Source organism: Pseudomonas sp. DC1.2, from assembly GCF_034351645.1.
In the GTDB taxonomy this organism is placed as follows: Bacteria; Pseudomonadota; Gammaproteobacteria; order Pseudomonadales; family Pseudomonadaceae; genus Aquipseudomonas.
The window spans coordinates 3,104,773-3,220,115 of record NZ_CP133782.1; the positions used below are offsets into that span (position 1 = coordinate 3,104,773).

The window sequence follows — 115,343 nt, forward strand, 5'->3', positions numbered from 1 at the left end:
GGCACCCTGTTCGCGACGAGTGCGAATTTCTTTGACCGCCACCTGGTACAACCGCCACAGGGACGAGTGCTGCAAACGTTGAGCGAGGTCTTGATCGTCGGCGAACATTTCCAGGCGCGTGCCGACCTTGGCGAACTGCTCGCGGAAACCTTCGTTGGCCGCAGAGACCCGGCTGACCATGCGATTTTTTCGAATCATGATGACCCACGACTGGAACATCATCAGCACCAGCACGGCGATGATCACCCAGGCATCCACCGGCACCGCATTGAGCAGGAAGCCCAAGCTGCCAAAGCCAAAGCCCGACTGTTGTTCATCGACGCCGTAAGCTACCAGCTTCGATTCGGCACCTTGTGCATTGGCGTCAGCCAGAAGCAGTGCGGCCGGTCGAGCGACTTTGGACAGCCGCAACTCGTCGATAGCCCCGCTAAACGGCAGGTAAGCGCTGGGAGCCAAGTCTGCACCGATGGCCATGACCGAATTGAACGCCGGCATTGCCACGCCGAGGCTCGCCGTCTCGCGACCATTGACGTACAGCACAACCTGGCTGCCTTCGGCGGTCAGCGCCAGATGCTGCCATTGGCCAGGATTCAGCGCTTGCGTGGACACGGCGCGCTGACCATCGATCTCTACGAACGGCATCCCCTGATTCAAGCCAAGCAACAGGCTGTTCTGGCCTTCACGCCGCGCAAGCAGCAGTTGCTCGCCATTGGCCTGATCCAGACGCAGCCAGGCACTTAAGGTGAACGCACTGCCGGCGTTGTGTTGCAACGAAGGACTGGCCGGCAGGAGCAGCGGCTGACCACTGAACTGCAACGCCCGCCCGATCACGCCGTCGATGCTCGCCCCGGTAGCGCTCTGGGCCGTGTTGCCATAGGCCGATGTGTCTTTGACCGGTGTGCCGTTGGCGCCGTCGAAGTGATAGAGCGCGGTGTAATTCGGGTCGAAGGTCAACTGACCATTGCCGGTGGCCGGCGCTTTCGGGTTGCCGTAATACATCCAGATGTCCTGCCGCTGCCCCCCTTCGACTTTCGGCACATCGACCCAGATCAGCGCCATCCCCATCAACGGGTCAAAGCTTTCGAGTTGGTGGTTGAGCACGGTTTTGTCATCGGCGGCGACAAAGCGCAGGTCTGCGCCGTCGTCCTTGACGCCGTCAAAGGTGAAGTTGCCGGTGTGCAGGCGCACCAGCAGCGCCGTGCGGCCCAACGCTTGGTTGATCGCCGCGCCCTGAGGCGTGGTGTCCACGGAAATCTGCTTGCGGTAATGCCAGTCGTCCTGCCACCAGGCCTGGGCCGTGGCCGGGAGCACGAAGCCCAGGCAGATCAAAAAAGCGATGAGTAGGCGCTGCATGAAAATGCTCCTGTTAGAAAGTGGCCTGAAGGTTGAAATGCAGGCGCGAATCATGTTTTTGAGTGTTCGGCCCGTCGAGCAGTGGATAGCCCCAATCGAGGCTGCTGGACAGCCATTTGCTCAGGCTCGCGCGGGTGCCGAGGCCGACGCTGGCCAGGGCGTAATCGGCGTCCTGATCGGGCAGTTCGTCACGCAGGGACAACTGGGCGCCTTCGGCGAAGGCATAGAGGCGCCACTCCTGAACGTAAGCGCCCAAGTACTTGGCGAGGGACGGCGTGCGCAGCTCTTGGCTGAGCAGGACGCCGTTGTCGCCGGTGCGCTCGGCGGCCAGGTAGCCTCGCACCGACGTCGCGCCGCCGGCTGAGAATTGCTCGTTCGACACCAACGGGCCGGATGCCAACTGGAACGCGGCTTTGCTCGCGCTCTGCCAATCATTAGCAAAGGTGTAGGTGTAATTGGTGTCGCCTTTGAGCACCGCAAAGCTGGGGCTCGCGCGGTAGCGTTTGTAGTCAAATTCTTTGTCTGAGCTGCTATAACCGAACAGGCTGCGGGTGCCCGCCACCAAGCTCAAACCGAGACCCAACTGGCTGTTTTGGCTGTAGCGAAAACCGTTGTAGGCGAAGGTAAACGGCGCGTACTTGAGCGGCACCTTGTCGCTTTCGCCGCCGAGGGTCAGTTGCTCGTCGAAATCCTTGAAGTCGACACCAGCCGACAGCGAGTTGGCCCAGGCGCCGCTCGACGGCAGCGTGTAAATCGCCGATACGCCGTAAGAATGCCCTTTGCCCAGGACGTTGCTGCCGCCGAGGGTGGCGACGTTGCTGTCGGACTGATAACCAGCGAACTGCACGCTCCAGCGCTCACTCAACGGCGCGGTGTAGGAGCCGGACCAGACCTTTGCGTTGCTGGTGTCTTGCGGTGCAGTGAAGAAGGTCAGCGAAAGGCTGTGGCCGAGTTGCCAAAGGTTGTTGTAGCCCACGCTGGTGACCGTGCGCAGCGTCTCGGTGTCGGCGCTGTAGTCGTTGTTCAAACCGACGCTGGCCTGCCAAGGGCTCTGGTCCTCGACCTGCAAGTCCACGTCCATGGTGCCGGGACGCTGACCTTCGCGCACCAGCGGCATCACCTGGCGACCCGGGGTCTTGTTCAGTTGCGCCAGTTCGCCCTGAACCTTACTGAAGTCAGGCACCTCGCCTTCTTTCAGCGCCGGCACGTCCTCACGGATATCCAGCGGTGAATAGTGTTTGGCCCCGACGACACGAACCCGGCCAACCTTGGTTTCGCTGACGTGCAAATAGACGATGCCGTCCTCGACTTTTTGCTCAGGCAACTCGACGAACACCGACTGATAACCATGAGTTTGATAGGCTTTTTGTAAGGCTTCACGGGCACCTTCGATGTCCGTCAGCGCTTTTTGCGGCCCCAGAAACGGATAAACCGCCTCTTCAATGGCCTGGGCATCGAGCACGGTATTGCCGCGCACGAAATACTCGTTCACATCGACCCGTTTGCCTGGCACGGCGTCGTCGGCAACGGCTGGTTGCACACCCGACATCACCAGCAGCCAGCCGCACAACACCCGCCGCGTCTTGAAAAGATGCTCCACACCACCCCCTGAATTTGTAATGACCGTCGCTGTTTGCGTAGCGTCTGCACGTCTCAATTGCTGGCTGTCGATGTCGCGGCATGTTTGCCCAGCCAGGTGTGCAACAGCGCAAAGTTCAAGGAGAACTCAGGCATTTGCAGCAAGGCACCGCAGAACACTTCGCCAATGATTTTCTGAATCAGTTGCACCGCCCGCGGATTATTCAGCAGGGTCGCGATGTCGCGGCTCAGGACGTTGAAGCTCCAGACCTTTTGATTAAGGTCCAGGCCGACGAACCAGCGGAACAGCAGGTTGTAATTGAGTTGCTCGTAGAGTTGCTGCTCGCTGGGCACTGAATAGAGCAGCTGCAACAGCAGGATGTGCATAACCGTTTGCGGGGCAATCAGCATGCCGGGCTCGGCATTTAGGCCGTGCAGGACGTCGCGATACTCGTCAAGCAGGTCATCGATTTGTGGGCGCAACATCACCAGTGAATGCCCCGAAGGAATGTAGCTGGAGACTTCTTTCAAGGCGCCCTGCCAGTCGTCCTGAGACACGATCCAGACCCACGGCGCACCGTAGCGATACACCGAAACCGGCTTCTTACGCGCGGCTTCGACGATTTTCGACAGGCGCTGATCGAGCTCCTGCATACCCACTTTCGAATAGCGTTCCATAGTCCCCATTGCCTCACTCCCGGCATCCCGCCTCGGCTGGAAAAGTGGCCTTGCGGCCCCCTCAAGCGCGTCACATAGGCATAACGGGACTGGCGATGGACTACCGAACTTTTGTCATGAAAGCTTCATGTCGGGGATGGGGATGGCAGCCATTGAACTCGTGTGAAACCGGACTCCCTCCAGGGAACGCGCGCCAACACCTGATAGCTCGATGCAGCTGACGCGCCGAGTTGGCAATCAGGACCGCGATTGCGGGATCATGGGCACTCCGGAACTGGCCGAAGACCCGGACGACCCGAGCACTGAGTGCAACATCCCAGGGTTGATGGTGGGGCCGCAATTGTTAACACCACAATCAGCTCAACACCACCACGCCACCCGGCAGCTCGGTACACGTCGCGCCATACGCATCCCTGATCAGCAACGCCACGCCGGCCAATTGGTCCAGGCTAAACCGCGCCTGCACCTTACGTTTACCCAACTCGCTGTTGAGCAGCAGCAACATGCCGGGGCGATAACGGTTGATCTCGCTGATCACCTGAGAAAGGGTCGCGTCGTTGAACACCAGCACCTGCTGGCGCCAGGCGATCACGGCAGATATATCGACGGTTTGCGGCGCGCTGACTTGCTGGGCGCTATAGGTGAGTTGCTGGCCGGATTCCAGGCGAATCCGCTGGCCTTGCACATCAACTTGCAACGCACCGTCAAGGCACGTCACGCAAACACTCTGGTCGGTGTTGCGCAGGTTGAAACGTGCCTGGCTGGCACTCAACCACCCTGCCCCGGCCTGCACTCTCAACGATGTCGTCTGCCGTGTCAGCAGTTCGACTTCGCCACTCAACAGCTCGATACTTTGCCCGCCATCAGCCAGTTCACGGCGGCTGATGCGGGTCTGGGTGTTGAGTTCCATGCTGACGCCATCGCCCAGGTCGAACCGACGCTGCTCGCCCACTTCAGTGACGTAGTCCGCCCCGATCCCGGAAAAACCTCCCGGCACCGTGTACCGCACCAAAAATAATGCCGCCGACGCCGCAACCGCGCCCCCCAGAAAGGCCCTTCGCGCAAAATGTCGTGGCGCCTGCAAAGCCTTGGCCGCCGGTTCAAGACGGTGCCACAACGCCTTGCTGTGTTCGAAAGCCTGCGCGTGTTCGGCGCTTTGCACGCACCACTGGCGCAAGGCCCGCGCATCGGCGACGGTCGCCTGGCCGGAGGTCAGAAGGATCAACCAATCCTGGGCTTCACGTTGTAGCCGGTCCTGGGGGGTCGCCTCAGGGGGTGACAGACGAAAGATATTCAAGCGCGGGGATACTCACGGATTAGTTCATTCTCTTCTTTCAAGACGGTTTTCCCGCCCCGGGACCGAACCGCTGAATGACTTTTCTTTCCAGGCGCATGGCGCAGTGGCCCAGCGCCGCCTTGATTTCTTTTTCGACCATCCGTGTCGAGATGCCGAAGCGTTGGGAAATTTCCAGGTGCGGAGCTTCCTCCAGGCGCGCGGCGATAAAGATCTTGCGCCGCCGCGCTGGCAGTTCGTAGAGCGCCTTGAGCAGCGTCTGCAGTTCCTTTTGCCCACCCACCACCCGCGCCGGGTCCTGAGCCTCATCGCTGATTTGCAGCAGCTCTTCGACTTCACTGCCGGTCAACAGGCGGGCGTCTGCCTGACGGCGGTCGGCAGCGATATTCAGCGCCATGCGATAGAGGTAGGCGTTGGGCTGGGCGATGTCAGGCGGCTCAACCATGCGGTCAACCCGCAGGTAAGTTTCGTGCAGCACATCGTTGGCCAAATCCTCGGACCCCAGCCGACGGCGCAAGCGCACCTTGAAATCGTCATAGGACGTCAGAAACAGCCTGACCATCGAACTTTGCCCGGTGTCTTTCATCCCCCGGAAACTCCTTCCCACTGCGTGCATTCCATGCTTTTTCCTGATGATTGCGGTACGAGTAGCAGGGTCACCGGCTGGCGTAATGAGCTGGGCGGCAACTGTTCGATCCTGAGGTGTTGCACGCTGTCCACCAGCGCCGCATCGCGCTGTAGATCGCCACTGGAGGTGACCAGGCGACTGTGTTGCACCGCACCATCACGGCCGATCCAGACTTGCAATAACGCCCGATAACCGCCGGGACGGGTCAAGACCGAACGGCATAAGCGGCGCTCGATGGCCGATTGAATCGCCAGCGCATAACTGCTGCTGACTTGACTTGCAGCATTGGCCGCTGCACCTGCAGGTAAAGGAACCTGCGCGACTTGCGCCACCTGCAAAGTAAAAGCATCGGCACGTGCGTAGCGGGCCATCAGCCCGGTGCCCACGAGTAGCGTGTTCAACGCTTGCGTGGCCGTTAACCGGCCCTGAACGCCGATTGATCGTCGGCCGCGAGTCAGTTGGCGATCGACCAGCACAGCCATGCCACTGCTGCGGCTAAAGGCATCAAGGGCGCCGCTCAGTTCCTGCGGTGCAATGTCGAAGTTGACCCAGGATTGAGGTTGCTCACCGTCCGCCCTGGCCCACATCAACCACATCGATAACAGCCCGCACACGACACCGCGCAACACGCCTCGAAGCCTGGTCGCTGAACCCCGACGTTCGTCCTTGGCGTTGCCTGGCTGCACGGCTGACGTACCCCTGAAAATCGTCATCCTGAGGGCTGTTTATGAATCTGGTGTGACGGCCGGTGCAAAAAAACCATCACGGACGGCGCAAAGACCTTGCACTAGACTCAACGCCAAGAGCAGTCCTGTCGGGACGGCCAGGAGGGCTTTGATGAATCATCTGTGGAATATCGCAGCCGCTGCGCTGATGCTCAGTGTCCTGACGGCCGTGCATGCCGAAGAGCCGTTGGGCTGTGTCGAGGTCAGCGTCGCAGGCTACAAGGCCCCCGACTACAACTGCCTGAGCCAGCAGATGGGCAACAACCCGCAAGGCGCAACGGCTGAACAAAAAAATCAGGCGGCGATGAACGTGCCTCTCAGCCAGCAGCCGCCCAATCAGCTCGGACTAGCAACACCGGCCGCCACCAGCACACGCATGGGCAACACCTTCGGCACGTCGGTGAAGCCGCAACGTCCGGCACCGATCAGCGGGAATTCGCCACTGCTCAATGGCAAGTGATCGACCTGACCAGCAAGGTACGCTTGTGAAGGCATTGTTCAGCGGCCGAGCCACCGGCGGTCGCGCTTTATCGCCTTAACAAAACGGCGTTTGATCTTGCTTGAAAAACTGATGATTAAACCTGTAGCCATAAATAATCCCGCACCCATTGATGATTCGGGCCTTTTAATTTCCGTTGGCAATTAACCGATAACGCTTACATCAAACAAAACTATCAACGGCCCCTTGATTGCACCGATCGGGGACTTCAACCAATCAATAGAGGTTTAATCTAAAAACAACGCCGACGACCACCGGCCACGTTTAACGCTGCAACTTTGTTTGTTTCACTGGAGAAACACCATGAAACTTCCGTTTGTCAGTACATTAACCCTCGCGACACTGTTGGCCGGTTGCTCTGTACCCACCGCCCCCCAAGCCGTCTCTTCACCGGATACCCTGTTAAATCCCGCCGCCGGCCATGCCAGCGTCATGAGTGTTACGCACGGCGCTTCGGTGGCGCTGGGTATTGTTTACAGCCCGAGCACACAAACCAACCGCGCCTACCTGGCCGACTATCAGGCCAACGCCGGCACCGGTTTCGGCCAGAGCCTGTTGGTGCGGTCGATCCACGATGCTTACGTGTCCACCTCCCGACCAGACCTGGCGGTGGACTGGGTCAAGGCTTCTTTACAGCATCAGTTCGGCTCGGTAACGGTCTATCCAGACCTGCAAAGCCTGAGGGCGGCGAAGCCTCAGGTTGTGGCTATTATCACCACCCACAGCCAACTCATAACCTCGCGCAGTTCCGATATCACGGCGGACGTCAGTGCCGAATTTTATGATTCGAAGTTTAATTACATCGGGACGGCACAGGGGCATGACGCGCAATCACTGAGCCCTGTATGGGCCGACTTTAAACGCAGCGAAGAGATGGTCGCGGACATTAATAAACAGCAGGATGTGCAAGTTAGGGCGCTGCAAAAGTTTGACCAGTCGCTCAGTAATTTATTGACAAGATCGGCAACTAAAGTGTCTATGATCGACAGCGCTGTGGGTCAGCAATAGTAGTGAGCGAAGTTGCACGCGGTAGTGCCTCACCCGACACGAGACACCCTCAGGCAAAAAAAACCCGCGTCTCTCGACACGGGTTTTTTCATTCAGCGTTGAATCAGGCGCTAACCACTGCCTGACCACTTAACGCCAGGTCCAGCAGTTCACGGTTAGCGACTGCGTACATGGCGTAGTCCGTGCCGCTGGCGGCACGGATGTCCACCAGCATGGCGCGCCAACGCTCGATCATGCCTTGGTTCTGCTCTATCCAAAGTTGCAGGCGTGCTTCCACGTCCTGCTCGCCGTCGCCCATTTGCAGGACCGAGATGGTGATCGCCCGTTGCTGCCAGTCGATGTCATCGCGGAACGCTTCACGGGCCAGCGCTTGCCAGTTGTTTTCAACCGGCAGTGCGCTGATCTGTTGCAAGTACCAAGTGATGTCCAGCGCGCTGCCCACAGCGAAGTAAGCCTTGGCGACATCGGCCGGGTTCTGGCCAGTGACGTCAGACGCTTCAATAATCGGCAGCAAGGTGTACAGGTGAGTAGTGCCTGCAACCATGCGTGCCAGCAACTCAGGTACACCCGCAGCGACGTAGGCCTGATAACGGGTCTGCCAGCCTTCGCGGGTCGGACCCTCCAGCAGTTCGTCAAGCTTGAGGCCCAACGCGGCCAAATGTGGTCCGAAGTGTGCAACGTCACGTGCAGCGTTCTGCTCGTTGCGACGGCTGCGCAAGAACCAGCGCGTAGCGCGGCGGCCCAGGCGCATCAACTCGTCCATCAGTTCCAGTTGTACGTCAGCGGAAACCTGGTAATCCAGGGCTTCAATCTGACGGAACCAGTGCGGGAGGTGGAAGATGTCACGCACGATTACGTAAGCACCGGCCACGTTCGCCGGGCTCATGCCGGTCGACTCTTTGAGCCGTTGAACGAAGGTGATGCCCATGTGGTTCACCAGATCGTTGGCGATCTGGGTGCTGACGATCTCACGCTTCAGACGGTGACGGCGCATGGCTTCGGAGAACTTGCTCACCAGCATCGGCGGGAAAGCGGTTTCCATGTCGCGGGTCAAGTAATCGTCGTCCGGCACTTGCGAGTTGAGCAGCGCTTCTTTGAGGTCGATCTTGCTGTAGGAGATCAGCACCGACAGTTCGGCACGGGTCAGGCCATGGCCAGACGCGACGCGTTCTGCGAGCACTTCTTCGTTCGGCAGGAACTCAATGGCGCGATCCAGCTTGCCACGGCCTTCCAGATCGTTCATCAGGCGCTTGTATTCGGCGATCCGTTCGTAGGCACGACGGGCCGCCAGAGACAGTGCCTGAGTCTGTTTGTAGTTGTTGCCCAAGACCAGGCCGCCGACTTCATCGGTCATGCTGCCAAGCAACTGGTTACGTTGCTTCTCGGTCATGTCTCCGGCCTGAACCACTTCGTTCAGCAGGATCTTGATGTTCACTTCGTGGTCGGAGCAGTCCACGCCGCCGGCGTTGTCGATGAAGTCGGTGTTGGAGCCGCCGCCATTGAGGCCAAATTCGACACGACCCAGTTGGGTCATCCCGAGGTTACCGCCCTCGCCCACCACTTTGCAGCGCAGTTCGTTGCCGTTCACGCGCAGTGCATCGTTAGCCTTGTCGCCGACGTCAGCGTGGCTTTCGGTGCTGGCTTTGACGTAGGTGCCGATGCCGCCGTTCCACAACAGGTCTACCGGTGCCTTGAGCAAGGCATTCAGCAGTTCGGTCGGGGTCAGCTTGTCGGCCTTGATGTCGAAACGTTCTTTCATCTGCGGGGAAATCGCGATGCTTTTCGCGCTGCGAGAGAAGATCCCGCCGCCTTCAGACATGATGCTGGTGTCGTAGTCCGACCACGCTGAACGTGGCAGATCGAACAGGCGCTGACGTTCCGCGAAGCTATTGGCGGCCTGCGGGTTCGGGTCGATGAAGATGTGCAGGTGGTTGAAGGCCGCGACCAGTTGCAGGGTCTCGGACATCAGCAAGCCATTACCGAACACGTCACCGGCCATGTCGCCGACGCCGACAACGGTGATGTTGTCTTTCTGGACGTTGATGCCGCGCTCGCGGAAATGACGTTGTACGCCGACCCACGCGCCCTTGGCGGTAATGCCCATTTTCTTGTGGTCGTAACCGGCCGAGCCGCCTGATGCGAAGGCGTCACCCAGCCAGAAACCGTAGTCGATGGCGATGCCGTTGGCGATGTCGGAGAACGTCGCGGTGCCTTTGTCCGCGGCAACCACCAGGTACGGGTCATCATCGTCATGCCGCACGACATTGACCGGCGGCACCAGGGCGCCGTCTTTCAGGTTGTCAGTGATGTCCAACAGGCCCGAAATGAAGATGCGGTAGCAGGCGATGCCCTCAGCCGCGATCTCGTCCCGACCGCCGCCCAGTGGCAAGCGGCGAGGCAGGAAACCGCCCTTGGCACCCACCGGGACGATCACCGAGTTTTTCACTTGCTGGGCCTTTACCAGGCCCAGCACTTCGGTGCGGTAGTCTTCTTCACGATCAGACCAGCGCAAGCCGCCACGAGCAACGTTACCGAAGCGCAGGTGTACGCCTTCAACGCGAGGCGAGTAGACGAAGATTTCGAACTTCGGCACCGGCTTCGGCAGCTCAGGAATGGCATGCGGGTTGAACTTGAAGCTGAAGTAGGACTTGTTCTGACCATTGACATCGGTCTGGTAAAAGTTGGTCCGCAGAGTAGCCTTGATCAGGTCCAGGTAACGACGCAGAATCCGGTCTTCGTTCAGTACCTGAACGTCGTCCAGCGCGGTCACGATGGCTTGTTCCAGACGTTGCTGCTTGTCTTCCAGGTCGTCGCCGCTGAGCTTGCGCGCCAGGTAGAAGCGAGTCTTGAACAACCGGGTCAACTCGCGAGCGATGTCGGTGTGGTTGTTCAAGGTGCTGGCGATGTAACCCAGGTCGAAGCCCAGACGGATCTGCTTCATGTAACGGGCGTAGGCACGCAGCAGCGCAACATCGCGCCATGGCAAGCCCGCGGTCAGCACCAGACGGTTGAACGCATCGTTCTCGGCGTCACCGCGCACGATGTGGACGAACGCGTCCTGCAAGGTGTCGTTGAGCTGCTGGATATCGAGGTCCAGGCCTTCGGCAGCAGTGAACGCGAAGTCATGAATCCAGAACTCGCGGCCGTTGTTGTGACGCAGGCGATACGGGAACTCGCCCAGCACGCGCAATCCGAGGTTTTCCAGGATCGGCAACACGTCGGACAGCGCCAGCGGCGTGTCGGCGTGATACAGCTTGCAGTGCAGCTCGCGTTGACCCGAAACCTGACCCAGTGGCTGATAGAAACTCATCACCAGTGGGGTTTTTTCGGTAAGGCTCAGCAGGTGTTGCATGTCGACCACAGCCGAGTGCGCGGCGAAGCGCTCGCGGTATCCTGCCGGAAAACCTTTCGGGAAGTCCGCCAGCACGTTGGTGCCGTGAGCTTCGCCGAAGCTTTCGACAACAAGGCTGGCGTAATCGTCCTGCCAGCTGCGGCAGGCCTGCACCACTTCTTTTTCCAGCAGCACCGGGTCGATGTCGAGCCGATTCTTCGGGTCAACCCTCAGGATCAACTGCACACGGGCCAGTACGGACTCGGAGAAGAAGGTCCAGAACTCGCAGTCCGAGGCTTTCAGACGGTCCATCAGCACTTGCTGGATCTTCTGCCGCACTTCGGTGGAGTAAATGTCGCGCGGCACATAGGCCAGGCAGTAGCAAAAACGCCCGTAAGGGTCTTTGCGCAGGAACACGCGAATCTTGTTGCGTTCCTGAATCTGCACGATCGACATCACGGTGCTGAACAACTCATCTACCGGCGTCTGGAACAGATCGTCACGCGGCAGCACTTCGACCACCTGCGCCAGTTCCTTGCCCAGGTGGGCCTTGGACTGGAAGCCAGAACGGCGCTCGATTTCTTCGACCTTACGACGGATGTACGGGATGACCCGCACGCTCTCGCCGTACACCGAGGAGGTGTACAGGCCCATGAAGCGGCATTCTTTGATGACCTTACCGTCAGCGTCGATCTCACGGATCGACACGTAGTCCGGATAGGCAGGACGATGAACCCGGCTTGGGTGTGCCGCCTTGGCGAACGACAGCAACGTCGGTTCGCGCAAGTAGTTAACGGCATACTCTTCAATGCGCAGGTCGTCGTAGGTCAACCCGGTGCGCAGCAGTTTAGTCAGGCCCAGGAAGGAATTCTGGTCGTACTCGAGATGGCCCCCGTCGGCTTCATCACGCACCACGAACTCTTCATAGCCGAGGAAGGTGAAGTGGTTGCCCACCAGCCATTCCAGGAAGCTTTTGATCTCGGCTTTTTCGTCGGCATCGACGTTGAACTGGCTGGTGTCGAGACCCGCGAGCAGTTCCTGGACCTTGGCTTTCATGGGCTCAAAATCGGCGACCGCGACGCGGACTTCACCGAGAACCTGTTCCAGCTCTTTGCTCAACACATTCAGTTCGGCCGCGTTGGCGCAGCGGTCGATTTCCAGGTACATCAGTGATTCTTGAAGAATGCCGTCGCCCTGGGTGCCCTTCGGCAGGATCTCCAGCAACTCGCCCTTGCTACCGCGGCGCGCGCTCAACACAGTCGTTTGCAGGGTGTGGATGCTGTAGCCGCGACGGTTCAGCTCGGTACGCACCGAGTCCACCAAAAAGGGCAGGTCGTGGTGCAGCACTTCGACCGCAGTATGGGTCGACTGCCAGCCGTGGCGTTCGTAATCAGGGTTGTAGACGCGCACTTGCGGCTGCGCGTGATCGAAGCGCTCAAGCAGGCGCCACGCAGAAAGGGTGCAGCCAGCGAGGTCGGACAGCCGACGCTGGGTCAGCTCGTCGAGGGAAATGATGCCGAAAAATTGTTCAGCGAACAGCGCCACTTGTGGCAGTGCCTGTTCACTGATGTGCTGCGCCAGTGCCGCTTGCAGTTGGTGCTGGAAGTCGGCTTTGCTGGCTGCGGTGAAGAACGCCATCTGTGGTACTCCGCTTGGGCTTGTTATTGATGGAAGCGTCGCGTGCAAAACCCCTTTCGGGGCGATCCGTCAGCCTGCTCCTGATTCTCGGGCAGAGGAAACAGGATGACAGGTGGGTGAAGCTGGACGAGACACTCAGGTCACATTCACCTTCCATGAATGGGTATCGGCAAAAACGACTGTACGATGAATTGCACAACGCCTTTATGGGTATCCATTGGTTGCGCAGCTTAACGAGTGCGACAACGTGCCTGCTTGCGGCGCTGCGACATATTCGTTCATCGGCACGTAACTCACCTCCTGCGCATCGAGCAACACTAGCAGTCATCAAGGGAAAAAGCCGTTTAATGCCCGGTTTTACGGCACAGACTCTGACACTCAAACGAGCAGAAATTCCCTTCTACTGGCAGAATCGCCCTTTGTTCGTCTTCACAATGCTCGTCGAGCCAGGAATTCCCCATGCAAATGACCACCGCCCTCTTGATCGTCAACCCATGCGATGACGAAGAAGACAACATGGCCATGCTCTGCTGCCACAGCGATCAGGGCGATATGTTCCTGATGACCCGTTACCCGGACGAGGATGCACTGGACATCACGCTCGACGGCGAGCCATCGACCCTGGACGGGGTCAAAGTCACACTCAGCCCTACCCGTCTGCTGATTGAAATTGCTGCGGGCGATGTGGACGCACTGAATGGTGACGATTCTTTGGAAATCATTCACAGCACCGACGTGAGTGATTTGGCGGAAGTGGAGGAAACGTTGCAGAACATTCTCAAGGGGACCGGGACCTATATCAGCGAGTTGACCTGATTCCTCCCTTCCGGACACTGATCGTTCCCACGCGTGGGAACGATCAGTCGTAAGGCGTGGGAACAAACGTTAATCCGCACTTTGCACAAAATGCCGTTAGTCGCCACACCCTGCGATGCATTAAAGTAACGCCCCCAGCCCTGACGTTATTCGAACGCCTTCGGCCACCCTCTCCAGGAACAGTCATCGATGGAACATCGTGAAGCGCTGCTTGCGCTGCGAACCTTTCTTTCAACGCAGATTCTCGGCCAGGAAAAACTCATCGAGCGTTTGCTCATCGCCTTGCTCGCCGACGGCCACATGCTGGTCGAGGGCGCTCCGGGGCTGGCCAAGACCAAGGCCATTAAAGAACTCGCCGAAGGCATCGAAGCACAGTTCCATCGCATTCAGTTCACGCCCGACCTGCTACCGGCCGACATCACCGGCACGGAAATCTATCGCCCGGAAACTGGCAGCTTCGTATTCCAGCAAGGGCCGATTTTTCACAACCTGGTGCTGGCGGATGAAATCAACCGCGCCCCGGCCAAGGTTCAGTCGGCATTGCTCGAAGCGATGGCCGAGCGTCAGGTCAGCGTCGGGCGCAGCACTTATGAGCTGTCACCGCTGTTCCTGGTGATGGCCACTCAAAACCCAATCGAGCAGGAGGGCACCTACCCGCTGCCCGAAGCCCAGCTCGACCGCTTCCTGATGCACGTAAAAATCGGCTTCCCGGACGCGGCTGTCGAACGGCGAATCCTGCAACAGGCGCGCGGTGAAGCCCTGAACGGTGAAACCAAGCCGGAGCGCCGGGTCAGCCAACAGGCGATCTTTGCTGCACGCAAGGAAATCCTGGGTTTGTACATGGCCGACGCTGTGGAGGAATACCTGGTGCAACTGGTCATGGCCACCCGCACACCGGCCAAGTTTGACCCGGAGATGGCCGAGTGGATCGCTTATGGCGCCAGCCCACGCGGTTCGATTGCTCTGGACCGTTGCGCCAGGGCTCACGCCTGGCTGGCCGGACGCGACTTTGTCAGCCCGGAAGATATCCAGGCGGTGCTGTTCGATGTGTTGCGCCACCGCATCATCCTGTCCTTTGAAGCCGAAGCGGCCGGGATCGACCAGGACCGGGTGGTCCAGCGGATTCTCGACGTCGTAGCCGTCGCTTGACCCCGATGAACGCCCTTCTGCCATCTGAGCCGGGTATCCGCGTCAGCCTCGCCGAGCTGATCGAGATGCGCCATCGCGTGCGCGAAGTGCAACTGTTCTCCACCCCCAGCCAGCGCAGTCCGCTAATAGGCCTGCACCACTCCAAGCTGCGTGGACGCGGCGTGGACTTCGATCAGGTGCGGGTTTATCAGGCTGGCGACGACGTGCGCACCATCGACTGGCGCGTCACCGCAAGGACGCAGGAACCCCACACCAAGCTGTTCCATGAAGAGCGCGAGCGACCGATTTTCATCATGGTCGAACAAAGCCGTCGGTTGTTTTTCGGCTCGGGACTGATGTTCAAATCAGTGCTGGCGGCCCAAGCGGCAAGCCTGATCGGCTGGGCCGCGCTGGGGCATAACGACCGCGTTGGCGGGCTGGTGTTCGGCGACAACGAGCATTACGAAATCAAGCCCCGGCGCAGCAAGCAAAGCCTGCTGCAATTGCTCAACCGACTGGTGCGGGTCAACCAGTCGCTCAATACTGAAAGCGAACCGGACCGCGACGGTTTGAACATTGCCCTGCGCCGGGCCCGTGAAGTGTTACGTCCCGGCAGCTTGGTGATTGTGATCTGCGATGAGCGCGCGCTGACCGACGGAGCCGAGCAACAGCTGAGCCTATTGTCACGCCATTGCGACCTGTTGCTGCTGCCGCTGTCCGACCCGCTGGATCACGCCCTGCCCGCCGCCGGCCTGCTGCGCTTTGCTGAGCGCGGTGCGCAACTGGAACTCGACACCCTCAATTTCGACCTACGCCAGCGCTACCGTGCCCAGGCCGAGGCGCGTATTGCACGATGGGAACTGCTGGCACAGAAACTGCGGATAGTGTTAATGCCCTTGAGCACCCAGAGTGAGATGGTCGAACAGTTGCGCGAGTACCTGAACCCACAAAAACCGGGGAAAGCTCGATGAGCAGCCTCGATCAACTGCAACCGCTGATGTCACCGCCACCGATCGCGTTCTGGCCTCCGGCACCGGGCTGGTGGTTGTTGCTGGTGTTAGTGCCGCTGATCGGTTTCGGACTATGGAAAGCCCGGCGTTTGATCCCGAACAAACGCCCAATCGTGCGCGCGGAACAACCGCTGGACCCGGTGCGCCTAGCCGCCCTGGCCGAACTGGCGCTGATGCCAAAACCCTACGACGGGGCTCCGGCAGGCGCCTGGTTGCAGCAACTCAACGGTTTGCTCAAGCGCCTGTGCCGCAACCATTACCCCTACAGCCAGAGTCACACCCTTAACGGCCGCAAATGGCTGGCCTTCCTCGACAACCGCTGCCCCGCTGCCGGCCTGACGCGCTGGATGGTCTTGGTAGAGGGCGCCTACAAACCCGAATGCAAACTCGATGACAAGGCCATCGCCGGCCTGACTCAAGCCGTCGACACCTGGATTCGCAAACATGTTTGAGTTCGCCTGGCCCTGGATCTTCGCCCTGCTACCGCTGCCTTGGCTGATGCGGGTCATGCTGCCGGTAGCCGACAGTGGCGAGCCGGCACTCAACGTCAGTTTCCTCGGTGACCTCGAACACCTGTCACGGCGTCGAGCCCGAGTCAGTCTGCCGGCCTGGCGCCATCAGGCACCCTTCATATTGCTGTGGCTCATTCTGCTGATCGCAGCGGCACGCCCACAGTGGCTTGGCGAGCCGCTGCCCGTTGCGGCCAGTGGCCGCGACCTGTTGGTGGCGGTAGACGTGTCCGGCTCCATGGAGTTTCCTGACATGCAGTGGCAAGACGACGACGTCAGCCGACTGGCGCTGGTTCAACATCTGCTCGGTGACTTTCTGGAAAGCCGCGAAGGCGACCGGGTCGGGCTGATTCTGTTTGGCAGCCAGGCCTATCTGCAAGCGCCGTTGACCTTTGACCGCCACACCGTGCGCGTATGGCTCGACGAAGCGCGAATTGGCATCGCAGGCAAAAACACCGCCATCGGCGATGCCATTGGCCTGGCCCTCAAGCGCTTGCGTATGCGTCCGGCCCAGAGTCGGGTGCTGATTCTGGTCACTGATGGCGCCAACAATGGCGGCGAAATCGACCCACTCACAGCGGCGCGACTGGCCGCCAAAGAAGGCGTGAAAATCTACCCCATCGGCATCGGCGCCGATCCTGAACAAAGCGGCACGCCGGGTTTCCTCGGCGTCAATCCGAGCCTGGACCTTGACGAACCTGCGCTCAAAGACATCGCTCAAGCCACTGGCGGCCAGTATTTCCGGGCCCGCGACGGTAAGGAGTTGCAAGCGATCAAGGATACCCTCGACAAGCTGGAACCGGTCGCCCAGCAACCCACCCAGGCCCGACCGGCCCAGGCGTTGTATCACTGGCCTCTGGCCTTGGCGCTGCTGTTAAGCATGCTGCTGGTGGTGCGCGAGCGTTGGCCGCACAACCCGTTGCAGCGCGTATTGAGCAAAAAACTGTTTTTGCAGGCTCAACTGCCGGACTGGCGCCAAAGGCTCAAACGCCTGCGCTTGCGGAGGCGCCGATGATTGCGCTGTGGCCGCACTGGTTCCGTCCCTGGTGGTTGTGGCTGTTGCCGTTGCTGGGCTGGCTGCTTTGGCACCTCTGGCACCGGCAGAAACGCGCGGGGCGCTGGCAGATGATTCTGCCGCCGGCCTTCCACGCCGTGTTACTCAGTGGTGGCGGCGGACGCGAAAGCAAACTGCCGTGGATCGCCCTCGGCCTGGCGTGGACGCTGGCCCTTGCGGCGCTGCTCGGGCCAAGCTGGCAGCGGGTGGAACAAAGCAGTCAGAAACCCGCTGACCCGTTGGTGGTGCTGGTGGAGCTGACCCCTGAAATGCTCGCCACCGACACACCGCCCAACCGACTCGAACAGGCGCGGCGCAAGCTGTTTGACCTGCTCAAAGCCCGCAGCGATGCGCAGACGGCAATTGTCGTCTACGCCGGCAGCGCCCACACGCTGGTGCCGCTGTCGGATGACCTGTCGACCAGTCGCAATCTGCTGGAGGCGCTCAAACCATCGCTGATGCCCGAAGCTGGCCATCGCGCCGATCTGGCGGTTGAAAAAGCGCTGACCCTGTTAAGCCAGGGCGCGCTCGGCCAAGGTCGGATTCTGCTGATCGGTTCGTCGCTGACCGAGCAGGAGCGCGAGGGTATTCGTCAGGCGTTGAGTGGTCAGTCGACGCCGTTTCTAATGCTTGGCATCGGCACTCCAGAAGGTGCGCCGGTGGCACAAGACAACGGCAGTTTCCTCAAGGACCCTCAGGGCGCCATTCTGGTGCCACGCCTGGATAACGCAAGCCTGAAGGACTTTGCCGAAGACCTGGGCGGCCATTACCATCAAGCCCGGCTGGACGATGCCGACTTGCGCGCGCTCGGTCTGCTTGACGGGCCACGCAAGCTGCGCACCGATGGCCAGACCCTGCGCCTCGACACGTGGGCCGATCAAGGCTATTGGTTGCTCCTGCCACTATTGCTGCTGACGGCCTGCGCCGGGCGTAGGGGCTGGCTGTTCTGCCTGCCGCTGCTGTTCATGCTGCCGCAACCGAGCTATGCCTTCGACTTTGAGGATTTGTGGCTGCGGCCCGATCAACAGGGCATGCATTTGCTCAAGCAAAATCAGCCGGCGCAGGCGGCCCGACATTTCGAAGACCCGCAATGGCAGGGTATAGCCCTCTACGAGGCTGGCGACTACAGTGGTGCCGCCCAGCTTTTTGCCCAAGGTACAGACGCACGAGCACACTACAATCGTGGCAACGCGCTGGCCAAGAGCGGCGAACTGGAAGCCGCCCTCGACGCCTACGATCAGGCCCTGGAACGTCAGCCTGACCTGCGTCCGGCGTTGACCAACAAAGCACTGGTGGAAAGTCTGCTCAAGCAAAAGAACACCCCGCCGCCGGCTGAGGACAAAACCGAAGGCGACGACACCGGGACGGCTGGCGAAAGCCCGCCCAACACCGGCGCGGCGCCACCCTCAAGCAGCGGCGATCAGCAAACCGAGGCGCCGCCGACTACACCGGACACCGGGCAGCCGACCACCGCACCGCCGCAACCGGGGACCAATGAAGTACCGGGTAGCGAACTGACCGACGAGCAAAACACGCGCCCGCCGTCTCGACCGAGCAGTGACACCCTCGACACCGAACAGCGCCAAGCGCTGGAGCAGTGGCTACGCAAGATCCCGGACAACCCCGGCGAGCTGCTCAGACGCAAATTTTGGTACGAACAGCAACAACATCAGGATCAGGGAAAAATTCGATGAGCCGCTTCACCGCCTTCTTGCTCACCCTGTTGCTCTGCACCACTGGGGCCCACGCTACCGGGCTGATCGCCAGTGTGGATCGCAGTCGCCTGAATTCCGGGGAGACGGTTGAACTGACCCTGGAGTCCAACGATGTGACGCTGTTTGGCAAACCCGACCTGACGCCTTTGGAGCCCCTGTTCGAAGTACGCGGCACCCGCCAAGTCAACCAATTGAATACCCTTAACGGTGACAACAACGCGACGACGCGCTGGATGATTACGCTGCTGCCCAAGCAGAACGGCAGTGTAGAGATTCCGTCGCTGCAACTGGGCGACGCGCGCAGCCAACCCATCACCGTGCAAGTGGTACAGAGCGAAACCCAAAACAGTGCCAACGTACTGGCCCCGGTGTTCATCGAGGCCAGTCTCGACCAAAACAGCGTGTACGTGCAGGCCCAGGCGATCCTGACCTTGCGTATTTATCACTCAGTGTCGCTGTACGACGACAGCAGCCTGACACCGTTGCAAATTCCCGATGCGCGCATCGAGCAAATGGGCGAGTCGCGCACGTATGAAAAGGTCATCAACGGTCTGCGTCACGGTGTGATTGAACTGCGGTACGCCATCTTTCCACAGCACAGCGGCGTATTGACCATACCCACGCAAACGTTCAGCGCCACCCTGGTGGACACTCAACCCTCACCGGACAATACCGCTGCCCAAGGCCCGAAACCCGGCAAACTGTTGCGCGTCAGTTCCGCCCAAATCCCCTTGACGGTCAAGCCCAAACCGGACACTTATCCAGCCGACACGCCCTGGTTGCCAGCCCATAGCCTGAGCGTGGGCGAGAGCTGGAACCCGGAACCGGATCACCTTCAGGTCGGTGATTCCCTGACCCGCAGCCTGACCTTGAAAGTCGAAGGCCTGGCCAGCTCACAACTGCCGCCACTGCCGGCCACCGAGGTCAACGGCCTGCGGCGCTACCCAGACCAACCGGTGCTGAGCAACCACAACAGCGAACGTGGGTTGATCGGCAGCCGTGAAGATCGAGAAGCTCTGGTGCCCACTCGCATGGGCAACGTCGAACTGCCACCCGTGGACGTGGTTTGGTGGAACACCTTCGAAGATCACCTGGAACACAGCACATTGCCGGCGCGCACCCTGTCGGTAGCGAATAATCCGAGCCTGGTGGTCGACACGCCAGCGAGCAGCCCGACAGCGACGACCGGGGCCAACAGCGAAGCCCTGTGGTGGTGGAAACTCAGTACGGTGATGCTGACCTGCACCACGTTACTGGGCTTTGGCTTGTGGTGGCGCGCGCGCTGGCAACCGGCGATTCTGCGAGCCGCACAAACCGGGCCTAGCCCGCGCACGGTGCTTGATGATCTGAAACGCGCCTGCCAGGCCAATGACCCTCAAGCCACCCGCCAGGCCCTTGATGCCTGGGCGCGGCAACAACCGGAAACCCTGGCCGACATGGCCGCCCGCTTCGTGCCCTTGTCCGATGCCCTCGATGGCCTGAACGGCGCGCTCTACAGTGAAACCGGGCAGTACTGGCAAGGCGAAGAACTGTGGCGCGTCATCAAGTCGATCCCCACCGCCGAACACGTCCAGGCCCCGGTGGGCGACAGCGGGTTGCCGCCGCTTTACCCCAAATAGCCCCCCTTCGCCGCCACCGTTCGCAGACAAGCATTCAGTCAGCCTTGGGGCGTGATTCGCTTTAACGGATACGTCCTACATCAATAGTAGATTTGCCTGACTGCGATAAATAGTCGATGCATGCACAGTCCCTTGCCTTTTAAAGACACAGGGAAATGTGGATGTTCAATGCTGCCAGCCCAGTCGTTTTCAAACTCGATATCGAAGGGTTTTCCGACGACCTTCAGGTACTTGAGTTTCGCGCCAAAGAAGCGCTCAACAGCCCCTTCGAGGTCAAACTCAAACTGGTCAGCGAACGCGCTAACCTGGACCTTGAGTCGCTCCTGCATCGCTCAGCCTTTCTGACGTTTGGTCCAGACGGCGCGGGGATTCACGGACACATCCATCAAATCACCCAAGGTGACTCAGGCAAGCGCCTGACCCACTATCAAGTGACCCTGGCGCCCCACCTCGCCTATCTTGCGCACTGCCACAACCCACGTATTTTCCAGAACCTGAGCGTGCCGCAAATCATCGGCAAAGTGCTGAGCGAGCATGGGATGCAAGCGGATATCTGGCGCTTGCAACTCAACGCAGAGTACCGGCCACGGCTCTATTGCGTTCAATACAACGAGTCAGATTTAAATTTTGTGCAGAGGCTGTGCGAGGAAGAAGGTCTGCACTTTCATTTCCAGCACACTGCCGAAGGGCACGTGCTGGTGTTCGGCGACGATCAGACGGTGTTCCTGACACCGGCCAGCCCGACCGCCTATGTACAGGGCAATGGCATGGCCGCCGAGGCCTGCGTGATTGATCACTTTGAGGTCAGTCTGCAAACCCGCACGACCCACGTCAGCCGCCGTGATTACAACTTCGAAAAACCGCGGGTGCAACTCGACAGCGAGAGCAAAAACCCGCTGCTGCCGCACTTGGAGGACTACGCCTTTCCTGGACAGTTCACCGACCGTGAACGCGGTAAGCACCTGGCCAAACGCGCACTCGAGCGCCACCGCGCCGATTACAAGCAAGCACAGGGGCAAAGTGATCAGCACAGCCTGCGCAGCGGATACTTTGTGGACATCAGCCAACACCCTCGCGGGGACTGGAATGGTTTATGGTTGCTGACTGAATTAGAACACTCAGGAAAACAGCCACAGGTTCTGGAAGAGGCACTTTCAGACAACAATTCTGAGGACGGCTTCAGTCAGGGTTACCGCAACCAGTTTGTCGCAACCCCATGGGACGTGATATTCCGCCCCGCCCTTAAGCACCCCAAACCGCGGATGACCGGTACCCAGCACGCAGTGGTTACCGGCCCCCCCGGCGAAGAGATCTATTGCGACGAGTACGGTCGGGTGAAGGTCCAACTGCCGTGGGATCGCGACGGCCAGCACAACGAACGCTCAAGCTGCTGGCTGCGAGTCGCCAGCAGTTGGGCCCATGATCGCTACGGCACGGTACTGATTCCGCGCGTGGGCATGGAAGTGTTGGTCGGTTTCAGCGAAGGCGATCCAGACAAACCCTTCGTGCTGGGGTGCATGCCCAACGCCGCAACACCGGTTCCGTTGGAGCTGCCGGCAGAGCATACCCGCAGCATTTTCCGGAGTCAGAGCAGCCCCGGCGGTGGCGGTTACAACGAATTGCGCATCGAGGACAGAGCAGGCGCTGAAGAAATAGCCCTGCGCGCTCAGCGTGATTTTGTCCAACTGGTGCTCAACGACGAACGTATTCAGGTCGATAACATGCGCACCGTTGTAGTCGGTGGGATCGCCAGCCACGACCTGCGCGGCGAAGAACACCACCTCACCCATGGCAACCGCCTGACCGAACTCAAGCAGAACGATCACCTGGTGGTCGAGGGCGACCAGCATATTCGCGTGATCAATCAGCGGCTCAGCGCCGCGCAGCAGATTCACCTCAGCAGTGGGCAGCAAATCGTCATCGATGCAGGCGCGCAACTGACGATCAAGGCCGGCGGCCATTGGCTGACAATGGGGCCAGACGGGGTTTTCAGCAGCGTACCGATCGTACAGGGGGGTGTCCCGGCCATGAGTCTGCCCGCGGAGCCACTGATACCGGGCGCCGTACCCTTGGTGCGCGTGATCTTCGACGCGGCACAACAACGCCACGCGCTGATGTCGACCCGCCGCTCACGCTGCCTGATTTGCGAGGCGGCCAAGGCATGAACCTCTCGACCTCGCTGCCTGAAAACCTGCCATGGGCCGAGCATCAGGCGTTTCTACTGCTGGACGGCGCGGCCTGCAGTGACTTGCCCGCACGCCTGAAGAAGCTGGACCCGACGGCGAGCAGTACCGTCCTCTACGACTGCCCGCCCTTTACTACGCTGCGCGATATTTCACCGCTGCTGGTGGCTGTTCAGCAGCCTGATGAGCCGATTATTCAGTTTTACCTGGACCACGCACACGAGGAATGGGGCGTGCTGTTGTTCAGCCTGGAGTCAGGAAACGCCGTTGCACAACACCTGCGCAAACTGCTGATCGTTGAGTTGCCAGAAGGTCTGCCGGTCCTCCTGAGAGTGGCCGATGCCTCGGTGGCGCGCACCCTGTTCGCCAGCGCCGACCAGCGTTTGTTTGGGCCTCTTTCCTGTGTGGTGACAGCCGATAGCGTCGCCGCCGACTGGCAGCGTCACGCACCTCGGCTGGCCGTGTGCCCCGACCTGCCAACGCCCTATCGCCTGAGTGCTGAACAGAATTCAGCGCTGGAGCACAACGACCGACGCCGCGTACTGCTCGAACTCGACGCTCATCTGCTCAGGTTCTTCCCCGAACGCTGGGGCGGCGAAACCGTGGCCCAGCGCTGGCCGATGCTTGAACAGCTGGAAGCCGAGGCCGGCGCGCTGGGTATGAGCTGCGCATCCGAGCTGTTTCATTACGCCAACGTCATGGCATCGCTGGACGGCTCGCCACTCGATCAGCACCCGCACATCAACCGATTGCTGCACGCGCCATCGCTGCAATCGCCCGGTGAGCGCGTTGCGCTGGCCGCTGACCTCGCCCACCAGTGGGCTATCCAACGGAGCCACTCATGACGTCACCCGCCAACCTCGCCGCCGCCACAGCCTCCAAGACGCCCTTCGGCTCGCTCGGTGCCTGCCCATTGCGCCAAACCCACGTGCAACTTCTGCCTTTACGCTACGCACTGGTAGAAGAAACCGTCGATCCGAGTGCTGATCTGAAATTGCCCTACGCCCTTCAAACCCGGCCGCTGGGCGTTCGTATGCTGCGCGATGGTTGGCTGTACGTGATCGACAGCGTCACCGGCCACCTGAACGAGTATCGGGTACTCAACGGACTGGTCAGCGCCTTGCTGCACAAGGGCGCCAAGGTCGATGGCGATCAGCGCACGGCCATCGAGGAGCGCCCGGCGCTGATTTTTTCAAGGCGAAGCACCTTGCACGTCAGTTTCGCCGAGGTGCAGTGGACCGCCGCCAAATGCGCGCAAGTGATCGACAGCCGCGAGGAGCGCGAGCACTTTATGCAGGCCGTCGATCTTGGCCCGGTGAACTGCGAAACCGGTGGCGAGCATTTGCTGACGGTCGCGCAAGGCAAGCAGTGGCTGGCAGAAATTGCGACGGTCCCGGCGCAGCAGGCTCAAGCCGAAAAAGAGCGCGCCGAGCTGCAAGCCAACTCGCCACCGGACGCCGTTCTATTGCCGACGGTACACGTCAACAATGCCCCCGAGCACGAACGCGAACCGTACCTGTGGGAGCAGCCGCGACGCTTTCGCGAGGCGCACATCGGCGAGTTTCTCGGACGGGTGCGCCCGGCGTATCAGGACGACACGCTGTTCCTGGTGGTCCAGGATGACCTCGGTGTGTTGCGCGACCTGGCCGACTATCAAAACACCGTGGTCGGTTGGGTCGACGCCTGGAGCAATGCCGGGCACAACGAGCGTAATTATTTGCTGGCGTGCTACATCGAATCCCTGAGCCAGCTCAGCCCGGCGGATGTTGAAAAACTGGGCGAAGTCAGCGACGACCCGACGGTCAATGCCCTGCTTGTCGATCTGCAACAGTTACCTGAGCCCACTCAGGAACGCACACGCAACGCCTTGCTGGATTACCTGAACAAGGGCGGCAAGGTCGAGTCAGCCGAGGGGCCAGCCCCACCGGAACTGGTGCAGTTGCGTAAGCAAGCCCAAGTCGACGTCCGGGAGATGCTCAAGTATCAGGGGAGTACGCCAGACTTCATCGCACAAAGGCTCGCCGTTGAGAGCGCGGACCGCGGTTACTACACCCGCCAGCACTTTTCGATGGCGCCCGCCGACTTCGTTGAGCGGCACCTCAAAACCCTGATCAAACTCGGCAAGGAGCAAAACAAACGCATTAAGGACGTGATCGAAGGCTCCACGTTCACGGGCAAACGCGGGGTCAACGATTTCATCGACCGCCCGGCCATGGACGACGAGCTGTTTCAGCACCGCGCTGACGTCAGCCGCTGGAATCGCCTGCTTGAGCGCATCACCGACGACCGCACAACGCTGGTGTGTGCCGGTCGCTACCACCGCTCGGCCTGGTACTACGACGCGCATGAACCGCAGCAATTGGCCGAGGTTTTCGCGGCCGAATACGCCTGTCTCAACGACATTTGCCGCAGCGACCATGCCAGTGAAAAGATGCTGGGCTATCTGGAAAAACACCCGGAGTTGGCCCGGCCTGCGTTTTACACCTTGCCGCTGCGCGTGCGGTCTGAGCTGCTGGTGCAATACAGCCTGCTCTCCAATGCGGGGACCGGCCTGTACAGCAAGCTGCCAGACTGGTTGCAAACCCTGCAAAAAATCGAACAACCGCACCTGCCGGCCCTCGACGATATGCCCGAACACACCCGCGCCATGGCCGACGCGGTGCAACACAGCTACAGCCCGGCGCTCAACCTGGGCCTGAGCCGCGCACTGGAAGGTTTCGACCTGGCGGGTGGCAAAATCCCCGACCTCGACGAACTGTTCCGCCATCTGCCCAAAGCGTTGCCGGCGCGGATACTCGATGCGGCGAAAACCACCGGCGTGACGTTCACCCTGGCCACACCGGGCGAACACACAGCGCTGCAATCAGACATCAAGGACGTGCTCAGCGAGCGCGCCTACCTCAAAACCCTGACCCGTGAACGCAACCAGCTCACCCATAACAAAAACCTGCCGGGGCACAAAACCCAGCGCGCGGTTGAGTTGCAGACTGAAATCGTTCGGGTACGGGCACAGTTGACTCAACTCGAAGGCCGCTTGGCCGGTGCGCTGAGCCCAATTGCTGAACTGCCGGATCAGTCGGTACGCACCTACGGCGCCACACCGGCTCGGGCCGGGGTGACGGTGGTGTTTCCACCCGCGCAGCAGCAAGAGGTGAGGAGTTTGCTGACGAACATTCGGCAGGGGATACACAGCGTGCCGAAGGCAGACCTGATCAAGAGCGAAGGGGTTGGGTTGTTGGTGTTTTTGGCGCAGGTGGTGAATTTAGTGGTGGTTTATCGGGAGATGATCAGGCAGACCGGTAATGAACGTGCTTGGAAGTCATTCGCCGACGCAGCGGCGGCTACAGGTGCCGCAGGATTTACCGCAGCACAGAGCTTGGCCGATACCGCACTGAAGGCACGCGGAGATACGCTTGTGCGGGCCGCTCAACATCACGCCCTGGAGAGTGTGCATGTGCAGATGGGGAAGATGCATATCGGATTGGGCTTCTTTACCTACGGTCTTGGTCTTGTATCTTCATTGTCCAGCCTCAATACCCAGCACCAGAATTGGCAGCAAGCGACGCGCAGCGGCAACCGCGCAGCCCAAAACAGCGCGGCTCTTGCCACAGTGGGCGCCAGCGGCATGGTGGCGGTTAACACCTATGGCCTCAGTCATACCGTGCATGCCAGTTTTAAAGTGGTGACTGCCGGCAGTGCGGCAGCACGAACAGCCGCCTGGGCCGCCGCCGGCACACGCCTCTCCACTGTATTTTTCCGGGTCAATCTGGCCGGGGCCTTGTTCACCGTACTGGAACTGGGCGGCAGTTGGCTGTTCAACCGCTACAACATCAGCGCCCACGACAAATGGCTCAAAACCACGCCGTGGAGCCTGGACACCGACGAGCGCGGCAACTACACCCTGGATCAGTACCAACGTTACCTCGGCGAGTTACTTCACGCGCCTACGGCCCACCTTGGTGTGATCAAGCATGACTCCTTGCTGAAGAACCTGTTTTTGCGCGCCAAACCCAGCGATATTCATCTGGCGTTACCGGGAGTGAAACTAAGCGACTTCCAGCCCCCATTGAGTGGTAACCCCTCGCACCGTCTGGGCATCGGTGCCCATCGGCTTTACCGCCCACTCGACAGCCGCGGTAGCGCCCATGAGCGCAAGGATGTGATCAGTGCTGAAGTGACCGACAGCCTGAAAATCGTGCAGGCAGACCCGCTGATTTTATGCCTGCACTCTGCGCTGAACCACAATGCGCCAATGGCCCCCGCGGTCGAGACACTGGAACTGGCGGTGTGCGTGCAAGTATTGAATGCCCAAGGACAGTGGATCTCCCGCACCCACATCATTCACCTTAATCCTCGGGGCGAAGGCCGCTTTCCTTCGCTGCCGCGCAACACCGTCACCGAGCATCCTCCGGTGTTGCTGGTTGAAACCCATTTGCTGGAGTCGGTCGACCATGCGCAACAACCTGGATAAATCCGTGCCGGCACCGCACCTTGAGCAATCGCACAAAGCCGGGGATATAGAACCCTTTCCCAGCGGGAAGATCACCTACCTCGCCCCGTTGCCGCTGCCTACGCCGATGCCGCCCAGTGGTCCTCATATCGGGGAATTGAATGAGGTGTATATGGACTTCGGGCTAGGGTCGCCGGAGGTGTTCTCATGGCAAGTCATATTAGGTGGGCCATTAACCCTCGCATTTATAGTTGCTTTTCTATTTCCACTAACAGGTGGTTTTCTTGGGCTCGTACTCGGATACGACTGGGTAGACATTCGGGATTCCATAGAGGGAATCTTCCTGGCGTCCTATGAAATGGCTTTAACGACAGGCGCCATCACCCTCTTCATCGGCCTCTGCGTCTGGCTGCACAACCACAACCGACGCGCCGAGATCATCCCCACCCGCTTCAACCGTCAACGCCGTGAAGTCTGCTTCATGCCCGAAGACGCCACCGAGCCACTCTTCGTGCCTTGGGAATCCCTCAGCGCCTGGGTCATTGAAGCCCAAGGCGTCACCCAGCACGGCATCCAGCGCCAATACGGCATGGGCATCGGTTTCCAGCACGGCGAAATCCTCACCAGCGTCGAATTCCGCTGCGCCGGCCTGCCCCTCGCGATCAGCTACTGGGAAGCGATTCGCGGCTACATGGAATACCAAGTCAACGACCTCAAATCCATCCAGGACCCGCTAGACCTGCAAGGCCCCGACGACCCACCCCACGAAGGCCTGCACACCTTTCACAACGCCCGCGCCCGCATGCACCAGCAAATCCGCGACGGTTCACGTAACCGGATTTCGGGATTTTTCTGGTACCTGTACCACGTGATGACCCTGTGGACGATCCCCAACCACCTCACCGAATGGGAAATCCGCCGCATCAAAGCCATGGGCCAACAGACGTTGCCCGAAGTCATGCAGCAATGGTCGGAGCCGTTGCCCAAGGCGCAATGGGCCAAGCCAAGTGAAGACTTGCTCAGGATGAGCGAACAAGTTCGCCGACTGCATAAACGTCAGCCAGGACGGGCCATTACCGCGATTTTTGCTGAGGTTCAGCGCTTGAACCCCGGCAACAAACAACGCGCATGAAACCAAGCGACTTCCAGCCCCCATTAAGTGGTAACCCCTCGCACCGTCTGGGCATCGGTGCCCATCGGCTTTACCGCCCACTCGACAGCCGCGGTAGCGCCCATGAGCGCAAGGATGTGATCAGTGCTGAAGTGACCGACAGCCTGAAAATCGTGCAGGCAGACCCACTGATTTTATGCCTGCACTCTGCGCTGAACCACAATGCGCCAATGGCCCCCGCGGTCGAGACACTGGAACTGGCGGTGTGCGTGCAAGTATTGAATGCCCAAGGACAGTGGATCTCCCGCACCCACATCATTCACCTTAATCCTCGAGGTGAAGGCCGCTTTCCTTCGCTACCGCGCAACACCGTCACCGAGCATCCTCCGGTGTTGCTGGTTGAAACCCATTTGCTGGAGTCGGTCGACCATGCGCAACAACCTGGATAAATCCGTGCCGGCGCCGCACCTTGAGCAATCGCACAAAGCCGGGGATATAGAACCCTTTCCCAGCGGGAAGATCACCTACCTCGCCCCGTTGCCGCTGCCTACGCCGATGCCGCCCAGTGGTCCTCATATCGGGGAATTGAATGAGGTGTTCATGGACTTCGGGCTAGGGTCACCGGAGGTGTTCTCATGGCAAGTCATTTTAGGTTTGCCATTCAGCGGCGCATTTATGATTGCTTTTTTGATACCTCTGTTCAGCGGCTTCATGTTTTTCGTGCTCGGCCAAAGCTGGGACGATATACATGACATCACAACTCGTATGTTCATAGAGGAGGCGTATGAACTCGCCCTGGTAACCGGCCTCATCACCCTCTTCATCGGCCTCTGCGTCTGGCTGCACAACCACAACCGACTCGCCGAGATCATCCCCACCCGCTTCAACCGTCAACGCCGTGAAGTCTGCTTCATGCCCGAAGACGCCACCGAGCCACTCTTCGTGCCTTGGGAATCCCTCAGCGCCTGGGTCATTGAAGCCCAAGGCGTCACCCAGCACGGCATCCAGCGCCAATACGGCATGGGCATCGGTTTCCAGCACGGCGAAATCCTCACCAGCGTCGAATTCCGCTGCGCCGGCCTGCCCCTCGCGATCAGCTACTGGGAAGCGATTCGCGGCTACATGGAATACCAAGTCAACGACCTCAAATCCATCCAGGACCCGCTAGACCTGCAAGGCCCCGACGACCCACCCCACGAAGGCCTGCACACCTTTCACAACGCCCGCGCCCGCATGCACCAGCAAATCCGCGACGGTTCACGTAACCGGATTTCGGGATTTTTCTGGTACCTGTACCACGTAATGACCCTGTGGACGATCCCCAACCACCTCACCGAATGGGAAATCCGTCGCATCAAAGCCATGGGCCAACAGACGTTGCCCGAAGTCATGCAGCAATGGTCGGAGCCGTTGCCCAAGAATCAGTGGGCCAAGCCAAGTGAGGACTTGCTCAGGATGAGCGAACAAGTTCGCCGACTGCATAAACGTCAGCCAGGACGGGCCATTACCGCGATTTTTGCTGAGGTGCAGCGCTTGAACCCGGCTGTAAACTGAGCGGCTGAGATGGTTGTGTGGCGAGGGAGCTTGCTACCGTTCGGCTGCGCAGCAGTCGCAGAACGGGCAAGTCGTTTTATCACGCCGATCGAAAGGGGCCGCTTCGCGCCGCGGCGGGAGTAAGCCCCCTCGCCACAGGCAAGCCTCCAGGCCAGAGGTTTGTGGTTTGATCAGATCCCTCACGCCATCCAGTGTATTTGCCAGTAAACTCCCTGCTCTTTAGCCGCCATCATTTCTCACGCGGCCATCACCTATTTCCAACGGAGTACGCCTTGCGTCTGTTCCACACCTCCGACTGGCACCTTGGGCAGAATCTGCATGGCCAGGACCGCGACTTCGAGCACGGTTGTTTTCTTGAATGGCTGTTGCGTCAGCTAAAACTGGACCAGCCCGACGTGCTGCTGATTGCCGGCGATATCTTTGACACCGTCAACCCACCGGTCAAAGCCCAGGAACGCCTCTACGATTTCATCGTCAGTGCTCATGAGCAACAGCCCTTGCTGACCATCGTGATGATCGCGGGCAACCACGACTCTGGCTCACGGATCGAATTGCCGGCACCGTTGATGCGCCGGTTGCGCACCCATGCGCTGGGTCGGGTGCTGTGGCTCGATGATGGTCAACTGGACGCCGAGCGCCTGCTATTGCCGTTGCCCGATGCGAGTGGCGAAATAGCCGCCTGGTGCCTGGCGCTGCCGTTCCTGCGGCCTGCGGAAGTGACGGGCGCGCATTTGGGCGACAACTACTTGCGCGGTATCGGCCAGGTCCATGAATGGCTGATCGAAGCGGCTAACGCCAAGCGCACACCGGGTCAGGCGTTGATTGCTATCAGCCACGCGCACATGGCCGGTGGCTCGGTGTCGGAAGATTCGGAACGTAGCCTGATCATTGGCAACGCCGAGGCCCTGCCCGCCAGCCTGTTCGGGCCAAGCATCAGCTACGTAGCACTTGGTCACTTGCACAAGCCACAAAAGGTCAACGGCGAAGAACGCATTCGCTACAGCGGCTCGCCGATTCCCTTGTCGTTCTCAGAAATCGGTTATCAGCATCAGGTTCTGCACATCACCCTTGAGGGCGAAACCCTGATCAGCGTCGAGCCAAAACTGATTCCTCGCGCCGTCAACCTGCAACGCATCGGCCCCGCACCGCTGGCAGAGATTCTGCTGCAATTGGCGGACCTGCCGAACATCGACCTGTTGGCCGACACCCAGCGCCAGCCCTGGCTGGAAGTTCGGGTGCGCCTCGACGAGCCACAACCTGACCTGCGTCATCAAGTGGAGAGCGCCCTGCAGGGCAAAGCCGTGCGCCTGGTACGGATTGCTGCGGAGTACGCGGGCAACGGCGGGCGCGATGGCGCCGACGACGGCGCTGCTTTGATCGAACTGGACCAGCTCACGCCCCAGGAACTGTTCAGCCGTGCCTGGCAGGACAACTACGGCAACGAGGTCGATGAGCAAACCCTCAAGGACTTTGCCGAGCTGTTGCAAGACGTGCAAATGGAGAGCGAAAAACCATGAAGATCCTCGCAATCCGCCTGAAAAACCTCGCCTCATTGGCCGGGCCTTTTGAAATCGATTTCACTGCCGAGCCGCTGGCCAGCGCCGGACTGTTCGCCATCACCGGGCCGACCGGCGCTGGCAAAAGCACCTTGCTCGATGCGTTGTGCCTGGCGTTGTTCGGTGCCGTGCCACGCCTGAATAACACCGGGCGTGACGCCAAAGTGCCCGACGCCGACGGCGAAATCAGCACTGGCGACCCGCGCACCCTGCTGCGTCGCGGCACCGGCGACGGCTATGCCGAAGTGGATTTTGTCGGTATCGACGGCCGCCGTTACCGCGCCCGCTGGGAAGCCAACCGCGCCAGGGAGAAGGCCGGTGGCAAGTTGCAGGCCAGCCGTCAGAGCCTGCGCGATATCGATCAGGACCAACTGCTCGCCAGCCAGAAAGGCGAATACAAGACTCAGCTCGAAACCGCGCTGGGACTGAACTTCGAACAATTTACGCGCGCCGTTTTATTAGCTCAAAGCGAGTTCAGCGCTTTCCTCAAGGCTGACGACAACGACCGCAGCGAACTGTTGGAAAAGCTCACCGACACCGCGCTGTACACCCGCCTCGGTCGCAGGGCGTTCGACAAGACCAAAGAAGCTCGCGAAGCCCACAAGGCGCTGCAAGACCAGGCCACAGGCGTCACGCCGCTTGCCCCTGAGTCCCGAGCCGAACTCGACGAGCGCTTCAATCAGGCTCAGCAGCAACTCAAGGCCCAGCAAGCACAGCTCAAGCAATTAGAACAGCAGAGCACCTGGCTCAAGGACCTGCGCCAGTTACAGGACGAACATCAGAGTGCCACCGAGCAACTGAACAGCGCCCGGCAGCATTGGGACAGTCTGGCCGGCGAGCGCCTCAAACTAACGCGCCTGGAGCAACTGGCGCCCCAGCGCCATCAGTTCGCGCGCAAAAGCGAACTCACGGCGCAACTGAAACCCTTGGCATTGCAGATACAACAGCACACGCAACAGCAACACGTGCTGACTGAACGCCAGGCTCAACTCGAACAAAGCCTGGGCGCGGCACAGAGTACGCGGGTCGAGGCTCAACGCCAACACAGCGCCAGCGCGCCGTTGTTGCGCCAGGCGTTTGAACAACAAAGCACCCTCACCCGCCTGGTCAAGGACGCCGGCCTCAGTGCCGATCAGCAGCAACAAGCACAACAGGCCTGCACTCAAGGTCAGAGCACCATTGACGCGTTGCTTGAACAGCAGCAACAGGTGAGCGCACGTCTGGAGCGCATCGCCACAGAGCTTGAACACAGCACGCCTCTGGCGCCGCTGAGCGAAGCCTGGAACGCTTATCGCGATCGCCTGCAACAACTGATGCTGATCGGCAATCGCCTGAACAAAGGGCAGGCAGAACTCGCGGCCCTCGAACACAACGCCTTGCAGGCCGCCGACGCGTTGGCGACACCAAAGCAGCACCTGGAAGTGTTGTACAAAGAAGCTGGCGCCGAACCCGAAGCCGTGGCCGAGCAAATCCGCATTCTGGGCAGCCTGTTGCAGGACAACCGCAAACAGCTGCGTGCTTTTGAAGAGCTGACCCGACTGTGGGCCAGTCAGCAAGCACTGGACACCCGCGGCGCAGAGCTTGTGCAACGCCAGCTCGCGGCCCAGCAAGCGCGGGATAGCCTGACCCAGGACGGCGTGCAAACCAAAGCCGAGCTGACGGTCGCCGAACAAACCCTGAGCATTACCCGCGAGTTGCTGGAACGCCAACGCTTGGCACGCAGCGAAAGTGTCGAAGAACTGCGCGCGCAGTTGCAGGACGACCAGCCGTGCCCCGTCTGTGGCAGCCAGGAGCATCCTTATCATCAGCCCGAAGCACTTTTGCAAAGCCTCGGTCGGCATGATGAAAGCGAACAGGCAAACGCTCAGAAGGCCGTCGATCTGCTGCAAGAAAAACTCAACGAGCTGCGGACTAAAGTCGGCGGCTTGATTGCACAGCAAAAAGAGTTGCTGCAACAGCAAGAGCAACTGGCGATCCAGCAACAAGGCCTGACGCCAGCCCTCGAAGGCCATGCGCTGTCCGCTCAATTGTTGGCTCAGGACGTGAGTCAACGCGATGCCTGGCTAACGCAACACAGCAGTCAGTTGAACCAACGCATCACGGCGGACGAACTCCGGCAAACCGAGCTGCTCAACTTGCAACAGGATGCCGCGCGACTTTCCCAGCAACTGCGCAGTGCCGAAGCGGCGAGCCAGCAAGCGACCCAGCACCTGAGCACCCAGCAACAGGCATTAAACAGCGACCGTGAACGTCTGGACGAAGAACTGGCCGCGTTCAGCAGCCTGCTCCCGGCCGACACTCTTGAAGCGCTGCGCAACGAACCCGCGGCAACGTTCATGCAACTGGACCAACAGATTGCCCAGCGTCTGGAGCAACTCGAACAGCAGCGCGAAGAACTCGGCGAGCAGCAACAGCGCCAGCTGACACTGGAAAAAGAACAGGACCGCCAGCAGACGCGTCTCCAGCAACAACAGACAGCACAACAACACTTCACCGCACTGACAGAGCAACAGCAGGCGTGCCAGCTGATACTGGCGCAATTACTGGGCGACCATAGCAGCGCCGAACAGTGGCAGCTGCACGTGGATCAAGCCGTCGAACAGGCTCACCAAGCCGAAGCCAGCGCCCATCAAGAACTGCAAAACGTGAGCACCGCGCGGGTGCAACTGACCACCGAATTGAAGGCGCAACAAGAACGCTTGCTCGCGCTTGAAAGCGAAGACCATGTGCTGAGTGGCAAGATTGCCGACTGGCGCGCTCAGCATCCAGAACTTGACGATGCGGGCCTGGAAGCGCTTTTGAGCCTGGATGAGCAACAACTCAGTGAGCTGCGTCAACATTTGCAGCACAGCGAAAAAGCCATCGAACAGTTCAAGGTGTTGGTACACGAACGGGACCAGCGCTTGCTCAACCATCAGGCCCAGCACAATGGCAACCTCGACGCCGAGCAACTGGCAACGGCACTGGCTGAACTGCACACCCTATTTGCTACCAGCGAACACCTTTGCGCCGAACTGCGAGCCCGGCAGGTAGAGGATCAGCGGCGGCAGGAGGCCAATTCGGCGCTGGCGCAGCACATCGCCGACGCCTATGCCGAGTACCAGCGCTGGGCGCGTTTGAGCGCTTTGATCGGCTCGTCCACTGGCGATACTTTCCGCAAAATCGCCCAAGCCTACAACCTCGACCTGCTGGTGCATCACGCCAACGTCCAACTGCGGCAACTGGTGCGGCGCTACCGTTTGAAGCGCGGCGGCAGCATGCTCGGGCTGTTGGTGATGGACACTGAAATGGGCGACGAACTGCGCTCGGTGCATTCGTTGTCCGGTGGTGAAACATTCCTCGTCTCGCTGGCCTTGGCCCTGGGTCTGGCCTCAATGGCATCAAGCACGCTGAAAATCGAGTCGCTGTTCATCGATGAAGGCTTTGGCAGCCTCGATCCGGAATCCCTGCAACTGGCGATGGATGCCCTCGACGGCTTGCAGGCTCAAGGACGCAAGGTCGCGGTGATTTCCCACGTGCAGGAAATGCATGAACGCATTCCGGTGCAGATTCAGGTTCGCCGCCAGGGTAACGGCCTGAGCACGCTGGAGGTGAAATGACCACCCTGTACTCCTTCCGCCGCTGCCCCTACGCCATGCGCGCACGCATGGCCATCAGGTATTCAGGGGTGGCGGTGCAGGTAGTTGAAGTCAGCCTCAAAGCCAAACCCGCCGACATGCTCGCGCTGTCGAGCAAAGGAACGGTGCCCGTACTGTGCGTTGACGGTCGAGTGATCGATCAGAGCCTGGAAATCATGCGCTGGGCGCTAGCGCAGAACGATCCGCAGGATTGGTTGCTCAAGAATGATCCTGCCGGGCAGCAACGCAGTGCTGAGCTGATAGAAGAAAACGACCACGTGTTCAAGGCGCAGTTGAATCGTTACAAATACGCCGAGCGTTATCCCGAGCAGCCGATGGAGCAGTACCGCGCCGAGGGCGAAGTGTTCCTGCGCACGCTCGATCAACTGCTGCAAGGACGCGACTATTTGCTGGCCGAGCATCGGAGCCTGGCAGATGTGGCGCTCATGCCGTTCGTGCGGCAGTTTGCGCATGTGGATCGTGACTGGTTCGCGCAGACACCTTACGCGCGACTACAGGCGTGGTTACAGCGGTTTCTGGCGGACGCGTTGTTTGTCGGGGTTATGCAGAAGTAAAACGACAAAGCCCCTGTGGCGCTGGCGCATCGGCTAAACACCGATGCCGCCGAGACTTTTTGCCCGGTCCTCATCACCCCCACTGTCTTGCCTATCAGGGCATTTCAAGGTTCTAGAACGCGTTATGCAGGAGCGACATCACTTTTTTGGCTTTTCGACGCATCGGCAGTCGATGGGCTCAAGTGACTTCGCTCCTGCATAAAAGGTGCAGTGCTTGAATTTCAGGCTTGGGTTTTGTGATCCAGGGCGGCGTAGAAGTTGGCGCTCTGTTGCAAGTACTTCTGGGTGTAGCTCTGGGTGTGGGATTTTTTGCTGTTGATTTCAACGTTGGCGCTGGCAGACAATACAACGGTGGCGGAGATAGCGGAGGCAGCGATGATGGAGAAGAGATTGAAGTTCATGGTGGTATTCCTCGAAGTCAGTAGGCTTGCTTGCCCGGTTGGGCCGTGAAGCAAACTTACGCCTCGAGGGTCGACACCTTGAAATGCTTTGTAACAGTAGCCGATATCACCCTCATTAATAGAAGGAGGCAGGCCCCATCAACCGGGGCCTGCGGCCTATTGACGCACTAGAAACTTGAGATCGCTGGGAGCGTCCATCGGCAGCGTCTGTACCGTTTTACCCAACAGTCCCGTCGTGGCATCGCGCGCGAGGACCACTATCTGATTGCTCTTCTGGTTGGCAATCAACAAGAAATGACCCGTTGGGTCCAAGCTGAACTCCCGTGGGTGGTCGCCCTCGACGGAGCGCCGCTGAAGCTCCTTGAGCTGTCCGGTCGCCGGATCGATGGCAAACACCAGCAACTGATTGGCGGTGCCACGGTTACTGACGTAAAGGAACTTGCCATCGGCCGAGGCGTGAAGCGCCGCAGCAGCCTTGTCGGACGTGGGCTGCCCCGCCGCCAGGTCAACCATCTGAGTCTGCTTGAGCGTGCCGTCTTGATAGTCGAATACCGCGACTTGAGCGCTCATTTCCATGCTCAACCAGGCGTGCTTGCCATCGGCGCTGAACAGCAAATGACGCGGGCCGCTGCCCGGCGGCAGCGACACCGACGCAGGCGTGGCCGGCGTCAACGGCAGTTGTGCGTTGGCCTTGGGATTGAAGCGGTAGACAAAAATCTTGTCCGCCCCCAAGTCATTGGAGAACACGTACTGACCGTCCGGCGAGGAAACCGTTGAATGCACGTGCGCCGACATCTGCCGCTCGGGGTTGACCCGGCTCGACGAATGGCTACTCAACTGCACAACGGGGTTGAGTTTGCCGTCGGCAGTCACCGGCAACACGGCGAGGGCGCCGCCCGGATCTTCAACCACTGAGTAGTTACTGACAAACAGGTGACTGCCATCGCCGCTGACGCTTGAATGGGTCGGCTCGTTGCCCAGGCTCTGAACCTGGCTGATCAGGCTCAGGGCATGGGTCTTGGGATCGATCGCATAACTGCTGACCTTACCGACCGGGTCGGCCTGCCCAGGACCGTTTTCGTTGACCACGAACAGGTGACGCTGGTCCTTGGACACGGTCAGCCACGACGGGTTGGCGCTTTTCACCACTTGCAGCGGCTTGGCGTCGATCTGCCCGGTGGTGCTGTTGAAGTTCAGACGATAAATCCCTTGGCTCTGGCCGGCAGTGTAAGAGCCAACCAGCAGTTGATAATCATCGGCCGGCGCCGCCTGAACGCCCATGGCACCGACGCTGCCGGCCATTAACAGTGGCCAGAAATTACGCATGTTCATGCTCTTCTTCCTCGTCGTCAGCGCCGCCGAAGGCGCTCATGCACACCAGCCGGTGCTCGCCGGAATCGCTGGTGATCAACCAGCTTTGCAGGGTTGAATCAAACGTAGCCGCCTCAATCTGGGCCTTGCTGAATTCCCAATGCTTCAGTGCGCGGCCATCCATGCATTCGATGTTCAGACTGTCGTCTTCTTCACCAAGGTAGAAATCGGAGGCGTGCAAGCCGTCGATTTCAAGCATGTCGCAGTTTTCAAGGGCATTGAGCAAGGTCTGGGTCAGGGCAGTCATGGCAATCAATCATTCAAGGGGAAAGGCGCCATGATAGCTCAATGTGTAAGCGAAGCTGCTTGCGAAGACGGCCGCACAGTCAACATCAACGTGACGGTCAGAGCGCTTTCGCGAGCAGCTCGCGCCCACAGAGGCTTGCGTTTAATCGTTACAACGCCTCGCGCGATGGCTTGCCATCCACCAACCGCTGAATTCGCAGCGGATTGCCGTTTTTCAGGGGCTCCGGCAGCAAGCTGTCGGGGTAGTTCTGGAAACACACCGGGCGCAGAAAACGGTCGATGGCCAAGGTTCCGACGGAGGTGCCTCGTGCATCGGAAGTCGCCGGGTACGGCCCGCCATGGACCATCGAATCGCAGACCTCGACACCGGTCGGATAACCGTTGAGGAGAATGCGCCCGACCTTCTGTTCCAGCAGCGCGGTCAACTCGCCAAATTGCTCAAAGTCCAGCGGCTCGCCAATGATCGTCGCCGTCAACTGGCCATGCAGGCCGTGCAACGCGGCGCTGAGTTGCGCCTGATCGATGACTTCGACAAACACCGTGGTCGGCCCGAACACTTCTTCCTGCAACACCTCATCGCCATTAATCAGCAGGCTGACATCCGCCTTGAACAGCTGCGGCTGGGCTTGCACACCCTGTTGCGACTGACCGGCCAGATGCTCGATACCCGGATGCGCCAACAGCTTTCGTAAGCCGTTGCCATAACTGCTCAACGTCCCGGCGTTCAGCATGGTCTGCGCCGGCATGTCCCCGATCAGCCCCGCCACTTGCTGCACGAACGCGCTGAACTGCGGCGAACGAAGACCTATCACCAAGCCTGGATTGGTGCAGAACTGACCGCAGCCTTGAACCACCGAGGCAGCCAGGTCACGGGCGATGGTTTCGGCCCGCGCCTCCAGCGCCTGAGGCAGAACAATCACCGGGTTGATGCTCGACATCTCGGCAAACACCGGAATCGGTTGCGCGCGTGCGGCAGCCATGTCGCATAACGCGCGACCGCCCTTGAGCGAACCGGTAAAACCCACCGCCTGGATCGCCGGGTGCTTGACCAGTGCCTCACCCACGCCTGCGCCATAGATCATGTTGAACACGCCGGCCGGCATTGCGGTTTTTTCGGCGGCACGGATCAACGCGTCAGCCACCAGTTCGGCGGTGGCCATATGGCCGCTATGAGCCTTGAACACCACTGGGCAACCGGCGGCCAGTGCGGACGCGGTGTCACCACCGGCAGTGGAGAACGCCAGCGGAAAGTTGCTCGCCCCAAACACGGCCACCGGGCCGAGGCCGATGCGGTATTGACGCAGGTCAGGACGCGGCAATGGCGTGCGCTCAGGCAGCGCCTGATCAATCCGCGCACCATAGAAATCACCGCGCCGCAGGACCTTGGCGAACAAACGCATCTGGCCGCTGGTACGGCCCTTCTCGCCCTGAATACGCGCGACGGGCAATGCGGTCTCACGACAGACCACTGCGACGAAGTCATCGCCGAGAGCATCCAGTTCATCGGCAATAGCGTCCAAAAACTGCGCCCGTCGTTCCGCGCTCAGGCTGCGATACACCGGGAATGCAGTGGCAGCGGCGTTGGCGGCGGCGTCGACTTCTTGCACGCTGGCCTGGAAAAAATCATAGGGCAAGGCCTCGCCAGTGCTGGCGTCGACGCTTTGCAGTTTGACCGTGCCAGCCGCGCTGCGTTGGCCGCCGATATAGTTGTGACCAAGAATCCGAGTCATGCTGATCTCCTCAAAGTGTACCGACGGTGCCGGGTTCGAACGCGGCTGCCACCGGCAGAATGCCGTTGATCAAGGGCGCGCCGAATTCAGCCTGACTGATTTCGAATACATCGCCCGGTTGAGTACGGATGCCATCGGCGAAAGACAGGGTTGCCGTGCCGAAGAAGTGAATATGTACGTCTCCGGGCCGCAAAAACTGGCTGTATTTGAAATGGTGGTATTCAAGATTTTCGAGACTGTGGCACATGTTAGCCTCGCCGCTAAGAAATTCGTTTTGCCATAGCACTTCACCACCGCGCAGGATACGGCTGGTGCCTGCCAAGTGTTGAGGCAGTTCGCCGACCCGAAGTTCCGGGCCAAAACTGCAACTGCGCAGTTTCGAGTGAGCCAGGTAAAGGTAGTTTTTACGTTCCATCACGTGGTCGGAGAACTCGTTGCCCACGGCGAATCCCAGGCGATACGGCTTGCCATCCTGACCGATGACATAGAGACCACTGAGTTCAGGCTCTTCACCCGCGTCTTCGGCAAACGGTGGCAACGGGAATGCCTGCCCCGGTCGCACGACGATGCTGCCGTCACCCTTATAGAACCATTCTGGCTGCACACCGACCTGACCGGTCGCCGGTTTACCACCCTCCACACCCCATTTGAAAATGCGCATGGTGTCCGTCATCGCAGCGTCGTCACCGACCTGCTGGTGCATTTTGTCCCGGGCCGACGCGCTACCCAGGTGGGTCAGGCCCGTTCCGCTGACCAGCATATGGGCCGGGTCCGGATGATCCAGCGGCGGCAGGATGCGCAGGCTGGTCAGCAAGGCTGAGTAGTCGTGGCTGATGCCGAGCCCGAGTCTTTGCACCTGCTGCTCAAGATTGATACCGGCCTCAATCGCCGCAAGCGCTACATCGCGCAGCGTTTTCGCACTCTGGACCTCACGCACCAGGCCTTCCTCAACCACGCCTACCCGACGCTCACCGTTGATCAATTCGAACTGAACTAAACGCATGATTTTCTCCTGTGTAGACCGTTTGAAATGCCGCAGAACCTTGTGCAGCGGGATAAGCCCTCAAGTGCGAGTCGCACCACGGGCGCTGGCGGCGAATGAGTCGACCGGCAGCACATGTTTACGCTCCAGCAACTGATAAATAACGCCCGTCAGCACCAGGCCAAACAGCATCACGCCCGATAAAAAATACAGCCCCGATGCCAGGGTGCCGGTGTATTCCTTGAGCGCACCGATCACGAACGGACCGATGTAACCCCCAAGGTTGCCCACCGAGTTGATCAAGGCAATACCGGCCGCAGCACTCGCCCCGGCAAAGAACCGGCCCGGCAACGTCCAGAACACCGCCGTGCAGGAGAACAGCGCAAACGCCACCAGACACAGCGCCACCAGTTGCCACACCGGCATTGTCAGCCAGGCACTGAGGAACAGACCGACGGCGCCCAGCACGTATAGCAGGGCCAGATGACCGTAGCGATCATTCAAGCGGTCGGAGCTACGCGGGACAATTAGTAGCCCGATAATCCCGAAGACATACGGCACCGAAGACACGAAACCGGTGACCAAATCAGTCCCACCAAACTGCTTGATCAACGTCGGCAACCACAAACCCAGGCCATAAATGCTCAGTGTCACCGGCAGATAAAACAGCGCCAGCAGCAACACTCGCTTGTCCTTCAGTGCATGCAGCGGGTTGCCGTGGCGAGTCTGGCCGTAGTCGGCCAGGTCTTTTTTCAGCTCCCCGGCCAGCCAGTCCTTCTCGGCCTGGTCCATCCACTTCACCTGCTGTGGGCCGTCGGGCAAGTAACGCAGTACAGGCCAGGTCAGCAGGATCGCCGGTGTACCGATGACGATGAACAGCCACTGCCAGCCGTGCAAACCGAGGGTGCCATCCATGCCAAGCAAGCCGCCGGACACCGGGCCGGTGATCATCATCGCGATGGGTTGGGAGAGGATGAACAGCCCGAGAATCTTGCCGCGATGGCGTACCGGGAACCATTGGGTGATGTAGTAAAGCACCCCGGGGAAGAACCCGGCTTCGGCAGCGCCGAGCAGAAAACGCATGACGTAGAAGCTGTGCGGTCCCTGGACGAAGGCCATGCCAATGGTGATTACGCCCCAGGTGATCATGATCCGGGCAAACCAGCGGCGGGCGCCGAAGCGTTCAAGCATCAGATTGCTGGGGATTTCCAGCAGAAAGTAGCCGATGAAAAACAGCCCGGCACCGAGCCCGTAAGCGGCGTCGCCAATACCAATGTCCGTGCCCATGTGCAGCTTGGCGAAGCCGACGGCGGAACGATCTACATAGGCGATGAGGTACAGGAGGATCAGGAAGGGAATCAGTTTCAGCGTGATGCGACGAATAAGCCGCAGTTCCTCGCTCATGGGGTCGGTCTCCGATTGTTGTTGTTATAGAACCTCGGGGGACGCCTCTCGCAGAAAACCGCCAGGGCCAGTCCCTCCATCGAAACTGACTATATAGTAATACTAATTAAGCAACAACGCTTCCAAATCGCGGTTTTTACGCCTATGTTAACCGTCATATTGCACAATATAGTCATACAATAAGAGAATCGATTATGTCTGATAAGAAGCCCACCCTGCGCTCCGCCCAATGGTTTGGCACCGCCGACAAAAACGGCTTTATGTACCGCAGTTGGATGAAGAATCAAGGCATCGCTGACCACCAGTTCCATGGCAAGCCGATCATCGGCATCTGCAACACCTGGTCGGAACTGACCCCCTGTAACGCGCATTTCCGGCAAATTGCCGAGCACGTCAAACGCGGTGTGATCGAGGCTGGGGGCTTCCCCGTGGAATTCCCGGTGTTCTCTAACGGCGAATCGAACCTGCGCCCCACTGCCATGCTCACCCGCAACCTGGCGAGCATGGACGTCGAGGAAGCGATTCGCGGCAACCCGATTGACGGCGTGGTGTTGCTGACCGGCTGCGACAAAACCACCCCGGCGCTGCTGATGGGCGCCGCCAGTTGCGACGTGCCGGCGATCGTCGTCACGGGCGGGCCGATGCTCAATGGCAAACATAAAGGCCAGGACATTGGCTCCGGCACGGTGGTCTGGCAGCTCAGCGAGCAGGTCAAAGCCGGCACCATTACCCTTGACGATTTCCTCGCGGCCGAGGGCGGCATGTCCCGCTCAGCCGGCACCTGCAACACCATGGGCACCGCCTCGACCATGGCGTGCATGGCCGAGGCACTCGGCACCTCCCTGCCCCACAACGCAGCGATTCCCGCCGTGGATGCACGGCGTTATGTGTTGGCGCACATGTCCGGCATGCGGGCGGTAGAAATGGTGCGTGAAGACTTGAGGCTGTCGAAGATCCTGACCAAGGAAGCGTTCGAAAACGCCATTCGCGTCAATGCTGCTATCGGTGGTTCGACCAACGCCGTCATTCACTTGAAAGCTATCGCCGGGCGTATCGGCGTCGAACTGGACCTGGATGACTGGACCCGCATGGGTCGCGGCATGCCGACCATTGTTGACCTGCAACCGTCCGGGCGCTTCCTGATGGAGGAGTTTTACTACGCTGGCGGCTTGCCCGCCGTGCTGCGGCGCCTGGGTGAGGCCAATCTGATTCCGCATCCGGACGCCATGACCGTCAATGGCAAGACCCTCGGCGAGAACACCAAAGACTCGCCGATCTATGGCCAGGACGAAGTGATCCGCACGCTCGACAACCCGATCCGCGCCGACGGCGGCATCTGCGTGCTGCGCGGCAACCTGGCGCCACTTGGTGCGGTGCTCAAACCGTCCGCCGCCAGCGCCGAATTGATGCAGCATCGCGGGCGCGCCGTAGTCTTCGAGAACTTCGACATGTACAAGGCGCGAATCAATGACCCGGAGCTGGACGTCGATGCCCACTCGATCCTAGTGATGAAAAATTGCGGGCCAAAGGGTTATCCGGGTATGGCCGAGGTTGGCAACATGGGTTTGCCGTCCAAGCTCCTGGCTCAAGGCGTCACCGACATGGTGCGCATTTCCGACGCGCGCATGAGCGGCACGGCTTACGGCACGGTGGTGCTGCACGTCGCTCCGGAAGCAGCAGCCGGTGGGCCTTTGGCGGTGGTGAAGGAAGGCGACTGGATTGAGCTTGACTGCGCCAATGGCCGTCTGCACCTCGACATTCCGGATGCCGAACTGGCCGCCCGCATGGCCGACCTGCAACTGCCGCCGCAATTGATCGTGGGCGGTTATCGCCAGCTGTACATCGACCATGTGTTGCAGGCAGATCAGGGCTGTGACTTTGACTTCCTGGTGGGGTGCCGCGGTTCTGAAGTACCGCGCCATTCACATTGACCTTCTATCGGTGACTCCCTCGCGTGGGAACGATCATTCAGGACCGTGCCTACGCCTGCTATCATGCGCAGCCCCCCATCGCACAGGATCGCGCCGCGCACCATGGATTACCGCAAACCCTCCGACCGCAAAAGCATGCACTCGCGCATCGTCCAGGAACTGGGCATGCAGATCGTTTCCGGACGCTTCAAACCGGACGACAAACTGCCCGCCGAAGCCCTGCTGTGTGAGGAATACGCGGTCAGTCGGCCGGTCCTGCGCGAAGCCACTCGGGTATTGGTTGCCAAAGGCTTGGTGTATTCGCGTCCACGGGTCGGCACCGTAGTCAAACCGCGACGTGAGTGGCACATGCTCGACCCTGACGTGCTGCACTGGTTGATGCAAAGCAGCCCGCAAAATGAATTTTTCGGTCTGCTGACCAGCGTGCGCAGCATCATCGAACCCGCGGCGGCGGCACTTGCTGCGCAATTCGCCACGGACGACGACATTGCCGCCATCGGCGAAGCCTATCTGCGCATGGAAGCGGCGCTCACGCCCGAAGCGCTGTTGCAACCCGACCTCGACTTCCACAGCCGCATTGCCGACGCTACCCATAACGACCTGTTGGCCAACCTGTGCAACATGCTGTCGGTGGCAATTGCCGAAGCGTTGAAACACTCCAACCAGCGACCGAACCTGCACGAGCTGGCGCTGCCTCGGCACAAGGCGATTTTGACCGCTATCGAGAACCGCGATGCGTTGGGTGCGCGGCACGCCACACTGGTGCAACTCGACGATGCGCGCAGTGCGCTTAACGTAGTGCTGGGCAGCGATCCTACTCACCAGCACTGATCACACAATGGATTCGGGCAAAGGCTTCAGGCACAAAATTAAGCCGCAACCTGAGTTGCGGCTTTCGTGTGTCAGCGAGGGATCAGTGAGCAAACAATGAGTTGCCCTTCTTGCCCGCCATTTTTTCCGGCTTGATCAGGAACCGTGCCAGCGCCGGCAGCAGCCACAATGCGCCGAACATGTTCCACAGCAGCATAAAGGTCAGCATCAGGCCCATGTCGGCCTGGAATTTGATGGCCGAGAAAATCCAGGTGCATACGCCAATCGCCAGGCACAGGCCGGTGAACAGCACAGCCTTACCGGTGGATTTCAATGTCTGGTAGTACGCCTCTTGCAACGGCAGGCCGGCGCGTAAGAAGCTTTCCAGACGACTGTAGATGTAAATCCCATAATCCACGCCAATCCCCACCCCCAGCGCCACCACCGGCAAGGTCGCCACTTTCACACCGATGCCCATGAACGCCATCAAGGCGTTGCCAAGGACCGATGTCAGCACCAGCGGCAGTACGATGCACAAGGTCGCGGCCCAGGAACGGAACGTGATCATGCACATGGTCGCGACGCAGATGTAAACCAGGATCAGGATCGTCAGCTCCGACTCTTTGATCACCTCGTTGGTGGCCGCTTCGATCCCGGCGTTACCGGCGGCAAGAATAAATTCCAGGCCGTCCTTGTTGTTCTCCTTGGCGAAGTCCTGCACCGCATGCACCGCGCGGTCCAGCGTCGCCGCCTTATGATCGTTAAGGAACACCAGCACCGGCGCCAATGAGCAACTGTTGTTGTAGAGGCCGTCAGCCCGCGAGATAGAGTTGTTCAGCACGTCCGGGTTACGCGACAGGGTTTCCCATTTCAGGTTGCCCTCGTTCATACCTTTGATCATCTGCTTGGACACGGTCACCAACGAAATCGCCGACTGCACACCCTCGGTGTTCTGCATTTTCCACATCAATTCATCAATCGGGGCCATGGCGGCATAACGCGAACAGCCTTCGGCCTTGGTTTTGACCATCACCACCAACACGTCGGAGCTGGTGGAGTAGTTGCTGATGATGAAGTTGTTGTCCTTGTTGTAGCGCGAATCGGGACGCAGTTCCGGCGCGCCTTGATCAAGGTCGCCGATTTTCAGGTTCTGGCTGTACCAAAGACCACCGCCGAAGGCCAACAAGGCCAGGACAATCGACACCGGCGCAACTTTCGGGCTGGCAAAGTTGGACAGTAGACGCCAGAACGGATGCTCGCGGACCGCATCTTTTTTGCTGCGTTCGACGGCGCGTTTGCTGATACCTACGTAGGAAATAGCCACTGGTAACAGGATCAGGTTGGTGAATACGATCACCGCCACGCCGATGGACGCGCCAATGGCCAGTTCGCGAATCACACCGATGTCGATGATCAGCAACGTGATGAAGCCCACCGCATCCGCGAGGATCGCGATCATGCCCGGCAGGAATAGTTGTCGAAACGTTCTTCGGGCCGCCGTCAGGGCGTTATCGGCATCACTGGATTGCAAAGCGATACCGTTGATCTTCTGCACCCCATGGGAAATACCGATGGCGAAGATCAGAAACGGCACCAGCATTGAGTAGGGATCGAGACCGAAGCCGAAGGCATGCATCAGCCCCAGTTGCCAGACCACCGCCACCAACGTTGTGCTCAACACCGCCACGGTACTGCGCATGCAGTTGGTGAACCAATACAGCAGGATCAGGGTAATGACGAAAGCAATGCCGAAGAACATCACGACCATGACCAGACCATCGATCAGATCGCCGACTTTCTTGGCAAAACCGACGATATGAATCTGCACATTGGGGTTCTGTTTTTCGAACTTATTGCGAATCTTGTCTTCGAGTTCGTGAGAAAACTTGCGGTAATCCAGGGGCAGTAACTTGCCCTGATCCTGCGGGTCCGGGTAGGACTCCAGCAGCGGAATATCAATGATGCTCGACTTGAAGTCGTTCGCCACCAGACGCCCAACCTGGCCCGACTTGAGCACGTTGTTGCGCAACTGGTCGAGGCTTTCAGGGGAGCCGTTGTAGCTTTGCGGGATCACTTCGCCGCCGGCAAAACCCTCCTCCGTTACCTCGGTCCAGCGCACGCTCGGACTCCACAACGACTTGAGGCCGGACCGGTCGACGCCGGAAATGTAGAACACCTCGTCGTTGATCTGACGCAGGGTTTCCATGTACTCCTTGGAGAAAATGTCGCCGTCAGTGGCTTCCACCGAGATCCGCACCGTGTTGCCCAGGTTGGCAAGGTCGTTGCGGTGCTCCATCATTTTTTCAATGAACGGATGCTTGAGCGGGATCATTTTTTCGAAACTGGTGGACGGCCGGATCAGCGTCGCCTGCCAGAACAGGAAAATACTGACCACCAGACAGATGAGGATCACTGCCGGGCGGTTGTTGAAAATCAGGCGTTCGAGAAACGTCGCCTTGTCTTGGTGATGACTGCTCATGGATGTCCTCGCCTTCTTGTTATGTGGCCGGCTTACTTGCCAAGCTCGGCGCCGATTGGCGAAGTGGCGCGAACGCCGCCCTGTCCTGCAAGTATCAGATTACCGTTGCCCGCCGCGGTGACCGACGACACAGAAATACGATCCGGCCGATTGAACACGCTGAATGTTTCGCCGTTGTCGCTGCTGCGGATCACACTGCCGCCGTTGCCGACTATCACGATAGAGCCGTCATCGAGCAGCGTGGCCCCGGACAGGCCAAACTCTAGCGCCCCTCTCGCGGCTTTGAGCTCGACCGGCTCCCACGTCGTACCAAAGTCCGTGGAACGGTAAAGATTGCCGCGCAGCCCAAAAGCCAGCAGCGTATTCGACTGACCGGTGCCGATCACACCAAACAGTGAGCCTTCATAGGGGCCTTCGAGCTTCTCCCAGGTCTGGCCCCAATCGGCTGAGCGGAACATGCTGCCCTGCTCACCCACGACGAACAGCCCCGCGTCCTTGACCGCCGCGATGGCGTTGAGGTGGTACTGCTCTGCGTTATCGAGGCGGTCGCTGACGTCGTCCCAGTGTTTGCCGCCGTCGGTGGTTTCCAGCAACGCACCGTAAGCCCCCACGGCAAAACCGCTGCTGAGGTCTTTGAACCAGACGTCGAGCAACGGCGATTCGCGTTTCAAATCTTCGAACTGTTTGTTCCAGGTGACGCCGCCATCCTCACTGGCGAGGATCTGCGCATCATGGCCGACCGCCCAGCCGTGTTTTTCATCAACGAAAAAAACCGCCGTCAGCAATTGCCGGCTCGGCACTTTGGCTTGAGTCCAGGTGGTGCCCTGGTCATCGGAATACAGGATATGCCCACGATCCCCGACCGCCACCAGGCGCTTGCCGGCGTGCACGACATCGAGCATCAGGTTTTTGCTGGCCATGGCCGATTCAACGGAATACACCGGACCGGTGGCCGGCGCGTCAGCCGCCAGCGCCGGTGCAGAAAGCACGGCACACCCCAACAGCGAGAGCGCTGTAGCCAGCAACGCGAATTTGCGTAATGCCGGCGGGCGGCAAATGCCCACACCCATGACAGGCTCACTCATAGACCTTCCCCCATTATTATTGTTAGGTCGTTCAACCTTTCAGGGCGCCGTAAGGAGTGCTCGCTGTAATTGACGCGTCAAGAGCATAGTCCTGAAACCCGCAATCCAGAGCCCCTTCGGAAGCTGGCTTATCCTATCGGGCTTTGGAAAGGTCTGACAATCGACGTCACGTTATCTTTTGTTAACTGGAGGGATAACGGACGTAGGTGAATGTGGGGGTATTCGGTGGGGTGATGAACGAAGGATCACCCAGGTCGTGACCCAATGGTGATCGGTATGGCGCCTTTGCGAGCCTGCTCGCGATGCCAGCGCCGCGGAGTGACTGGCACTCCGCGGAATAAGCATCAAGCCAAGCTTTTGCTGACGACTTCAAACACATCACTGGACAACTGCCCAGACGCCCGAATGCGCTCCAACTCAGCTTTCATCAACGCCTGACGGGCGTCATCGTACTTGCGCCAGCGCGTCAGCGGCGCCAGTTGACGTGAAGCGATCTGCGGGTTGAAGCCGTTCAACTCGATCACCAGATCCGCAAGGAAGCGGTAGCCGGAACCGTCAGCGGCATGGAAATTGATCAGGTTCTGCCCGGCAAAAGCGCCGACCAACGCCCGCACCTTGTTCGGGTTCTTGATGTTGAACGCCGGGTGCTCCATCAACTGACGAACCCGCGCCAGACCGCCCGGCAATGTGCTGCCGGCTTGCACGCTGAACCACTGGTCCATGACCAGTGGATTGTCTTTGAAGTGCTCGGCAAAACTCGCCAAGGCCTCAGCCTTCTCGGCTTCGAACGGCGAATTTACCAACACCGCCAATGCTGTCAGGCGTTCGGTCATGTTGTCGCCGGCTTCAAATTGCTCCAGCGTCGCCGCCAACACCTGCGGCTGCCCACTGAGCATCAGGTAAGACAGCGCGATGTTCTGCAAGGCGCGACGGGCAAAATGCTCCGCTTCGGCGACATAAGGCGTCTTCTTCGAAACCTCGCGATGGGTCTGGTAACGCAACCACAATGCCTCGAATAACCCTTCTGCCAACTGCTTGCGGGCAAATTCGCGAGCGTTGTGTATCGCCTCGACGTCAGCCACTTCGCTGATTTCGGTCAGGTACGCCTCGCCCGGCAACGAAAGCATTTCTGCGACCATCGCCTGATCCAGCGTCGCATCGGATAGCACCGTGCGCAACGCCGAAATGAGCCGCTGATCCAGCACCAGCGCTTCACCCTTCTGCTGCTGGACGATTAACTCTTGCAGCACCTGCACCGACAATTGCTGACCCGCATCCCAGCGGTTGAAACCGTCGCTGTCGTGCTGCATCAGGAACATCAGTTGGTCGCGGTTGTACGGAAAGCTCAACTTCACCGGCGCCGAGAACCCGCGCAGCAGCGAAGGCAATGGCTGTTCAGCGATGTCGATGAAGGTGAAGGTCTGCTCGGCTTCAGTCACCGAGATGACCCGCGAAGTGCCTTGTGCCGAAGCCTCGCCGGACAGGCGCAAGGCAATAGCCTCACCTTTGGAGTCCAGCAAACCCAGCTCCACCGGAATCACGAATGGCAGCTTTTCGACTTTGTCTGGAGTTTGTGGGCAGCTTTGACGGAACGTCAGACTGTAGGTTTTCGCGGCCGCGTCATAGGACTCACTCACCGCCAATCGCGGTGTACCGGCCTGGCTGTACCAGCGCTTGAACTGGGTCAGGTCAACACCATTGGCGTCTTCCATGGCTTTGATGAAGTCATCGCAGGTCACGGCCTGACCGTCGTGGCGGTCGAAATACAGGTCACTGCCTTTACGGAAGCCTTCGGCGCCGAGCAAGGTGTGGATCATGCCGACCACTTCCGAACCCTTTTCGTACACGGTCAGGGTGTAGAAGTTGGAAATCTCGATAAAGCTGTCCGGGCGCACCGCGTGGGCCATCGGGCCGGCGTCTTCGGCGAACTGGTGGGTCCGCAGGTACGCCACGTCCTGAATACGTTTGACCGTGGCCGAGTTCATGTCGGCCGAAAAGCCGGAATCGCGGAACACGGTGAAGCCTTCCTTCAGCGACAACTGGAACCAGTCGCGGCAGGTCACGCGGTTGCCCGACCAATTGTGGAAGTATTCGTGGGCCACGATCGCCTCAACCCGCTGGTGCGCGGCGTCGGTGGCGGTTTCGGCCCGGGCCAGCACAGCGCTGGAGTTGAAGATGTTGAGGCCTTTGTTCTCCATAGCGCCCATGTTGAAGTCGTTGACCGCGACAATCATGAAAATGTCCAGATCGTACTCGCGACCGTAGACCTCTTCGTCCCAGCGCATCGATTTTTTCAGGCTGTTCATCGCGTGCTGGCACTTGTCGATGTTTTCCGGCTCGACGTAGATGCGCAGCGCCACAGTGCGCTCAGTCAGGGTGGTGAAGGTGTCTTCAACGCACCACAGGTCACCGGCCACCAGCGCAAACAGGTACGCCGGTTTCATGAACGGGTCTTCCCAAGTCGCCCAGTGCCGGCCGTCTTCGCCAGGGCCACTGGCAATCGGGTTGCCGTTGGACAACAGCACGGGGTAGCTGTGTTGCTCAGCAACCACAGTAGTGGTGAACTTGCTCATCACGTCCGGGCGGTCGAGGTAATAGGTGATTTTGCGGAAGCCTTCGGCCTCGCACTGGGTGCAGAACATCCCGCTGGATTTGTACAAGCCTTCCAGCGCAGTGTTGGTTTGCGGGTGGATCCTGACGCTGGTGTCGACCGTGAAACTGGCGCTGGTCGGGTGCAGGGTCAGATCATTCTCTGTTAATTGGTAATCGGCAGCGCTCAGCTCGCGGTCTCCCACGGTGACCGACAGCAGCTCAATTTGCTGTCCATCCAGCACCAGCGGCGGCAGGCCCGTGCCACGCGCAGGATTACGGCGCATTACCAATTGCGCATGGACCAGGCTATGGTCCTCGAACAACTCGAAGGTCAGGTGCGTCTCATCGATCAGGTACTCGGGCGCCTGATAGTCCTTCAGGTAAATCATCTTCGGTTGTTCGGTGCGCATACTGGAGTCCTTACTGATGCACGGCGAGCTGATAGGCCGTGTATTTACGAATATTGATTACGCCAGTATCGAAGATCAGGTATTGGCCCTTGATCCCCAACAGCGTGCCTTCGGCAATCGGGTTCTTGTCCAGGTTGAAGCTGACGATTTTGGCTGGGTATTGCTCGATCGGATAGCGGATTTCAAGCGGTTCGACATCGGTAATGGTCTGGATTGCCTGTAGGCCAAATCGTTCCCGCAACCCTTGTAAACCTTCAGCGCAGGTGTCGAACAGTTGATCACGCACCTCGACCAGATTCACCGGCAACGCATCGCCCTTGAGCAGCGCACGCCAGTTGGTCTTATCCGCTACCTGACTGCGCAGCAAGTCTTCGACAAAGCCGGACTGCTGACGGGTCGACACACGAATGATCGGCAAGGCCTGACGCGCACCTTGATCGATCCAGCGTGTCGGCAATTGGGTGGCGCGAGTAATCCCGACTTTCACCCCCGACGAGTTGGACAAGTAGACGATGTGATCGGTCATGCAAAACGTCTGGCCCCACTCCGGTTCACGGCAGGTACCGGCGTCGAAGTGGCACCGCTCCGGGCTCATGATGCAGAGGTCGCACTGGGCCAGTTTGGTCATGCACGGGTAGCAGTAACCCTGGCTGAAACTGGTTTTGGTCTTGCGTCCGCAATGGGTGCAATGGATCGCCCCCAGGTATTCCAGGCGCACCGTGGTACCGATCATTGGATTGACCGGCACCTCGACGTCGTCCAGACGAAACGCGTATTGCACGTTGGGCCCGTCCAGGCGTGCCGACATTTTGCTGATTGCACCGCGGCCAATCTCAATCAATGGATGGCATCCGACTTGAACAAGATGTTCGGCACGCTGATCGACTTGGAGCTGCATTCCTGCGGCCCCATGTAGCCAGTGCGCTCTTCCTCCGGCAGGTTCTGGATTTCCCAGGCAATCATCGCTTGTAGGGACAATTCACGCTGCTCGGCGGTAAGTTTGCCGCCGTCGGACCATTTACCGATTTCTACCGCCAATTTCAGGCTTTGGTAGATATCCGGGGTGATGTTTTTGATCATTTCGTTAAAAGAGGACATCAGGGTCTCCGCGCTCTTTATTCACATAGCAGTTTTAGGCGGCCAGTTTACGGCGGTTGTACACACCGCCCAACAAACCGGTGAAGCATCCGATGAGCAACCCGCCCACATGGGCCGCGTTAGCAATTTCACCAAAACCGATCATCGAGACCAGCCCGGACAGGCACAACAAGAGCCATACCAGCATCATCACCAGCACGCCGCGAGGCAGACGATAGGCCGGATTAGGCGCAAGAAGCTGAAAGATCCAGCAATGCCCCAACAAACCGTAGAGCACCCCGGACAAGCCGCCGAACAACGTCGGGCCGCTGAAGTAATACTGGGCATAATTTGAAACAAGGCTGAACAACAAGGTCAGGCCGATCAGATTGACCGCCCCCTGTCGCGCCTCGATACGCCGTCCCAGCTCCCAGTACCACATGCCATTCATGGCCAGGTGCAGAATGCCAAAGTGGATCAGCATCGGCGTGACCAACCGCCACCACTGCCCTGCCGCCAGGCTGTCGGCCAGCGGCGTGAAACGGATGTACTCGCCCACCACCTGAAAATCGAGAAAGGTCAGCCAGCGCAACGTGTCGAGTTTATCGCCCAACAACGTCACGGCACCGACGATCAGGCTCAGCAGCAGGACAAATGCAGTCGCCTTGCTGTCGCGCAACTGTTCGACAAAGCCCGGACGCCGCGAGGTTGGCGTCACCGGGATGTCCAGTTGCTGATCCGGATCACCGGCCGGGAAACGCTCGTAAAGCGAGCGCACGTCATCGCTGATGCTGGCCGCAACCCACAACACTTGCTCGCCGGCCTCTTCGCTGACGCGGTGAGGCACTTGCATGCGCTGCAACAGTTTGACGAACCCGCTCAAGTCCACCGTCAACGGCAGCCGCAATACCGCAACGGTACTCATTGCAGCACCTGCGGCCGTTCAACATCGACCCAGACAAATTTATGCGGGTCTAGGTGTGTTTCCTGGTCCAGTCGATAGGCGACCAGTTTTCCGTACAGCACCGCGCTGTAATCCAGGCAAGCGAGATTCGGACGGATCGGTGCCGGTTTGCCGCTGCGCCAGTAATGGCCGACAAACAGTAAAGGCTCATCAATGCCGTAGCGCAGCAAGGTGTTCTTTTCGGTGGACGACAACGGCGTGCGCGCCACCGGTTCAGGCAAAGCATCGGGCTGAAACACAATGTCTCCGTAGGTTTGTGGGTCGTCTTCCCAGAATTTGGTGCGAAAGAACGAACGCGTAAGGCCGTCGCCGCTGGTCATGGTCTGGCCATCGGGCAAGCGCATGTCCGTGCCCCGCAGCAGTCGGTCAAACACGGTGCAGGCAAAGCTGCCCGGCACGGCCGAAGCCTGGAGGAAATGCTCATCGATACAGCCATTGGGGAATAACCCACGCACGGGCTCGATCAGCCCGCCATCCCAACACGCGTGTACCACCCGGAAACGCCCGGCATCGACAAACAGTGGCAGGTCATAGAACCATTGCAAAAAATCATGCCAGTCGGCCGGATGGTCTTCGAACTGGGTCAGGGTTTCGTGGAGCAGACGCGCATGGCGCGGGGTATGCTCACGCACGAACTGCTGGCCGCTGCCGGGCGGCGCCGGAGTGCTCCAGCCCAGGGCGTTGAATTCATGGTTGCCCATGATGCACAACGCCTGACCCGCCTCAACCATGTCATGGACGATGTGCAGCGCTTCGCGAATCCGCGGGCCGCGGTCGATGATGTCACCGACGAAAACCGCCATGCGCGACGAATGCCGCCAGACGCCAGCGTGTTTTTGATAACCGAGCCGGTCGAGCAGGTGCTCAAGGGTCAGAGCGCAACCGTGTACGTCACCGATCAGGTCGTAGCTACGCGCGGGATCAAGCATCAGTCGCCTCCACCACCCAAGCGGCTGCCCCAGCCGAGCTTGGTGCGACACACTTCGTAGTAGTTGTGGTCCAGCGGGTGGATCAAGCGCAGTTTCTGCGCTTTTTTGCTCACCGTGATGGTGTCACCGGGCGCGCAGGTGAAATGGTTCTGCCCGTCGCAGGAAACTTGCGGGTAAATCTGCATGTCCTTGGAAACCACGATTTTCAGCTCACTGTTACCATCGACCACGATGGGCCTGCTCGACAACATATGGGGGTACATCGGCACGATGACAATAGCGTCGAGCTTGGGATGCATGATCGGGCCGCCCGCTGATAACGCGTAAGCAGTGGAGCCGGTGGGCGTGGCGACAATCAGGCCATCGGCCTTTTGGCTACAGACGAACTGACCGTCGATGTACAGCTCGAACTCGATCATCCGCGTCGACTTGCCGGGGTGCAGCACCACGTCGTTGAGGGCGTCACCCTGGCCGATCGCCTCACCATGACGACGTACTTCAGCTTGCAGCAGGAAGCGGTTCTCCACCAGATAATGGCCGTCGAGAACCTTGGCCACTTCGACTTCCAGCTCATCCGGGCGAATATCCGTCAGAAAGCCCAGGCTCCCACGGTTGATGCCCAGTACCGGAATATTGTGTCGGGCCAGCGCACGGGCAGCGCCCAGCAGACTGCCATCACCGCCGACCACAATCACCATGTCACAGACTTCGCCGAGCATCTTGCGTGACGAGGTTTGCAGGCCATGACCCGGCAACACTTCAGCGATGGTGTCTTCGAGGATCACGTGCAGATGACGATCAAGCAGAAACCGTTTCAATCGGCGGACGGTATCCAGCACCTGCGAACTGCCCAGGCGACCGATGATGCCGATATTGCGAAATTGCTCCATGGGGCTCCGGGTCTGCGACGGCGAAAAGCACGATTATGGGCGAAAGCGCAGGATAGACAAAATCCTTTCAGCCCAAGGGGTGTCCTCATGTTTAGGGCTATGCTCGCAAGATGATCCTATTTCCCGATTTGCTCCCGCTGCCCCACCAGTTGCGCCACCCCGAAGTGCGCGACCTGGCGTGGGTCATCCTCGCGCCGCCGATGCTCAGCGTAACGCCGTGGCCACAGCGTCATCCACTGGCCGGCAGCGACTGGGTACAAGCGCCAGAGCGACTGGAGCAGTGGCTGCGGCAACTGGACCGCGACAGCTATGACTTGCTGCACTGGCTCGCGCAGGCCAGAACCCGGCGCCTCGGTTTGTATTACGAACGCCTTTGGCAGTACGCGGTGCGGCATGCGCCGGGTATAGAGCTGATTGCCGCCAACCTGCCAATACGCCGCGAGGGCCACACCCTGGGCGAACTCGATATGCTGCTGCGCGACCGCGACGGCGTGCATCATCTGGAACTGGCGATCAAGCTTTACCTCGGGCCGCAAAATGGCGACGGGCGTGACACCGCGCAGTGGCTCGGTCCGGGCTGCCATGACCGGCTGGACCGCAAACTGGCGCACCTGACTCAGCATCAACTTCCGATTTCCGCTCGACCGGAAAGCCGAGAAGTGCTGGCGGCGCTGGATATTCAACAGTTCAATGCGCACTTGTGGCTGGGCGGGTATTTGCTCTATCCATGGCCCGGGCAGGCCGCGCCACCGCACGGCGCCCACCCGCAGCATTTGCGTGGTAGCTGGTTGCACCAAAAAGACTGGGCCGACTTTGTTACGCAGCGTCCCTTCGGGCGCTGGCAGCCCCTGCCCCGTCATGCCTGGCTGGCGCCGGCACACTATGGCGCGGAGCAGACCTGGAATACCGACCAGTTGAATGCCTGGCTCAGTGATCTGGCGCCGATGGCGCCGGCACAGCTACTGGTGCGGTTGACCGAGAATGCCGAGGGTGACTGGGAGGAAGCAGAGCGTCTGTTTCTGGTGGCGGATCTTTGGCCCAATGTGCCGGGCAGTGGATGAGGCATCTGGTGATGCCTCGAAGGGCCCTATCGCGCGCAAGCGCTTCGCCGTCCATGGCGTAGCGAGCCATCGTGCGATAGAGCTGACGCGGTCTAAAGAGACAAACGCACAGCCAGCGCGGCCAACGTCACCAACAAGACCGGCACCGTCAGCACAATCCCCACCTTGAAGTAATACCCCCACCCGATCCGGATATTCTTGCGCTCCAGCACATGCAGCCACAGCAACGTCGCCAGGCTGCCAATCGGGGTGATTTTTGGCCCCAGGTCGCTGCCGATCACGTTGGCGTAGATCATTGCCTCCTTTATCACCCCCGTGGCTTGGCTCGCATCAATCGACAACAGACCGATCAGCACCGTCGGTAAGTTATTCATGATCGAGGACAACAGCGCCGTCAGCACGCCAGTGCCCAGCGTAGCGCCCCAGACGCCGTAACCGGCGAAAGCATCCAGCCAGCCCGCGAGATACCCCGTGAGACCTGCATTACGCAGGCCGTAGACCACCAGGTACATACCTAAAGAGAAAATCACGATCTGCCACGGTGCTTCTTTCATCACCTTACGCGTGGATATTTTGTGGCCGCCGGCGGCGATCGCCAGCAGCAATGCCGCACACACCGCAGAAATGGCACTGATGGGAATGCCTAACGGCTCCAGCGCGAAACACCCCACCAACAAAATCACCAACACCGCCCAACCGGCATAAAACGTCGCTTTGTCATGGATCGCCGTGGCGGGATCTTCCAGTTGCGCAGGGTCGTATACCAGAGGAATGTCACGGCGAAAAAACCACATCAACATCGCTAATGTTGCAGCGACACTCACCAGGTTGACCGGAATCATCACCGCCGCGTAGCGGTTAAAGCCGATGTGGAAGAAATCGGCAGAAACAATGTTCACCAGGTTCGACACCACCAGCGGCAGGCTCGCGGTATCGGCAATGAAACCGGCGCCCATCACAAACGCCAGGGTCGCAGCCTTTGAAAAGCGCAGGGCCAGGAGCATGGAAATCACGATCGGCGTAAGGATCAGCGCCGCACCGTCGTTGGCGAACAACGCCGACACCAGCGCCCCGAGCAACACCATGAAGGCGAACAGCTTGCGCCCACGGCCCTTGCCCCATCGAGCCACGTGCAGGGCCGCCCAAGCAAAGAACCCCGCCTCGTCCAGTAGCAGGCTAATGATAATTAGCGCAACGAACGTGCCTGTAGCGTTCCAGATGATCTGCCACACCAACGCAATATCGCTCAGGTGTACAACCCCAGACAGTAGCGCCAAGACCGCGCCCAACACTGCACTCCAGCCGACACCCAAGCCCTTCGGCTGCCAAATCACCAGCGTAATGGTCAGCAAAAATATCAACGACGCTACCAGCATGCGAATCCGCCTTCCAGGATCAATAAGCAATCAACAGCAGCGAACCGGCCGGTCGGCCATCGCCTTTAAACGCGCGACATCAGCCGCGAGCCATTCAACGTTGGCTGCCAACGCGCCCTGTAACAGAGTGATGACCCAAGGAAATAATTCAGGGTGCAGTCGATAAAAAACCCATTGCCCCTGACGACGGTCAGCCAGCACGCCATGACTGCGCAAAAGCGCCAAGTGGCGGGAAATTTTCGGTTGCGTCAGGTCCAGTCCGGCAGTCAGTTCACACACGCACAGTTCCCCCTCGCGGGCAATCAGCAGCGCGAGGCGGCTGCGAGTGTCATCAGCCAGGGCTTTGAAGATATCGACGGGACTGCGGGTGTCGGACATGGCAAGCACGCCTCGGGAGGAACGAGGCGAGAATATATGGAATACCAGATATTCAGTAAAGCAAAGATTCCGTGGTTATCGCAGGGGGCGTTGCGCCCGGCCGTGACGCAGGCTTACAGCCAACCCCCCGGCCGCTCAAGCGCGGCGAGTGCTCCTTTGAACCGGAGCACTGCGAACGATCACTCAGACTTTTTTGTACTGCTCGACCCACTGCCCGTAAGCATTGATAAAACTCTGCAAAAACGGTTTTACCGAGTCAGACAGTTTGCCGGCCTCGTCGAATGCCGTTCCAGCGCCGCCCAGATAGGCTTCCGGTTGCTGCATGCAGGGCACATTAAGGAACACCAGAGACTGGCGCAGATGATGATTGGCGCCAAAACCGCCAATGGCACCGGGTGAAACACTGATTACCGCCCCCGGTTTTCCGCCCCATACACTCTTGCCATAAGGACGTGAGCCGACATCAATGGCATTCTTCAATGGTGCCGGCACCGAGCGGTTGTATTCCGGGGTAACGAACAACACCGCGTCGGATGAACTCACTTGTTGTCGGAAAGTGCTGTAGGCTGCCGGCGGTGATGCACCATCGATGTCTTCGTTATAGAGCGGCAAATCGCCGATATCGACAATATTGAGCTTCAGATTGGCAGGTGCCAGATCAGCCAGGGCCAGCGCGACCTTGCGATTGATCGACTCTTTTCTCAAGCTGCCGACCAGAACGGCGATCGTGTAGACGTTGCTCATGGAAGATTCTCGACTGTTCGATGGAAAGAGCCTGTAGTTATAGATGACGATGCAATCAGTGGGCGAGTGAAAATCATCGCCCCTGACTATTTTTTTCCCGTAGGAAAACTTAACTCGCTCAAACACGGTCTACAGAACCGCAAATTGAGTGATTTATCTCCAGAGGTTTTAAGCAGATGGCAGCAGTACTTGTTGGTCAATTCCATGCAAGAGACGCGGAAGGCCGCGTTTATTCCGTGCATGAGTTTCAGGAATCCACTCCGTCGGCAGACGGTATCGGCGGCACGGAGCCTGTCACCACCTATAAGCTGGCCATTGGCGATCGCGTCAAGAAACTCGATGACAACCAGTTTTTACTGATTCAATCGGACGTCACCATTACCCGCGAGCCTGACACCTATGTCGGCAGCCTGCCGGAAGCTCACGTTGCCTCATAACCCTGCGTTATGAGCAGAAGTCATATGCACGCACTTGAGTTAGGATTCAGCCACTGACTCCCTCACCTGCTGAACATGGACTTCACGCATGCGTTTACGTCATATCGAAGTGATTCAGGCGCTCTTGCAGACCGGTCACCTGGGCACGGCTGCCGAATGGCTTCAGTTGCCGGTGACCGAGGTCGAAGGTGTTTTGCGCGACGCCGAGAGTCAGTTGGGCTTCATGCTGTTTTCCAGCGTGCGCGGTCGCTTGCAGGCCACGCGTGAGGCTCGGGCGTTACACGTCGAGATCGCCCGCGTCTATGAAGCCCTCGAACCGATTCAGCGCCTGGCCAGTAGCCTCAAGCAATACCTGGCGCCACCGTTGCGCATCATCGGCACCCCGCCCCTGGCGCAACAGTTGTTGCCCCAAAGCATCGCGGCCCTGCGCCGACGCCTGCCCGATGCACCATGTACGCTGCTTAGCCAACCCACACGCGAGATCGTCAGAAGCTTGTTACTGCGCGAAAGCGACTTGGGTTTGAGCCTGCACGACCCCGAACATGCCGATATTCATTGCCAATTGATTGCCCAGGGCAAGCTCCAGTTACTGGCGCCCCACGGCTGGCTGCAACCCAGGCAGAAGTACATTTCGTTGCAGGACCTGGCCGGCCAGTCGATGGTCGGCCTCGAAGGTCATGATCCGCTGAGCCCGGCGCTCGATAGCAAACTCCTGGCCCTGCGCCCTGCCCCGGTCATTCAAACCCGAGTCCAGACACACCAGATGATGCGCAGCATGGTCGAGGCGGGCGAGGGTTTGGCCATCGTCGATCCGTTTACCGCGCTTGGCGCCAAATCGGCAGGGCTTGATACCTGCCCGCTGGCGCCTGCTGTCCCCATCAGCCTCTACGCCCTCACCCTTAACAACGCCGAATCATCGGCGGCGATTCAGGTGTTGCTTACGATCATCACGGAACACGCCGCGGCGATGTTGGCGAGCTGACCAGGTTTTCCAGCGGGTTATCGAACAAGCGATACCAGAACAGCGCCACCTCAGCAGTGTCCGGATCGATGCCGCGATAGCGCAGGTGATCGATCCCGCCAATCACATAACCACAGCGCTCGTAGAGACGGCACGCCCCCAGGTTGTTGTTCTGGGTTTCGAGCGTGATGCCCGGCAGTTTTTTCTTGCGACTCCAGAACTGCGCCACGTCCAGCAGCGCCTTGGCCACGCCGTGCCGACGTGCAGGCGCATGCACCGCCAACTCGTCGATATGGGCAAAGCCGTTCCAGTTGGTACTGACCACCAGGTGGCCCACCGGTTCGTCGTCCAGATAAGCCATGAAAATGGCACTGTCGACAGCATCACGAAAACTGCTGAATTCTTCAGGATCAATGCCGTAACACTTGCGATAAGGGGTGATCGGTGTGACCGCCCAGAGCGCCACCGCTTTACCGATTTCAGCAGTGCCGTAGGCAGAGACTTCAAAACTGAAATCACTGCCCCAGATGTAGGGCGCAAAGCCGTCATCGGCAACGCGCACCGACAGCCCTGGGTACTTCGGATTAATGACCGGTCGCATACTGGGAAAGGTCCTCATTCCTTAATGCAATCGACGGTGTACTGCCGCCCATTGCCCTCGTCTTCGTGTTGTAAGCCATGCACATCGGCGACAAACCCTGGAAAGCTGCTATCAAAGGTGCGAGCAAACGAAAGGTAGTCGTTGATCGAGCGCGTCGATTCGGTGAAGCGTTCGCCGGGCATAATCAGCGGAATACCTGGCGGGTACGGCACCAACATCACCGCGGCGATGCGCCCTTGCAGGGCATCGATTGAAACGGCCTCGACCTCTGCGCGAACCAGTTGATCATAGGCGTCAGCAGGTTTCATGGCGATTTCCGGCAGCACGGTGTACATGCGTTTGAGGTGTTTGGCCGTGGCATTGCTGCGATAGCAGGCATGCAGTTGGTCGCACAAGTCCCGCAGACCCATGCCCCGATAACGACTGGCATCCTGCTGCGAGACACACGGCAGGCAAGTCGCGAGGCTGACGTTAGCGTCGTAACTGCGCTTGAATTCCAGCAACTCGGTGAGCAATGTGCTCCATTTACCCTTGGTGATGCCCATCGAGAACAGCACCAGAAATGAATACAGCCCGGTTTTCTCGACCACCAACCCACGCTCCCAGAGGAACTTACTGACCACCGCCGCCGGAATCCCCCGCTCGCTTAAGGCACCGCCTGCCGTAAGACCGGGCATCACCAGCGTGACTTTGATCGGGTCGAGCAACACGTAATCGTCGGTGACGCCGCCGAAACCGTGCCATTCAGCGTCGGGTTGCAGCAACCAGTCTTCGGTCACGACCCGGTTGATACCTTCCACTGAGGGCGGCTGCCAGATGGAAAACCACCAGTCATCGGCAGCAATGTGTTGCCGCAGATTGGCCAGCGCCCGGCGAAAACTCAGGGCTTCATCGAACATTTCCTGCAACAGCGAACGACCAGCCGGTCCTTCCATCATCGCCGAGGCTACGTCCAGGGACGCGATGATGCTGTACTGCGGCGAGGTGGAGATGTGCATCATGAACGCTTCATTGAAACGATCACGGTCCAGTTGCCGTGCGCCGCCGTCCTGCACATGAATCATCGACGCCTGACTGAACGCCGCCAACAACTTGTGTGTGGAATGGGTGGTGAACACCAGCGGGCCATCATCACTGCGCGAAGTGCCCATGCCGTAACGCCCAGCGAAGAACTCGTGAAACGCCGCGTAGGCATACCAGGCCTCGTCGAAATGCAGCACCTCGACGCTGTTGCCCAGACTTTGCTTGATCAACTCGGCGTTGTAACAGAGGCCGTCGTAGGTCGAGTTTGTCACCACCGCCAGTTTGACTTTAGGTGCTCGGCCCTTGGTCAGCGGACTGGCGTCGATTTTGGCCTGGATCGACTCCCGACTGAACTCGCTCAAGGGAATCGGACCAATGATCCCCAGTTCATTGCGCTCCGGAGACAGGTACAACGGAATGGCGCCGGTCATGATAATCGAGTGCAACACCGACTTGTGGCAATTGCGATCCACTAACACCAAATCGTCTCGGGCGACCATGGAGTGCCAGACAATCTTGTTGGCGGTCGAGGTGCCGTTGATCACGAAAAACGTATGATCGGCGCCAAAATTGCGTGCGGCTCTCGCCTCGGCCTCGGCCAGCGGCCCGGTATGATCGAGCAGCGAACCCAGTTCGGGGACGGACACCGACAAATCCGAACGCAGTGTGTTTTCGCCAAAAAATTGGTGAAACGCCTGACCCACAGGACTCTTGTGATACGCCACTCCGCCGCCATGGCCGGGGGTATGCCAGGAATAGTTGGAGTCGGCGGTGTGTTGCACCAACGCTTTGAAGAACGGCGGCAGCAGACCATCCAGATACTTGCGCGCCGCCCGCGCGACCTGGCGGGCAAGGAATGGCACCGTATCTTCGAAGAGGTACAAAATACCGCGCAGTTGGTTGAGTTCGGCCATCGCGTCGGCCGGGGCGTTTTCCAGGGTCACCTGCTCGCCCAGGGCAAAAATCGGCAAATCCGGAGCGCGTACCCGCGCCAAGCCGATCAGCTCGGCCATGTTTTGCAGTAAGTGAGAGTGGGCACCGGCATCCTCGGCCGCGATCAACATGCAGGAGAGGCCGTGATGGGTCGAGGCGACCAGTCGACCTTCGGTGTAATCCACCGCCGAGACGATGCTGAAGCCCTCCTGTTCCAGCTCCCGGGCAATGCCCCGCACGCGATCGCCGGCGACGGTATCTGCCTTGATGTCGCGATGGACGATAAGCACCGGAAATTTCAAATCTTTATACATAAGGCTCAGCGTCCTGAGGCGGCAGACCGTGGCCTGCCAATACACTCAGGGTAGAGGGTTGATGCGAATGTGGCGAGCGCGGACGCCCCGAAACGGGTCGGACGGCGCACCACCCTGTGGCCAGCCGCGCTACCACTTACTCAGGTTGCGGATTACGCCTGAGCCTTCGCATCAACCAACTGCTGCCACAACGACGGCGCACCGGCGGATTTGGCCACCGCCTCCAAGCGCGCGATATGCTGCGCCAGGTCATCTTCGCTGGCACGAATGATCCGAGTCGGTTGACGATCGGCTGGCAGGCGGCGAATTTCGGTGGCTGAATTGTCTGCACCTTCACCCGACCCATTACCGTCTGACGCATTACCGGCCAGGGACAGGCTGGTCTGGCCACCGGTCATGGTCAGGTAAACGTCGGCAAGAATCTCGGAGTCGAGCAAGGCGCCGTGCAGCTCACGCCCGGAGTTGTCGACGCCATAGCGCTTACACAATGCGTCGAGGCTGTTGCGCTGCCCAGGGTGACGTTCCCTGGCCATCATCAGCGTGTCAAGAATCGAGCAGTGCTGGGTGATATCAGCGAGATCCTGCCGACCCATAAGGGCAAATTCGTTGTTGATGAAGCCAACGTCGAACGCTGCGTTATGGATGATCAGCTGCGCGCCCTTGATGAATTCAAAAAATTCATCGGCCACTTCGTTGAAACGCGGCTTACCCACCAGGAATTCATTAGTGATGCCATGGACACCGATGGCGCCTTCATCACTTTCGCGATCCGGTTGCAGGTAAACGTGAAAATGCCGGCCCGTCAGGCGCCGACCGATCAACTCGACACAACCGATTTCGATAATCCGGTGGCCGTCAGTCACCGGCATGCCGGTGGTTTCGGTATCGAGTACAACGGATCTGGTGGCCATCAGTGCTCAGCTCTCAACGGGTCAATCGTGTAAAAGTCGCGATGTTACCACGCTCACCGGTGTGCTCGCGAAGGCCGTGAGCGGATCGCGCCCACGCGGGAACGATCCGCCTGAGGTCAATCCTGTTTGTACCCACGCACGTCATCAACCCCACGGTTAGCCAACTGGTCGGCCCGTTCGTTGCCGTGGTGGCCGATGTGCCCGCGAACCCATTTCCAGGTAACGTTGTGGCGGTTGACCTGTTCGTCCAGCAACTTCCAGAGATCGGCATTTTTAACCGGTTCTTTCGCTGCCGTTTTCCAGCCGCGCTTCTTCCAGTTGTCCATCCACTCGTTGATGCCCTTCATTACATACTGGGAGTCAGTCACCAGCAGCACGTCGCAGGAACGCTTGAGCTCTTCCAGGCCTTTGATCGCGCCCATCAATTCCATGCGATTGTTGGTCGTGTTGGCTTCGCCGCCCCAGAGTTCCTTTTCGATACCTTTGCACACCAGCAGTGCGCCCCAGCCGCCCGGGCCAGGGTTGCCTTTGCAGGCGCCATCGGTGAACAGTTCTACGCTATCGCTCATGCCAATCTATCCAGAAAATGCGGTGGCTCGCCGATCACAGACCGACGATGCCCTAGGCCGGGGCAATCCCGGCCGGGAAGTAAAGAGTGTTTACGGCTCGATGTTGCGACGATTGACCTTGGCCATCGGCAACGGAATCAGCTTGCCCATCGGTTCGCGTCTAGCCTGACGTACAGGCCGCAGGCCGACTACGATCTTGCGCGCGACCAATAAATAGAAGCCGCCACCCGACAACTGCCATTCACCGGCCTTGCGCTCCCAACCGGCCAGACGGGCCTGCCATTTGGGCGATGCAAGCGGCGGACGATAGCACCCGAAGCGGCGTTTCTCCAGCGCGAAACCCAGCAGGTTCAGCCAGTCGGAGACCCGAGAAGACGAGATGCAACGCGCCTGGCGCAAGGCATCGTTAGCGAACACATGGCGCAAACCCCAACTGCTCCAGGGGTTGATGCCGATGATCAACAAGTGCCCGCCGGGCCGGACACTGCTGGCGGCCTCACGCAACAAACCATGAGGCGACAGGCAGAAATCCAGCCCGTGCTGCATCACTACCACGTCGGCAGCATGCTCGCTCAGGGGCCAGGCCTGCTCTTCGCAGACAATTTCGACCCCGGGCAGCGGCGCGCCGAGCCGCACATTACGCTGCACCTGGGGTGCCGACGGCGGCGTCTGCGCCGATGGCCCGTAATGCACCAGATAGCCACCAAAGAACCGGCCCAGCTCGTCTTCGAGCATGCGTCGCTCTTCGTCCAACAGAAATTGCCCGATCGGTCCGGACAGCCATTCACGGGCCGCGCTGATCAGTGCCAGCCAGTCAGGGTCAGCTTGAGCGAACGCTTTATCGGTCATTGCATTCTCCAACGCGCCAGGAAGTTCTAAGATGCGCCATTGTTTTCAGCTTGGCGAATCCGACGATGATACAGATCAGTGCCCTGCCCGCCTTCACCGACAACTACATCTGGTTGTTGCAGGACCCTCACACCCAACGCTGCGCCGTGGTCGATCCAGGCGATGCCGCGCCGGTTCAGGCCTGGCTGACAGCGCATCCCGGTTGGGTCCTGAGCGATATCCTGATCACTCACCATCATCATGATCACGTCGGTGGCGTCGAGGCGCTGAAAAAAGCTACGGATGCGACAGTCTACGGTCCGGCCAGCGAAAACATACCGGCCCGCGACGTTGCGCTCAAGGATAACGATCACCTCACCGTACTGGGCCGGAACTTCGATGTCTTTGCCGTTCCGGGCCACACGTTGGGGCACATTGCCTTTTATCACCACGGGCTGCTGTTCTGCGGCGACACCTTGTTCGCAGCCGGTTGCGGCCGCTTGTTCGAAGGCACGCCGGAGCAAATGCACACCTCGCTGACACGTCTTGCGGCTTTGCCCGAAGACACACTGATCTATTGCACTCACGAATACACCCTGAGCAATCTTAAGTTTGCCGTGGCAGTCGAACCGAACAACCCAGACACCGCCGAACGCCTGGTCAATGTGACGGCTCAGCGCGCAGCAGGGATCATGACGCTGCCGTCCACACTGTCCCTGGAAAAGCTGACCAATCCGTTTTTACGGACCGATGTAATATCTGTTAAAGAAAAAGTGGACGAACGGAATGGTCCCGAAAACCGGGCGCCGAGTGCGGTCTTTGCTGCCCTGCGGGCTTGGAAAGATAAGTTCTAAGCAAGCTACCTATTGATACAAAAATTCTGAATGGTTGACCGCAGGGGGTGCGCTTTCTAGAATCGCCCGACATTTTCGCCCGGAACTTACTTCCAGCCAATGTCGTCACCTATTCGTAAAGCCATCAATTCAGACGCATTGACCCGCTTGGCTCAAGCCATCGCGGTGGCTGTGTCCGCCACCCTGGCGGGCTGTTCAAGCCATGCACCGCAAACCGATGCGGTACATGCACCGAATTTCGCCGCTCGGGCCAAGCAGAAGCCGATCTGGCTCAGCGAAAAACCAAGCCCGCAAGCACCGCAGGATGTGTGGGAGCGCATGCGCCAAGGCTTCCAGTTGCAGGACGGATTGGGCGTCAACCCCCGCATCGAGCAACAGCGTCTGTGGTTCGCCAGCAATCCATCCTTCCTCGAAAACGCCGGCGAGCGCGGCAGCCTGTACATCCACTACATCATCGAACGCCTTGAAGAACGCAACATGCCGCTCGAATTGGCGCTGCTGCCGGTGATTGAAAGCGCCTATAACCCGATGGCCTATTCCCGGTCAGACGCGGTGGGTCTTTGGCAGTTCATTCCGTCCACCGGGCGTTACTACAACCTGCGTCAGACCAGCGCCTATGATGGCCGTCGCGACATTACCGCTTCGACCATCGCGGCCATGGATTACCTGACACGCTTGCATGACATGTTCAACGGTGACTGGCTGCTGGCCCTGGCGGCCTACAACGCCGGCGAAGGCACCGTCAGCCGGGCCATCGAGCGCAACCAGAAGCTCGGCCTGCCGACCGATTACTGGAACCTGCCGCTGCCCGCCGAAACCCAGGCCTACGTGCCGAAGCTGCTGGCGTTGTCGCAAGTGGTGCTGTCGCCGGAAGCCTATGGCGTCAACCTCAACCCGATCGCCAACGAACCGTACTTCCAGGTCGTCGAAATCAACCAGCGCATGGACCTCTCCAAAGTAGCCGCCGTGGGCAACATTGACGAAGACGAACTGTTCCAGCTCAACCCGGCGTTCAAGCAGCGCACCACCCTCGACGGCCCTCAGCATTTGCTGGTGCCGACATCCAAGGCGCAACTGCTGACGGCCAGCCTGTCGACCATGCGCCCCGAGGAACTGATCAGTAAACGCCCGCTCAAGCCGGTGTTCGACAGCCTCGACAGTCGTGAGCTGGCGAGCCTCAAGCGCGCTTACCGTGTTAAACGCGGCGACAACCTTGGCACCATCGCCAAGGCTCACAACGTCGAGGTCAAGGACCTGCAGCACTGGAACAAACTCACCGGCAAGAACCTCAAGGTAGGTCAGACCCTGGTGATGCAGGACACCACTAAACGCAGCAATGGGCGCGCCAGCACCATAGTGGCGGCTAACAACAAAAAGCAGACCCAGTACAAGGTCAAGCAAGGTGACTCGCTGTACATGGTGGCCAAGCGTTTCAACGTAGAAATGCAGCACCTCAAGCGCTGGAACCCACGGGTTGGCCAAGCGTTGAAGCCGGGCCAGATGCTGACGGTTTATTCGCCCCACTAAAAACGAGCCCCTGACTTAGGCAGGGGTTTTTTACCAATGGTGGCCGCGGCTAGCCCACACCTGCGCAATTAGCGAAGCAATAAGCGCCTGTCTTTTTCCTGTCGATACAAGCTGTTACTGTACGGCCCACAAAGTCCAAGCCTCCTGGATCGGATCTCTGACTTGAAGTGTGCCCTCCTCCTGCTCCTGATCAGCCTGGCCTTGAGCCCTCCTGTAAGCGCGACGATCATCGAAAGCCATGGTTATGCGCAGTTCGGCACGCTCAAGTACCCGGCCAGATTTACCCACTTTGACTGGGTCAACCCGCAAGCGCCCAAGGGCGGTACGTTGCGGGTGATGGCGTTTGGCACCTTCGATACGCTCAACCCTTACACGTTCAAAGGCTCAAGCCCGGTTTCCACCCCTAACTTCCTGCAATACGGCATCAACGAGCTTAACGAGCCGCTGATGGTTGGCACCGGGCAGTACGCGCCGTCAGGTGACGAGCCGACGTCGAGTTATGGGCTGATCGCTCAATCGGTTGAATACAGCGAGGATCGCAGTTGGGTGGTGTTCAATCTTCGGCCCGAAGCGCGCTTTCACGATGGCACCCCGATTACCGCCTACGATGTCGCGTTTTCCTATCGATTGCTGCTCAAGGAAGGTCACCCGCAGTACCGCACCAACCTTCAGGAAGTGCAGCGAGTCGATATTTTGGGACCGCAACGGATCCGCTTCGTCTTCAAGCGCGCGGGTAATCCGCTGCTGATCCTGCGCCTTGGCGAGTTGCCGGTACTGCCGCAACATTACTGGCAAGGTCGTGACTTCAAGGCCACCACCTTCGAGCCGCCGCTGGGCAGCGGGCCGTACCGCATCACCTCGGTCAAGCCGGGGCGCCAGATTATTTTCGAAAGGGTCAAGGACTACTGGGGCAAGGATCTGGCGGTCAATCGCGGCAAATACAACGTTGATCGCATGGAAGTGGAGTTCTACCGCGACAGCGATGTAGCCTTCGAAGCCTTCAAGGCAGGCGAGTTCGACATTTACATCGAACACCAGGCCAAAAACTGGGACAACGGCTACCACTTCCCCGCCGTGCGACGTGGCGACGTGATCAAGGCGCAAATCCCGCATCAAATTCCGACCCAGAGCCAAGGCCTGTTCATGAACACCCGCCGCCCGACCTTCGCCGAGGTCAAGGTGCGCGAGGCCCTGGGGATGATGTTCGACTTCGAGTGGACTAACCGCACGCTGTTCAACGGTGCCTATCAGCGCACCAAGAGTTACTACCCCAACAGCGAGTTCGCCGCCACTGGACTGCCGGTGGGCCATGAATGGCTGATGCTCAAACCCTATCGAGAACAACTGCCTGCCAAGCTCTTCACCGAGCCCTTCAGCCTGCCGCAGACCGACGGCCGCGGCATTCCCAGGAAAACCTTGCGCAAGGCCTTGAGCCTGCTCAGCGAGGCGGGATGGAAGCTCAACAATCAGCGGTTAGAAAACACCCAAGGCCAGCCGCTGCGATTTGAAATCCTGCTGGTCAACCCCAGCCTGGAACGCATCCTTCAGCCCTACGTCGAGAACCTCGCCAGCATCGGCATCGATGCCCGGTTGCGCACTGTAGATCGCGCGCAGTACAAACAGCGCCTGGATCAGTTCGATTTCGACATGATCCTGATGACTCTCAACCAGACCCTCAGCCCCGGCCTGGAGCAGTGGCAGTATTTTCATTCCAGCCAGGCCGGGGTCAAGGGCAGCAAAAACTACGCCGGTATTGCCAACCCGGTGATAGACCGTTTGCTCGACCAATTGCTCGCCGCCCAGACCCGCGATGAACAGGTCGCCGCCGGCAAGGCCCTGGACCGGGTACTGCTGTGGCAGCACTACAGCATTCCCAACTGGGACCTCAATTATCATCGTCTGGCCTACCGCAATCGGTTCGCCTTCGTCACTACGCCGCCCTACACCCTGGGCTTAAGCGCCTGGTGGCTAAAATCTTCGGAGAAAGATCAATGAAGCCCTTATGCGCCCTGCTACAGGCCAGCGCTCTGCTATTCGCCGGGCTAGCTTGCGCCGCCCCGCAACATGCCCTGACCCTGTACAACGAGCCGCCCAAATACCCGGCCGATTTCAAACATTTCGATTACGTCAACCCTGACGCGCCCAAGGGCGGGATCTTCCGTCAGGCCGGTTTCGGCGGTTTCGATAGCCTCAACCCCTTCATCAGCAAGGGCGTAGCGGCCGACGACATCGGCATGGTCTACGACACCCTGGCCAAACAGAGCCTGGACGAGCCGTTCACCGAGTACGGCCTGATCGCCAGCAAGATCGAAAAAGCCCCGGACAATCGCTGGGTGCGCTTCTACCTGCGCCCCGAAGCCCGCTTTAACGACGGCCATCCGGTGCGCGCCGAAGACGTGGTGTTCAGTTTCCAGACCCTGATCAAAGAGGGCGCCCCGCTCTACCGTGCCTACTACAGCGATGTGGAAGAAGTGATCGCTGAAGACCCGCTCACCGTGCTCTTCAAGTTCAAGCACGACAACAATCGTGAGCTGCCATTGATCCTCGGCCAGTTGCCGGTATTGCCCAAACACTGGTGGGCCACCCGCGATTTTAATAAAGGCAATCTGGAAAAGCCTCTGGGCAGTGGCCCCTACCAGGTCAGCGAAGTAAAAGCCGGGCGGTCGGTGCGCTATGAGCGCGTCAAGGACTATTGGGGCAAGGACCTGGCGGTCAACCGTGGTTTCTACAACTTCGACGTCATGACCACCGACTACTACCGCGACAACACAGTAGCCCTCGAAGCCCTCAAGGCCGGGCAATTTGATTACTGGCTGGAAATGACCGCGAAGAACTGGGCCAACGCCTACAACACTCCGGCCGTGACCGAAGGCCGGTTGATCAAGGAACAAATTCCCAACGGTAATCCCACCGGCATGCAGGGCTTCGTGTTCAACCTGCGCCGCCCGGTGTTCCAGGATGTGCGGGTGCGCCAGGCCCTGACCCTGTTGCTGGATTTCGAATGGACCAACAAGCAATTGTTCAACGGCGCCTACGCCCGCACACGCAGTTACTTCGAAAACTCGGAAATGGCCGCCACCGGTCTGCCGGACGCCGAGCAGCTGGCGATTCTCGACCCGTTCCGCAGCAAGCTCCCGGCCGAAGTGTTCAGCGAGGCGTTCCAGAACCCGACGACCGACGCCAGCGGCATGATTCGCACCCAGCAACGCCAGGCCTATCAATTGCTGCAAGAGGCCGGCTGGCGCATCGTCGACGACAAGATGGTCGACGCCAACGGAAAACCGGTGACCCTTGAATTCCTGCTGGCCCAGACCGAATTCGAACGTGTGCTGTTGCCATTCAAGCGCAACCTCAGTGACTTGGGTATCGACCTGGTGATCCGTCGTGTAGACGTCTCGCAGTACATCAATCGCGTGCGCTCCAGGGACTTCGACATAATCGTCGGCAGCTTCCCGCAGTCCAATTCGCCGGGCAACGAACAACGCGAGTTCTGGATGACTGCCGCCGCCGACAAACCCGGCAGCCGCAATTCCATGGGCCTGAAAGACCCCGTAGTGGACCAATTAGTCGAGCAACTGATCAACGCCGATTCACGCCAAAGCCTGGTGGCTCATGCACGAGCACTGGACCGCGTACTGCAATGGGGTTATTACGTGATCCCCAACTGGCACATCAAGACCTGGCGCGTGGCGTATTGGAACCACATCGGGCACCCGAAAACGCCACCCAAGTACGACGTCGGTATTGCCACTTGGTGGGTCAAGCCCAACGCGACACCGGCAATAGAAGTCGAAACCAAACTGCAAGCCGACCCTGCGGGCACGGAGTAATCAGATGCTGGCGTATATTTTTCGGCGACTGCTGCTGATCATCCCGACCTTGTTTGGCATTCTGCTGATCAACTTCGTGATCATCCAGGCCGCTCCCGGTGGCCCCGTAGAACAGATGATCGCCAAGCTCGAAGGCTTTGAAGGCGCCACCAGCCGCATCGCCGGTGGGGGCGCCGAAGTGTCGGTGGCCGGTTCTGCCTACCGCGGCGCCCAAGGCCTGGATCCGGCGCTGGTCAAAGAAATCGAGCACATGTACGGCTTCGATAAATCGGCGCCGGAACGCTTGTGGATCATGATCAAGAACTACGCGACCCTGGATTTCGGCGACAGCTTCTTCCGCGATGCCAAAGTCATCGACCTGATCAAGGAAAAGATGCCGGTGTCGATCTCCCTCGGGTTGTGGAGCACGCTGATCATGTACCTGGTGTCGATCCCGCTGGGGATCGCCAAAGCCACACGCCACGGCAGCCATTTCGACGTCTGGACCAGTTCGGCGATCATCGTCGGGTATGCAATTCCGGCGTTTCTGTTTGCCATCCTGCTGATCGTGGTATTTGCCGGCGGCAGTTACTTTGACTGGTTTCCGCTGCGAGGCCTGACGTCGAACAACTTCGCCGAGCTGAGCATGGGCGGCAAAATTCTCGATTACTTCTGGCACCTCGCACTGCCGGTGACCGCGTTGGTGATCGGTAACTTTGCGACCATGACCCTGCTGACCAAAAACAGCTTTCTCGATGAAATCAACAAGCAGTACGTGGTGACGGCCAAGGCCAAGGGTTTGACCCAACACCGGGTGCTTTACGGTCATGTGTTTCGTAACGCCATGCTGCTGGTGATCGCCGGGTTTCCGTCGGCGTTCATCGGGATTTTCTTTACTGGCTCCTTGCTGGTCGAGGTGATTTTCTCGCTCGACGGGCTCGGCCTCATGAGCTTTGAAGCGGCGATCAACCGCGATTATCCGGTGGTCTTCGGCACCTTGTTTATCTTCACGCTGCTGGGGCTGGTGGTGAAACTGATCGGCGACCTCACTTACACCCTGGTCGATCCACGCATCGACTTCGAACACCGGGAGCATTGAGATGAACCTGTCCCCTCTCAATCGCCGACGCTTCGAACTGTTCAAGGCCAACAAGCGTGGCTGGTGGTCGCTGTGGCTGTTTTTGGTTCTGTTCGGCGCCAGCCTCGGTGCCGAACTGATCGCCAACGACAAACCGCTGGTCGTCCATTACGACAATGGCTGGTACTTCCCCGCCCTCAAGCGCTACCCGGAGACCACCTTCGGCGGTGAGTTTCCGCTGGAAGCCAACTACAAAAGCCCCTACATCCGTGAGCTGCTCAAGGCCAAGGATGCGTGGGTACTGTGGGCACCGATTCCCTACAGTTACCAAAGCATCAACTACGACCTGAAAGTCCCGGCCCCCGGCCCGCCATCGACAGACAACCTGCTGGGCACCGACGATCAGGGGCGCGATGTGTTGGCCAGGGTGATCTATGGCTTCCGGATTTCGGTGTTGTTCGCGCTGACACTGACCATTCTCAGCTCGATCATCGGTGTGATCGCCGGGGCCTTGCAGGGCTTTTATGGTGGCTGGGTTGATCTTGCCGGGCAGCGTTTCCTGGAAATCTGGTCGGGACTGCCGGTGCTGTACCTGCTGATCATCCTCGCCAGTTTCGTGCAACCAAACTTCTGGTGGCTGCTGGGGATCATGCTGCTGTTCTCCTGGATGAGCCTGGTGGATGTGGTGCGCGCCGAGTTCCTGCGCGGGCGTAACCTGGAGTACGTGCGCGCAGCCAGGGCATTGGGGATGCAGAACGGTGCAATTATGTTCCGCCATATCCTGCCCAACGCCATGGTCTCGACCATGACTTTTATGCCGTTCATCCTGACAGGCGCCATCGGCACCCTGACCGCCCTGGACTTCCTTGGCTTCGGCTTGCCGCCGGGCGCACCGTCACTCGGCGAGCTGGTGGCGCAGGGCAAATCCAACCTGCAAGCTCCGTGGCTAGGTATCAGCGCGTTTGCGGTATTGGCGGTGATGTTGAGCCTGCTGGTGTTTATCGGCGAGTCCGCTCGCGATGCCTTCGACCCGAGGAAGTGAAATGCAGCAGGACAATCTGATCGAAGTGCGCGACTTGGCCGTCGAGTTTGTCGTCGGCGAACGCTGTCAGCGGGTAGTCGAAGGCGTCAGTTTCGACATCAAGCGCGGTGAAACCCTGGCCCTGGTCGGTGAAAGCGGTTCCGGTAAATCTGTGACCGCGCACTCGATTCTGCGCTTGCTGCCCTACCCCTTGGCCCGGCACCCGTCCGGCACCATTGAGTATTCCGGGCAAAACTTACTGAGTCTGAAAGAGAAAACCATTCGGCACATCCGTGGCAACCGAATCGCCATGATCTTTCAGGAGCCGATGACCTCGCTCAACCCGCTGCACTCGATTGAAAAGCAGATTAATGAAGTGTTGGGCATTCACAAGGGCCTGACCGGCAAAATTGCGACCAAGCGAACCCTTGAATTACTGGAGATGGTCGGCATCCCCGAGCCGCACAAACGCCTCAAGGCCCTGCCCCATGAATTGTCCGGCGGTCAGCGCCAGCGGGTGATGATTGCCATGGCCCTGGCCAATGAACCGGAACTGCTGATTGCCGACGAACCGACCACTGCCCTGGACGTGACCGTACAACTGAAAATCCTGGAGCTGCTAAAGGAATTACAGGCTCGCCTGGGCATGGCACTGCTACTGATCAGTCACGATTTGAACCTGGTGCGAAGAATTGCGCATCGCGTATGTGTCATGCAGCGCGGTTGCATCGTCGAACAGGCATCGTGTGCGCAGTTGTTCCGCGCGCCGCAGCACCCGTACACGCGGGAACTGTTGGCAGCGGAGCCCAGCGGCAAGCCGGCGACCAACGCGATTGGCCCGCCGCTGTTGCAAGTCGAGGACCTGAAAGTCTGGTTCCCGATCAAGAAAGGCTTCTTGAAAACCACGGTGGATTATGTCAAAGCAGTAGACGGCATCAATTTCAGCCTGCCTCAGGGCCAAACCCTGGGGATCGTGGGAGAAAGCGGTTCCGGCAAATCGACGCTCGGCCTGGCAATTTTGCGGCTGATTGGTAGTAAAGGTGGCATCCGTTTTGAGGGCAAACAGCTAGACTGCCTGACGCAGAACGAAGTTAGGCCGCTACGCCGCGAAATGCAGGTGGTGTTTCAGGACCCCTTCGGCAGCCTCAGCCCGCGAATGTGCGTGGGACAGATCGTCGGCGAAGGCCTGCGTATCCATAAAATGGGCACCGAGGCGGAACAGGAACAAGCGATTATTGCGGTACTCAAGGAGGTAGGTCTGGACCCGGAAACCCGGAACCGCTACCCCCACGAATTTTCCGGTGGGCAACGGCAGCGAATCGCCATTGCCAGGGCTTTGGTGCTCAAACCGGCGCTGATTCTGCTGGACGAACCGACCTCGGCACTCGACCGGACAGTCCAGCGGCAAGTGGTAGAGCTTTTGCGTTCGCTACAAACGAAGTACAACCTGACGTATTTGTTTATCAGCCATGACCTGGCTGTCGTCAAAGCGCTGAGCCACCAGCTGATGGTGGTGAAGCATGGCCAAGTGGTCGAACAGGGAGACGCGCAAAGTATCTTTGCCGCCCCTCAACATCCGTATACACAGCAGTTGCTGGAAGCCGCTTTCCTGGCACCAGCCACTGCGCAATAACCTGAAAAAGAGGAGCAACACATGGGTTTTCTCGCCGGTAAGCGCGTACTGATCGTCGGTGTCGCCAGCAAGCTGTCCATCGCATCCGGCATCGCTGCCGCCATGCATCGCGAGGGCGCTGAGCTTGCCTTCACTTATCAGAACGACAAACTGAAAGGTCGTGTCGAAGAGTTCGCACAGGGCTGGGGCTCGAACCCTGAGCTGTGCTTCCCGTGCGACGTCGCCAGCGATGAGGAAATCGCCAAGGTTTTCGAAGCGCTGAGCAAGAAGTGGGATGGCCTGGACGTGATTGTTCACTCCGTCGGCTTCGCCCCCGGCGACCAACTGGATGGCGACTTCACCGCTGCCACCACCCGTGAAGGTTTTCGCATTGCGCACGACATCAGCGCCTACAGCTTTGTGGCCCTGGCCAAGGCTGGCCGCGAAATGATGAAAGGCCGCAATGGCAGCTTGCTGACCCTGTCGTACCTGGGCGCCGAACGCACCATGCCGAACTACAACGTCATGGGCATGGCCAAGGCTTCTCTGGAAGCTGGCGTGCGTTACCTGGCCGGTTCTCTGGGCCCGGAAGGCACCCGCGTCAACGCAGTATCGGCTGGCCCGATCCGCACCCTCGCCGCTTCCGGCATCAAGAACTTCCGTAAAATGCTGGCCGCCAACGAAGCGCAAACGCCGCTACGTCGTAACGTCACCATCGACGAAGTCGGCAACGCCGGCGCCTTCCTGTGCTCGGACCTGGCGTCCGGTATCAGCGGCGAAATCATGTACGTAGACGGCGGTTTCAACACCACCGCCATGGGCAACCTCGAAGAGTAATTTTCAGGCGCCCATAAAAAGCCCGCCTGGTTCAGGCGGGCTTTTTTATGCACCCCACATCCATCGTTGGGCCGTGCGTTGCTGAAAGCACCTCAGCAGCTCACGCGCTTCAGGCAGCGGCGGTCATCATGTCACTCAGGAACAGGTAGGCGAAGCCGAAGTAGATGCAGACGCCGACCATGTCCATGATCGATGTGATCAACGGCGAGCTGAGCGTCGCAGGGTCAGTACCGATTCGGCGGGCCAGGAATGGCAACAGCACACCGATGACGCCACCCATCATGGTGCAGACCATCATGCTCAAGCCCACCACCAACATAATCTCGATGCCCACTCCTTTGCTGAAGTACGCAAGGATCACTTCCAGCACACCGATGCTGACGCCCAACGCCATGGCAACGGGTATCTCACGCTTGAGCACCTGCCATACATGCCGCCAATTGAGCGTCACATCCCCCAGTGCCATGGCGCGAATAACCAAAGCGGCTGACTGGCTGCCGGTATTACCGCCCATGTCGATGATGGGAGCGAGAAAGGCCGCCAGGATGATGATCTCCGAGAGCATATCCTCCTGAGCCGCGACAATGCTACTGACGAAGATCCCAAAGAACGTCAGGATCGACAGCCAGAATACCCGCACCCCGAACATCTTATTGAACGGCGAAAGCAGAATATCCAGGTCTGGCCCGCCCAACGCAGCAGTCCCGCCAAAACGAGCCAACTGGGTCGCATCCTGTTCTTTTTCGATATCCATCGCATCGTCGACTGTGACGATACCCAGCATGCGGTCCTCGCTGCTCAACACCGGCAACGCCAACAGGTCATAGCGACGAATGTATTCGACGGCCATCTCCTTGGGCCATTGAGCCCGCACAAACACCGGCTCACAGGTCATCAAATCACTGACCTTGCTGGCAGGATCGGCCAACACCAGTGTGCGCAGTGTCAGGGTGCCCAGCAGGCGTTGCTCGGTGTCCAGAACGAACACCACATCAATAGTTTCCCGGTCAAAAGCACTGGCGCGCAGGGCGACAAACGCCTGTTCAACGGTCATGGATGCGATGAGCGTGGCGTACTCGGAAGTCATCTCCGAACCAGCGGTGCCTTGCTCATAGCCAGCAAGTTTGATCAGGTCCTCACGCTCCGAATTGGCCAGCGCGGGCAGCAGCCGCTGACGAGCACTTTCACTCAAGCGATTGAACGCATCGGCACGGTCATCGGAAGGCAGATGCTTGAACAGCTCGACCACCGCCGTAGCCGGCATGATCTGTAGCAACTGATCCTGGCGCCGATCGGAAAAGTAGGCGAATAACGCGGCGCGCAAATCAGGCGTCAGGGTCATTAGCAAGGCCGAGGTTTCAGCGCTGGAACATGGGGCCAGTGCCTCTGCCACATCGGCCAGGGGAGCTGTTTTGACGAGCCTGGTGAACGCTTCGCCATCCAGCGATCGAACCAGTGATCGAACTAAAAATTTCAGGTCTTCGCGATTCATAGTGTTGCCTTTCAGGGTATCCGACTGGCACTTGCGTCCGGCGAGCGATAGTTAGGCAAACGTCGCAAAATGCGCCGAAAGCGAGGGCCAGGCTCTGAGTCAGTAAGTGTTTTTACTGCGCGGATAAACGGTCGTCAGTTCAGAATCGAAGCGTAGCGCCGGCGGTGAACCACTGATCGCGATCTTCGGTCAAGTGGCGGCCCACGACAAAATCGATGTCGAGCCGCTTGCCAATGTGCAGACGCGGACCCGCCTGCCATCCCTGCTCATCGCCTTGCTTGCCAAAACGCTCGGCAATCAGGGTCAACGATTCGAACACGTCATACTCAAAGCCCACGCCCCAGATCAATCGATTAGCGCGATCGCCATTGCGCACGCCATCGTCATCTTCATCGTCGTCGCTATTGCCAGCGTCGTAGGCATAACTCCAACCAGCGCTGAAATTCAAACGCAAGGGTTCGAAAGGCTGAAACGTCACAGGGATGCTCACCTCGGCGCCATCGAAAGAATGCCGACGATTGAGCACGAAATTCGCCTCCGCCGAGAGCGCCGCCTCAAGGCCGAGCGCCTCATTGCTATAAAGTTGCAGCTTAGCCTTGGGGCTGATCTCGCTTTCTGCATCCCCGTCATCAAGAGTGCGCGCTACTGCTGCGCCCAGTTGCAGCGAGGGCAACGCCTGGGGCGTGCAATCCAGAGACAGCTCGGAGTGATGGTTGGCAGATTGATGGCGAATGCTGCTGTACCAGGTGTCAATGTTGCACTCACCGGCGGCGTTGATACCGCCATCGTCCACCACATAGGAACCACCGGCAGCCTGGGCTTCGGAGATAACACCGAGCAGCGCGCAGGTACCGAGCACCGTGCCGGAAAAAGACAGCGTGCGGCGCCATGCCCGACGACCGCTGGGCGGTAGATCGTGAACAAACTTAAAGCACTCAGAAGCTGCGCAATTGACCGACTGTGCAGTCTTGCAATGGGTGTGTTTTGACATAATCAACCTCAGTATCGTATTCAAGGAACGCCTCCTTCCGCCAGCAGCGAAGTTCAGTTTCCAGGGATGAAACAGGAATGTTTAAGTGCGCATTTTTCAATGCGCCGCAAGGGTTACAACTGGGCTCTTCGGTCATTACTTAACGCCTCAAATATTCACTAATAGTTGCTGACCAAACCGCACAGCCTAATATTGAAACAAAACGAAACAATATTTAAAACAGCACCTTCAGTCACACTCAGCCCATACCAACGCGCACGACAAAGCGCCATATTTATGGGGGGTTCGAAGGCACAGCACTTTTAGTAGGAATGCGCAGATGCCCCGGACTTATGGGCCCGAGCGAATCAAAGCATTCACATAAAAAATGATAACCAAAAGGCAAGTTTGCCTAATGCCGATCTGCTCAACAGATCATTCAAAAAGGAGCAGTTTCATAGGTTTATGGCCTTGACTGCAGAGGCATATAAATACGAACAAAGGGCTTTGAAAGTGATGAACTTTCCGCCGGCGAATTATAAACACATGGATTAGCATTTGTGCGCACGCCATAGTCATCTATTGACACTTTGTGGCACATGTTCAGGTGCCTGACAGCAACCTGAACCAGATGAGTTGGCGGAGGGAGTGTGCCACTGGGCAGGAAGGAAGACTTGTCGCCATCTTTAAAAACGCGCGCATGACCGCGCAAGGCTGGCAGTAAAACGCACAACAGGAAACCGGCGCGATACCGATTGAAGCGAAAAGGTGCGACGCACTAAACCCACTGGCGCCGCCCCGGTGGATCGGTGTACACCGGCCTGGGACGCGGTCGGCTCAATAGCCCTCCCGGACATCGGTGTACACCGGCACGCTCGGCGCCTACAAAACCTGCGGACGATGCAGCGTGTTGCTTTGCAACTCATAACGCAGCTCATCAATCAGCGCCGCCACCGCCTCAGGCGTTCTGAGCGTCGCCACGCTCAGCCCGCTGACCACTAAGTCCACCTGCCCCGATAACGGGTGGTAGAGCTTCACAGTCAACGAACTGTCACCGGTCAGGCTGCAATCGCAGGCCAGTGGCGAAAAACTCTGCTCCAGTTGAGTGCGCAACTGCGCCAGATAAATCATCCCGATTCACCGTTGATCTTGCTACTTCGCATGTGTCTGTTCCTTGAACTGTTACGAGGGGACGCGACAGCGGTCCGCAAACCGCTACCACACCCTGACAGCCTAAGAATTGCCAGACCTCATAAAAACCTCCATTTGCACCGTTTCGACTAGTGCATTTGCACCCTAGCGCTGGCCCTTGGGTCGCCACTCACCGGAAAACAAACCGCGCTCACGGGCCCAGACGATCGCCTCGCTGCGACTGTGTACATCTAACTTGGAGTACACCGTCGAGACGTGATTGCGCACCGTGTTTGGCGCCAGTTTAAGGCGTGCAGCGATTTCCTTGTCAGCCAAGCCTTCGCAGATCAGGCCAAGCACATCTCGCTCGCGCGCGGTCAACTCAGTGAAGGAAACGCTGGGCAACTTCGGAGAGTTGATGTTCTTCACGTTGGCAAGCTTTTCGATCAGAGTACGACTGAACCAGGACGCGTCCTTCATTACCTCTTCAATCGCCGACACCAGCTCCAGCTCTGTACGCTTGCGCTCGGTGATGTCCATCAACACCAGCAGGTAGCAAGGGCTGCCCTGAATATTCACGGTGTCTGCCGAGATCGCGCATTCAATCAACTCAGCGTCTTTCTTGCGCACCCGAACATCAATACGATCCAGCCTTCCGGCTTTTTCCAGGGCCGCAAACAACCGGCTTCGCGTGCTCTTGTCGTCAATAAAATCGATCTCGGACACGGTCTTGCCATGCACCTCTTCGCTGGGGTAAGCGAGGATATCGAGGAAGGCTTCGTTGACGTCGATCACCACCTGATTCTCGGCGCTGCAAACCAACGTCGGCACCGGGGTCAACCGAAACGCTTTGGCAAACCGCTCTTCGCTTTGGCGCAAGGCGATCTCGACCTTGTGCCGCGGCTCCATGTCGACAAAGGAAAACAGCATGCAATCTTCGTCATTGAGTTCAAGCGGTTGCCCGGCCACGATCACTTGCTTGCTGCCGCCCTCAGGCAACTTCAACTCAGCCTGCATCTGCGGAATCGTAGCGTGTCCCCGCAAACGCTCGATGGCCAAATCTTTATTTTCGGCACCGTCCAGAATATCCAGCTCGTAGGTCGAAACGCCGATCACCTGATCACGGCTGTAGCCAGTCATTTCCAGGAACCCCTGGTTGACTTTGATGTAACGCAAATCGCTGAGACGACAAATCACCGCCGGCGCCGGGTTGGCGTTGAAGGTCTTTTCGAACCGCTGCTCGGCGCTCGCCCACTCCGTGACGTCACTCATGATTAACACCAGAGACTCCGGTGCCCCTGCGCGGTCGACCAGCACCAGGCTGCGCACGGCGTGAACCCACGTATGTTGTTCGCCTTTGGTGGGCGTTACCTCCACCAGCACATCGCTAAACGTCTCGCCCCGTGCGACTCGGTTGATGGGATAGTTATCGACGGGCACTGGGTGATTGTTGCGATAGCGCAACGCGAACCGTTTGACGTATTCGCGGGCATTGTCCCCCAGCTCACTGATCTGCTTGACACCGTGCATGGCCAACGCTGAATCGTTGGCCCACAGCAGGGTCTGATCAAGTTCCAGCAGAATCACCCCGTCGGACAAGCCCGCGATGATCTGCTGCAATTGACGGCGATTGGTGTCGGTGGTCAAGACATCCTGGCTCATTGGCTCTCCACAATTACGGCGGCGCCTGGACGCGGCGCTCTGTGAAGATTACGACCGCATCGACCTGCGATCGTGCGAACCCAGTTTGGCCGCAGGCCCGAAATTCGCAGGCGTTGGTCTATGGGTCGTGGCCACCTGGGCATTGGCAACTCTGTGGTTATTCAGGCCGCGAGCGCACCACTGGCAATCGCCGCCGATGCCGCCAACATCGCACGCAACAACACCGCGCACCCGGCTGCCAGGTCATCCGGCGCGGCGTTTTCGATTTCGTTGTGGCTGATGCCGCCTTCGCACGGAACGAAGATCATCCCCGCCGGGCCAAGCTCCGCCAGGAAGATTGCGTCGTGCCCGGCGCCGCTGACAATGTCCATGTTCGACAGGCCCAGGCCCTGAGCCGCGCCGCGTACTGCGTCGACGCAGCCTTTGTCGAAGTACAGCGGCGGGAAGTCGGCGGTGGGGATCAGTTCGAAGGTCAGGCCATGCACCTGGCAGGTGGTTTCGATGACCTCGCGCACTTCGGCAATCATCGAGTTCAACCGTTCAGGCTCCAGGTGGCGGAAATCGAGGGTCATGCGCACCTCGCCAGGAATCACATTGCGCGAGCCAGGGTAGGCTTGCAGACAGCCGACGGTGCCGCAGGCGTGGGGTTGATGGCCGAGAGCCGCGCGGTTGACAGCACCGACGATGACCGAAGCACCCACCAAGGCGTCTTTGCGCAGGTGCATCGGGGTTGGGCCGGCGTGTGCTTCGACACCGCGCAGTTTCAAGTCAAACCACTTCTGACCCAGGGCCCCCATCACTACACCGATGGTTTTGCGCTCGTCTTCGAGAATCGGGCCTTGTTCGATGTGGGCTTCAAAATACGCGCCGACCGCATGCCCACTGACCTTGCGCGGGCCGGCGTAACCAATGGCGTTTAGCGCTTCACCGACGGTGATGCCGTCGGCATCGACCTTGGCCAGGGTTTCCTCCAGGGTGAATTTTTCGGCGAACACGCCAGAGCCCATCATGCATGGGGCGAAACGCGAACCTTCTTCGTTGGTCCAGACCACCACTTCAAGCGGCGCTTCGGTCTCCACGCCAAGGTCGTTGAGGGTGCGCAGCACTTCGACTCCGGCGAGTACGCCAAAGCAGCCGTCGAACTTGCCGCCGGTGGGCTGGGTGTCAATATGGCTGCCGGTCATGACGGGCGGCAGGTCCGGGTTACGTCCGGGGCGGCGCGCAAAAATGTTGCCTACAGCGTCGATGCTCACGGTGCAGCCGGCCTGCGTACACCAGTTGACGAAGATGTCGCGGGCCTGACGATCAAGGTCAGTCAAGGCCAGGCGACAGACGCCGCCCTTGACCGTGGCACCGAGCGTGGCCAGTTCCATAAGCGACTGCCACAAACGGTCGCGATTGATGTGCTGATGGGTGGATTGCAGAACGTCGACAGCCGCGTTCATAGTGATCTCCTCAGGCAGTTTTGTTATAGGTTTTTCAGGCAATTGCTGGACGCGTTTGAGGCCATCCGCTACACCGCTGATTTCGCTATTGATGGACTTGGGCGCATCGAGCACAACCCGTAGTAAATCACCCCGCCCAACGCCGAGCCGGTAAACCAGCCATAACTGTAAAACCAACTGAATGCACTGCTGCCTAGCGACAGCAGCGTCAATACCACCGGCACACCGAACGCGATAAAACCGTACCAGTTCCACGCCGGGTAAACGTCATCGCGGTACAGTCCCGCTAAGTCGAGCTGTTGTTTTTTGATCAGAAAATAGTCCACCACCATGATCCCGGCGATAGGTCCCAGCAGGCTCGAGTACCCGAGTAACCAGTTGGAATAGACGGTTTCCAGACTGACGTCGGAGACGATAAACCCCAGTTTTTTCAGCAACTCATGGCCCATCAACAACAGCCCTACCACACCGGTGAGCAACACTGCTTTGGTGCGGTTGATAACCTTGGGCGCGATGTTCTGGAAGTCATTGGTCGGTGAAACGATATTGGCGGCGGTGTTGGTGGCCAGCGTGGCGATGATGATCAGCGCCATGGCCACCGCCACCCAGACCGGGCTTTGGATGTGACCGATCAGGGTGACCGGGTCGGACACGCTGACACCCACCAGCTTCACCGACGCGGCAGTCATGATGACGCCGAGGGCGGCGAACAGAAACATGGTCAGCGGCAAGCCGAAAATCTGCCCGAGGATCTGATCCTTCTGGCTTTTTGCATAGCGACTGAAGTCCGGAATGTTTAGCGACAGGGTGGCCCAGAACCCGACCATGGCAGTCAGGCCGGCGGCAAAGTAACTGACGACACTGGCGCCCTCGGGACGCTTGGGCGGTATCGCCAGCAGCTCACTCATCGACACGTGCGGCGTGGCCCACACCAGCAGGCCGAGGCCGACCAGCACCAACAAAGGCGCCGACAGGGTTTCAAGCCATTTGATCGACTCGGCACCGCGTAGCACCACCCACAGGTTCAACGCCCAGAAGATCATGAAGCCGATGACTTCACCGGTGCCACCGAGGGACTTCCAGCCCTCGAAAATGGACCCCAAAAAAAGATGAATCGCCAGCCCGCCGAACATTGTCTGGATGCCAAACCAGCCACACGCTACCAACGCGCGAATCAAGCACGGCACGTTGGAGCCCAGAATACCGAAGGATGAACGCAGCAAGACCGGAAACGGAATGCCGTATTTGGTGCCGGCGAAGGCGTTCAGGGTCAAGGGAATTAGGACGATGAGGTTGGCAAATAAAATCGCCAGCAGTGCTTCGCCGACGCTCAAGCCAAAATAGGCAGTGAGCACCCCGCCGAGGGTGTAGGTCGGCACGCAGATCGACATGCCGATCCACAGCGCGGTGATGTGCCATCTGTTCCAAGTTCGTTCCTGCACCTTGGTTGGTGCCATGTCGTGGTTATAACGTGGACTGTCGAGGACATCGCTGCCGGCTTCGAGCTCAAACAAGCCGTTGCGCTCGTTCACTTGCGATCTGATCTGTTGCATGGCCGCTCCACTGTTCTTTTGATTATTTTTGCTCATCAGAGGCTGGCGCACAGTCGCGCCAGCCCGACGATGGCCGGAGGAAGTGACAACGTTTCCGGACCGGCCAAGGTGTCAGCGGCGGCATCAATAAACGTGCCGCAGACTCCGCTGACGCATCGGGCCATGCCATGAAAACTTTTCAAGCAACTGAAGTTACTCAGTTTTATTTATTCAACGGATGAGCGCCCGATGATCTGTCGGCGCACTCCGGCCGACTAACGGACCTATTGTCTGAACGGTCAGGACTCAATCTGGTGCATCACTTTTTTCTTCAACGTCGCGCCAGCCGCACAAACACTCCTCAAGCGGCTGATTTCACATAGGAAATCTCGTCTATTTTTAGATCCTGTCAAGTGCGTCAAAAGGGTGATCGGGCGAACCATTTTGGTGATTTTAAATTTAAATCGTTATTTATCATTAAGTTATATATGTAATAAGCACATAAAAAATATTCTTGCCCTATTTTATAACTGAGACTAGCTTCTAATCCTGACAGCGCTGGCAGGAATAAACCTAATGGCGTCAGTTTCCTATAAAAACGTTTAGAACCGGCAACAGTCGGTCATGCCTGCGAGGAACTCGGAATGTCTCTGTTGATCCGTGGCGCCACCGTTATTACCCATGATGAAAGTTATCGCGCCGACGTCTACTGCGCCGACGGCGTGATTAAAGCTATCGGGGAGACGCTGGAGGTTCCCGCCGGCACTGAAGTGCTCGACGGCAGTGGCCGATACATAATGCCCGGCGGCATCGACCCGCACACGCACATGCAACTGCCCTTCATGGGCACGGTGGCCAGCGAAGACTTCTTCAGTGGCACCGCGGCGGGTCTGGCCGGAGGCACTACTTCGATCATCGACTTCGTGATTCCCAACCCGCAGCAATCATTGATGGAAGCCTTTCATCAGTGGCGCGGCTGGGCCGAGAAGTCCGCTTCGGACTACGGTTTCCACGTTGCCATTACGTGGTGGAGCGAGCAGGTCAGTGAGGAAATGGCCGAACTGGTCAACCATCACGGCATCAACAGCTTCAAGCACTTCATGGCTTACAAAAACGCAATCATGGCGGCCGACGACACGCTGGTGGCGAGTTTCGAGCGGTGCCTGGAACTGGGCGCCGTGCCGACCGTACACGCGGAAAACGGTGAACTGGTATATCACCTGCAACGCAAGCTGATGGCCCAGGGCATTACCGGCCCGGAGGCGCATCCGTTGTCGCGCCCCTCGCAAGTGGAAGGAGAAGCAGCGAGCCGGGCAATTCGCATTGCTCAAACCATCGGCACGCCGCTGTATCTGGTGCATGTCTCAACCAAAGAAGCCCTCGACGAAATCACTTACGCCCGCAGCAAAGGCCAACCGGTGTACGGCGAAGTGCTGGCCGGTCACCTGCTGCTGGACGATAGCGTCTACCAACACCCGGACTGGCAAACCGCTGCCGGCTATGTGATGAGCCCGCCCTTTCGCCCTCGAGGCCATCAGGAAGCACTTTGGCACGGGCTGCAATCTGGCAACCTGCACACTACTGCCACCGACCATTGTTGTTTTTGCGCCGAGCAAAAAGCTGCGGGCCGCGATGACTTCAGCAAGATCCCCAATGGCACCGCCGGCATCGAAGACCGCATGGCGCTGCTGTGGGATGAAGGCGTGAATACCGGTCGCTTGTCGATGCAGGAGTTCGTTGCCCTCACCTCCACCAACACCGCGAAGATCTTCAACCTCTATCCGCGCAAAGGCGCGATCCGCGTCGGTGCCGATGCCGACCTGGTGCTGTGGGACCCCCAAGGGACACGGACGATCTCGGCCCAGACGCACCATCAGCAAGTGGACTTCAATATTTTTGAGGGCAAAACCGTGCGCGGGGTACCAAGCCACACGGTCAGCCAGGGCCGCGTGGTCTGGGCCGATGGCGACCTGCGCGCCGAGCGGGGTGCAGGACGCTATATCGAACGGCCAGCGTACCCGGCAGTGTTTGATTTGCTGAGTAAGCGAGCGGCGCTGCACAAGCCCAGTGCCGTGAAACGCTGAGATCGAGGCCTGCTCGCGAGGCGGCCTGCACAGGCAACACAAAAACCAATGCCCATCAGAGGCAGTACCTCAATAACCGTGAGGCCAACACCGTGATCAAGACCCTGAACCACCTCCCGCACCCGCATGAAAATGCAGCCGCCCTCGCGGGCCATTTCACCGACCTGGCACCGCCACTCAATGATCGCCAAGCGCAGCTGGAAGCCTCACGTTGCCTATATTGCTACGATGCGCCGTGTGTGAATGCCTGCCCGAGCGAGATCGATATTCCGTCGTTCATTCGTAATATCCATCAGGAAAATGTTCAGGGCGCCGCGCAGAAAATCCTGTCGGCGAATATCCTCGGCGGCAGTTGCGCCAGGGTGTGCCCGACAGAAATTCTTTGCCAGCAAGCCTGTGTGCGCAACAACGCCCATGAGTGCGCCCCGGTGCTGATCGGCCTGTTACAGCGCTACGCCGTGGACAACGCACACTTTAGTGAACACCCGTTCCAACGCGTCGCCGCTACTGGCAAACGCATCGCCGTGGTCGGTGCCGGCCCCGCCGGGTTGTCCTGTGCGCACCGCTGCGCCCTGCACGGTCATGACGTAGTGATTTTCGAAGCCAGGGAAAAAGCAGGCGGCTTGAATGAATACGGAATTGCCAAGTACAAACTGGTGGACGATTACGCGCAAAAAGAACTGGATTTCCTGCTACAGATTGGCGGCATCGAAATTCGTCACGGGCAGACACTCGGCGAGAATCTGACGCTGAGCGAACTGCACCAGCAATTCGATGCGGTGTTCCTTGGCCTCGGCCTGAATGCGAGCAAACACTTGGGACTGGCTCATGAAGAGGCGCCCGGCCTGCTGGCTGCCACCGACTACATTCGTGAACTGCGTCAGGCCGATGACTTGACACAACTGCCGCTGGCTAACCACTGCATTGTCCTCGGCGCCGGCAACACCGCCATCGACATGGCCGTGCAGATGGCCCGCCTCGGCGCTCGCGATGTGAATCTGGTGTACCGCCGCGGCGTGGAGGACATGGGCGCCACCGACCACGAACAAGACATTGCCAAGGCCAATCAGGTGCGACTTTTGACCTGGGCGCAGCCCGAAGTGGTGTTGCTCGACGATCAGGGCAAGGTGCGCGGCATGCGTTTTGCGCGCACGCAATTAAAGGAAGGTCGCCTGCACACCACCGGAGAAACCTTTGAACTGGCCGCCGACGCCATCTTCAAAGCCATTGGTCAGGCCTTCGACAACAGCGCCCTCGCCGATCCGCTGGCACGCCAGCTCAAGCGTCAGGGCGAGCGCATTGAGGTTGATGAACAACTGCGTACCAATCTCCCCGGCGTGTATGCCGGCGGCGACTGCACCAGCCTGGATCAAGACCTCACCGTGCAAGCGGTGCAGCACGGAAAACTGGCGGCAGAGGCGATCAACGCTCAACTCATGCTTAACGTGGAGGCTGCATAAATGGCCGATCTGTCGATTGTCTTCGCCGGTATCAAAGCCCCCAATCCGTTCTGGCTGGCCTCCGCACCGCCCACCGATAAAGCCTACAACGTGGTACGCGCCTTCGAAGCCGGTTGGGGTGGCGTGGTATGGAAAACCCTCGGTGAAGACCCGGCGGCGGTCAACGTCTCATCGCGCTACTCGGCGCATTTCGGTGCCAACCGCGAAGTCATCGGCATTAATAACATCGAGTTGATTACCGACCGTTCGTTGGAGATCAATCTGCGAGAAATCACGCAGGTCAAAAAGGACTGGCCGGACCGTGCGCTGATCGTCTCGCTGATGGTGCCCTGCGTCGAAGCCTCGTGGAAAAACATCCTGCCGCGAGTGGAAGCCACCGGCGCCGACGGTATCGAACTGAACTTCGGCTGCCCCCATGGCATGCCAGAGCGAGGCATGGGCGCGGCGGTCGGTCAGGTGCCGGAATACGTTGAACAGGTCACGCGCTGGTGCAAGACCTATTGTTCGCTGCCGGTGATCGTCAAGCTGACGCCCAATATCACCGACATTCGCCTCGCGGCGCGGGCCGCCCATCGCGGTGGCGCCGATGCGGTGTCGCTGATCAACACCATCAATTCGATCACCAGTGTCGATTTGGAGCGCATGGTCGCCCTGCCCACCGTCGGCAGCCAAAGCACCCACGGTGGTTACTGCGGCTCGGCAGTGAAGCCCATCGCGTTGAATATGTGCGCGGAAATCGCCCGCGACCCGCAGACACAGGGCTTACCGATTTGCGGCATTGGCGGCATTGGCAGTTGGCGCGACGCGGCAGAGTTCATTGCCTTGGGCAGTGGCGCGGTGCAGGTGTGTACTGCGGCGATGCTGCATGGCTTCCGGATTGTCGAGGAAATGAAGGACGGCTTATCGCGCTGGATGGACAGTCAGGGCTACGCCAACCTGTCGGAATTTTCCGGGCGTGCGGTGGGCAACACCACGGACTGGAAGTACCTCGACATCAATTATCAGGTGATCGCGAAAATTGATCAGGCCGAGTGTATCGGTTGCGGGCGTTGCCACATTGCCTGTGAAGATACGTCACACCAAGCGATTGCCAGCCTGAAGCAGGCCGACGGGACGCATCGCTATGAAGTCATTGATGACGAGTGCGTCGGCTGCAATTTGTGCCAGATTACCTGCCCGGTGGCCGACTGCATCGAGATGGTGCCGATCGACACGGGCAAGCCGTTTTTGGATTGGAACCATGACCCAAGGAATCCCTATAACGTCGCCCTCTAAGCGCACCGGCGCGCGAACGTTCGCCTTCGCGCGCCAGGGGGGCCTAGGGTTCCAACCCAATCCCGCGCAAGATCACCGCGGTCACCGTCTGCACGGCCCGCTCGAACTGCATGTCCGACAGCGGCTGGTGGTCATTGAGGATGTTCACCTGGTGATCGAAGTCGGCGTAATGCTGGGTCGAGGCCCAGATCATGTACAACAGGCTCGATGGTTCCACCGCCAGGATGCGTTTGTCCTCCACCCACTGACGAATTTTTGCTTCTTTCATCTTGGCCCAGTCGTACAGGCTGACGTCCAGCGCCTCACCCAGGGTCGGGGCACCGTGGATGATTTCATTGGCCCAGATTTTTGAACCGTAAGGTCGGGTACGAGAGTGATTCATCTTGGCGCGGATGTAGCTGCTGAGAACCACCCTGGGATCGTCAAACAGCTCAAAACACAGCGCGTCCTGCTTCCAGACCTCCAGCAGATCGAACAGTACCGCGCTGTACAACTCGCTTTTGGTGCTGAAGTAGTAATGCAGATTGGAGCGCGGCAATTGCACTTCGGCGGCGATGTCGGCCATGGCGGTGCTGCCGAAACCTTTTTCAGCGAAGACCTTCTCGGCCCCCAGCAGGATTTTTTCAACGTTACTGCGACGAATCTCGATCTTGTGATTGCCCATGAGGGCCCCCTGACAACAGCGTTGCCCAAGACTAGCACCCGCTCTGGATCGGGGCGACCGCCCTGTCGTACTTCCCCAGGCCAAACCGATTGCGTAGCATGCCCCCACACTCACACTGCTACGGGCACCCACTGTGTACATTCGAGCGCGAGTCGCTGCCGACGACAACGCCCTGGCCGCGTTATGGGAACGTTCGGTGCGGGCCACGCACGACTTCCTGACCGAAGACGATGTGCAGTTTTTCTATCCCCTCGTGCGCGACGCGTATTTGCCGGCACTGACGGTATGGGTCGGCGACCACCCGGACGGAACGCCGGCAGGCTTCATTGCGACCAGCGCCGATAACGTACAGATGCTGTTTGTCGAACCGGCCCAACGCGGTCAAGGCGTTGGCCGGCAGTTGCTCGACCACGTCAAATTTCTGCATGACGTCTTGAGCGTGGACGTGAGTGAACAAAACGCCCAGGCTCACGGTTTCTATCTGCACTATGGTTTTGAACAGATCGGCCGCTCGCAACGCGATGGCCAAGGCCGGCCGTTTCCAGTGATTCACCTGGCACTCAAACCCAGTTAAACAGTTCACGGCGCGCGTCGTTCATGCTTAAGTAACGCCCATTCCACTGCCCAGAAGGTACTTGACCATGTTGCTGAAAAAAGCCCTGACAACCGCCGCCCTGCTCGGCTCGCTGCTGGCCGCCTCGTCGGTGTTCGCGCACGCCCACCTGAAAAGCCAGACCCCGGCGGCCGACAGTACCGTCGCGGCGCCAGCGCAACTGCGCCTGGTATTTTCCGAAGGCGTTGAGGCGACTTTCAGTAAAGTCAGCATCAGCCACGACGGCGCCGACGTGCCGGTGAAAAGCTTAGCCACCGAAGGCGCGGACAAAAAAACCCTGGTCGTCACTCCCGCAGCGCCGTTGACGGCCGGTGCATATAAAGTCGAATGGCATGCGGTATCGGTCGATACCCACAAAAGCGAAGGCGCCTACAGCTTCAAGGTCGGCCAGTAATACATGACCGACGCGATGGTGCTGTGCCGCTTTCTGCATTTCACCGTGGTGCTGATGCTGTTTGGAGTCTGGGTTTTCAGGCCCCTTTTATTGGACCGTGAATCGACGCTCAATCAGCCTCTGGCGCGGCTGGCCCAAGGGCTGGCGGCGCTGGCATTACTCAGTGGTGCGGCGTGGTTGCTGTTGATCACCGCCAGCATGGCCGGTTCCTGGGAAGCAGCCTTCACCCCCTCGACCGTGCGACTGGTGCTCAGCACTACCTTTTTCGGGCACGTCTGGAGCTGGCATCTGCTGCTCAATGCTCTGCTGGTGGGCGTACTGCTCACGCCGCTGCGGGCCAGCCAACCCTTGCGCCTGAGCTTGAGCGCGCTGCTGCTCGCGACGCTGGCACCGGTCGGTCATGGCGCCATGCTAGACGGCGTCAGTGGCCAGTTACTGATCCTGAACCAAGTCATCCACCTGACCTGTGTCGGCGCATGGCTGGGCGGCTTGATGCTGTTGGTGATGATTGTGCGGCGACCCACCGGACAATCGTTGAGCGCCATCCTGCAACGCTTCAGCGGTGTCGGTTACGCCTTGGTCGCGGGGTTGCTGATTACCGGCCTGATCAACGTCCGCGTGCTCACCGGCGCGCTTTGGCCCACACCGATACTGTCCGGGTTCGCGCTGATTTTGTTGATCAAAGTGATGTTAGTCGCAGCGATGCTGGGGCTGGCGCTGTTCAATCGACTGCAGATCAAGGACTGCGAACAACGGGTTGGCCTGCTCAAAACCAGTGTGATCGTGGAATGGCTGTTGGGTATGGGCGCCGTCGCGGCCGTTTCATTGCTCGGCACGATGCCACCGATGATCGCTGGCTGACCTTACCGAGCAAGGACGTTGACCATCCGCACCACGCGGGCGATTTATCGCACCAGCCGCGCCGCCAGCGCCTTGGCCTGGGAGGCTACATCGGTGACTGCCGTGCTTTCCCACCAGAGGCCACGCAACGGCGGGCCCATGGCAAAGAGCCGTGGCGACGCCTGACCGTTGGCGTCCAGTACCGCGCCGTCAACCGCCGCCGCAATCCCCAGTGCCAAGGGGCCGGGCCTTACCAATCCGCGTATCAGCAACTGCTGTGGCAACGGTCGAGCGACGCGGCGCCAGTCGTATTCGATACCACTGGAGTTGATCAACGCCGCACCGCTGACGACGATAGTTTCAGCTTCACCGCGACGCCGCAGGCGGATGCTCACGGCAGCGCTCGTCGACGGTTCCAGGCCCTTGAACGAGGCGGCTTGAATCCGCAGTCGCCCCGCTGCGTATAACCGTTCGACCAGTTCCGCACTCAGCGGCGGCGAACGATGGTGATGACTTTCCCACCACGGCCGCACATGCCTTACAAACTGCCGACGCTGCGCGTCCGTGGCCTGACGCCACAACCGGCCAATGTGGGCCCTGACGGTGTCGAGGGGTGCCTGCCAATCGATGCCTTGCGCAATGGCCTGCTGGCATTGCCGACGCAGTTCGCGCAGCAATTGACGGGGTGTACGGAGGCCGTGGTCCTCGGCCAGAAAATCTACCCAGGCTGGCGGCTGGCGTCGCACGTGAGGCAACAGGCCGTGCCGGGAAAACACCTCGATCGGACCGCGATGGCCGGCCTGCTCAAGGGACACCACCGCATCGACCATGGTCAGGCCCGAACCGATGATCAGCACCGAGGACTGAGGGTCGAGCTGACGCATGGCGGCGACATCCCACGGATCCAGCGCCGCAGCGTTCAAACCGCTGGAGTCGGTCTGCGGCGTGCGCGCAGCCGGAAACATCCCCGTCGCCAATACCGCAAACGCCCCCTGAAAACGTTGACCACCACTCAAGGTCAGTTGCACAGAGTCGTGATGCGTTTGCAGATCAACCACCTCGCCTCGCACGTGCTCAACACTGGAGCCGTTAAACGCCCCCGTCACTTGCGCCTCTGCCAGGCGCTGTTGAACGTACAGCCCGAACATCCCCCGAGGCGGGAACAACTGGCTGACCGGGACCTGCTGCTGGTCCGATTCCGGCCATCCACCCGCCGCGATAAACGCGGTCAACCATTGAGTCAAATCATCCGCGTTATCCGGGTCAACGCTCATCCGCGCCGCGTTGCCGTTCAGCGTGTGCCCCAGCTCCACCGCACTGTAGGCTTCACCTCGCCCCAGTTCGGCACGGGGTTCAATCACCAGCACCTGACGCTTTCCCGGCAGGCGCAGCAACTGCGCCGCCAGCATCGCGCCGCTGAGGCCGCCGCCGATGATCAGGATGTCAGCGTGGCGGATGACGTCGTTCGTCTGTCCGCTTGGAGTTGGGTTCATGGCGTTCTCACGGTCAGTGTTTGCCTAGATAGATGTCGTGCAAATCGCCCCGGTCCAGCAGCGCTGAGGCCGTCCCGGACACCACCACTCGGCCAGTGTCCAGAACATAGCCATGGGAGGCGTACTTGAGCGCCACATTAATGTTTTGCTCGGCAATGAGGAAGCTCACCTGTTCGTCGCGATTAAGCTGGGCAACGATCTCGAAAATTTCCTGGACGATAATAGGCGCCAATCCCATGGACGGCTCATCCAGCAGGACCAACGTCGGACGTGTCATCAAGGCCCGGCCGATTGCGACCATCTGCTGCTCGCCGCCGGACGTCAGCCCCGCCTGGGTCTTGCGTTTGGTTTTCAACCGAGGGAACCAGGCGTAGATGCGTTCCAGCGCCATGGGGGGTATCAGTTGCAGCGGATCATTGACCGGGACCTGCGTCGCCTGACGAATCGCTGCATCACCGTTGCCGTGGTAAACGTCGTAGATGCCGAGCACATCGGCAATGAACAAGCCGTCGAACTTGCCGCGCTCAAGGATTTTCGCCAGATCGGTCCAGTATTCCAGGTCCTTGTACTGCCAGGAGCGATCACGCGGGTGCGCCCACAGACCCGGCGACTGATGCCCGACGCAGTTCATGTCAAAGGCGTTTAGACGAATTCCCCTGGCCATCAAACAGCACTCCCTGTCGATGAGGGATGAATGCCGTTGAGGCGAAAGTTGCCGATAAGGTGCAACTTCCAACGCAGTGGGTCATGCAGCGAGCCGGGCAATCCTGTGCGCTGGCCGGTGAACTCAAATTCGGCGTTGCTCGCGGCGTTAAGCGCGTCGGCGCTGGCGAGATGGGATTCGGCAACCGCAATGCTGATTTGCGCGTCGTCCTCACTCCCGCTCAAAAAGCTTTCGGCGCGCTCCAGCAGTGCGGCGGCGACGTCGATGCGGATGTGTACGTCGCCGACGCGGCTGATGACATACGGTTCAGCCGTAACTTGAGGCTGCTGGCGTACAAAACGCACGGTCGCCTCAAGCAGGCTGCGGGCGTTGTGCAAGTCATGCTGGGACTTGGTCAAGGATTGGCCAATCGATTGGGTCAAGGCGTTCATGATCGTATCCTCAGTTCCAGGCGTGGCGCGCGGGCTTCACGCCGTTGAGCAGGTAATTGCCGATCAGGTGATATTTCCAGCGCGCGGGGTCATGCAGGGTGTGGGTGCGGGCGTTGCGCCAGTGGCGGTCGAGGTTGTACTTGCCAAGCACCGAACGTGTGCCGGCTAATTCGAAGAGCTTGCTGCTGGCGAGCAAGGCGATGTCGGCGGACAGCACTTTGGCCTGTGCCACCACCACCGAAGCGCGGGCGACGGTGTCTTCATTGGCATTAAGCAACGCCGCATCAATCGCTTCGCCGGCCTTTTTCAGAATCGCTTCGGTGCCATGCACGCGCCATTCAAGGTCGCCAATCGCGAGGAGGGTAAGCGGGTCCTGCCAGCCGTGATCCTGGCCGCTGTCGATCCAGGGTCGTGCTTGCCGGGCGAAACGTTTGGTGTCCTCAAGGGCGCCGAGCGCAATGCCCGTGTCCACAGCGGCTTGGATAATTTGCGAGATCGGGCCGTCGGCGGTGGGTTCATCGAAGGCCCGGTGCGCGGGGATCACCGCACTGAGCGGCACTTTGACGGCATTGAGCGTCACGCCACCGCTGGCGGTGGTGCGCTGACCAAAACCGTCCCAACTGTCGATCACACTCAGGCCGGGGTTATCGCGTTCGACGAATGCGATAAACGCCTTGTTCTCTTCATCAACCGCCACCGTCGGCACGATGTGTGCGAACAACGCGCCCGTGCAATAGAACTTTTCACCATCGATATAAGCGCTGTCCTGATCGAAACGGATACGGGTTTCGAAGGCGCCGGCATTTTTGCTCTTCGATTCCGAGAACGCATTGCCGAAGCGATAGCCTTGCAGCACTTTGCCGAAGTAATAGCGCTTCTGCTCCTCGGTGGCGGTTTGCAGCAGGATGTCGAGCACGCCGAGATGGTTTTGCGGAATCTGTCCGAGGGACGAGTCGGCGGCCGAAATGATCTTGATCACTTCGGCGACGGTAACGTAGGAGACGCCCGCGCCACCGTATTCCTTGGGAATGGTGATGCCCCAAAGGCCGCTGACGGAGAACTCGTCGAGTTCGCCCACTGGCAGGCGTCTATCGCGATCACGCACACTGGCCTCGAGGGCAAATCGGGCGGCGAGCGCGTGAGCGGCGGCGATGGCCTCGGCGTCCGAACGAATGATGTGGGCGGTATGGGGTGACGTTGGCATGGGTCGACTCCGTGGTTCCGGGTGAATACCCAAGACCTTTTGCAGGAGTCGCGCCTGAATTTAAAAACCTTTTATTTCAGTAAGTTGGCGATTTATTCGAGAAACGCTTATAGCTTTAAAACAGCAAAATGTTCATCCACTGTTGGTCTACAAACAGTCAGATCACCACATTACGTACAAACCGCGTCGCCACCTCGCCCTCATTGCGATACGAATGCGGCTGGTTGCTGGCAAACATGAAGAACTCGCCCGCCGAGATTTTCTGCGGTGTGTCGCCCAGCATCAGCGTCAGGCACCCCTCGAACACATAGAGTTGCTCGCTCCAGCCATCGGCATCCGGTTCCGACGGGTAATGCTCCCCTGGCTCCAGGCGCCATTCCCACAGTTCGACTTCACGGGTGGCGGTGGCTTTGGCCAGCAACACCGCTTTACTGCCGGGGATCGTCCCGGCCCAGGCCAATTCGTTGATACGGCTGTGATCGCGGATATCAGGGGCCTGGATCAAATCACTGAAGGCGACGTCCAGTGCTTCGGCCACGCGATCAAGGGTGGTCAGGCTGACGTTTTTCTCGCCGGCCTCGATGGCCACCAGCATCCGGCGGCTGACCCCGGACTTTTCGGCCAGCGCGGTCTGGCTCATATCGGCGGCGTGGCGCAGACGCCGAACATTCTGGCTGACGTGCTGAAGGACCGAAGCCCGTTGCGGAAAATCTTTGTGCACTATATTGCTCACTTGGCGGGGTTGGGCAGTATACTGCGCAACATTCGGCGCATTGTGCGTCCCCCTCAAGCAGCGTGCAAGGCCATGACATCGGTGAACACCTCCCAGACACCCTCCCGCTTTTCAAGGTTCAGCAAGGCCGAATGCGTGCTGGTGTTGATTACCATGATCTGGGGCGGAACCTTTTTATTGGTGCAAAACGCAATGACCGTCAGCGGCCCGATGTTTTTTGTCGGTTTGCGCTTTGCCGCTGCGGCGTGTTTCGTTGCTCTGTTCTCCTGGCGCCACCTGCGCGAACTAACCTTCTTTGAACTCAAGGCCGGTGCCTTTATCGGCGTCGCGATCATGCTCGGTTACGGCTTGCAGACTATGGGTTTACAGACTATTCCCAGCAGTCAGTCAGCATTTATTACCGCGCTGTACGTACCGTTCGTGCCGTTGCTGCAATGGCTGGTGCTCGGACGCCGGCCGGGGCTGATGCCGAGTTTGGGCATCATGCTCGCATTTACCGGGTTGATGCTGTTGTCGGGACCGTCCGGGGCTTCACTGAACTTCAGTCCCGGTGAGATCGCCACGCTGATCAGCGCTGTCGCAATTGCAGCGGAGATCATTTTGATCAGCAATTTTGCCGGTCAGGTTGATGTGCGTCGGGTCACCGTGGTGCAACTGGCCGTCACGTCCGTGCTGTCTTTTCTGCTAGTGGTGCCGACACAAGAAGTGATTCCACACTTCTCCTGGCTGCTGCTGTGCAGTGCGCTGGGGTTGGGAGCCGCGAGCGCGGCGATTCAGGTAGCCATGAACTGGGCACAGAAAAGTGTTTCACCGACTCGAGCGACGTTGATCTATGCCGGTGAGCCAGTGTGGGCCGGGATCGCCGGACGCCTGGCCGGGGAACGGTTACCGGCGATTGCCTTGCTGGGCGCCGGGTTGATTGTGGCGGCAGTGATTGTCAGTGAGTTAAAAACCAAGGGCAAAAATCGCGAGCAGTGCGCGGACGCGCTGGAAGACAAAGTCGTCGACTCAAACAAGTGAGTTTTGCGCCTATATTCATTTTGAAACCCTGAAAAACACGCCACTTCCAACGACTGTGAAGGATCCTGCCACAGCTTCGCGTTTGGTGATCCTGAATGCGGCACGTATGATGCATCACAAACTTCCGCAGATTAGAAGCCTATGTCCCTGATAGTTCTACTGCTTCTGCCTTTTATTGGCAGCTGTCTGGCGGCCTTGCTGCCGCACAACGCGCGAAATACCGAATCGCTATTAGCTGGCCTGGTCGCCCTCATCGGCACCCTCCAAGTCGCCCTCCTTTACCCGCAAATCGCCCACGGCGGTGTAATCCGCGAAGAGTTTTTCTGGCTACCGAGTCTGGGGCTGAACTTCGTCCTGCGCATGGACGGCTTTGCCTGGCTGTTCTCGTTGATGGTGCTGGGCATTGGCACACTGGTCTCGCTGTACGCGCGCTACTACATGTCGCCAGATGATCCGGTGCCGCGCTTCTTTGCGTTCTTCCTGGCATTCATGGGCGCCATGCTTGGCCTGGTGATCTCCGGGAATCTGATCCAGATCGTGTTTTTCTGGGAGCTGACAAGCCTCTTCTCGTTCCTGCTGATCGGCTACTGGCACCACCGCGCGGATGCTCGCCGTGGCGCGTACATGGCGCTGATGGTCACCGGCGCAGGCGGCTTGTGCCTGCTGGCGGGGGTCATGCTCCTTGGCCATGTGGTCGGCAGCTATGACCTGGACAAGGTTCTGGCCGCCGGCGAGCTGATTCGCGCACATGCCCTCTACCCTATTCTGCTGCCCCTGATTCTGATTGGCGCACTGAGCAAAAGCGCACAATTCCCCTTCCACTTCTGGCTGCCCCACGCCATGGCGGCGCCCACGCCGGTCTCCGCTTATCTGCACTCGGCAACAATGGTCAAAGCCGGTGTTTTCCTTCTGGCACGGCTGTGGCCATCGCTGTCCGGCAGTGAAGAATGGTTCTACATCGTCAGCGGCGCGGGAGCCTGCACCCTGTTACTCGGCGCGTATTGCGCGATGTTCCAGAACGATCTCAAGGGTCTGCTGGCTTACTCGACCATCAGCCACCTGGGCTTGATAACCCTGTTGCTGGGCCTGAACAGCCCACTTGCCGCTGTGGCCGCGGTGTTTCACATTCTCAACCACGCGACGTTCAAGGCATCGTTGTTCATGGCCGCCGGGATCATCGACCACGAAAGCGGCACCCGAGACATTCGCAAGCTCAGCGGTCTGATCAAACTGATCCCGTTCACCGCTACCCTCGCCATGGTCGCCAGTGCCTCCATGGCCGGCGTGCCGCTGCTTAATGGTTTCCTCTCCAAAGAAATGTTCTTCGCCGAAACCGTGTTCATCAATGCCACGGCCTGGGTGGAGATGAGCCTGCCTGTTATCGCAACCATCGCCGGCACCTTCAGCGTCGCCTACTCGCTGCGTTTTACGGTCGATGTGTTTTTCGGCCCGCCGGCCACCGACCTACCCCATACCCCGCACGAGCCGCCGCGCTGGATGCGTGCCCCGGTGGAACTGTTGGTTTTCGCGTGCCTTGTCGTCGGGATCTTCCCTGCACAAGTAGTCGGTCCGCTGCTGGCAGCCGCCGCTCTGCCGGTCGTGGGTGGCACGCTGCCCGAGTACAGCCTGGCCATCTGGCACGGCTTGAACGCACCGATGATCATGAGCCTGATCGCCATGTCCGGCGGTATTGTGCTCTATCTGTTACTGCGCAATCAGCTCAAGCGCGGGCGCTTCAAGTACCCACCGATCATTGGCCTGTTCAATGGCAAGCGTCTGTTCGAGCGTAGCCTGGTGATCATGATGCGACTGTCGCGTCGGCTTGAGCGGCGTCTGAGCACCAAACGCCTGCAAACGCAGCTGTTCCTTTTGGTGCTCGCCGCCGTGCTGGCGGGGTTGGTCCCGATGCTCCACAGCGGCCTGAGCTGGGGTGACCGACCGAAAATTGCCGGTTCGATGGTGTTTGTGACCCTGTGGCTGCTGGCAATCGCCTGTGCCCTCGGCGCGGCGTGGCAGGCCAAGTATCACCGGCTCGCGGCCCTGACCATGGTCAGCGTCTGCGGCCTGATGACCTGTGTGACGTTCGTCTGGTTCTCGGCACCGGACCTGGCGCTGACGCAACTGGCGGTCGAAGTGGTGACCACGGTACTGATCCTGCTGGGCCTGCGCTGGCTACCGCGCCGAATAGAAGACGTCTCGCCGTTGCCGGGCAGCGTGCCCAGGGCGCGTATCCGGCGCCTGCGCGACTTGCTGCTGTCGCTCGCGGTCGGTATCGGCATGGCGTTGCTGTCTTACGCGATGCTGACGCGTCAGACGCCAAACGACATTTCCTCTTTTTACCTCAGTCGTGCCTTGCCGGAAGGCGGCGGCAGCAACGTGGTGAATGTGATGTTGGTGGACTTCCGGGGCTTCGACACCCTCGGTGAAATCACCGTACTGGTGGCCGTTGCCCTGACCGTGTTCGCCTTGCTTCGCCGCTTCCGCCCGCCGAAGGAAAGCCTGCGATTACCGGCGCAGCAACGCCTGCTGGCGCCAGACGTCGTCACTGATCTGGTTAACCCGCGCCATGCCAGCGACACCGCTCTCGGCTTTATGATGGTGCCTGCGGTGCTGGTGCGTCTGCTGTTGCCAATTGCGCTGGTGGTGTCGTTCTATTTGTTCCTGCGAGGCCACAACCTGCCGGGTGGTGGTTTTGTTGCCGGGCTGGTGATGTCCGTAGCGTTCATTCTGCAATACATGGTCGCCGGCACTCAGTGGGTCGAGGCACAAATGAACCTGCGACCGCTGCGCTGGATGGGCACCGGTTTGCTGTTCGCTACAGTGACTGGGCTTGGAGCGATGGCGGTCGGTTATCCCTTCATGACCACCCATACCTGGCGTTTCGCTGTGCCGGTACTGGGCGACATTCACATCGCCAGCGCGTTGTTCTTCGACATCGGCGTCTACGCCGTCGTGGTCGGTTCAACGCTGTTAATGCTCACCGCTATTGCCCACCAATCGGTACGCGGCCACAAAACCGCGTCTCACCCTAAATCCGTTGCTGCCAAAGGAGCCGTCTGATGGAAGAAGTCATCGCAATCGCCATCGGCGTCCTGGCCGCATCCGGTGTCTGGCTGATCCTGCGACCACGGACGTTCCAGGTGGTCATGGGGCTGTGCCTGCTGTCCTATGCCGTTAACCTGTTCATCTTCAGCATGGGCAGCCTGTTTATCGGCAAGGAACCGATTATCAAGGACGGCGTGCCCCAGGATTTGCTGCACTACACCGATCCGCTGCCGCAAGCGCTGGTCCTGACCGCCATCGTCATCAGCTTCGCCATGACCGCTTTGTTCCTGGTGGTGCTGCTGGCATCACGAGGCCTGACTGGCACTGACCATGTGGATGGCCGGGAGCCTAAAGAATGAATGCGATGACGCACTTGATCGCCGCACCGATTCTGCTCCCGCTGCTGACCGCCGCCATCATGTTGATGTTGGGCGAGAAACATCGTCCGCTGAAGGCCAGGATCAACCTGTTCTCGAGCTTGTTGGGCCTGGGCATTTCCGTGCTGTTGCTGCAATGGACGCACACCACCGGGGTGCCAGGGTCCATCGGGGTCTACCTGCCTGGCAACTGGCAGTCGCCTTTCGGCATCGCACTGGTGGTCGATCGTCTATCGGCGCTAATGCTGGTACTGACCGGAATCATCGGCGTCAGCGCCCTGCTGTTCGCCATGGCACGCTGGGACGGCGCCGGCTCAAGCTTCCACGCACTGTTCCAGATTCAGTTGATGGGGCTGTACGGCGCGTTTCTGACGGCGGACCTGTTCAACCTGTTCGTCTTCTTCGAAGTCTTGCTCGCCGCGTCCTACGGGTTGATGCTCCATGGTTCCGGCCGGGCGCGGGTGTCGTCAGGCCTGCATTACATCTCGATCAACCTGCTGGCGTCATCGTTGTTTTTGATTGGCGCCGCACTGATTTATGGCGTCACCGGCACCCTGAACATGGCTGATCTGGCGCTGAAAATCCCGTTGGTGCCGGAAGCTGATCGCGGCCTGCTGCATGCCGGCGCGGCGATTCTGGCGGTCGCGTTCCTGGCCAAGGCCGGAATGTGGCCGCTGAATTTCTGGCTGGTTCCGGCCTACTCTTCGGCCAGCGCGCCAGTGGCGGCAATGTTCGCAATCATGACCAAGGTCGGCATCTACACCTTGTTGCGACTTTGGACACTGTTGTTCTCCGGCCAAGCCGGCGCATCGGCGTACTTTGGCGGCGACTGGCTGATCTACGGTGGCATGGCGACCATCGTCTGCGCGGCAGTGGCGATTCTTGCTGCGCAACGAATTGAGCGCATGGCCAGCCTGAGCATCCTGGTGTCGGCTGGAATTCTGCTGTCGGCCATCGGCTTCGCCCAGCCTAACCTGATCGGCGCGGCGCTGTTTTACCTGGTCAGCTCGACGCTGGCGTTGAGCGCGCTGTTCCTGTTAGCCGAGTTGATCGAGCGCTCGCGTTCAGCCAACGAAATGCCGTTATTCGATGACGGCGAACAGATCCCACGGCCAATGGAATCCCTGCGACCACCCAAAGGCATCAATCTTGATGACGAACAGAAAGCTGTCGTGGGCCAGGTGATTCCCTGGACCAAGGCGTTTCTGGGTTTGAGCTTCATTGCGTGCGCGCTGCTGATCATAGGCATGCCGCCGCTCTCTGGCTTCATCGGCAAGCTCGGCCTGCTTCACGCCCTGCTTAACCCACTGGGTCTGGGCGTGGGGAGTGATGAACCGGTTTCAAACGCAGCGTGGGGCTTGTTGGCGTTGTTGATCCTTTCCGGGTTAGCGTCGCTGATTGCTTTCTCGCGCATGGGGGTACAGCGCTTTTGGACGCCGCAAGAACGACCGTCGCCCTTGCTGCGACGCCTGGAATGCGTGCCGATTATTGCGTTGCTGGGCCTGAGCATCGCGCTGACCTTCAAGGCCGAGCCGCTGATGCGCTACACCCAGGCGGCCGCTGATGCCTTGAACAACCCACAGCAGTACGTCATGGCCGTGCTCGGTACTCGAGCGATTCCAAGTCCCGAAGCCCGGGCAGCGATGCTGGAGGTGCAACCATGAGGCGTCTGTTTCCTGCACCGTGGCTATCGCTGGCACTGTGGTTGTTATGGCTGGTACTAAACCTGTCGATCAGCCCGGGCAATCTGCTGCTGGGCGCCGTGCTGGGTGTGTGCGCGCCACTCATGATGCGCAAACTGCGACCACTACCGATCCGCATTCGACGACCAGGGACACTCTTGCGCCTGATCCTGCTGGTCGGCCGCGATGTGCTGGTGTCCAACATCGCTGTGGCTTGGAGCGTGCTCAACGCCGGTCGCCGCCCGCCTCGCTCGCGGTTCGTCAAGGTGCCGCTGGACTTGCGCGATGCCAATGGTCTGGCGGCACTCTCGATCATCACTACGGTCGTTCCCGGCACGGTCTGGTCGGAGCTGGCGCTGGACCGCAGCATCCTGTTACTGCACGTGTTCGATCTGGATGACGAAGCACTCTTCATCCAGCACTTCAAGGCGACCTACGAACGTCCACTGATGGAGATCTTCGAATGAGCGCCCTGCTGTCGAACGCAATCTTGCTGAGTCTGTTCATCTTTTCCGTGGCGATGCTGCTGACGCTGGTTCGCCTGTTTCGGGGACCATCGGCTCAGGACAGGGTTCTGGCCCTGGACTACCTGTACATCATCGCCATGCTGATGATGCTGACGCTGGGTATTCGCTACGCCAGTGACACGTACTTCGAGGCCGCGTTGCTGATCGCCCTCTTCGGTTTTGTGGGCTCGTTTGCCCTGGCTAAATTTCTGCTACGCGGCGAGGTGATCGAATGAATACTGAATGGTCGCTGTGGGTCGAAATACCGGTGGCAACTCTGCTGGTGCTCAGCAGTCTGTTTGCGCTGATCGGTGCCCTCGGATTGTTACGGATGAAGGATTACTTCCAACGCATGCACCCGCCGGCCCTGGCCTCAACATTGGGTGCGTGGTCTGTGGCGCTGGCGTCGATCATTTACTTTTCGGCGCTCAAATCAAGCCCAGTGCTGCACGCCTGGCTGATTCCGATTCTGTTGTCGATTACGGTGCCCGTGACCACGTTGCTGCTGGCCCGGGCCGCGCTGTTTCGAAAGCGCATGGCCGGGGATGATGTGCCCGCCGAAGTCAGTAGTCGGCGCACGGAGAGCGGGCGTTAAATTCACCGCTCGCTGTACTGATCGGACTGGGCGCGGCATGCCAGCCCTCGCAGGCGATAGCGCTCGACTGTCGAACCGGGCTGGCTTGCGATGGCCACCCGACGAGTCTCTCCGCCGAGATTCAGCCCCAGGCGACAGCCAATAAACCCGCCCCCAACACCACGCACAACGGCGAATACGCCCAGGTGTCGAGCCGGGCAAATGTCGAGTCTTTGACTTGTTTGAAGAACCCCACCAAATTCGAATCGCCTATAGCGCGAGCGAACATCAACATCGCAAGCGCACTGATCACCCATTGCAAGGACCAGTGCTGCACTGTCGGAAAATAAAGCCCGACTCGCAGGCACACCAGCATGGCTATCAACAGCAACGCCGCCGACACCAGCAGTGTGCCAAAGCCTGAAGGTTTGAACGCAGGCCTGGATTGCCCTCCACCCTCGTCGGGTACTCGAGGTACCGCGGCTTCGCTGCCGAGCTTGCCACCGAGTGCCCAGTACAAATGCACCAGGCTTATCAACAGAAAGACTGCTGCAATCCATTGCGCGACCATTAGGCTCATATTCGACATCCAGCGTGAAAGGTCGCCGCAGGATGAACTTCCTTGCGCGTTTTTGTAAGGTAAATGTCATCACTGGGGAAAAGCCCCGCCCTGGCACCGGCCACCTGACGCACTGGCGAAGAACAATCGCCTGCCGGACTGCCAAGCAGCCCAGCGTGAGCAAGGCTGCACGCCGCGCGTTTTATGGGGTGAGGCTGGCGGTGACTTTGTCCGCCACATCCTTGGGCAACCACGCTCGCCATACGTCAGGGTGCGCGGTCATGAACGCCTCGGCTGCCTGGCGCGGCGCGGTGTGTTTTTCGCTCATGTCAGCCAGCGCCTTGTTCAACGGCACGATTGGCAAATCGACCTTGCTGAAGAACTCGGCAATCTGCGGATACTGCGTCTGGAACGGAGTAGAAACGCCAATGGACAATTTCGAGGCCAGCGAGCGCGTCGGTTGCGGATTGGGGTTATCGGCGTCCGTCAGGGTTTTCCACGCTTGAGCGTCAAACGGCGGCTCTTCGAGCTGAATCAGTTTGTAACGCCCGAGCAACGGCGTGGGCGACCAGTAATAAAACAATATCGGTTTGCCACGACGGATCGACGACGTGATTTCCGCGTCCAGTGCTGCCCCCGAACCGCTGCGAAAATTCACGTAGCTGTCGGACAAGCCATAGGCTTTGAGTTTTTGCTGGTTGACCACTTCCGACGTCCAGCCGATCGGACTGTTGAGGAAGCGCCCCTTGCCTGGGCTTTCCGGATCGCTGAACACATCCTTGTAGCGCGGCAGATCACTGACACTACGCAGGTCCGGCGCCAGCGGCTTGATGCCTTTGGCCGGGTCCCCCTTGATAACGTACTCCGGCACCCACCAACCTTCGGTGGCTCCCTTGACCGTATCGCCCAGGCTCGCGACTTTACCTTCAGCCTCAGCCTTGACCCATACCGGACTGCGGCCGGCCCACTCTTCGCCAATGACCTGAATGTCGTTGTTGGCCAGTGCGGTCTCCAGCGTGATGGTCGTACCCGGCAAGGTATCGGTCGGCAGTCCGTAGCCCTTCTCGACAATGATCCGCAGGATATCGGTGATCAAGCTGCCGCTTTCCCAGTTCAGGTCGGCAAAGTGGATCGGTGCCTGGGCGGCAAAAACCGGAACCGGGGTGGCCAACATACCGAATGTGGCCAGGGTTGCGGCCAACAACCTTCGAAATCCTTTCATGCTTTTGCACCTCGCGCTGTTCACAGCAGTAACAGGATGGCCGGGTACAACACCGCGAGCCTCTGAATACTCAGTCAACTGACTGTAGTAGAGGTTCCTGTTTTCGAGGAGCGTGGGCTATTTTTCGGAAGGTTCCTGCAAACGGGCCAGCTCTCTTCTGACCATGCTCGCGTATTCCGCAGGGCGTAACGTGTAAATCTGTGACGCAACCCAACTCAGCCAGCTCCCCTGCGCAATGGCCTTATGGTCGAACAGGCGCTTGGCCTCAGCTCGAGCGCTGGCCTGGTTTTGCTCATGGAAATCCGCGCGGGTCAGGGGCATTACTCGCTCGCCTTGAACGTCACCAGCTCACCCTTGCGCCACTTGGCCGCCTTGGCGGTCACGGCCTTGAGTGTTTTGGTCAGGCCTTCCTGCAACTGCTGATGGGCAGCGAACACCATCACCACGCTATGACCTTCTTTGAACACAACGCCGTGACCATCGGTTGTGGTGACGAACGCGTAATCACCGATGCCGTAAACCGTCAGTTTGATTTCGCGGAACTTGATGTCCAGCTTGCCGCCTTCGCGGCTGGGCAATACCGCGGCGCTGAAATAATCGCCGACCTTAAGTTTGAGCCCCGGTTTGTCGTCCACCACCAGTGCTGTCTCGGTATCGATTTCGGCAATGTAAATGCCTTCAGCGTTCTGTTCGGTGACGTAAATAAAACGCGACTGGAACTGTTTAACCAACTTTGCGCGCAAATCACCCAGCACGAACAAAGCATGCATATCGAGATTACTTACTGCCAAGGAAACATCCCCACATCTGAAAATGGTGCCATACGCAGAAAATGCGCACGGCAGAAAAAAGCGGCCATGCCGAAGGTGTTGCAGAATCACTCAGGTAAAAGCCTGAATTGAGCAGAGCGCTCATCCATCATGAGGTTCGATAAGACTACTGGAATGTCTCGCGCGATGCCCTCCCTGACGTTCGTCAGGCGTTGAAGGAAAACGCCATTCTTGGGGCCAGAGAAAAAAGACTACAAACATTAGAGAAAAGTCGCTTTAAAAAAATCTCTTTTCTGACATATCGCCCTTAAAAAATTGCTTTAGATACGCATCAGCCGTCAAGCACCAGTGACGCGATTCTAGAGCAGTGATGCTCATAGAGACTACTCAAAACGACGAACAGACGTCGGTAAACAATGAAAAGGACTTCATATGTGCATACTCAGCCACTTTTCCTTTAACCCCTGCGCCCCAACAAGCGACTCGTCCGCCCCCACGGCGGCGGCGTTTCAACACACGGCAAGCCACCTGCAACCCCTAGCAGCGCCTCGCTTTCAAGTGGTCCTGGCCGGAAATGCATTTTTCCACATAAAAGAAAAATCCACGGGGCGCGTAAGAGGCTTCCGAGGGAACCACAACGAGGCCTGCTTTCTCGCCCGCGCACTCGAAGCCAGCAGCTGAAGTAAATCCTCGTGCAACGCCCATGACGTTTCGTCACGCCGATGAGTTAACTCAGCCGTCGGCTGGCAACTACTGCCATACTGCCCGCCCTAAGAAACCCATCCCCTCGGTGGACGGCTTTCAATAAAAACGAAAATTTTCAAGGGAAGGCTGCTACGTGACGGAATTTGATATCGGCGAGTTTTTTATCCGGGGCGAAGCCAGAGAAGTTGAAGGTGAATTTCAGGCCGTCATTGTGATGCGCGCCAAACCGCCACTGACCGCCGTCACCTTTCATCAGGTCGAGAAGGATCGCTGGTTCAAAACGGCGGAAGTGGCCAACATCGCCGCCCAAGAGGCTGCCAAGGCTCTGAAGGTGGCTGTCGATGAAGGCGCGCTGAAAGCCTGAGATACACCGCCACGCCGTCAAGGAACGAGCGATGCAAAGGCGAGCTTCTCTTTAAGAACAGCAAGATGATTAAGTTGAACCCGCCCGCTCGCCTGGCAACGAAAAGTATCGCTAACGTTCAATCCCGCGAAGTACCGATGACGATGCACTCGCCCTGAATGCCGACATCGGCTGCGCGCCGCCAAGAGGCAGGGGCAGGACCAGTGCCATGTCCACGGCATCCAGCGCGCTGTTTCTGGCCGAAAACAGCAGGCTGGAGAGCGTCGACACATTAGCCTGAGGCATGCCCAGGGCATGCCATTTTCGTCAACCGATCAGATCAGCTTGCGCTTGATCGCTTCGTCCAGCGTGCTCTGCGTCAAGTGCTTGAGCAGCACGTCACCGCGTTCATTGAACGGCGCACCGACAATGAGCAAAATCTGCATCCAGGTCCGGGTGCTCTCTTGCTTGACGATTTTACCCAGCACTTTACCGTCCTGATCCTTGAACACCGTCTCCAGGGTCAACGTGTTGCTGAACGTTGTCGGGATCAGAAACAGCGTGAAACCGGTCAGCCAGGCACTCGCCACATTGCCTTGTTCGTTGTTGGTCAACAGGCTGGTGATGTACAGGTTGGAATCGACCTTGTCCGTGGTCACGCTTTTGAACTGCCCGGACTCATTGAACGTTTCCAGAATGCTCTTTTGTATCCCTTGCGAATTGACCACGCCACCCGACAGCTCGCCGTTAAAGTGGTGTTGTGCGCTCACCTGCAAATAGGCGGTGGGCTTGTCCTGCCGGACTTGGGCCGGCGGCCATTGTTCTACAGGCGGCAGTTCATGCTGGGAGTAGGAAATGCAACCGGTCAGGGTCGTGCTGACCAGCAGCAGTAACGCCAGAAAATACTTATTCATGTGCAGTCAGTTCCTTTGACGGAGTTTGTAATTGAGGGGTGGCGCTGGCCAGCAAATGCGCAATGAGTTCACGCAACTGCGTAGCCCCCAGACCCGCGTTGAGGTAATCGGAGCTCCACATACCGACATTCTTGTCGAGTTTGACCTGCTCGACAGACTTGGCCAATTGCTTGCCATGACGGTCTTCGATGATCAACTCGCCGGCCAGGTCGTACTTGTCGATATAGATCGGGCCGTCAACCCAGATCCAGATCGTCAACGTCAACAACGCGCCGGGCAAGTACGCAGGGTGGACGGTGCGCTTGCCTGCCAGCGACGTCAGATTGAACTTGAGTACCACATCGTCCTCTCCGGCCTTCGCTGGGAAAACCACGGTGCGCTTGAAGTAGTCGCTTTTATCGACGTAAGCGCTGATCTGCTCGGTCAGCTGTTTGCTGCCGGCGTTACGGACGTTGTTGTCCAGACCGGGGGCGGAAATCACCACCGCACTGATTTCGGCGTTGCGATCGAGAGTCACAGGGGCGGGGCTCAAAGGCTGGCCGATCGGCCCCAACGGCGTGAACGAAACACACCCTGTCAGCGACAGTCCGAGGGTGATAACCGCCAGATAAACGAGACGCTTCACTGCTTAAATCCTTTTTATACGGGATCGGGGGAGCGTTGGCTCGACAGAACCTCGTACAAGGATTGGGCAGATCAGCATCGAAGGCGTTTAGCCAAGGAAGTGAGTGTCGGTTACATCCATGTACGGACTCGTTGAGCGGCGGCTTGGTGACGCCAGAAACGCGGCGGCATCGTAAACTTTGAGCAGGCGACAAGCAATAGCTTATAGCCATCATTGGTGCCGATTCCGCAAAAGGCTGCTAAACCTTATCGAACTCTTGGCGCGCGCCCCCCTCAGATGCAATGACGTTGCCCTCCCGGATTGCGCAATCACCGTGACTGACTCACCTGCAAGGAGATACCGATGGATTCGCCCACCCACGACTTGAAAGGCTTATTTGACCAACTCGGCCTGGACTCCAGCGAGAAGGCCATCGACGATTTCATCGCCCATCACTCGCCCTTGGCGGACGACGAGAAACTCATTGATGCCGAATTCTGGACCCCACAACAGGCTAGTTTTCTAAAAGAACAATTGCGTGAAGACGCTGACTGGGCGCGGGTGGTGGATGACTTAAACCTGCGTATGCATCAAGTTCACTGAAGCAATTAATCAGTGCAGACTGTCGGGCCGTTTGCCGCTTAATTGCGCTAACCAGGCGGCCCTGCAGGCTTCAGCCTCATCGCGACTGGAAAACGCCGTCCCCCGGCGTTCACCATTGAGCAAGACCACCCAGCAAACACTCTGGCCCACTGCGCGCAAACTGGCGGGCACTCCGCTGCCAATCATCACCGCGACATCGACTTTGCTTTGCATGCTGCCCCCTCGAATATTCATTAGCCGCCTAACTATGTCGGCATGTTAATGATTTGAATCACGAGGAAACAGCAAGCTATATGTACAGCTTCGTTACACGAAGCGTAACAATCGGCGTGTCAGCGTGGCTTCTGCGGTTTGTAACCCAAGCGTAAACCACCCCAATGCCTGCCCTTGACCATGATCGGTACTGACAGATCGTGCATCAGTTCTCCGGTGTCGCGGGTATAGGTTTGCAGCAGTACCGCTTGTTGATGGCTGCCACAGCGCACGCCGGTACGGTCGGCAAATTTGCGTTTGGTACGGTTTTGCAGCGTATCGACCTGCACATCACCGGTCAGTGGCTGGGTGAAAACGGTGTTATGGGTCGGCACATAGCCCTGCTGAGTGCAAGCAATGGCAAACACCAAGCCTTCGTGACGCGGCAACAACGGCTCTTGAATCGCCGGCAAGACTTGATCGGTGTAGCCATCGAAACGCGTCTGAAACTTGGCCGGCTGGGTTTTGGGGATCGCCTGATAATGGCGATCAAACAGGTCATCGAGACTGACACGACCCTGATCGATGTCCGCTTCAAAACGCGCGGCAATCTGGCTGGCGCCTTCACGGGCGAGGTCGTAAACCCGCTGGTGATAGTCGTCCAGCCCAACTTCAGCCAAACGTTCGCTGATGCTTTCGGCTTGACCTTCCATCTGCACCGCTGCCTGGGCCAGACGTTGGGTCTGCTGGTCACTGATTGCCAAATCGCTGCGCATTTGCTCAATGGCTTGAAACAGACTGTCCAGTTGTTCACGGTTGGTGTCAGCGCCCAAGGCGATTTCCCCAACCTGATGTTCGACATTGGCGGCCAGGCGCGCGATATTTTCCAGGTGCTGGCCTGTGTGCTCGACTTGCCCGACACCGATGTCCAGGTCACTGGAGAGCTGGCGAATTTGCTCGACCACTTGCGCGGTACGCTGCTGAATGTCGGCGACCATTCCACCCACTTCGCCAGTGGCCGACGCCGTGCGCGCGGCCAGCCCACGCACTTCATCCGCCACCACCGCGAAGCCGCGACCATGCTCTCCGGCACGGGCTGCTTCAATGGCCGCATTCAGTGCCAACAGATTGGTCTGGCTGGCGATGGACTGGATCACCAGGGTCACCCGCTGAATGTCATCACTGCGCAGGCTCAAGGCCTCGATCAGTTCACGGCTGGCATTCGCGCGCTGGCTGAGCTGGTGCATGAGAGCAATTGACTCGATCAACTCCGAATGCCCTGCGGCGCTGCTCTGATGAGCCTCGCTGGCCGCGCTGAGGGCTTGGCGGCTAAGTGTCGAGGTGGCGTGTTCGGTCGCGATCATGACTTCGGCGTTACTGACGATCCGGGCGGCAGCACCGAGTTGCGATTGCAGCTTGTCGGCCAGTTGCTTGACCGAGAAGGCCACGCCGGCGGCGGACAGCGCGTTGTGACTGGTGGTGTAGGAAAGGTCGCGGGTCAGCTCGGAGATTGCACTGATGCTTTGCGCAGGGGCTGAATCAGGAGTCGGGCGTGAACGCAAGCGCGGTAACCAGATGATCAGCACCGCCAACGGCAGGCCCAAATACAGGGACCACCCACCCAACACCATGCCACAGAGCAACAGCATCAAAGCGATGCTTTGCAACGTGGGGGTCATCCAGCGGTTTTTCGCGGCCAGCGTTGCTGCGGGCGCTGGTGTAGGCACTGGCCCAACCAGAGATCCGTCTCTCGTCATCTTCGTCACCCCATCCGACTTCTAATTGTTGTGCCTGCATTAAACGCCACTATTGGGCCATTATCTACGGTCCGTTAGTCGCGGATATTGCAGCAGGTCAAAAGAAGTGTGTGAGATTTTTCGCAGACGGCAAAAAGCATCGCGGGCAAGCCCATCCCCACACGGTGCGCATTGAACCTGTGGGGATGGGCTTGCCCGCGATCAGGGCGCTACGGAATCAGGCCTGACGCTGGTGCTTATCGATTTGCTCGTGACGCTCTTGAGCTTCGATGCAGTACTTGGTGGTCGGGCTGATCAGCAGGCGCTTCAGGCCAATGGCCTCGCCGCTGTCGTCGCACCAGCCAAAGCTGTCTTCTTTGATACGTTCCAGAGCCTGCTCCAACTGCGGCAGCATGCGCTGGTCGCGGTCGATAGCATTCACCAGCCACGTGCGTTCTTCCTCAACCGACGCTGCGTCAGCCGGATCGGCCGGAGTGTCGAGGCTTTCGATGGCAATGCGGTTCTGCTCAATGCGCTCGTGAGTTTCGATTTTCATGTTCTGCAACAGCTCGTGGAAAAAAGCATGTTGCTCGGCATTCATGTAGTCATCCGCCGGCATGGCCAGCAACTTGTCCTTTGTCATTGATATCTCTATAAAAAAACGTGCATTAAGGCGAATTAGGGAGCGTTCCGGCGGACCTGAGTCGGCCCTCGGAAAGGCGCCGTTTATTCCAAGCGCCACCCGGCACTCAATTTACGAGGGGCGGCAGTCTAAGGCCGACTTGAGGCCTCAGCAACTGAAAAGACAACGAAAGTGCCCGACAAGGCCCGGAAAGTGCGCTATGGCAGCCTTTGTGGCGGTCATCGGAGTGCGTTTATAGCAAGAAATTCAATACAGCGGCTGTATATAGAAGACAAACGGCTACGCCACGCGGGTCAGGCGTGGCGCATTTTACGGTTTTGTCCGAATTTAGCGCTTGAGTTTGCGTTTATTGCGGTACTGGTCGATGACGACCGCCACCACAATAATCAAACCCTTGATGATGTCCTGGATATAAGCATCCACGCCGACAAAGGTGAACCCGCTGGCCATCACCCCCAGAATCAACGCGCCGATCACTGTGCCGGTGATGCGACCTACGCCGCCCGCCAGGCTGGTGCCACCAATGACTGCGGCCGCAATCGCATCCAGTTCATATGACATGCCCATCCCGGCTTGCCCGGTCGCTGCCCGCGCCGACGCAACCACCCCGGCGAGGCCAGCGAGTAACCCGGCGATGCTGTAGACAATCACCAGATGACGCTTGACGTTGATTCCGGACGTGCGTGCCGCCTGCATATTGCCGCCAATGGCGTAGGTGTATTTGCCGTATTTGGTGTAGCGCAGGGCGATGTGGAAAATCACCGCCACCACCAGGAAAATGACTACCGGCATGGCGCCATGGCCAATGGCGGTGTAGGAGTCGGACAGCATGCTGACCGGTTGGCCTTCGGTGTAATACCGCGCCAGACCGCGAGCGGAGACCATCATCCCAAGGGTGGCGATAAATGGAGGAATGCCGGTGACAGCGATAATGCTGCCGTTGATTGCCCCCGCCAGCAACCCGACCCCAAGGCCAGCGATCACGGGAATCCACACGGGCAAATCGGTCAAGGACGGAAACACCGCCCGGGCGAAGTCCGACGTCTGCGCCAGGCTGGCGGCGATCATCGCCGACAGCGCCAGCACCGACCCTGAAGACAGGTCGATACCGGTCGTGATAATCACTTGGGTCACACCGATGGCCAGCAAGCCGATAATCGACACCTGCAAAATCATCAGCACCAGGCGCTGTGAGTTCATCAGGAAGCTCTGGTCGCGCACGATCCAGCCGAACACTTCAAACACCAGGCCGATACCGATCAGCACCAGAAAGATACTCAGCTCGGTCGGAAAGCGCCGGCGACTCTTGACCGGTGCCGTTGCTGGTTTGTTTTCCAGTATCGCGTTCATAACCACTCACCCTTCTTTCGCGTCGCTGGCAACAGCTGCAGCCACTGCCGGCATCAATTAGTGAACCGAGGACATGCCCGAGGCCAATTGCATCACCCGTTCCTGGGTCGCGTCATCGCGATCGAGGGTGCCCATCAGATCGCCCTCATGCATGACCATCACTCGGTCGCTCATGCCCAGCACTTCAGGCAGCTCCGAGGAAATCATGATCACCGCCATGCCTTCGCTGGCGAGATAAGCAATGAGCCGATAAATCTCAGCCTTGGCACCCACGTCGATACCACGAGTGGGCTCGTCGAGAATCAGGATGCGCGGGTTGGTCATCAGCCAGCGGGCCAGCAAGGCCTTTTGCTGATTACCCCCAGACAAGGTGTCGATGCACTGCTCCAGCGACGGGGTTTTTACTCGCAGTTTTTTGCACATGTCTTCGCACAGCACCCGCAAGGCTTTCTGCTGGACAAAGCCGTGACCGGCGTAATGTGGCAACACCGCCATCTCCATGTTCTCCAGCACCGACAGGCACGGGAACAGGCCACTGAGTTTGCGATCCTCGGTCAGCAGGGCAAAGCCCTTCTCAATCGCCATGTGTGGGTCGGTGATGCGCACAACCTGGCCGTCGAGACGCATCACGCCACCGTCGCTGGGCGTGATGCCGAAAATCGCCTCGGCGACGTTGGTTCGCCCCGAGCCCATCAACCCGGCAATCCCAAGGATTTCCCCGGCATGCAGGTCGAAGGAAACACCTTTGAAAATGCCGTCGAGCTTGAGGTCGCGCACAGACAGCAGCAGATCGCCGATCGGCTTCTCGCGAACGGGAAACAATTGGCTCAATTCGCGGCCGACCATCATCGAGATCAGGCTGTCGCCGTCCATGCTGTCAGCCCGTTGCAGGCCGATGTAGGCGCCATCACGGAACACCGCTACTTCATCGGCGATGGCGAACACTTCGTTCATTTTGTGGGTGATGTAGATGATGCCTTTGCCCTGACTCTTGAGGTCGGCAATGATCGAAAAAAGGTGGGCGACTTCCTTTTCGGTGATGGCAGAGGTCGGTTCATCCATGATCAGGATGTCAGAGTCGTAGGACACCGCCTTAGCGATTTCGACCATCTGCCGCTCGGCGATGCTCAGATTGCCGACGTGCTCCTCGGGATCGAGGTTGATCCGCAGACGCTCCAGCAGTTTGGCAGTGCAACGGTGCATTTCCCGGTGGTCAACCATGTGCAAGCCGTTGAGCTGCTCACGGCCGATCCAGATGTTCTCGGCAATGCTCATGTGCGGCATCAGATTAAGTTCTTGATGGATCATGGCGATCCCGGCCTGGAGCGCCGCCAAAGGCGTTTCGAAGGTCACCTTCTTGCCCCGCAGGCGCAGTTCACCGGCGTCCGGCTGGTAGATGCCGGCAATGATTTTCATCAGGGTCGATTTACCCGCGCCGTTCTCGCCCATGAGGGCAAGCACGGAACCGGGGCGCACCCGAAGCTGCACCTCGGACAAGGCCACCACGCCCGGAAAACCCTTGCTGACGTTGACGATCTCCAGCAGGTACGGCTCATCGACAGGTGTTGCGGTTGGCTGGATACCCACCAACGGGGCGCTCGAAGCAGTCGCTGAAGCGAACATGATCAGGTACTCCATCAGCAAGGTCGCAGGCGCAACCTTGCGTGCTTATTGTTGTTATTGAACGGACTGACTATTTAAACGTGTCGACGTTTTGCGGGGTGATCAAGCGGTATGGCACCCACACGGCCTGCTCAACCGGTTCGTTCTTGGCCATTCTCACCGCGGTGTCGATCGAACCGTCCGCTTGACCTTTCGCGTCCTGGAACACCGACACCGTCATGTTGCCTTTCTTGATCGCGTTCAAACCGTCCGGCGTACCATCGACACCGGCAATCAGCACGCTGCCCTTCTCAACGCCTGCCTGTTGCAGGGCCATCGCGGCACCAATGGCCATTTCGTCGTTGTTGGCCACGACCGCATCAAACTTGCGGCCCTGGGTCAGCCAGTCGTTGACCAAAGTCATGCCTTTATCGCGTAACCAGGTGCCGGTTTGCTCTTGCTCGATCTTGATGTTCGGGTACTTGGCCAGCACCTCTTTTACGCCTTTGGTGCGGTTGGTGGTGGAGTTGTTGGCGAGGTCGCCCAACAGAATCACGATGTCGCCCTTACCACCCATTTTTTCGGCCAGGTATTGCATCTGCATTTCGCCGGCTTCCAGGTCATTGGAAGCGACGGTCACCACGCCTTTTGGCAGCTTCAGGTCATCCGGGCGACGGTTGACGTAGACCAGCGGGATGCCAGCCTTGACGGCGGCTTCTGTGATTTTTTTGGTCGCCGCAGTATCAACGGGGTTGACCACAATGGCGTCGACCTTCTGGCTGATGAAGCTTTCCACTTGGCTCAGTTGCTTGACCACATCACTGCGAGCGTCTTCGAATTGCAATTTCACGCCATCGGGGTAGGACTTGGCTTTTTTGTCCATGGATTCGCGCAGGTAGGTCAGCCACGTGTCATCGAACTGGGACATGCTGACGCCGATCCTCATGTCGGCCAGGGCAGCGCCGCTGGCGAACATCAGGGACAGGGCAAGTGCGGTGAAACGGA

101 protein-coding genes and 2 pseudogenes (2 of these 103 only partly in view) are annotated in these 115,343 nt (G+C 59.1%); 47 read left to right on the plus strand and 56 right to left on the minus strand.

Going from position 1 to position 115,343, the window contains the following annotated elements; all coding sequences use genetic code 11:
• From RHM68_RS13925 to RHM68_RS13950, 6 genes are all read right to left on the minus strand, one after another.
• Nucleotides 1–1,353, minus strand: the 5' portion of a protein-coding gene (locus RHM68_RS13925) for a DUF2341 domain-containing protein (RefSeq protein WP_322215557.1). 447 nt of this gene lie to the left of the window's left edge; the window shows 1,353 of its 1,800 coding nt (coding positions 1–1,353); it begins with the start codon at nt 1,351–1,353; the stop codon falls past the left edge of the window.
• A gap of 13 nt (nt 1,354–1,366) precedes the next feature.
• Nucleotides 1,367–2,953 (minus strand): ShlB/FhaC/HecB family hemolysin secretion/activation protein, encoded by a 1,587-nt coding sequence (locus RHM68_RS13930; protein ID WP_322215559.1) that lies wholly within the window; start codon nt 2,951–2,953, stop codon nt 1,367–1,369.
• Nucleotides 2,954–3,006: 53 nt separating this feature from the next.
• Nucleotides 3,007–3,609 carry a transposase gene (locus RHM68_RS13935; protein ID WP_416195246.1) on the minus strand — a complete coding sequence of 201 codons (603 nt, stop codon included), beginning with the start codon at nt 3,607–3,609 and terminating at the stop codon, nt 3,007–3,009.
• A 355-nt stretch (nt 3,610–3,964) separates the two neighbouring features.
• The gene (locus RHM68_RS13940; RefSeq protein ID WP_322215563.1) at nt 3,965–4,906 is read right to left on the minus strand and encodes a FecR family protein; all 942 of its coding nucleotides are present in this window, start codon (nt 4,904–4,906) and stop codon (nt 3,965–3,967) included.
• A 37-nt stretch (nt 4,907–4,943) separates the two neighbouring features.
• The gene (locus RHM68_RS13945) at nt 4,944–5,489 is read right to left on the minus strand and encodes an RNA polymerase sigma factor (RefSeq protein WP_322215566.1); all 546 of its coding nucleotides are present in this window, start codon (nt 5,487–5,489) and stop codon (nt 4,944–4,946) included.
• Nucleotides 5,486–6,244, minus strand: coding sequence for a secretin and TonB N-terminal domain-containing protein (locus RHM68_RS13950; RefSeq protein ID WP_416195197.1), 759 nt, complete (start codon nt 6,242–6,244; stop codon nt 5,486–5,488). Before RHM68_RS13950 ends, RHM68_RS13945 begins: the two co-directional genes overlap by 4 nt.
• 124 nt (nt 6,245–6,368) lie before the next feature.
• Between RHM68_RS13950 and RHM68_RS13955 the strand changes: the two genes are divergently transcribed.
• Together RHM68_RS13955 and RHM68_RS13960 are read left to right on the plus strand one after the other, a co-directional pair.
• Nucleotides 6,369–6,716 (plus strand): hypothetical protein, encoded by a 348-nt coding sequence (locus RHM68_RS13955; protein WP_322215568.1) that lies wholly within the window; start codon nt 6,369–6,371, stop codon nt 6,714–6,716.
• Nucleotides 6,717–7,058: 342 nt separating this feature from the next.
• The gene (locus RHM68_RS13960; protein WP_322215570.1) at nt 7,059–7,763 is read left to right on the plus strand and encodes an ATPase; all 705 of its coding nucleotides are present in this window, start codon (nt 7,059–7,061) and stop codon (nt 7,761–7,763) included.
• A 103-nt stretch (nt 7,764–7,866) separates the two neighbouring features.
• On the opposite strand, the gene RHM68_RS13965 is transcribed toward RHM68_RS13960, so the two are convergent.
• Complete coding sequence (locus RHM68_RS13965) at nt 7,867–12,732, minus strand: NAD-glutamate dehydrogenase (protein ID WP_322215572.1); 4,866 nt, start codon at nt 12,730–12,732, stop codon at nt 7,867–7,869.
• Between the two features lie 459 nt (nt 12,733–13,191).
• Between RHM68_RS13965 and RHM68_RS13970 the strand changes: the two genes are divergently transcribed.
• The 16 genes from RHM68_RS13970 to RHM68_RS14045 all read left to right on the plus strand — a co-directional run bounded on the left by RHM68_RS13970 (nt 13,192) and on the right by RHM68_RS14045 (nt 35,629).
• Entirely contained in the window at nt 13,192–13,548 is a 357-nt protein-coding gene (locus RHM68_RS13970; protein WP_322215574.1) for a hypothetical protein, read from the plus strand.
• A 189-nt stretch (nt 13,549–13,737) separates the two neighbouring features.
• Nucleotides 13,738–14,697: an AAA family ATPase gene (locus tag RHM68_RS13975; RefSeq protein WP_003218556.1), complete on the plus strand. Its 960-nt coding sequence runs from the start codon at nt 13,738–13,740 to the stop codon at nt 14,695–14,697.
• 5 nt (nt 14,698–14,702) lie between these two features.
• Nucleotides 14,703–15,647 (plus strand): DUF58 domain-containing protein, encoded by a 945-nt coding sequence (locus RHM68_RS13980; protein WP_322215577.1) that lies wholly within the window; start codon nt 14,703–14,705, stop codon nt 15,645–15,647.
• Complete coding sequence (locus tag RHM68_RS13985; RefSeq protein WP_322215579.1) at nt 15,644–16,138, plus strand: DUF4381 domain-containing protein; 495 nt, start codon at nt 15,644–15,646, stop codon at nt 16,136–16,138. The genes RHM68_RS13980 and RHM68_RS13985 overlap by 4 nt, the downstream gene beginning before the upstream one ends.
• On the plus strand, nt 16,131–17,210 hold the full coding sequence (locus tag RHM68_RS13990) for a VWA domain-containing protein (RefSeq protein ID WP_322215582.1): 1,080 nt from the start codon (nt 16,131–16,133) through the stop codon (nt 17,208–17,210). The genes RHM68_RS13985 and RHM68_RS13990 overlap by 8 nt, the downstream gene beginning before the upstream one ends.
• A complete protein-coding gene (locus RHM68_RS13995; RefSeq protein ID WP_322215585.1) occupies nt 17,207–18,943 on the plus strand; it encodes a tetratricopeptide repeat protein in 1,737 nt (578 codons plus the stop codon). The genes RHM68_RS13990 and RHM68_RS13995 overlap by 4 nt, the downstream gene beginning before the upstream one ends.
• Nucleotides 18,940–20,583: a BatD family protein gene (locus RHM68_RS14000; protein ID WP_322215588.1), complete on the plus strand. Its 1,644-nt coding sequence runs from the start codon at nt 18,940–18,942 to the stop codon at nt 20,581–20,583. Before RHM68_RS13995 ends, RHM68_RS14000 begins: the two co-directional genes overlap by 4 nt.
• Before the next feature lie 161 nt (nt 20,584–20,744).
• Nucleotides 20,745–22,748 (plus strand): type VI secretion system tip protein VgrG, encoded by a 2,004-nt coding sequence (locus tag RHM68_RS14005; RefSeq protein WP_322215590.1) that lies wholly within the window; start codon nt 20,745–20,747, stop codon nt 22,746–22,748.
• The gene (locus RHM68_RS14010) at nt 22,745–23,611 is read left to right on the plus strand and encodes a DUF4123 domain-containing protein (protein ID WP_322215593.1); all 867 of its coding nucleotides are present in this window, start codon (nt 22,745–22,747) and stop codon (nt 23,609–23,611) included. Before RHM68_RS14005 ends, RHM68_RS14010 begins: the two co-directional genes overlap by 4 nt.
• A complete protein-coding gene (locus RHM68_RS14015) occupies nt 23,608–27,237 on the plus strand; it encodes a toxin VasX (protein WP_322215596.1) in 3,630 nt (1,209 codons plus the stop codon). Before RHM68_RS14010 ends, RHM68_RS14015 begins: the two co-directional genes overlap by 4 nt.
• Nucleotides 27,238–27,574: 337 nt before the next feature.
• Nucleotides 27,575–28,348 (plus strand): hypothetical protein, encoded by a 774-nt coding sequence (locus RHM68_RS14020; protein ID WP_322215599.1) that lies wholly within the window; start codon nt 27,575–27,577, stop codon nt 28,346–28,348.
• Complete coding sequence (locus tag RHM68_RS14025) at nt 28,345–28,776, plus strand: hypothetical protein (RefSeq protein WP_322215601.1); 432 nt, start codon at nt 28,345–28,347, stop codon at nt 28,774–28,776. Before RHM68_RS14020 ends, RHM68_RS14025 begins: the two co-directional genes overlap by 4 nt.
• Nucleotides 28,757–29,881 (plus strand): hypothetical protein, encoded by a 1,125-nt coding sequence (locus tag RHM68_RS14030; RefSeq protein ID WP_322215603.1) that lies wholly within the window; start codon nt 28,757–28,759, stop codon nt 29,879–29,881. Before RHM68_RS14025 ends, RHM68_RS14030 begins: the two co-directional genes overlap by 20 nt.
• A gap of 272 nt (nt 29,882–30,153) precedes the next feature.
• A complete protein-coding gene (locus RHM68_RS14035) occupies nt 30,154–31,398 on the plus strand; it encodes an exonuclease SbcCD subunit D C-terminal domain-containing protein (protein ID WP_322215606.1) in 1,245 nt (414 codons plus the stop codon).
• Nucleotides 31,395–35,036 (plus strand): AAA family ATPase, encoded by a 3,642-nt coding sequence (locus tag RHM68_RS14040; RefSeq protein WP_322215608.1) that lies wholly within the window; start codon nt 31,395–31,397, stop codon nt 35,034–35,036. The genes RHM68_RS14035 and RHM68_RS14040 overlap by 4 nt, the downstream gene beginning before the upstream one ends.
• Entirely contained in the window at nt 35,033–35,629 is a 597-nt protein-coding gene (locus RHM68_RS14045) for a glutathione S-transferase (RefSeq protein WP_322215610.1), read from the plus strand. Before RHM68_RS14040 ends, RHM68_RS14045 begins: the two co-directional genes overlap by 4 nt.
• A gap of 221 nt (nt 35,630–35,850) precedes the next feature.
• Here the strand turns inward: RHM68_RS14045 and RHM68_RS14050 are convergent, their stop codons facing one another.
• From RHM68_RS14050 to RHM68_RS14075, 6 genes are all read right to left on the minus strand, one after another.
• Nucleotides 35,851–36,030 (minus strand): hypothetical protein, encoded by a 180-nt coding sequence (locus RHM68_RS14050; protein ID WP_322215612.1) that lies wholly within the window; start codon nt 36,028–36,030, stop codon nt 35,851–35,853.
• 156 nt (nt 36,031–36,186) lie between these two features.
• Nucleotides 36,187–37,356, minus strand: a complete 1,170-nt coding sequence (locus RHM68_RS14055; protein ID WP_322223801.1) for a lactonase family protein — start codon at nt 37,354–37,356, stop codon at nt 36,187–36,189.
• Nucleotides 37,349–37,648, minus strand: a complete 300-nt coding sequence (locus tag RHM68_RS14060; RefSeq protein ID WP_322215615.1) for a DUF5629 family protein — start codon at nt 37,646–37,648, stop codon at nt 37,349–37,351. The genes RHM68_RS14055 and RHM68_RS14060 overlap by 8 nt, the downstream gene beginning before the upstream one ends.
• A 148-nt stretch (nt 37,649–37,796) precedes the next feature.
• A complete protein-coding gene (locus tag RHM68_RS14065; RefSeq protein ID WP_322215617.1) occupies nt 37,797–39,377 on the minus strand; it encodes an aldehyde dehydrogenase (NADP(+)) in 1,581 nt (526 codons plus the stop codon).
• Between the two features lie 10 nt (nt 39,378–39,387).
• Nucleotides 39,388–40,380: an AraD1 family protein gene (gene araD1, locus RHM68_RS14070; protein WP_322215620.1), complete on the minus strand. Its 993-nt coding sequence runs from the start codon at nt 40,378–40,380 to the stop codon at nt 39,388–39,390.
• A 60-nt stretch (nt 40,381–40,440) separates the two neighbouring features.
• A complete protein-coding gene (locus tag RHM68_RS14075) occupies nt 40,441–41,763 on the minus strand; it encodes an MFS transporter (protein WP_322215622.1) in 1,323 nt (440 codons plus the stop codon).
• A 194-nt stretch (nt 41,764–41,957) separates the two neighbouring features.
• Here RHM68_RS14075 and RHM68_RS14080 point away from each other — a divergent pair, with 194 nt between their 5' ends.
• Nucleotides 41,958–43,694: an IlvD/Edd family dehydratase gene (locus tag RHM68_RS14080; protein ID WP_322215624.1), complete on the plus strand. Its 1,737-nt coding sequence runs from the start codon at nt 41,958–41,960 to the stop codon at nt 43,692–43,694.
• A gap of 102 nt (nt 43,695–43,796) precedes the next feature.
• A complete protein-coding gene (locus RHM68_RS14085) occupies nt 43,797–44,525 on the plus strand; it encodes a FadR/GntR family transcriptional regulator (RefSeq protein WP_322215627.1) in 729 nt (242 codons plus the stop codon).
• An 82-nt stretch (nt 44,526–44,607) separates the two neighbouring features.
• Here RHM68_RS14085 and RHM68_RS14090 read toward each other — a convergent pair whose 3' ends face one another.
• The 8 genes from RHM68_RS14090 to RHM68_RS14125 all read right to left on the minus strand — a co-directional run bounded on the left by RHM68_RS14090 (nt 44,608) and on the right by RHM68_RS14125 (nt 54,930).
• Nucleotides 44,608–46,983: an RND family transporter gene (locus tag RHM68_RS14090; RefSeq protein WP_322215629.1), complete on the minus strand. Its 2,376-nt coding sequence runs from the start codon at nt 46,981–46,983 to the stop codon at nt 44,608–44,610.
• Nucleotides 46,984–47,015: 32 nt separating this feature from the next.
• On the minus strand, nt 47,016–48,068 hold the full coding sequence (locus RHM68_RS14095) for a WD40/YVTN/BNR-like repeat-containing protein (RefSeq protein ID WP_322215632.1): 1,053 nt from the start codon (nt 48,066–48,068) through the stop codon (nt 47,016–47,018).
• Nucleotides 48,069–48,412: 344 nt separating this feature from the next.
• The gene (pepN, locus tag RHM68_RS14100; RefSeq protein ID WP_322215635.1) at nt 48,413–51,070 is read right to left on the minus strand and encodes an aminopeptidase N; all 2,658 of its coding nucleotides are present in this window, start codon (nt 51,068–51,070) and stop codon (nt 48,413–48,415) included.
• 10 nt (nt 51,071–51,080) lie between these two features.
• Complete coding sequence (locus tag RHM68_RS14105) at nt 51,081–51,911, minus strand: DUF2797 domain-containing protein (RefSeq protein WP_322215638.1); 831 nt, start codon at nt 51,909–51,911, stop codon at nt 51,081–51,083.
• Complete coding sequence (locus RHM68_RS14110; protein WP_133836178.1) at nt 51,908–52,168, minus strand: YeaC family protein; 261 nt, start codon at nt 52,166–52,168, stop codon at nt 51,908–51,910. The genes RHM68_RS14105 and RHM68_RS14110 overlap by 4 nt, the downstream gene beginning before the upstream one ends.
• A gap of 34 nt (nt 52,169–52,202) precedes the next feature.
• Nucleotides 52,203–53,072, minus strand: a complete 870-nt coding sequence (locus RHM68_RS14115; protein ID WP_322215641.1) for a rhomboid family intramembrane serine protease — start codon at nt 53,070–53,072, stop codon at nt 52,203–52,205.
• On the minus strand, nt 53,069–54,040 hold the full coding sequence (locus RHM68_RS14120; protein ID WP_322215644.1) for a metallophosphoesterase: 972 nt from the start codon (nt 54,038–54,040) through the stop codon (nt 53,069–53,071). The genes RHM68_RS14115 and RHM68_RS14120 overlap by 4 nt, the downstream gene beginning before the upstream one ends.
• Complete coding sequence (locus tag RHM68_RS14125; RefSeq protein WP_322215647.1) at nt 54,040–54,930, minus strand: NAD(+) kinase; 891 nt, start codon at nt 54,928–54,930, stop codon at nt 54,040–54,042. The genes RHM68_RS14120 and RHM68_RS14125 overlap by 1 nt, the downstream gene beginning before the upstream one ends.
• Nucleotides 54,931–55,040: 110 nt before the next feature.
• Between RHM68_RS14125 and RHM68_RS14130 the strand changes: the two genes are divergently transcribed.
• On the plus strand, nt 55,041–55,991 hold the full coding sequence (locus RHM68_RS14130; protein WP_322215650.1) for a DUF1853 family protein: 951 nt from the start codon (nt 55,041–55,043) through the stop codon (nt 55,989–55,991).
• 92 nt (nt 55,992–56,083) lie between these two features.
• On the opposite strand, the gene RHM68_RS14135 is transcribed toward RHM68_RS14130, so the two are convergent.
• From RHM68_RS14135 to RHM68_RS14145, 3 genes are all read right to left on the minus strand, one after another.
• The gene (locus RHM68_RS14135) at nt 56,084–57,367 is read right to left on the minus strand and encodes an arsenic transporter (protein ID WP_322215652.1); all 1,284 of its coding nucleotides are present in this window, start codon (nt 57,365–57,367) and stop codon (nt 56,084–56,086) included.
• 30 nt (nt 57,368–57,397) lie between these two features.
• The gene (locus tag RHM68_RS14140; protein ID WP_322215655.1) at nt 57,398–57,745 is read right to left on the minus strand and encodes a metalloregulator ArsR/SmtB family transcription factor; all 348 of its coding nucleotides are present in this window, start codon (nt 57,743–57,745) and stop codon (nt 57,398–57,400) included.
• 183 nt (nt 57,746–57,928) lie between these two features.
• Entirely contained in the window at nt 57,929–58,489 is a 561-nt protein-coding gene (locus tag RHM68_RS14145; RefSeq protein ID WP_322215658.1) for an NAD(P)H-dependent oxidoreductase, read from the minus strand.
• Nucleotides 58,490–58,665: 176 nt separating this feature from the next.
• Here RHM68_RS14145 and RHM68_RS14150 point away from each other — a divergent pair, with 176 nt between their 5' ends.
• Entirely contained in the window at nt 58,666–58,926 is a 261-nt protein-coding gene (locus tag RHM68_RS14150) for a hypothetical protein (protein ID WP_322215660.1), read from the plus strand.
• An 88-nt stretch (nt 58,927–59,014) separates the two neighbouring features.
• Nucleotides 59,015–59,908 (plus strand): LysR substrate-binding domain-containing protein, encoded by an 894-nt coding sequence (locus RHM68_RS14155; protein WP_322215663.1) that lies wholly within the window; start codon nt 59,015–59,017, stop codon nt 59,906–59,908.
• Here the strand turns inward: RHM68_RS14155 and RHM68_RS14160 are convergent.
• The 5 genes from RHM68_RS14160 to RHM68_RS14180 form a co-directional block, all read right to left on the minus strand.
• Nucleotides 59,874–60,488 carry a GNAT family N-acetyltransferase gene (locus RHM68_RS14160; protein WP_322215666.1) on the minus strand — a complete coding sequence of 205 codons (615 nt, stop codon included), beginning with the start codon at nt 60,486–60,488 and terminating at the stop codon, nt 59,874–59,876. The genes RHM68_RS14155 and RHM68_RS14160 overlap by 35 nt on opposite strands.
• A gap of 14 nt (nt 60,489–60,502) precedes the next feature.
• The gene (locus tag RHM68_RS14165) at nt 60,503–62,758 is read right to left on the minus strand and encodes an Orn/Lys/Arg decarboxylase N-terminal domain-containing protein (protein ID WP_322215669.1); all 2,256 of its coding nucleotides are present in this window, start codon (nt 62,756–62,758) and stop codon (nt 60,503–60,505) included.
• 152 nt (nt 62,759–62,910) lie between these two features.
• Nucleotides 62,911–63,669, minus strand: coding sequence for a DNA polymerase III subunit epsilon (dnaQ, locus tag RHM68_RS14170; RefSeq protein ID WP_322215673.1), 759 nt, complete (start codon nt 63,667–63,669; stop codon nt 62,911–62,913).
• Nucleotides 63,670–63,785: 116 nt separating this feature from the next.
• A complete protein-coding gene (gene rnhA / locus RHM68_RS14175) occupies nt 63,786–64,238 on the minus strand; it encodes a ribonuclease HI (RefSeq protein ID WP_322215677.1) in 453 nt (150 codons plus the stop codon).
• A 90-nt stretch (nt 64,239–64,328) separates the two neighbouring features.
• A complete protein-coding gene (locus tag RHM68_RS14180; RefSeq protein ID WP_322215681.1) occupies nt 64,329–65,087 on the minus strand; it encodes a class I SAM-dependent methyltransferase in 759 nt (252 codons plus the stop codon).
• A gap of 65 nt (nt 65,088–65,152) precedes the next feature.
• Between RHM68_RS14180 and gloB the strand changes: the two genes are divergently transcribed.
• From gloB to fabI, 8 genes are all read left to right on the plus strand, one after another.
• On the plus strand, nt 65,153–65,920 hold the full coding sequence (gloB, locus tag RHM68_RS14185) for a hydroxyacylglutathione hydrolase (RefSeq protein WP_322215683.1): 768 nt from the start codon (nt 65,153–65,155) through the stop codon (nt 65,918–65,920).
• Nucleotides 65,921–66,019: 99 nt separating this feature from the next.
• Complete coding sequence (locus RHM68_RS14190; RefSeq protein WP_322215686.1) at nt 66,020–67,447, plus strand: transglycosylase SLT domain-containing protein; 1,428 nt, start codon at nt 66,020–66,022, stop codon at nt 67,445–67,447.
• A gap of 162 nt (nt 67,448–67,609) precedes the next feature.
• Nucleotides 67,610–69,442, plus strand: a complete 1,833-nt coding sequence (locus tag RHM68_RS14195) for an extracellular solute-binding protein (RefSeq protein ID WP_322215689.1) — start codon at nt 67,610–67,612, stop codon at nt 69,440–69,442.
• Complete coding sequence (locus tag RHM68_RS14200; protein WP_322215692.1) at nt 69,439–71,277, plus strand: extracellular solute-binding protein; 1,839 nt, start codon at nt 69,439–69,441, stop codon at nt 71,275–71,277. The genes RHM68_RS14195 and RHM68_RS14200 overlap by 4 nt, the downstream gene beginning before the upstream one ends.
• A gap of 4 nt (nt 71,278–71,281) precedes the next feature.
• Complete coding sequence (locus tag RHM68_RS14205) at nt 71,282–72,355, plus strand: microcin C ABC transporter permease YejB (RefSeq protein WP_322215693.1); 1,074 nt, start codon at nt 71,282–71,284, stop codon at nt 72,353–72,355.
• Between the two features lies 1 nt (nt 72,356).
• Complete coding sequence (locus tag RHM68_RS14210; RefSeq protein WP_322215696.1) at nt 72,357–73,376, plus strand: ABC transporter permease; 1,020 nt, start codon at nt 72,357–72,359, stop codon at nt 73,374–73,376.
• Nucleotide 73,377: 1 nt separating this feature from the next.
• Nucleotides 73,378–74,988 carry an ABC transporter ATP-binding protein gene (locus tag RHM68_RS14215; protein WP_322215699.1) on the plus strand — a complete coding sequence of 537 codons (1,611 nt, stop codon included), beginning with the start codon at nt 73,378–73,380 and terminating at the stop codon, nt 74,986–74,988.
• Between the two features lie 21 nt (nt 74,989–75,009).
• A complete protein-coding gene (gene fabI, locus RHM68_RS14220) occupies nt 75,010–75,804 on the plus strand; it encodes an enoyl-ACP reductase FabI (protein ID WP_322215701.1) in 795 nt (264 codons plus the stop codon).
• Between the two features lie 109 nt (nt 75,805–75,913).
• On the opposite strand, the gene mgtE is transcribed toward fabI, so the two are convergent.
• The 7 genes from mgtE to RHM68_RS14255 all read right to left on the minus strand — a co-directional run bounded on the left by mgtE (nt 75,914) and on the right by RHM68_RS14255 (nt 84,221).
• Entirely contained in the window at nt 75,914–77,296 is a 1,383-nt protein-coding gene (gene mgtE, locus RHM68_RS14225; protein WP_322215704.1) for a magnesium transporter, read from the minus strand.
• A 139-nt stretch (nt 77,297–77,435) separates the two neighbouring features.
• Nucleotides 77,436–78,287 (minus strand): hypothetical protein, encoded by an 852-nt coding sequence (locus tag RHM68_RS14230; protein WP_322215706.1) that lies wholly within the window; start codon nt 78,285–78,287, stop codon nt 77,436–77,438.
• A gap of 861 nt (nt 78,288–79,148) precedes the next feature.
• Entirely contained in the window at nt 79,149–79,397 is a 249-nt protein-coding gene (locus RHM68_RS14235) for a DUF1652 domain-containing protein (RefSeq protein WP_322215709.1), read from the minus strand.
• A 165-nt stretch (nt 79,398–79,562) separates the two neighbouring features.
• A complete protein-coding gene (locus tag RHM68_RS14240; protein ID WP_322215711.1) occupies nt 79,563–81,059 on the minus strand; it encodes a helix-turn-helix transcriptional regulator in 1,497 nt (498 codons plus the stop codon).
• A 161-nt stretch (nt 81,060–81,220) separates the two neighbouring features.
• Nucleotides 81,221–82,504, minus strand: coding sequence for a Zn-dependent hydrolase (locus RHM68_RS14245; RefSeq protein WP_322215713.1), 1,284 nt, complete (start codon nt 82,502–82,504; stop codon nt 81,221–81,223).
• Nucleotides 82,505–82,572: 68 nt separating this feature from the next.
• Nucleotides 82,573–84,057 carry an NCS1 family nucleobase:cation symporter-1 gene (locus RHM68_RS14250; protein WP_322215716.1) on the minus strand — a complete coding sequence of 495 codons (1,485 nt, stop codon included), beginning with the start codon at nt 84,055–84,057 and terminating at the stop codon, nt 82,573–82,575.
• A 35-nt stretch (nt 84,058–84,092) separates the two neighbouring features.
• On the minus strand, nt 84,093–84,221 hold the full coding sequence (locus RHM68_RS14255; RefSeq protein WP_322215719.1) for a hypothetical protein: 129 nt from the start codon (nt 84,219–84,221) through the stop codon (nt 84,093–84,095).
• Between the two features lie 459 nt (nt 84,222–84,680).
• Here RHM68_RS14255 and hydA point away from each other — a divergent pair, with 459 nt between their 5' ends.
• From hydA to preA, 3 genes are all read left to right on the plus strand, one after another.
• A complete protein-coding gene (gene hydA / locus RHM68_RS14260; RefSeq protein ID WP_322215722.1) occupies nt 84,681–86,120 on the plus strand; it encodes a dihydropyrimidinase in 1,440 nt (479 codons plus the stop codon).
• Between the two features lie 92 nt (nt 86,121–86,212).
• Nucleotides 86,213–87,580 (plus strand): NAD(P)-dependent oxidoreductase, encoded by a 1,368-nt coding sequence (locus RHM68_RS14265; RefSeq protein ID WP_322215725.1) that lies wholly within the window; start codon nt 86,213–86,215, stop codon nt 87,578–87,580.
• Nucleotides 87,581–88,855, plus strand: a complete 1,275-nt coding sequence (gene preA / locus RHM68_RS14270; RefSeq protein WP_322215727.1) for an NAD-dependent dihydropyrimidine dehydrogenase subunit PreA — start codon at nt 87,581–87,583, stop codon at nt 88,853–88,855. It abuts the gene before it with no gap.
• A gap of 43 nt (nt 88,856–88,898) precedes the next feature.
• On the opposite strand, the gene RHM68_RS14275 is transcribed toward preA, so the two are convergent.
• Nucleotides 88,899–89,519: a TetR/AcrR family transcriptional regulator gene (locus tag RHM68_RS14275; protein WP_322215730.1), complete on the minus strand. Its 621-nt coding sequence runs from the start codon at nt 89,517–89,519 to the stop codon at nt 88,899–88,901.
• 133 nt (nt 89,520–89,652) lie between these two features.
• Here RHM68_RS14275 and RHM68_RS14280 point away from each other — a divergent pair, with 133 nt between their 5' ends.
• The 3 genes from RHM68_RS14280 (at nt 89,653) to copD (ending at nt 91,387) form a co-directional block, all read left to right on the plus strand.
• Nucleotides 89,653–90,093 (plus strand): GNAT family N-acetyltransferase, encoded by a 441-nt coding sequence (locus tag RHM68_RS14280; RefSeq protein WP_322215732.1) that lies wholly within the window; start codon nt 89,653–89,655, stop codon nt 90,091–90,093.
• Nucleotides 90,094–90,160: 67 nt separating this feature from the next.
• Nucleotides 90,161–90,526: a copper homeostasis periplasmic binding protein CopC gene (gene copC / locus RHM68_RS14285; protein ID WP_322215736.1), complete on the plus strand. Its 366-nt coding sequence runs from the start codon at nt 90,161–90,163 to the stop codon at nt 90,524–90,526.
• A gap of 3 nt (nt 90,527–90,529) precedes the next feature.
• On the plus strand, nt 90,530–91,387 hold the full coding sequence (gene copD / locus RHM68_RS14290; protein WP_322215738.1) for a copper homeostasis membrane protein CopD: 858 nt from the start codon (nt 90,530–90,532) through the stop codon (nt 91,385–91,387).
• Nucleotides 91,388–91,431: 44 nt separating this feature from the next.
• On the opposite strand, the gene RHM68_RS14295 is transcribed toward copD, so the two are convergent.
• The 6 genes and pseudogenes from RHM68_RS14295 to RHM68_RS14320 all read right to left on the minus strand — a co-directional run bounded on the left by RHM68_RS14295 (nt 91,432) and on the right by RHM68_RS14320 (nt 95,879).
• Nucleotides 91,432–92,859, minus strand: coding sequence for an FAD/NAD(P)-binding protein (locus tag RHM68_RS14295; protein WP_322215741.1), 1,428 nt, complete (start codon nt 92,857–92,859; stop codon nt 91,432–91,434).
• 13 nt (nt 92,860–92,872) lie between these two features.
• Nucleotides 92,873–93,244 (minus strand): annotated as a pseudogene (locus tag RHM68_RS14300) (ATP-binding cassette domain-containing protein); the annotation flags it as partial.
• Nucleotides 93,245–93,523 (minus strand): annotated as a pseudogene (locus RHM68_RS14305) (5,10-methylene tetrahydromethanopterin reductase); the annotation flags it as partial.
• Nucleotides 93,523–93,954: an acyl-CoA dehydrogenase gene (locus tag RHM68_RS14310; protein WP_322215743.1), complete on the minus strand. Its 432-nt coding sequence runs from the start codon at nt 93,952–93,954 to the stop codon at nt 93,523–93,525. The pseudogene RHM68_RS14305 and the gene RHM68_RS14310, both read right to left, overlap by 1 nt.
• A 10-nt stretch (nt 93,955–93,964) precedes the next feature.
• A complete protein-coding gene (locus tag RHM68_RS14315; RefSeq protein WP_322215745.1) occupies nt 93,965–95,158 on the minus strand; it encodes an SfnB family sulfur acquisition oxidoreductase in 1,194 nt (397 codons plus the stop codon).
• A gap of 157 nt (nt 95,159–95,315) precedes the next feature.
• Nucleotides 95,316–95,879, minus strand: a complete 564-nt coding sequence (locus tag RHM68_RS14320; protein ID WP_322215747.1) for an XRE family transcriptional regulator — start codon at nt 95,877–95,879, stop codon at nt 95,316–95,318.
• Here RHM68_RS14320 and RHM68_RS14325 point away from each other — a divergent pair.
• From RHM68_RS14325 to RHM68_RS14355, 7 genes are all read left to right on the plus strand, one after another.
• Nucleotides 95,874–96,911: a DMT family transporter gene (locus tag RHM68_RS14325; protein WP_322215749.1), complete on the plus strand. Its 1,038-nt coding sequence runs from the start codon at nt 95,874–95,876 to the stop codon at nt 96,909–96,911. The two genes, RHM68_RS14320 and RHM68_RS14325, sit on opposite strands and share 6 nt — an antisense overlap.
• Nucleotides 96,912–97,052: 141 nt before the next feature.
• Nucleotides 97,053–99,971 (plus strand): monovalent cation/H+ antiporter subunit A, encoded by a 2,919-nt coding sequence (locus RHM68_RS14330; RefSeq protein WP_322215751.1) that lies wholly within the window; start codon nt 97,053–97,055, stop codon nt 99,969–99,971.
• Nucleotides 99,971–100,315, plus strand: coding sequence for a Na+/H+ antiporter subunit C (locus RHM68_RS14335; RefSeq protein WP_201148568.1), 345 nt, complete (start codon nt 99,971–99,973; stop codon nt 100,313–100,315). Before RHM68_RS14330 ends, RHM68_RS14335 begins: the two co-directional genes overlap by 1 nt.
• Nucleotides 100,312–101,997 (plus strand): monovalent cation/H+ antiporter subunit D, encoded by a 1,686-nt coding sequence (locus tag RHM68_RS14340; RefSeq protein WP_322215754.1) that lies wholly within the window; start codon nt 100,312–100,314, stop codon nt 101,995–101,997. The genes RHM68_RS14335 and RHM68_RS14340 overlap by 4 nt, the downstream gene beginning before the upstream one ends.
• Nucleotides 101,994–102,482, plus strand: a complete 489-nt coding sequence (locus tag RHM68_RS14345) for a Na+/H+ antiporter subunit E (RefSeq protein ID WP_322215757.1) — start codon at nt 101,994–101,996, stop codon at nt 102,480–102,482. Before RHM68_RS14340 ends, RHM68_RS14345 begins: the two co-directional genes overlap by 4 nt.
• A complete protein-coding gene (locus tag RHM68_RS14350; RefSeq protein ID WP_322215759.1) occupies nt 102,479–102,757 on the plus strand; it encodes a K+/H+ antiporter subunit F in 279 nt (92 codons plus the stop codon). The genes RHM68_RS14345 and RHM68_RS14350 overlap by 4 nt, the downstream gene beginning before the upstream one ends.
• Nucleotides 102,754–103,116 (plus strand): Na+/H+ antiporter subunit G, encoded by a 363-nt coding sequence (locus RHM68_RS14355; protein ID WP_322215761.1) that lies wholly within the window; start codon nt 102,754–102,756, stop codon nt 103,114–103,116. Before RHM68_RS14350 ends, RHM68_RS14355 begins: the two co-directional genes overlap by 4 nt.
• A gap of 121 nt (nt 103,117–103,237) precedes the next feature.
• On the opposite strand, the gene RHM68_RS14360 is transcribed toward RHM68_RS14355, so the two are convergent.
• From RHM68_RS14360 to RHM68_RS14375, 4 genes are all read right to left on the minus strand, one after another.
• Nucleotides 103,238–103,675, minus strand: a complete 438-nt coding sequence (locus RHM68_RS14360; protein ID WP_322215763.1) for a DUF3995 domain-containing protein — start codon at nt 103,673–103,675, stop codon at nt 103,238–103,240.
• A gap of 181 nt (nt 103,676–103,856) precedes the next feature.
• Nucleotides 103,857–104,876 carry an ABC transporter substrate-binding protein gene (locus tag RHM68_RS14365; protein WP_322215766.1) on the minus strand — a complete coding sequence of 340 codons (1,020 nt, stop codon included), beginning with the start codon at nt 104,874–104,876 and terminating at the stop codon, nt 103,857–103,859.
• Nucleotides 104,877–104,993: 117 nt separating this feature from the next.
• Nucleotides 104,994–105,197: a hypothetical protein gene (locus RHM68_RS14370; RefSeq protein ID WP_322215768.1), complete on the minus strand. Its 204-nt coding sequence runs from the start codon at nt 105,195–105,197 to the stop codon at nt 104,994–104,996.
• Complete coding sequence (locus RHM68_RS14375; protein ID WP_322215770.1) at nt 105,197–105,667, minus strand: hypothetical protein; 471 nt, start codon at nt 105,665–105,667, stop codon at nt 105,197–105,199. Before RHM68_RS14375 ends, RHM68_RS14370 begins: the two co-directional genes overlap by 1 nt.
• Before the next feature lie 411 nt (nt 105,668–106,078).
• Here RHM68_RS14375 and RHM68_RS14380 point away from each other — a divergent pair, with 411 nt between their 5' ends.
• Nucleotides 106,079–106,327, plus strand: a complete 249-nt coding sequence (locus RHM68_RS14380) for a hypothetical protein (RefSeq protein ID WP_322215773.1) — start codon at nt 106,079–106,081, stop codon at nt 106,325–106,327.
• Between the two features lie 157 nt (nt 106,328–106,484).
• Nucleotides 106,485–106,715: a hypothetical protein gene (locus tag RHM68_RS14385; RefSeq protein WP_322215775.1), complete on the plus strand. Its 231-nt coding sequence runs from the start codon at nt 106,485–106,487 to the stop codon at nt 106,713–106,715.
• A gap of 111 nt (nt 106,716–106,826) precedes the next feature.
• On the opposite strand, the gene RHM68_RS14390 is transcribed toward RHM68_RS14385, so the two are convergent.
• The 3 genes from RHM68_RS14390 to RHM68_RS14400 are packed head-to-tail and all read right to left on the minus strand — an operon-like array spanning nt 106,827 to nt 108,233.
• Nucleotides 106,827–107,000, minus strand: a complete 174-nt coding sequence (locus RHM68_RS14390; protein WP_322215778.1) for a hypothetical protein — start codon at nt 106,998–107,000, stop codon at nt 106,827–106,829.
• A gap of 29 nt (nt 107,001–107,029) precedes the next feature.
• Nucleotides 107,030–107,608, minus strand: a complete 579-nt coding sequence (locus tag RHM68_RS14395) for a hypothetical protein (RefSeq protein ID WP_322215780.1) — start codon at nt 107,606–107,608, stop codon at nt 107,030–107,032.
• Complete coding sequence (locus RHM68_RS14400) at nt 107,601–108,233, minus strand: hypothetical protein (RefSeq protein ID WP_322215782.1); 633 nt, start codon at nt 108,231–108,233, stop codon at nt 107,601–107,603. The genes RHM68_RS14395 and RHM68_RS14400 overlap by 8 nt, the downstream gene beginning before the upstream one ends.
• A gap of 342 nt (nt 108,234–108,575) precedes the next feature.
• Between RHM68_RS14400 and RHM68_RS14405 the strand changes: the two genes are divergently transcribed.
• Nucleotides 108,576–108,815 (plus strand): DUF2789 domain-containing protein, encoded by a 240-nt coding sequence (locus RHM68_RS14405; RefSeq protein WP_322215784.1) that lies wholly within the window; start codon nt 108,576–108,578, stop codon nt 108,813–108,815.
• Nucleotides 108,816–108,824: 9 nt separating this feature from the next.
• Here the strand turns inward: RHM68_RS14405 and RHM68_RS14410 are convergent, their stop codons facing one another.
• The 6 genes from RHM68_RS14410 to RHM68_RS14435 all read right to left on the minus strand — a co-directional run.
• Nucleotides 108,825–109,028, minus strand: a complete 204-nt coding sequence (locus tag RHM68_RS14410) for a hypothetical protein (RefSeq protein ID WP_322215786.1) — start codon at nt 109,026–109,028, stop codon at nt 108,825–108,827.
• A gap of 119 nt (nt 109,029–109,147) precedes the next feature.
• A complete protein-coding gene (locus RHM68_RS14415) occupies nt 109,148–110,764 on the minus strand; it encodes a methyl-accepting chemotaxis protein (RefSeq protein WP_322215788.1) in 1,617 nt (538 codons plus the stop codon).
• Nucleotides 110,765–110,981: 217 nt separating this feature from the next.
• Complete coding sequence (locus RHM68_RS14420; protein ID WP_322215790.1) at nt 110,982–111,386, minus strand: TraR/DksA family transcriptional regulator; 405 nt, start codon at nt 111,384–111,386, stop codon at nt 110,982–110,984.
• Between the two features lie 327 nt (nt 111,387–111,713).
• Nucleotides 111,714–112,736 (minus strand): ABC transporter permease, encoded by a 1,023-nt coding sequence (locus tag RHM68_RS14425; RefSeq protein WP_322215792.1) that lies wholly within the window; start codon nt 112,734–112,736, stop codon nt 111,714–111,716.
• A 57-nt stretch (nt 112,737–112,793) separates the two neighbouring features.
• The gene (locus RHM68_RS14430; RefSeq protein ID WP_322215794.1) at nt 112,794–114,359 is read right to left on the minus strand and encodes a sugar ABC transporter ATP-binding protein; all 1,566 of its coding nucleotides are present in this window, start codon (nt 114,357–114,359) and stop codon (nt 112,794–112,796) included.
• A gap of 70 nt (nt 114,360–114,429) precedes the next feature.
• Nucleotides 114,430–115,343 carry the 3' portion of a sugar ABC transporter substrate-binding protein gene (locus RHM68_RS14435; protein WP_322215797.1) on the minus strand. It continues 13 nt past the right edge of the window, so the window shows 914 of its 927 coding nt (coding positions 14–927); its start codon lies beyond the right edge, outside the window — the gene reads right to left on this strand; its stop codon occupies nt 114,430–114,432.

Coding starts and splice junctions, on each gene's coding strand:
- RHM68_RS13935 (WP_416195246.1), bottom strand. CDS start 3,609: ATGGAACGCTATTCGAAAGTGGGTATGCAGGAGCTCGATCAGCGCCTG.
- RHM68_RS13945 (WP_322215566.1), bottom strand. CDS start 5,489: ATGAAAGACACCGGGCAAAGTTCGATGGTCAGGCTGTTTCTGACGTCC.
- RHM68_RS13950 (WP_416195197.1), bottom strand. CDS start 6,244: ATGACGATTTTCAGGGGTACGTCAGCCGTGCAGCCAGGCAACGCCAAG.
- RHM68_RS13955 (WP_322215568.1), top strand. CDS start 6,369: ATGAATCATCTGTGGAATATCGCAGCCGCTGCGCTGATGCTCAGTGTC.
- RHM68_RS13960 (WP_322215570.1), top strand. CDS start 7,059: ATGAAACTTCCGTTTGTCAGTACATTAACCCTCGCGACACTGTTGGCC.
- RHM68_RS13965 (WP_322215572.1), bottom strand. CDS start 12,732: ATGGCGTTCTTCACCGCAGCCAGCAAAGCCGACTTCCAGCACCAACTG.
- RHM68_RS13970 (WP_322215574.1), top strand. CDS start 13,192: ATGCAAATGACCACCGCCCTCTTGATCGTCAACCCATGCGATGACGAA.
- RHM68_RS13975 (WP_003218556.1), top strand. CDS start 13,738: ATGGAACATCGTGAAGCGCTGCTTGCGCTGCGAACCTTTCTTTCAACG.
- RHM68_RS13980 (WP_322215577.1), top strand. CDS start 14,703: ATGAACGCCCTTCTGCCATCTGAGCCGGGTATCCGCGTCAGCCTCGCC.
- RHM68_RS13985 (WP_322215579.1), top strand. CDS start 15,644: ATGAGCAGCCTCGATCAACTGCAACCGCTGATGTCACCGCCACCGATC.
- RHM68_RS13990 (WP_322215582.1), top strand. CDS start 16,131: ATGTTTGAGTTCGCCTGGCCCTGGATCTTCGCCCTGCTACCGCTGCCT.
- RHM68_RS13995 (WP_322215585.1), top strand. CDS start 17,207: ATGATTGCGCTGTGGCCGCACTGGTTCCGTCCCTGGTGGTTGTGGCTG.
- RHM68_RS14000 (WP_322215588.1), top strand. CDS start 18,940: ATGAGCCGCTTCACCGCCTTCTTGCTCACCCTGTTGCTCTGCACCACT.
- RHM68_RS14005 (WP_322215590.1), top strand. CDS start 20,745: ATGTTCAATGCTGCCAGCCCAGTCGTTTTCAAACTCGATATCGAAGGG.
- RHM68_RS14010 (WP_322215593.1), top strand. CDS start 22,745: ATGAACCTCTCGACCTCGCTGCCTGAAAACCTGCCATGGGCCGAGCAT.
- RHM68_RS14015 (WP_322215596.1), top strand. CDS start 23,608: ATGACGTCACCCGCCAACCTCGCCGCCGCCACAGCCTCCAAGACGCCC.
- RHM68_RS14020 (WP_322215599.1), top strand. CDS start 27,575: ATGGCTTTAACGACAGGCGCCATCACCCTCTTCATCGGCCTCTGCGTC.
- RHM68_RS14025 (WP_322215601.1), top strand. CDS start 28,345: ATGAAACCAAGCGACTTCCAGCCCCCATTAAGTGGTAACCCCTCGCAC.
- RHM68_RS14030 (WP_322215603.1), top strand. CDS start 28,757: ATGCGCAACAACCTGGATAAATCCGTGCCGGCGCCGCACCTTGAGCAA.
- RHM68_RS14040 (WP_322215608.1), top strand. CDS start 31,395: ATGAAGATCCTCGCAATCCGCCTGAAAAACCTCGCCTCATTGGCCGGG.
- RHM68_RS14045 (WP_322215610.1), top strand. CDS start 35,033: ATGACCACCCTGTACTCCTTCCGCCGCTGCCCCTACGCCATGCGCGCA.
- RHM68_RS14050 (WP_322215612.1), bottom strand. CDS start 36,030: ATGAACTTCAATCTCTTCTCCATCATCGCTGCCTCCGCTATCTCCGCC.
- RHM68_RS14055 (WP_322223801.1), bottom strand. CDS start 37,356: ATGCGTAATTTCTGGCCACTGTTAATGGCCGGCAGCGTCGGTGCCATG.
- RHM68_RS14060 (WP_322215615.1), bottom strand. CDS start 37,648: ATGACTGCCCTGACCCAGACCTTGCTCAATGCCCTTGAAAACTGCGAC.
- RHM68_RS14065 (WP_322215617.1), bottom strand. CDS start 39,377: ATGACTCGGATTCTTGGTCACAACTATATCGGCGGCCAACGCAGCGCG.
- araD1 (WP_322215620.1), bottom strand. CDS start 40,380: ATGCGTTTAGTTCAGTTCGAATTGATCAACGGTGAGCGTCGGGTAGGC.
- RHM68_RS14075 (WP_322215622.1), bottom strand. CDS start 41,763: ATGAGCGAGGAACTGCGGCTTATTCGTCGCATCACGCTGAAACTGATT.
- RHM68_RS14080 (WP_322215624.1), top strand. CDS start 41,958: ATGTCTGATAAGAAGCCCACCCTGCGCTCCGCCCAATGGTTTGGCACC.
- RHM68_RS14085 (WP_322215627.1), top strand. CDS start 43,797: ATGGATTACCGCAAACCCTCCGACCGCAAAAGCATGCACTCGCGCATC.
- RHM68_RS14090 (WP_322215629.1), bottom strand. CDS start 46,983: ATGAGCAGTCATCACCAAGACAAGGCGACGTTTCTCGAACGCCTGATT.
- RHM68_RS14095 (WP_322215632.1), bottom strand. CDS start 48,068: ATGAGTGAGCCTGTCATGGGTGTGGGCATTTGCCGCCCGCCGGCATTA.
- pepN (WP_322215635.1), bottom strand. CDS start 51,070: ATGCGCACCGAACAACCGAAGATGATTTACCTGAAGGACTATCAGGCG.
- RHM68_RS14110 (WP_133836178.1), bottom strand. CDS start 52,168: ATGTCCTCTTTTAACGAAATGATCAAAAACATCACCCCGGATATCTAC.
- RHM68_RS14115 (WP_322215641.1), bottom strand. CDS start 53,072: ATGAGTACCGTTGCGGTATTGCGGCTGCCGTTGACGGTGGACTTGAGC.
- RHM68_RS14120 (WP_322215644.1), bottom strand. CDS start 54,040: ATGCTTGATCCCGCGCGTAGCTACGACCTGATCGGTGACGTACACGGT.
- RHM68_RS14125 (WP_322215647.1), bottom strand. CDS start 54,930: ATGGAGCAATTTCGCAATATCGGCATCATCGGTCGCCTGGGCAGTTCG.
- RHM68_RS14130 (WP_322215650.1), top strand. CDS start 55,041: ATGATCCTATTTCCCGATTTGCTCCCGCTGCCCCACCAGTTGCGCCAC.
- RHM68_RS14135 (WP_322215652.1), bottom strand. CDS start 57,367: ATGCTGGTAGCGTCGTTGATATTTTTGCTGACCATTACGCTGGTGATT.
- RHM68_RS14140 (WP_322215655.1), bottom strand. CDS start 57,745: ATGTCCGACACCCGCAGTCCCGTCGATATCTTCAAAGCCCTGGCTGAT.
- RHM68_RS14145 (WP_322215658.1), bottom strand. CDS start 58,489: ATGAGCAACGTCTACACGATCGCCGTTCTGGTCGGCAGCTTGAGAAAA.
- RHM68_RS14150 (WP_322215660.1), top strand. CDS start 58,666: ATGGCAGCAGTACTTGTTGGTCAATTCCATGCAAGAGACGCGGAAGGC.
- RHM68_RS14155 (WP_322215663.1), top strand. CDS start 59,015: ATGCGTTTACGTCATATCGAAGTGATTCAGGCGCTCTTGCAGACCGGT.
- RHM68_RS14160 (WP_322215666.1), bottom strand. CDS start 60,488: ATGCGACCGGTCATTAATCCGAAGTACCCAGGGCTGTCGGTGCGCGTT.
- RHM68_RS14165 (WP_322215669.1), bottom strand. CDS start 62,758: ATGTATAAAGATTTGAAATTTCCGGTGCTTATCGTCCATCGCGACATC.
- dnaQ (WP_322215673.1), bottom strand. CDS start 63,669: ATGGCCACCAGATCCGTTGTACTCGATACCGAAACCACCGGCATGCCG.
- rnhA (WP_322215677.1), bottom strand. CDS start 64,238: ATGAGCGATAGCGTAGAACTGTTCACCGATGGCGCCTGCAAAGGCAAC.
- RHM68_RS14180 (WP_322215681.1), bottom strand. CDS start 65,087: ATGACCGATAAAGCGTTCGCTCAAGCTGACCCTGACTGGCTGGCACTG.
- gloB (WP_322215683.1), top strand. CDS start 65,153: ATGATACAGATCAGTGCCCTGCCCGCCTTCACCGACAACTACATCTGG.
- RHM68_RS14190 (WP_322215686.1), top strand. CDS start 66,020: ATGTCGTCACCTATTCGTAAAGCCATCAATTCAGACGCATTGACCCGC.
- RHM68_RS14200 (WP_322215692.1), top strand. CDS start 69,439: ATGAAGCCCTTATGCGCCCTGCTACAGGCCAGCGCTCTGCTATTCGCC.
- RHM68_RS14205 (WP_322215693.1), top strand. CDS start 71,282: ATGCTGGCGTATATTTTTCGGCGACTGCTGCTGATCATCCCGACCTTG.
- RHM68_RS14210 (WP_322215696.1), top strand. CDS start 72,357: ATGAACCTGTCCCCTCTCAATCGCCGACGCTTCGAACTGTTCAAGGCC.
- RHM68_RS14215 (WP_322215699.1), top strand. CDS start 73,378: ATGCAGCAGGACAATCTGATCGAAGTGCGCGACTTGGCCGTCGAGTTT.
- fabI (WP_322215701.1), top strand. CDS start 75,010: ATGGGTTTTCTCGCCGGTAAGCGCGTACTGATCGTCGGTGTCGCCAGC.
- mgtE (WP_322215704.1), bottom strand. CDS start 77,296: ATGAATCGCGAAGACCTGAAATTTTTAGTTCGATCACTGGTTCGATCG.
- RHM68_RS14230 (WP_322215706.1), bottom strand. CDS start 78,287: ATGTCAAAACACACCCATTGCAAGACTGCACAGTCGGTCAATTGCGCA.
- RHM68_RS14235 (WP_322215709.1), bottom strand. CDS start 79,397: ATGATTTATCTGGCGCAGTTGCGCACTCAACTGGAGCAGAGTTTTTCG.
- RHM68_RS14240 (WP_322215711.1), bottom strand. CDS start 81,059: ATGAGCCAGGATGTCTTGACCACCGACACCAATCGCCGTCAATTGCAG.
- RHM68_RS14245 (WP_322215713.1), bottom strand. CDS start 82,504: ATGAACGCGGCTGTCGACGTTCTGCAATCCACCCATCAGCACATCAAT.
- RHM68_RS14250 (WP_322215716.1), bottom strand. CDS start 84,057: ATGCAACAGATCAGATCGCAAGTGAACGAGCGCAACGGCTTGTTTGAG.
- RHM68_RS14255 (WP_322215719.1), bottom strand. CDS start 84,221: ATGGCCCGATGCGTCAGCGGAGTCTGCGGCACGTTTATTGATGCCGCC.
- hydA (WP_322215722.1), top strand. CDS start 84,681: ATGTCTCTGTTGATCCGTGGCGCCACCGTTATTACCCATGATGAAAGT.
- preA (WP_322215727.1), top strand. CDS start 87,581: ATGGCCGATCTGTCGATTGTCTTCGCCGGTATCAAAGCCCCCAATCCG.
- RHM68_RS14275 (WP_322215730.1), bottom strand. CDS start 89,519: ATGGGCAATCACAAGATCGAGATTCGTCGCAGTAACGTTGAAAAAATC.
- copC (WP_322215736.1), top strand. CDS start 90,161: ATGTTGCTGAAAAAAGCCCTGACAACCGCCGCCCTGCTCGGCTCGCTG.
- copD (WP_322215738.1), top strand. CDS start 90,530: ATGACCGACGCGATGGTGCTGTGCCGCTTTCTGCATTTCACCGTGGTG.
- RHM68_RS14295 (WP_322215741.1), bottom strand. CDS start 92,859: ATGAACCCAACTCCAAGCGGACAGACGAACGACGTCATCCGCCACGCT.
- RHM68_RS14310 (WP_322215743.1), bottom strand. CDS start 93,954: ATGAACGCCTTGACCCAATCGATTGGCCAATCCTTGACCAAGTCCCAG.
- RHM68_RS14315 (WP_322215745.1), bottom strand. CDS start 95,158: ATGCCAACGTCACCCCATACCGCCCACATCATTCGTTCGGACGCCGAG.
- RHM68_RS14330 (WP_322215751.1), top strand. CDS start 97,053: ATGTCCCTGATAGTTCTACTGCTTCTGCCTTTTATTGGCAGCTGTCTG.
- RHM68_RS14335 (WP_201148568.1), top strand. CDS start 99,971: ATGGAAGAAGTCATCGCAATCGCCATCGGCGTCCTGGCCGCATCCGGT.
- RHM68_RS14340 (WP_322215754.1), top strand. CDS start 100,312: ATGAATGCGATGACGCACTTGATCGCCGCACCGATTCTGCTCCCGCTG.
- RHM68_RS14345 (WP_322215757.1), top strand. CDS start 101,994: ATGAGGCGTCTGTTTCCTGCACCGTGGCTATCGCTGGCACTGTGGTTG.
- RHM68_RS14350 (WP_322215759.1), top strand. CDS start 102,479: ATGAGCGCCCTGCTGTCGAACGCAATCTTGCTGAGTCTGTTCATCTTT.
- RHM68_RS14355 (WP_322215761.1), top strand. CDS start 102,754: ATGAATACTGAATGGTCGCTGTGGGTCGAAATACCGGTGGCAACTCTG.
- RHM68_RS14360 (WP_322215763.1), bottom strand. CDS start 103,675: ATGAGCCTAATGGTCGCGCAATGGATTGCAGCAGTCTTTCTGTTGATA.
- RHM68_RS14365 (WP_322215766.1), bottom strand. CDS start 104,876: ATGAAAGGATTTCGAAGGTTGTTGGCCGCAACCCTGGCCACATTCGGT.
- RHM68_RS14370 (WP_322215768.1), bottom strand. CDS start 105,197: ATGCCCCTGACCCGCGCGGATTTCCATGAGCAAAACCAGGCCAGCGCT.
- RHM68_RS14380 (WP_322215773.1), top strand. CDS start 106,079: ATGTGCATACTCAGCCACTTTTCCTTTAACCCCTGCGCCCCAACAAGC.
- RHM68_RS14390 (WP_322215778.1), bottom strand. CDS start 107,000: ATGCCTCAGGCTAATGTGTCGACGCTCTCCAGCCTGCTGTTTTCGGCC.
- RHM68_RS14395 (WP_322215780.1), bottom strand. CDS start 107,608: ATGAATAAGTATTTTCTGGCGTTACTGCTGCTGGTCAGCACGACCCTG.
- RHM68_RS14405 (WP_322215784.1), top strand. CDS start 108,576: ATGGATTCGCCCACCCACGACTTGAAAGGCTTATTTGACCAACTCGGC.
- RHM68_RS14410 (WP_322215786.1), bottom strand. CDS start 109,028: ATGCAAAGCAAAGTCGATGTCGCGGTGATGATTGGCAGCGGAGTGCCC.
- RHM68_RS14415 (WP_322215788.1), bottom strand. CDS start 110,764: ATGACGAGAGACGGATCTCTGGTTGGGCCAGTGCCTACACCAGCGCCC.
- RHM68_RS14420 (WP_322215790.1), bottom strand. CDS start 111,386: ATGACAAAGGACAAGTTGCTGGCCATGCCGGCGGATGACTACATGAAT.
- RHM68_RS14425 (WP_322215792.1), bottom strand. CDS start 112,736: ATGAACGCGATACTGGAAAACAAACCAGCAACGGCACCGGTCAAGAGT.
- RHM68_RS14430 (WP_322215794.1), bottom strand. CDS start 114,359: ATGTTCGCTTCAGCGACTGCTTCGAGCGCCCCGTTGGTGGGTATCCAG.